Source organism: Limnohabitans sp. 2KL-1 (assembly GCF_003063435.1).
Lineage (GTDB): Bacteria > Pseudomonadota > Gammaproteobacteria > Burkholderiales > Burkholderiaceae_C > Limnohabitans_A.
Genome location: NZ_NESL01000008.1, coordinates 1 through 109571, shown reverse-complemented (window position 1 = coordinate 109571; position 109571 = coordinate 1). Strand labels below are relative to the sequence as shown.

Annotated in this window: 120 protein-coding genes, 4 tRNA genes and 2 pseudogenes (1 of these 126 running past the window's edge); 55 read left to right on the top strand and 71 right to left on the bottom strand. The window is 60.2% G+C overall.

The features are described 5' to 3' along the window. The 4 genes in view from B9Z47_RS14880 to B9Z47_RS14865 are tightly spaced (at most 29 nt apart) and all read right to left on the bottom strand, a layout consistent with a single transcriptional unit that may run on beyond the window. Positions 1-1167, bottom strand: partial view of an ABC transporter permease gene (locus B9Z47_RS14880; RefSeq protein ID WP_108332009.1) — the 5' portion only. It extends 705 nt beyond the left edge of the window; only the first 1167 of its 1872 coding nucleotides appear in the window; the start codon lies at positions 1165-1167; its stop codon lies off the left edge, out of view. Between the two features lie 29 nt (positions 1168-1196). Beyond that, the gene (locus B9Z47_RS14875) at positions 1197-1934 is read right to left on the bottom strand and encodes a nitroreductase (protein WP_108332008.1); all 738 of its coding nucleotides are present in this window, start codon (positions 1932-1934) and stop codon (positions 1197-1199) included. Beyond that, a complete protein-coding gene (locus B9Z47_RS14870; protein ID WP_108332007.1) occupies positions 1931-2404 on the bottom strand; it encodes a thioesterase family protein in 474 nt (157 codons plus the stop codon). The genes B9Z47_RS14875 and B9Z47_RS14870 overlap by 4 nt, the downstream gene beginning before the upstream one ends. After that, on the bottom strand, positions 2401-3330 hold the full coding sequence (locus B9Z47_RS14865; RefSeq protein WP_108332006.1) for a histone deacetylase: 930 nt from the start codon (positions 3328-3330) through the stop codon (positions 2401-2403). The genes B9Z47_RS14870 and B9Z47_RS14865 overlap by 4 nt, the downstream gene beginning before the upstream one ends. Positions 3331-3523: 193 nt before the next feature. On the opposite strand from B9Z47_RS14865, the gene phaP reads away from it, so the two are divergent. Then, positions 3524-4057: a TIGR01841 family phasin gene (gene phaP, locus B9Z47_RS14860; protein WP_108332005.1), complete on the top strand. Its 534-nt coding sequence runs from the start codon at positions 3524-3526 to the stop codon at positions 4055-4057. A gap of 250 nt (positions 4058-4307) precedes the next feature. On the opposite strand, the gene B9Z47_RS14855 is transcribed toward phaP, so the two are convergent. After that, positions 4308-5186, bottom strand: a complete 879-nt coding sequence (locus tag B9Z47_RS14855) for a patatin-like phospholipase family protein (RefSeq protein WP_108332057.1) — start codon at positions 5184-5186, stop codon at positions 4308-4310. 165 nt (positions 5187-5351) lie between these two features. Between B9Z47_RS14855 and B9Z47_RS14850 the strand changes: the two genes are divergently transcribed. The 8 genes from B9Z47_RS14850 (at position 5352) to hemP (ending at position 13017) form a co-directional block, all read left to right on the top strand. Beyond that, positions 5352-6395, top strand: coding sequence for an extracellular solute-binding protein (locus B9Z47_RS14850; protein ID WP_108332056.1), 1044 nt, complete (start codon positions 5352-5354; stop codon positions 6393-6395). Between the two features lie 144 nt (positions 6396-6539). Further along, on the top strand, positions 6540-8831 hold the full coding sequence (locus B9Z47_RS14845; protein ID WP_108332055.1) for a TonB-dependent siderophore receptor: 2292 nt from the start codon (positions 6540-6542) through the stop codon (positions 8829-8831). Positions 8832-8853: 22 nt separating this feature from the next. After that, a complete protein-coding gene (locus B9Z47_RS14840) occupies positions 8854-9543 on the top strand; it encodes a Fe2+-dependent dioxygenase (protein WP_108332004.1) in 690 nt (229 codons plus the stop codon). Positions 9544-9601: 58 nt separating this feature from the next. After that, entirely contained in the window at positions 9602-10696 is a 1095-nt protein-coding gene (locus B9Z47_RS14835; protein WP_108332003.1) for an alpha-hydroxy acid oxidase, read from the top strand. A 30-nt stretch (positions 10697-10726) separates the two neighbouring features. Then, positions 10727-11536, top strand: a complete 810-nt coding sequence (locus tag B9Z47_RS14830; RefSeq protein WP_233253830.1) for an energy transducer TonB — start codon at positions 10727-10729, stop codon at positions 11534-11536. Between the two features lie 63 nt (positions 11537-11599). Further along, entirely contained in the window at positions 11600-12328 is a 729-nt protein-coding gene (locus B9Z47_RS14825) for a MotA/TolQ/ExbB proton channel family protein (RefSeq protein ID WP_108332002.1), read from the top strand. A gap of 30 nt (positions 12329-12358) precedes the next feature. Next, positions 12359-12772: a biopolymer transporter ExbD gene (locus tag B9Z47_RS14820; RefSeq protein WP_108332001.1), complete on the top strand. Its 414-nt coding sequence runs from the start codon at positions 12359-12361 to the stop codon at positions 12770-12772. Beyond that, a complete protein-coding gene (gene hemP / locus B9Z47_RS14815) occupies positions 12769-13017 on the top strand; it encodes a hemin uptake protein HemP (protein ID WP_233253829.1) in 249 nt (82 codons plus the stop codon). Before B9Z47_RS14820 ends, hemP begins: the two co-directional genes overlap by 4 nt. A gap of 244 nt (positions 13018-13261) precedes the next feature. Here hemP and ahpF read toward each other — a convergent pair whose 3' ends face one another. The 3 genes from ahpF to B9Z47_RS14800 form a co-directional block, all read right to left on the bottom strand. Next, the gene (ahpF, locus tag B9Z47_RS14810) at positions 13262-14812 is read right to left on the bottom strand and encodes an alkyl hydroperoxide reductase subunit F (RefSeq protein WP_108332052.1); all 1551 of its coding nucleotides are present in this window, start codon (positions 14810-14812) and stop codon (positions 13262-13264) included. Positions 14813-15049: 237 nt separating this feature from the next. Then, the gene (ahpC, locus tag B9Z47_RS14805; protein WP_108311844.1) at positions 15050-15613 is read right to left on the bottom strand and encodes an alkyl hydroperoxide reductase subunit C; all 564 of its coding nucleotides are present in this window, start codon (positions 15611-15613) and stop codon (positions 15050-15052) included. 127 nt (positions 15614-15740) lie between these two features. Next, positions 15741-16163, bottom strand: coding sequence for a DUF423 domain-containing protein (locus B9Z47_RS14800; protein WP_158271700.1), 423 nt, complete (start codon positions 16161-16163; stop codon positions 15741-15743). A 136-nt stretch (positions 16164-16299) separates the two neighbouring features. On the opposite strand from B9Z47_RS14800, the gene B9Z47_RS14795 reads away from it, so the two are divergent. Next, positions 16300-16428 (top strand): DUF3149 domain-containing protein, encoded by a 129-nt coding sequence (locus B9Z47_RS14795; protein WP_199226421.1) that lies wholly within the window; start codon positions 16300-16302, stop codon positions 16426-16428. A gap of 29 nt (positions 16429-16457) precedes the next feature. Here the strand turns inward: B9Z47_RS14795 and cfa are convergent, their stop codons facing one another. Beyond that, entirely contained in the window at positions 16458-17627 is a 1170-nt protein-coding gene (gene cfa / locus B9Z47_RS14790) for a cyclopropane fatty acyl phospholipid synthase (protein WP_108331999.1), read from the bottom strand. A 205-nt stretch (positions 17628-17832) separates the two neighbouring features. Between cfa and B9Z47_RS14785 the strand changes: the two genes are divergently transcribed. The 3 genes from B9Z47_RS14785 to B9Z47_RS14775 all read left to right on the top strand — a co-directional run bounded on the left by B9Z47_RS14785 (position 17833) and on the right by B9Z47_RS14775 (position 19301). After that, a complete protein-coding gene (locus tag B9Z47_RS14785) occupies positions 17833-18591 on the top strand; it encodes a 3-hydroxyacyl-CoA dehydrogenase (RefSeq protein ID WP_108331998.1) in 759 nt (252 codons plus the stop codon). A gap of 120 nt (positions 18592-18711) precedes the next feature. Further along, positions 18712-18978, top strand: coding sequence for a type II toxin-antitoxin system Phd/YefM family antitoxin (locus B9Z47_RS14780; protein WP_108331997.1), 267 nt, complete (start codon positions 18712-18714; stop codon positions 18976-18978). Continuing rightward, positions 18975-19301: a type II toxin-antitoxin system RelE/ParE family toxin gene (locus B9Z47_RS14775; RefSeq protein ID WP_108331996.1), complete on the top strand. Its 327-nt coding sequence runs from the start codon at positions 18975-18977 to the stop codon at positions 19299-19301. Before B9Z47_RS14780 ends, B9Z47_RS14775 begins: the two co-directional genes overlap by 4 nt. A gap of 51 nt (positions 19302-19352) precedes the next feature. Here B9Z47_RS14775 and B9Z47_RS19130 read toward each other — a convergent pair whose 3' ends face one another. Beyond that, entirely contained in the window at positions 19353-19484 is a 132-nt protein-coding gene (locus tag B9Z47_RS19130; protein WP_255418471.1) for a hypothetical protein, read from the bottom strand. An 80-nt stretch (positions 19485-19564) separates the two neighbouring features. Between B9Z47_RS19130 and B9Z47_RS14765 the strand changes: the two genes are divergently transcribed. From B9Z47_RS14765 to B9Z47_RS14755, 3 genes are all read left to right on the top strand, one after another. Further along, complete coding sequence (locus B9Z47_RS14765) at positions 19565-20143, top strand: HD domain-containing protein (RefSeq protein WP_108331995.1); 579 nt, start codon at positions 19565-19567, stop codon at positions 20141-20143. 258 nt (positions 20144-20401) lie between these two features. Beyond that, the gene (locus B9Z47_RS14760) at positions 20402-22255 is read left to right on the top strand and encodes a gamma-glutamyltransferase family protein (RefSeq protein ID WP_233253828.1); all 1854 of its coding nucleotides are present in this window, start codon (positions 20402-20404) and stop codon (positions 22253-22255) included. A gap of 197 nt (positions 22256-22452) precedes the next feature. After that, a complete protein-coding gene (locus B9Z47_RS14755; protein ID WP_108331993.1) occupies positions 22453-23436 on the top strand; it encodes a tripartite tricarboxylate transporter substrate binding protein in 984 nt (327 codons plus the stop codon). An 89-nt stretch (positions 23437-23525) separates the two neighbouring features. On the opposite strand, the gene acs is transcribed toward B9Z47_RS14755, so the two are convergent. Further along, complete coding sequence (acs, locus tag B9Z47_RS14750; RefSeq protein ID WP_108331992.1) at positions 23526-25487, bottom strand: acetate--CoA ligase; 1962 nt, start codon at positions 25485-25487, stop codon at positions 23526-23528. A 173-nt stretch (positions 25488-25660) separates the two neighbouring features. On the opposite strand from acs, the gene B9Z47_RS14745 reads away from it, so the two are divergent. The 3 genes from B9Z47_RS14745 to murI all read left to right on the top strand — a co-directional run bounded on the left by B9Z47_RS14745 (position 25661) and on the right by murI (position 28849). Then, positions 25661-26260: a TIGR00645 family protein gene (locus B9Z47_RS14745; protein ID WP_108331991.1), complete on the top strand. Its 600-nt coding sequence runs from the start codon at positions 25661-25663 to the stop codon at positions 26258-26260. 77 nt (positions 26261-26337) lie between these two features. Then, complete coding sequence (locus B9Z47_RS14740) at positions 26338-27891, top strand: fumarate hydratase (RefSeq protein ID WP_108331990.1); 1554 nt, start codon at positions 26338-26340, stop codon at positions 27889-27891. Between the two features lie 88 nt (positions 27892-27979). Then, positions 27980-28849: a glutamate racemase gene (murI, locus tag B9Z47_RS14735; protein WP_108331989.1), complete on the top strand. Its 870-nt coding sequence runs from the start codon at positions 27980-27982 to the stop codon at positions 28847-28849. A gap of 28 nt (positions 28850-28877) precedes the next feature. On the opposite strand, the gene B9Z47_RS14730 is transcribed toward murI, so the two are convergent. From B9Z47_RS14730 to B9Z47_RS14710, 6 genes are all read right to left on the bottom strand, one after another. Further along, positions 28878-30185, bottom strand: coding sequence for an MFS transporter (locus B9Z47_RS14730; protein ID WP_108331988.1), 1308 nt, complete (start codon positions 30183-30185; stop codon positions 28878-28880). Between the two features lie 11 nt (positions 30186-30196). Then, positions 30197-30829 (bottom strand): DUF6806 family protein, encoded by a 633-nt coding sequence (locus B9Z47_RS14725; protein WP_108331987.1) that lies wholly within the window; start codon positions 30827-30829, stop codon positions 30197-30199. Between the two features lie 20 nt (positions 30830-30849). Beyond that, positions 30850-30941 (bottom strand) — tRNA-Leu (locus B9Z47_RS14720). 39 nt (positions 30942-30980) lie between these two features. Continuing rightward, positions 30981-31373 carry an MAPEG family protein gene (locus B9Z47_RS14715; RefSeq protein WP_108331986.1) on the bottom strand — a complete coding sequence of 131 codons (393 nt, stop codon included), beginning with the start codon at positions 31371-31373 and terminating at the stop codon, positions 30981-30983. 129 nt (positions 31374-31502) lie between these two features. Further along, positions 31503-31673, bottom strand: a complete 171-nt coding sequence (locus B9Z47_RS18755) for a hypothetical protein (protein ID WP_194944765.1) — start codon at positions 31671-31673, stop codon at positions 31503-31505. Positions 31674-31821: 148 nt separating this feature from the next. Next, positions 31822-32454, bottom strand: coding sequence for a glutathione S-transferase family protein (locus B9Z47_RS14710; RefSeq protein WP_108331985.1), 633 nt, complete (start codon positions 32452-32454; stop codon positions 31822-31824). 250 nt (positions 32455-32704) lie between these two features. On the opposite strand from B9Z47_RS14710, the gene B9Z47_RS14705 reads away from it, so the two are divergent. The 4 genes from B9Z47_RS14705 (at position 32705) to B9Z47_RS14690 (ending at position 35236) form a co-directional block, all read left to right on the top strand. After that, a complete protein-coding gene (locus B9Z47_RS14705; protein ID WP_369912412.1) occupies positions 32705-33115 on the top strand; it encodes an FKBP-type peptidyl-prolyl cis-trans isomerase in 411 nt (136 codons plus the stop codon). Positions 33116-33161: 46 nt separating this feature from the next. Further along, complete coding sequence (locus tag B9Z47_RS14700) at positions 33162-34343, top strand: pyridoxal phosphate-dependent aminotransferase (protein ID WP_108332049.1); 1182 nt, start codon at positions 33162-33164, stop codon at positions 34341-34343. Between the two features lie 65 nt (positions 34344-34408). Next, complete coding sequence (locus tag B9Z47_RS14695) at positions 34409-34687, top strand: cupin domain-containing protein (RefSeq protein ID WP_108331984.1); 279 nt, start codon at positions 34409-34411, stop codon at positions 34685-34687. Positions 34688-34849: 162 nt separating this feature from the next. After that, entirely contained in the window at positions 34850-35236 is a 387-nt protein-coding gene (locus B9Z47_RS14690) for a hypothetical protein (RefSeq protein ID WP_108331983.1), read from the top strand. Between the two features lie 64 nt (positions 35237-35300). On the opposite strand, the gene B9Z47_RS14685 is transcribed toward B9Z47_RS14690, so the two are convergent. Both B9Z47_RS14685 and B9Z47_RS14680 read right to left on the bottom strand, forming a co-directional pair. Next, positions 35301-35374, bottom strand: a tRNA-Cys gene (locus tag B9Z47_RS14685). A 71-nt stretch (positions 35375-35445) separates the two neighbouring features. Further along, a tRNA-Gly gene (locus tag B9Z47_RS14680) sits at positions 35446-35521 on the bottom strand. 239 nt (positions 35522-35760) lie between these two features. Between B9Z47_RS14680 and B9Z47_RS14675 the strand changes: the two genes are divergently transcribed. From B9Z47_RS14675 to B9Z47_RS14665, 3 genes are all read left to right on the top strand, one after another. Next, positions 35761-36324: a DNA-3-methyladenine glycosylase I gene (locus B9Z47_RS14675; RefSeq protein WP_108331982.1), complete on the top strand. Its 564-nt coding sequence runs from the start codon at positions 35761-35763 to the stop codon at positions 36322-36324. Positions 36325-36339: 15 nt separating this feature from the next. Further along, positions 36340-36660: a Kazal-type serine protease inhibitor gene (locus B9Z47_RS14670; RefSeq protein WP_108331981.1), complete on the top strand. Its 321-nt coding sequence runs from the start codon at positions 36340-36342 to the stop codon at positions 36658-36660. A 422-nt stretch (positions 36661-37082) separates the two neighbouring features. Then, positions 37083-37634, top strand: a complete 552-nt coding sequence (locus tag B9Z47_RS14665) for a hypothetical protein (protein WP_108331980.1) — start codon at positions 37083-37085, stop codon at positions 37632-37634. A gap of 449 nt (positions 37635-38083) precedes the next feature. Here the strand turns inward: B9Z47_RS14665 and B9Z47_RS19225 are convergent. Next, positions 38084-38495 (bottom strand): annotated as a pseudogene (locus tag B9Z47_RS19225) (PIN domain-containing protein). Between the two features lie 73 nt (positions 38496-38568). Continuing rightward, positions 38569-38727: an AbrB/MazE/SpoVT family DNA-binding domain-containing protein gene (locus B9Z47_RS14655; protein WP_304598458.1), complete on the bottom strand. Its 159-nt coding sequence runs from the start codon at positions 38725-38727 to the stop codon at positions 38569-38571. A 229-nt stretch (positions 38728-38956) separates the two neighbouring features. Between B9Z47_RS14655 and B9Z47_RS14650 the strand changes: the two genes are divergently transcribed. The 3 genes from B9Z47_RS14650 to B9Z47_RS14640 all read left to right on the top strand — a co-directional run bounded on the left by B9Z47_RS14650 (position 38957) and on the right by B9Z47_RS14640 (position 40281). Continuing rightward, the gene (locus tag B9Z47_RS14650; protein ID WP_108331979.1) at positions 38957-39373 is read left to right on the top strand and encodes a hypothetical protein; all 417 of its coding nucleotides are present in this window, start codon (positions 38957-38959) and stop codon (positions 39371-39373) included. Positions 39374-39457: 84 nt separating this feature from the next. Next, positions 39458-40048 (top strand): O-methyltransferase, encoded by a 591-nt coding sequence (locus tag B9Z47_RS14645; RefSeq protein ID WP_199226419.1) that lies wholly within the window; start codon positions 39458-39460, stop codon positions 40046-40048. Next, positions 40045-40281 (top strand): DUF6290 family protein, encoded by a 237-nt coding sequence (locus B9Z47_RS14640; RefSeq protein ID WP_108331978.1) that lies wholly within the window; start codon positions 40045-40047, stop codon positions 40279-40281. Before B9Z47_RS14645 ends, B9Z47_RS14640 begins: the two co-directional genes overlap by 4 nt. A 145-nt stretch (positions 40282-40426) precedes the next feature. Here the strand turns inward: B9Z47_RS14640 and parC are convergent, their stop codons facing one another. The 7 genes from parC to B9Z47_RS14610 all read right to left on the bottom strand — a co-directional run bounded on the left by parC (position 40427) and on the right by B9Z47_RS14610 (position 47540). After that, positions 40427-42796, bottom strand: a complete 2370-nt coding sequence (parC, locus tag B9Z47_RS14635; protein ID WP_108331977.1) for a DNA topoisomerase IV subunit A — start codon at positions 42794-42796, stop codon at positions 40427-40429. Next, the gene (locus B9Z47_RS14630; RefSeq protein ID WP_108331976.1) at positions 42793-43668 is read right to left on the bottom strand and encodes a Bro-N domain-containing protein; all 876 of its coding nucleotides are present in this window, start codon (positions 43666-43668) and stop codon (positions 42793-42795) included. The genes parC and B9Z47_RS14630 overlap by 4 nt, the downstream gene beginning before the upstream one ends. Then, the gene (locus B9Z47_RS14625; RefSeq protein ID WP_108331975.1) at positions 43637-44656 is read right to left on the bottom strand and encodes a type I restriction enzyme HsdR N-terminal domain-containing protein; all 1020 of its coding nucleotides are present in this window, start codon (positions 44654-44656) and stop codon (positions 43637-43639) included. The genes B9Z47_RS14630 and B9Z47_RS14625 overlap by 32 nt, the downstream gene beginning before the upstream one ends. Next, entirely contained in the window at positions 44653-44790 is a 138-nt protein-coding gene (locus tag B9Z47_RS18470; RefSeq protein ID WP_146185812.1) for a plasmid pRiA4b ORF-3 family protein, read from the bottom strand. The genes B9Z47_RS14625 and B9Z47_RS18470 overlap by 4 nt, the downstream gene beginning before the upstream one ends. 20 nt (positions 44791-44810) lie before the next feature. Next, positions 44811-45248 (bottom strand): type II toxin-antitoxin system VapC family toxin, encoded by a 438-nt coding sequence (locus B9Z47_RS14620; protein WP_108331974.1) that lies wholly within the window; start codon positions 45246-45248, stop codon positions 44811-44813. Next, complete coding sequence (locus B9Z47_RS14615; RefSeq protein ID WP_108331973.1) at positions 45245-45481, bottom strand: AbrB/MazE/SpoVT family DNA-binding domain-containing protein; 237 nt, start codon at positions 45479-45481, stop codon at positions 45245-45247. The genes B9Z47_RS14620 and B9Z47_RS14615 overlap by 4 nt, the downstream gene beginning before the upstream one ends. A 76-nt stretch (positions 45482-45557) precedes the next feature. Next, on the bottom strand, positions 45558-47540 hold the full coding sequence (locus B9Z47_RS14610; RefSeq protein WP_108331972.1) for a DNA topoisomerase IV subunit B: 1983 nt from the start codon (positions 47538-47540) through the stop codon (positions 45558-45560). A gap of 189 nt (positions 47541-47729) precedes the next feature. Between B9Z47_RS14610 and B9Z47_RS14605 the strand changes: the two genes are divergently transcribed. The 5 genes from B9Z47_RS14605 (at position 47730) to bamC (ending at position 51758) form a co-directional block, all read left to right on the top strand. Further along, positions 47730-48941, top strand: a complete 1212-nt coding sequence (locus B9Z47_RS14605) for an MFS transporter (protein ID WP_108331971.1) — start codon at positions 47730-47732, stop codon at positions 48939-48941. Further along, positions 48938-49060, top strand: a complete 123-nt coding sequence (locus B9Z47_RS19125; RefSeq protein WP_255418468.1) for a hypothetical protein — start codon at positions 48938-48940, stop codon at positions 49058-49060. The genes B9Z47_RS14605 and B9Z47_RS19125 overlap by 4 nt, the downstream gene beginning before the upstream one ends. 16 nt (positions 49061-49076) lie before the next feature. After that, positions 49077-49622 carry a bifunctional 2-polyprenyl-6-hydroxyphenol methylase/3-demethylubiquinol 3-O-methyltransferase UbiG gene (locus tag B9Z47_RS14600; RefSeq protein WP_108331970.1) on the top strand — a complete coding sequence of 182 codons (546 nt, stop codon included), beginning with the start codon at positions 49077-49079 and terminating at the stop codon, positions 49620-49622. A gap of 109 nt (positions 49623-49731) precedes the next feature. Further along, positions 49732-50628: a 4-hydroxy-tetrahydrodipicolinate synthase gene (gene dapA, locus B9Z47_RS14595; protein ID WP_108331969.1), complete on the top strand. Its 897-nt coding sequence runs from the start codon at positions 49732-49734 to the stop codon at positions 50626-50628. Between the two features lie 20 nt (positions 50629-50648). Beyond that, positions 50649-51758, top strand: a complete 1110-nt coding sequence (gene bamC, locus B9Z47_RS14590) for an outer membrane protein assembly factor BamC (protein WP_233253825.1) — start codon at positions 50649-50651, stop codon at positions 51756-51758. 82 nt (positions 51759-51840) lie between these two features. Here bamC and B9Z47_RS14585 read toward each other — a convergent pair whose 3' ends face one another. Then, positions 51841-52032 carry a hypothetical protein gene (locus tag B9Z47_RS14585; RefSeq protein WP_108331968.1) on the bottom strand — a complete coding sequence of 64 codons (192 nt, stop codon included), beginning with the start codon at positions 52030-52032 and terminating at the stop codon, positions 51841-51843. A gap of 184 nt (positions 52033-52216) precedes the next feature. Next, on the bottom strand, positions 52217-53356 hold the full coding sequence (locus B9Z47_RS14580; protein ID WP_108331967.1) for a cupin domain-containing protein: 1140 nt from the start codon (positions 53354-53356) through the stop codon (positions 52217-52219). Between the two features lie 87 nt (positions 53357-53443). On the opposite strand from B9Z47_RS14580, the gene B9Z47_RS14575 reads away from it, so the two are divergent. Continuing rightward, the gene (locus B9Z47_RS14575) at positions 53444-53977 is read left to right on the top strand and encodes a peptidylprolyl isomerase (protein WP_108331966.1); all 534 of its coding nucleotides are present in this window, start codon (positions 53444-53446) and stop codon (positions 53975-53977) included. 86 nt (positions 53978-54063) lie between these two features. Here B9Z47_RS14575 and dut read toward each other — a convergent pair whose 3' ends face one another. After that, positions 54064-54513, bottom strand: a complete 450-nt coding sequence (gene dut / locus B9Z47_RS14570; protein ID WP_108331965.1) for a dUTP diphosphatase — start codon at positions 54511-54513, stop codon at positions 54064-54066. 54 nt (positions 54514-54567) lie between these two features. Further along, positions 54568-55779 carry a bifunctional phosphopantothenoylcysteine decarboxylase/phosphopantothenate--cysteine ligase CoaBC gene (gene coaBC / locus B9Z47_RS14565; protein WP_108331964.1) on the bottom strand — a complete coding sequence of 404 codons (1212 nt, stop codon included), beginning with the start codon at positions 55777-55779 and terminating at the stop codon, positions 54568-54570. 344 nt (positions 55780-56123) lie between these two features. Here coaBC and B9Z47_RS14560 point away from each other — a divergent pair, with 344 nt between their 5' ends. The 7 genes from B9Z47_RS14560 to B9Z47_RS14530 are packed head-to-tail and all read left to right on the top strand — an operon-like array spanning position 56124 to position 61816. Next, the gene (locus B9Z47_RS14560) at positions 56124-57770 is read left to right on the top strand and encodes a CTP synthase (RefSeq protein ID WP_108331963.1); all 1647 of its coding nucleotides are present in this window, start codon (positions 56124-56126) and stop codon (positions 57768-57770) included. 27 nt (positions 57771-57797) lie between these two features. Next, complete coding sequence (kdsA, locus tag B9Z47_RS14555) at positions 57798-58652, top strand: 3-deoxy-8-phosphooctulonate synthase (RefSeq protein WP_108331962.1); 855 nt, start codon at positions 57798-57800, stop codon at positions 58650-58652. Continuing rightward, complete coding sequence (locus B9Z47_RS14550) at positions 58649-58936, top strand: DUF1330 domain-containing protein (protein ID WP_108331961.1); 288 nt, start codon at positions 58649-58651, stop codon at positions 58934-58936. The genes kdsA and B9Z47_RS14550 overlap by 4 nt, the downstream gene beginning before the upstream one ends. Positions 58937-58983: 47 nt before the next feature. Further along, a complete protein-coding gene (eno, locus tag B9Z47_RS14545) occupies positions 58984-60270 on the top strand; it encodes a phosphopyruvate hydratase (RefSeq protein WP_108331960.1) in 1287 nt (428 codons plus the stop codon). 12 nt (positions 60271-60282) lie between these two features. Continuing rightward, positions 60283-60558: a cell division protein FtsB gene (gene ftsB, locus B9Z47_RS14540; RefSeq protein WP_108331959.1), complete on the top strand. Its 276-nt coding sequence runs from the start codon at positions 60283-60285 to the stop codon at positions 60556-60558. Next, positions 60555-61127 carry a nicotinamide riboside transporter PnuC gene (gene pnuC / locus B9Z47_RS14535; RefSeq protein ID WP_108331958.1) on the top strand — a complete coding sequence of 191 codons (573 nt, stop codon included), beginning with the start codon at positions 60555-60557 and terminating at the stop codon, positions 61125-61127. Before ftsB ends, pnuC begins: the two co-directional genes overlap by 4 nt. Continuing rightward, positions 61124-61816, top strand: a complete 693-nt coding sequence (locus B9Z47_RS14530) for an AAA family ATPase (RefSeq protein ID WP_233253824.1) — start codon at positions 61124-61126, stop codon at positions 61814-61816. Before pnuC ends, B9Z47_RS14530 begins: the two co-directional genes overlap by 4 nt. 26 nt (positions 61817-61842) lie before the next feature. Here B9Z47_RS14530 and B9Z47_RS14525 read toward each other — a convergent pair whose 3' ends face one another. Both B9Z47_RS14525 and B9Z47_RS14520 read right to left on the bottom strand, forming a co-directional pair. After that, positions 61843-62829 carry an Hsp33 family molecular chaperone HslO gene (locus B9Z47_RS14525; protein WP_108331957.1) on the bottom strand — a complete coding sequence of 329 codons (987 nt, stop codon included), beginning with the start codon at positions 62827-62829 and terminating at the stop codon, positions 61843-61845. 64 nt (positions 62830-62893) lie between these two features. Then, positions 62894-63418: a gamma carbonic anhydrase family protein gene (locus tag B9Z47_RS14520; protein ID WP_108331956.1), complete on the bottom strand. Its 525-nt coding sequence runs from the start codon at positions 63416-63418 to the stop codon at positions 62894-62896. A 118-nt stretch (positions 63419-63536) separates the two neighbouring features. Between B9Z47_RS14520 and B9Z47_RS14515 the strand changes: the two genes are divergently transcribed. Next, a complete protein-coding gene (locus B9Z47_RS14515) occupies positions 63537-64319 on the top strand; it encodes a ferritin-like domain-containing protein (RefSeq protein ID WP_369912371.1) in 783 nt (260 codons plus the stop codon). 163 nt (positions 64320-64482) lie between these two features. On the opposite strand, the gene xerD is transcribed toward B9Z47_RS14515, so the two are convergent. Next, positions 64483-65391 (bottom strand): site-specific tyrosine recombinase XerD, encoded by a 909-nt coding sequence (gene xerD, locus B9Z47_RS14510; protein ID WP_108331954.1) that lies wholly within the window; start codon positions 65389-65391, stop codon positions 64483-64485. Between the two features lie 9 nt (positions 65392-65400). Then, entirely contained in the window at positions 65401-66375 is a 975-nt protein-coding gene (locus tag B9Z47_RS14505; RefSeq protein WP_108331953.1) for a tripartite tricarboxylate transporter substrate binding protein BugE, read from the bottom strand. 150 nt (positions 66376-66525) lie between these two features. Here B9Z47_RS14505 and B9Z47_RS14500 point away from each other — a divergent pair, with 150 nt between their 5' ends. Then, positions 66526-67431 carry an AEC family transporter gene (locus tag B9Z47_RS14500; RefSeq protein WP_108331952.1) on the top strand — a complete coding sequence of 302 codons (906 nt, stop codon included), beginning with the start codon at positions 66526-66528 and terminating at the stop codon, positions 67429-67431. A 114-nt stretch (positions 67432-67545) separates the two neighbouring features. Here the strand turns inward: B9Z47_RS14500 and queG are convergent, their stop codons facing one another. After that, the gene (gene queG, locus B9Z47_RS14495; RefSeq protein ID WP_108332043.1) at positions 67546-68610 is read right to left on the bottom strand and encodes a tRNA epoxyqueuosine(34) reductase QueG; all 1065 of its coding nucleotides are present in this window, start codon (positions 68608-68610) and stop codon (positions 67546-67548) included. Between the two features lie 24 nt (positions 68611-68634). Here queG and tsaE point away from each other — a divergent pair, with 24 nt between their 5' ends. The 4 genes from tsaE (at position 68635) to B9Z47_RS14475 (ending at position 71207) form a co-directional block, all read left to right on the top strand. Next, positions 68635-69195 carry a tRNA (adenosine(37)-N6)-threonylcarbamoyltransferase complex ATPase subunit type 1 TsaE gene (tsaE, locus tag B9Z47_RS14490; protein ID WP_369912368.1) on the top strand — a complete coding sequence of 187 codons (561 nt, stop codon included), beginning with the start codon at positions 68635-68637 and terminating at the stop codon, positions 69193-69195. Beyond that, the gene (locus B9Z47_RS14485; RefSeq protein ID WP_108332045.1) at positions 69185-70600 is read left to right on the top strand and encodes an N-acetylmuramoyl-L-alanine amidase; all 1416 of its coding nucleotides are present in this window, start codon (positions 69185-69187) and stop codon (positions 70598-70600) included. Before tsaE ends, B9Z47_RS14485 begins: the two co-directional genes overlap by 11 nt. An 84-nt stretch (positions 70601-70684) precedes the next feature. Then, on the top strand, positions 70685-70930 hold the full coding sequence (locus B9Z47_RS14480) for a type II toxin-antitoxin system Phd/YefM family antitoxin (protein ID WP_108331951.1): 246 nt from the start codon (positions 70685-70687) through the stop codon (positions 70928-70930). Beyond that, entirely contained in the window at positions 70920-71207 is a 288-nt protein-coding gene (locus tag B9Z47_RS14475) for a type II toxin-antitoxin system RelE/ParE family toxin (RefSeq protein ID WP_108331950.1), read from the top strand. The genes B9Z47_RS14480 and B9Z47_RS14475 overlap by 11 nt, the downstream gene beginning before the upstream one ends. A 34-nt stretch (positions 71208-71241) precedes the next feature. Here B9Z47_RS14475 and B9Z47_RS14470 read toward each other — a convergent pair whose 3' ends face one another. From B9Z47_RS14470 to B9Z47_RS14455, 4 genes are read right to left on the bottom strand one after another with little or no spacing between them, the layout of a single operon-like run. Continuing rightward, a complete protein-coding gene (locus B9Z47_RS14470; protein WP_108331949.1) occupies positions 71242-71913 on the bottom strand; it encodes a transaldolase family protein in 672 nt (223 codons plus the stop codon). Continuing rightward, entirely contained in the window at positions 71910-73097 is a 1188-nt protein-coding gene (locus tag B9Z47_RS14465) for an ROK family transcriptional regulator (RefSeq protein ID WP_233253823.1), read from the bottom strand. Before B9Z47_RS14465 ends, B9Z47_RS14470 begins: the two co-directional genes overlap by 4 nt. 57 nt (positions 73098-73154) lie before the next feature. Further along, a complete protein-coding gene (locus tag B9Z47_RS14460) occupies positions 73155-73595 on the bottom strand; it encodes an RbsD/FucU family protein (protein ID WP_108331947.1) in 441 nt (146 codons plus the stop codon). Beyond that, positions 73589-74386, bottom strand: a complete 798-nt coding sequence (locus B9Z47_RS14455; protein ID WP_233253822.1) for an ATP-binding cassette domain-containing protein — start codon at positions 74384-74386, stop codon at positions 73589-73591. The genes B9Z47_RS14460 and B9Z47_RS14455 overlap by 7 nt, the downstream gene beginning before the upstream one ends. A 180-nt stretch (positions 74387-74566) precedes the next feature. On the opposite strand from B9Z47_RS14455, the gene B9Z47_RS14450 reads away from it, so the two are divergent. The 3 genes from B9Z47_RS14450 to B9Z47_RS14440 all read left to right on the top strand — a co-directional run bounded on the left by B9Z47_RS14450 (position 74567) and on the right by B9Z47_RS14440 (position 77571). Continuing rightward, complete coding sequence (locus tag B9Z47_RS14450; protein ID WP_108331946.1) at positions 74567-75532, top strand: sugar ABC transporter substrate-binding protein; 966 nt, start codon at positions 74567-74569, stop codon at positions 75530-75532. Between the two features lie 70 nt (positions 75533-75602). Further along, complete coding sequence (locus B9Z47_RS14445) at positions 75603-76547, top strand: ABC transporter permease (protein WP_108331945.1); 945 nt, start codon at positions 75603-75605, stop codon at positions 76545-76547. 91 nt (positions 76548-76638) lie between these two features. Then, positions 76639-77571, top strand: coding sequence for a PfkB family carbohydrate kinase (locus tag B9Z47_RS14440; protein WP_146185811.1), 933 nt, complete (start codon positions 76639-76641; stop codon positions 77569-77571). Positions 77572-77801: 230 nt separating this feature from the next. On the opposite strand, the gene B9Z47_RS14435 is transcribed toward B9Z47_RS14440, so the two are convergent. After that, positions 77802-78440: a DedA family protein gene (locus B9Z47_RS14435; protein ID WP_108331943.1), complete on the bottom strand. Its 639-nt coding sequence runs from the start codon at positions 78438-78440 to the stop codon at positions 77802-77804. Positions 78441-78525: 85 nt separating this feature from the next. Between B9Z47_RS14435 and mutL the strand changes: the two genes are divergently transcribed. The 3 genes from mutL (at position 78526) to miaA (ending at position 83087) form a co-directional block, all read left to right on the top strand. Further along, a complete protein-coding gene (mutL, locus tag B9Z47_RS14430; RefSeq protein ID WP_108331942.1) occupies positions 78526-80550 on the top strand; it encodes a DNA mismatch repair endonuclease MutL in 2025 nt (674 codons plus the stop codon). Positions 80551-80895: 345 nt separating this feature from the next. Further along, positions 80896-82110 (top strand): multidrug effflux MFS transporter, encoded by a 1215-nt coding sequence (locus B9Z47_RS14425; protein ID WP_108331941.1) that lies wholly within the window; start codon positions 80896-80898, stop codon positions 82108-82110. Further along, on the top strand, positions 82107-83087 hold the full coding sequence (miaA, locus tag B9Z47_RS14420) for a tRNA (adenosine(37)-N6)-dimethylallyltransferase MiaA (protein ID WP_108331940.1): 981 nt from the start codon (positions 82107-82109) through the stop codon (positions 83085-83087). The genes B9Z47_RS14425 and miaA overlap by 4 nt, the downstream gene beginning before the upstream one ends. Here miaA and arfB read toward each other — a convergent pair. The 24 genes from arfB to rpsO all read right to left on the bottom strand — a co-directional run bounded on the left by arfB (position 83084) and on the right by rpsO (position 104574). Then, positions 83084-83491: an alternative ribosome rescue aminoacyl-tRNA hydrolase ArfB gene (gene arfB, locus B9Z47_RS14415; protein WP_108331939.1), complete on the bottom strand. Its 408-nt coding sequence runs from the start codon at positions 83489-83491 to the stop codon at positions 83084-83086. The genes miaA and arfB overlap by 4 nt on opposite strands. Before the next feature lie 39 nt (positions 83492-83530). Next, positions 83531-84046: a DUF1178 family protein gene (locus B9Z47_RS14410; protein ID WP_108331938.1), complete on the bottom strand. Its 516-nt coding sequence runs from the start codon at positions 84044-84046 to the stop codon at positions 83531-83533. After that, positions 84043-84642, bottom strand: a complete 600-nt coding sequence (locus tag B9Z47_RS14405; RefSeq protein ID WP_108331937.1) for an NUDIX domain-containing protein — start codon at positions 84640-84642, stop codon at positions 84043-84045. The genes B9Z47_RS14410 and B9Z47_RS14405 overlap by 4 nt, the downstream gene beginning before the upstream one ends. A 28-nt stretch (positions 84643-84670) precedes the next feature. Continuing rightward, the gene (locus B9Z47_RS14400) at positions 84671-84973 is read right to left on the bottom strand and encodes a DUF2818 family protein (protein WP_108331936.1); all 303 of its coding nucleotides are present in this window, start codon (positions 84971-84973) and stop codon (positions 84671-84673) included. A gap of 22 nt (positions 84974-84995) precedes the next feature. Then, positions 84996-86483 carry an NADH-quinone oxidoreductase subunit NuoN gene (nuoN, locus tag B9Z47_RS14395; RefSeq protein WP_108331935.1) on the bottom strand — a complete coding sequence of 496 codons (1488 nt, stop codon included), beginning with the start codon at positions 86481-86483 and terminating at the stop codon, positions 84996-84998. Positions 86484-86533: 50 nt separating this feature from the next. Next, entirely contained in the window at positions 86534-88009 is a 1476-nt protein-coding gene (locus tag B9Z47_RS14390; RefSeq protein WP_108331934.1) for an NADH-quinone oxidoreductase subunit M, read from the bottom strand. Between the two features lie 22 nt (positions 88010-88031). Beyond that, a complete protein-coding gene (gene nuoL, locus B9Z47_RS14385; protein ID WP_108331933.1) occupies positions 88032-90068 on the bottom strand; it encodes an NADH-quinone oxidoreductase subunit L in 2037 nt (678 codons plus the stop codon). 7 nt (positions 90069-90075) lie between these two features. Continuing rightward, complete coding sequence (nuoK, locus tag B9Z47_RS14380) at positions 90076-90384, bottom strand: NADH-quinone oxidoreductase subunit NuoK (RefSeq protein WP_108287861.1); 309 nt, start codon at positions 90382-90384, stop codon at positions 90076-90078. Then, positions 90384-91019: an NADH-quinone oxidoreductase subunit J gene (locus tag B9Z47_RS14375; RefSeq protein ID WP_108331932.1), complete on the bottom strand. Its 636-nt coding sequence runs from the start codon at positions 91017-91019 to the stop codon at positions 90384-90386. Before B9Z47_RS14375 ends, nuoK begins: the two co-directional genes overlap by 1 nt. Before the next feature lie 38 nt (positions 91020-91057). Further along, positions 91058-91558 carry an NADH-quinone oxidoreductase subunit NuoI gene (gene nuoI / locus B9Z47_RS14370; protein WP_369912362.1) on the bottom strand — a complete coding sequence of 167 codons (501 nt, stop codon included), beginning with the start codon at positions 91556-91558 and terminating at the stop codon, positions 91058-91060. Positions 91559-91580: 22 nt separating this feature from the next. After that, the gene (gene nuoH / locus B9Z47_RS14365) at positions 91581-92663 is read right to left on the bottom strand and encodes an NADH-quinone oxidoreductase subunit NuoH (RefSeq protein ID WP_108313059.1); all 1083 of its coding nucleotides are present in this window, start codon (positions 92661-92663) and stop codon (positions 91581-91583) included. Next, positions 92660-94768 (bottom strand): NADH-quinone oxidoreductase subunit NuoG, encoded by a 2109-nt coding sequence (gene nuoG / locus B9Z47_RS14360; RefSeq protein WP_108331930.1) that lies wholly within the window; start codon positions 94766-94768, stop codon positions 92660-92662. Before nuoG ends, nuoH begins: the two co-directional genes overlap by 4 nt. Further along, positions 94761-96137, bottom strand: coding sequence for an NADH-quinone oxidoreductase subunit NuoF (nuoF, locus tag B9Z47_RS14355; RefSeq protein WP_108331929.1), 1377 nt, complete (start codon positions 96135-96137; stop codon positions 94761-94763). The genes nuoG and nuoF overlap by 8 nt, the downstream gene beginning before the upstream one ends. Then, positions 96137-96625, bottom strand: a complete 489-nt coding sequence (gene nuoE, locus B9Z47_RS14350; RefSeq protein ID WP_108331928.1) for an NADH-quinone oxidoreductase subunit NuoE — start codon at positions 96623-96625, stop codon at positions 96137-96139. The genes nuoF and nuoE overlap by 1 nt, the downstream gene beginning before the upstream one ends. Further along, positions 96622-97875 carry an NADH-quinone oxidoreductase subunit D gene (locus tag B9Z47_RS14345; RefSeq protein ID WP_108331927.1) on the bottom strand — a complete coding sequence of 418 codons (1254 nt, stop codon included), beginning with the start codon at positions 97873-97875 and terminating at the stop codon, positions 96622-96624. The genes nuoE and B9Z47_RS14345 overlap by 4 nt, the downstream gene beginning before the upstream one ends. A gap of 1 nt (position 97876) precedes the next feature. Continuing rightward, entirely contained in the window at positions 97877-98485 is a 609-nt protein-coding gene (locus tag B9Z47_RS14340; protein WP_108331926.1) for an NADH-quinone oxidoreductase subunit C, read from the bottom strand. A gap of 13 nt (positions 98486-98498) precedes the next feature. Beyond that, complete coding sequence (locus tag B9Z47_RS14335; RefSeq protein WP_019428571.1) at positions 98499-98978, bottom strand: NADH-quinone oxidoreductase subunit B family protein; 480 nt, start codon at positions 98976-98978, stop codon at positions 98499-98501. 44 nt (positions 98979-99022) lie between these two features. After that, positions 99023-99382 (bottom strand): NADH-quinone oxidoreductase subunit A, encoded by a 360-nt coding sequence (locus tag B9Z47_RS14330; protein ID WP_108325474.1) that lies wholly within the window; start codon positions 99380-99382, stop codon positions 99023-99025. Positions 99383-99447: 65 nt separating this feature from the next. Further along, a tRNA-Leu gene (locus B9Z47_RS14325) sits at positions 99448-99532 on the bottom strand. A 143-nt stretch (positions 99533-99675) separates the two neighbouring features. Next, a complete protein-coding gene (gene secG, locus B9Z47_RS14320; protein WP_108331925.1) occupies positions 99676-100068 on the bottom strand; it encodes a preprotein translocase subunit SecG in 393 nt (130 codons plus the stop codon). 38 nt (positions 100069-100106) lie between these two features. After that, the gene (tpiA, locus tag B9Z47_RS14315; protein WP_369912361.1) at positions 100107-100853 is read right to left on the bottom strand and encodes a triose-phosphate isomerase; all 747 of its coding nucleotides are present in this window, start codon (positions 100851-100853) and stop codon (positions 100107-100109) included. A 5-nt stretch (positions 100854-100858) separates the two neighbouring features. Then, a complete protein-coding gene (locus B9Z47_RS14310) occupies positions 100859-101869 on the bottom strand; it encodes an NAD(P)H-quinone oxidoreductase (RefSeq protein WP_108331923.1) in 1011 nt (336 codons plus the stop codon). A 113-nt stretch (positions 101870-101982) separates the two neighbouring features. Further along, complete coding sequence (gene pnp, locus B9Z47_RS14305; protein WP_108331922.1) at positions 101983-104088, bottom strand: polyribonucleotide nucleotidyltransferase; 2106 nt, start codon at positions 104086-104088, stop codon at positions 101983-101985. 219 nt (positions 104089-104307) lie between these two features. Beyond that, complete coding sequence (gene rpsO / locus B9Z47_RS14300; RefSeq protein WP_019428565.1) at positions 104308-104574, bottom strand: 30S ribosomal protein S15; 267 nt, start codon at positions 104572-104574, stop codon at positions 104308-104310. Positions 104575-104745: 171 nt separating this feature from the next. Between rpsO and B9Z47_RS14295 the strand changes: the two are divergent. Next, positions 104746-105461: pseudogene (locus B9Z47_RS14295) on the top strand (Bug family tripartite tricarboxylate transporter substrate binding protein); the annotation flags it as partial. A 226-nt stretch (positions 105462-105687) separates the two neighbouring features. Here B9Z47_RS14295 and B9Z47_RS18465 read toward each other — a convergent pair. From B9Z47_RS18465 to B9Z47_RS19220, 5 genes are all read right to left on the bottom strand, one after another. Beyond that, entirely contained in the window at positions 105688-105984 is a 297-nt protein-coding gene (locus B9Z47_RS18465) for a hypothetical protein (protein WP_146185810.1), read from the bottom strand. Between the two features lie 4 nt (positions 105985-105988). After that, on the bottom strand, positions 105989-107395 hold the full coding sequence (locus B9Z47_RS19035) for an RHS repeat domain-containing protein (RefSeq protein WP_108331921.1): 1407 nt from the start codon (positions 107393-107395) through the stop codon (positions 105989-105991). Between the two features lie 390 nt (positions 107396-107785). Then, the gene (locus tag B9Z47_RS18455) at positions 107786-108088 is read right to left on the bottom strand and encodes a hypothetical protein (protein WP_146185809.1); all 303 of its coding nucleotides are present in this window, start codon (positions 108086-108088) and stop codon (positions 107786-107788) included. 546 nt (positions 108089-108634) lie between these two features. After that, on the bottom strand, positions 108635-109381 hold the full coding sequence (locus tag B9Z47_RS18750; RefSeq protein WP_199226415.1) for a hypothetical protein: 747 nt from the start codon (positions 109379-109381) through the stop codon (positions 108635-108637). Between the two features lie 80 nt (positions 109382-109461). Continuing rightward, on the bottom strand, positions 109462-109571 hold a 110-nt coding region (locus B9Z47_RS19220; RefSeq protein WP_369912409.1), incomplete at its 5' end, for an IS3 family transposase.

The following is a 109571-nucleotide window of genomic DNA, read 5'->3' as shown; positions in this document are numbered from 1 at the left end:
CGCCCCCCAATGCAGGTGCGCCAGCGCTGCGCCATAAGCACCCAGCGCAAAAAACGCCGCATGGCCAAAGCTGACCAGGCCGCCCAAAGCCATCATCCACTGCAGGCTCAGGCCAAACAGCATCATCACCATCACGTCTTCGGCCAGGCTGCGGCCGTAGTCGCCCTGCCCCCAGGCCAGCGCGGTCAAGCCGACAAAGGCCGCCACCAACAGCGCCCGGCCCCAGCCCGCCACAGGCCACAGCGCAAACACCGGCACGCTCTCGCGCTGCTCAGCATGGGCCGCAGACCCGGCCAAGCCCTGAGGCCGCCAAACCAGCACCACGGCCATGGTCAAAAACACCAGCACCAAAGTTGCCTGCGGGAAAAAGCTCAAGCCCAGCGCATGGATCACGCCAATCAGCACCGCCGCCACAAAAGCCCCGCCAATGCTGCCCAAGCCCCCAGTGACCACCACCACAAAAGTCTCGACCACCACGTTCACATCCATTTGCAAATGCGCGGGCTCGCGCGGCAGCTGCAGCGCCCCGGCCAGCCCCGCCAGACCGCAGCCCAGCATCACCACGCCCAACATGAGCGGCGCGGGGTTCACGCCCAGCGCGGCGAGCATCTCGCGGTCTTGGGTGGCCGCTTTCACGCGCTGCCCCCACAGCGTGCGCGTGAGCAAAAGGTGCAAGCCCAGCCAGACCAAAGGGCCCAGCGCCAGGGTGAACAGTTGCCAGGTCGGGAAATACGACTCGCCCAGTTCAATCGCGCCCTTGAGGCCCGGAAAGCGCGGCGCGAACACCTCTTCAGGGCCAAAGAACCAGCGCATCGCGTCGTGCAGCGCCAGCGTCAGGCCAAAGGTGGCCACCAGTTGGTAGAGCTGCGGCGCGTGGCGCATGCGTTTGAGCAACAGCACCTCGGTCACAGCCCCGAGCAAGGCGGCCACACACGCGCCCATCAACATGACCGCGCCATAGCCCCAAGCCGTCTCGGCCATCGCGGGCCACCCGTTCGTCACCGCATGCGCCGACCACAAAGCGCCCAGCATGAAGAAGCTGCCGTGCGCAAAGTTGACGATCCGGGTCACGCCAAAAATCAGCGTCAACCCGGAGGCCATCAGGAACAAGGTGGTGGCGTGGCTCAGGCCATTGAGCAGTTGCAGCGCGAGAGCTTCGAATCCCAATTCAGGCCTTTGTCTTTAAAAGAAGCAGGTCATTCGACCCAATGGGTGAAGTCCTGGCCAGCCACACGGGTGGTCTGGAAGGTGTTCACCAACGCAGACTCATCGGCATAACCGAGCGCCATGCCGCAGACCACCATCTCGTTCTCGCCCGCGCCCACATGGGGCAAGATGATTTTGGAAAAGCCGTTCCACGCCGCTTGCGGGCAGGTGTGCAGGCCCCGCGAGCGGGCGGCGACCATGATGCTTTGCAAGAACATGCCGTAGTCCAGCAAACTGCCCCGGCCCATGACTTTGTCGATGGTGAAGATCAGGCCCACGGGCGCGTCGAAAAAGCGGAAGTTCTTTTGGTGCTGGGCGTGCATCAAAGCTTTGTCGCCCTTGCCGATGCCCAGCACGCCGTACAGGCCAAAACCGCACTCGCGGCGGCGGTCGATGTAGGGGCTGACCCATTTTTCGGGGTAGTAGTCGTAAGACTCGGCGTAGTCAGAGGCCAGCGCCGGATTCGCGCTGATGGCGTCGTGCGCGGCGCAGGTCTTGGCCACCAGCTCGTCGCGTTTGGCGCCTTGCAGCACATAGACCTTCCAGGGCTGGGTGTTGGTGCCGCTGGGCGAGCGCGCCGCAACGCTCAGCACCTCTTGCAACACGCTGCGGTCCACCGCTTGGGGCAGGTAGGCGCGGGCCGAAAAACGGCTCAAAATGGCCGCGTCCACGCTGGCCGGGTCGTTCACGCGGGTGCTGACCTGCGGTCCGATGTCCAAAATGCTCATGTCAATGTCTCCAGAAAAGTTTTGAGTGCGGCAGGAAGGGGCACAGGGCGATGGGTCTCGCGGTCCACGTACACATGCACAAAATGGCCCCGGGCGGCGGTGAGGTCTTCGCCTTGCGCGAACAGGCCCACCTCGTAGCGCACGCTGGACGTGCCCAGCTTGGCCACGCGGATGCCCGCGTCGATGGTTTGAGGGAACGCCAGCGGCGCGAAGTAGAAACACTGGGTTTCCACCACCAAGCCAATGGTGGTGCCGGTGTGAATGTTCAGCACGCCCTGCTCGATCAGGGTGGCGTTCACGGCGGTGTCGAACCAGCTGTAATAGACCACGTTGTTCACATGGCCGTAGACGTCGTTGTCCATCCAGCGCGTGCTGATGGCGCGAAATGCTTTGTAGCTGCTGCGGGCGTCCGGTTGGGGTTTGGCGGGGGCAACAGTGGAAGATGTGGCGGGGGTGGCAGGGGTGTTCATCGCCCGAGATTGTGCCAGCGTTGCCAATAGCCCAAAGCCACGTCCCAGGTCTGCATTTGCACCTGCACCGTGGTCTCGATGTCGTGGCCATAGCCGCCGCCCATGCAGAGCACCACCGGCAGCCTGCGCTGCCAGGCCCAGTCCATCACCACCCGGTCCCGGGCCTGCATGCCGTCGGCTGTCAATTTGAGCCGCCCGAGCCGGTCGCCCTCGTGCGGGTCGGCCCCGGCCAGGTAAATCACCAGATGGGGGTCAAAACGGTCCTGCAGGGTTTGCAGCGCCTGGTGCAATGCGGCCAGATACGGCTCGTCGGTGCAGCCATCGGGCAGGCCTACATCCAGGTCACTCGGCTCCTTGCGAAAAGGAAAGTTCTTTTCGCCGTGCAGCGACAGGGTGAACACACTCGGGTCGCCCGCAAAAATATGCGCCGTGCCATTGCCCTGGTGCACATCCAGGTCGATCACCGCCACCTTCAGTTTTTGCCGGTGGTGCCGCCAGGCCTCGGCCTGCATCAGGCGGGCCGTCACCGCAATGTCGTTGAACACACAAAAGCCCCCGCCCTTGTGCGCATAAGCATGGTGCGTGCCGCCTGCCAAATTGCCCGCCACGCCCTGGGCAAAGGCATCGCGGGCGGCAGCCACCGTGGCGCCGACCGAGCGGCGAGCCCGCTCGGCCATGGCCGGGCTCCAGGGGAAACCGATCTCGCGCTGCAAAGCCGCCTCCAGGCTGCCCGTGGCCACGCCCTGGATGTAGGCTGGCGTGTGCACCAGCGCCAGCTCGCCGTCGCTCGCGGCCGGGGCCTCGCGCATGAGCACGTCGGGCAGCTCTTGCGTCAGGCGATCGCGCAAGCGGCTGTACTTGCGCATGGGAAAACGGTGGCCTTCGGGCAAAGGCAAAACAAAGTGGTCGGCGTAGTAGGCGTGCATGCTGGGGTCTGGTAGGGCCCCGATTCTAGAAAACCCTCTCTAAACTGAGCCCGATGCAGGCCCATACCCTTGCAATACCCGGTGGAAACCCTAAAATTCAAATCATGCTGCACTGCAACAAAGTTGTACGGCCCCGGCCAGTTACGGCGCAGTCTTCCTGAAACCTGAACTTAAATCCAATCTGGAGATTCTCATGATGACCGCTGAACAAATCGTCGCCTCGCACAAAGCCAACGTGGAAACCCTGTTTGGCCTGACCGCCAAAGCCTTCGAAGGCGTGGAGAAAATGGTCGAGTTGAACCTGAGCGTGGCCAAGGCCGCCCTGGACGACTCCGCCAACAACACCCAAACTGCCCTGAGCGTGAAAGACGCCCAGGAACTGCTGGCCATGCAAGCCAACTTGTTCCAGCCCCTGGCTGAGAAGACCGCCGCTTACAGCCGCCACCTGTACGACATCGCTTCTGGCACCAGCAGCGAATTCACCAAGGCTTTCGAAGCCCAGGCCGCAGCCGCTCAAAAGCAATTCGCCAATCTGGTGGACAGCGCCGCTCAAAACGCCCCTGCCGGCTCCGAGCAAGCTGTGGCCATGATGAAGGGTGCCATGACTGCGGCCAACACCGCTTTCGAGTCCGTGCAAAAAGCCGTCAAGCAAGCCACTGACTTGGCCGAAACCAACTTGGCCGCTGTGGCACAGACTGCTGCACCCAAGGCTGCCAAGAAGAAGTAATTTTTCAAAGTGGGCAGGTTTTGCAAGGACCTGCCGCTTGTTTTTGCAAGTTGTCTCCTCGGATCTCTTTGAATTTCGTCAGGGAAACAGGGATCCCTTCCAGGGCTGATCGACAGATCAGCCCTTTTTTTATGCGCCGTGAACCCCACAAACGCGCAACAAGCGAGCCACCCCACGAGGGGGCCACATCGTCATCGCTCGAGCGCCGGTGATCAAGCTGAACACCCGCATTCACACCGGAACGGCAGGCTCAGTGACCTGATTCAAATTGTGCCAACCGCGCTTTCAGGCCGGGCAGCGCCTCGCGCATGGCCGCTCGGCCCGCTTCGATCGCACGCAAACGGGCACCAAAGTCGGCACTTTTGACGCCCGATAACGCCGGGCGAATCACCCAATCGGCCTCTTTCAAAGCCAGCGTGTTGATGCTTTTACCCATGATGGCAAAGGTTTGCATCAGTATCTGGAACGTGTCGCCATAAGGGTTGCCCGCGGGGTCACTGGAAATATCGACAGCGATCACAAAATTGGCCCCCATCTCGCGCGTCTGTCGCACCGGCACCGGCGCCACCAGACCGCCATCGACATATTCACGCTCACCCAGGCGCACCGGCTGAAACACCGCAGGCACAGCGCTCGACGCCCGCACCGCCGACCCCGTGTTGCCACGCCGGAACGTGATGGCCTGCCCGCTGCCCAAATCGGTGGCCACAATGCCCAGAGGAATCTTCATCTGCTCCAGGCTTTTGCCCCCCACCTGGGTGTTCACGTACTTGGCCAGCGCCTCACCCCGCAAGGCCCCCCGGTTCAAGATCGGCAGCATCCAGTCGGTGATCTCGGCTTCTTGCATGGACTCGGCCACACGCACCAGTTCAGCCGGGCTTTTGCCGCTGGCGTACATCGCGGCCACCAAACTGCCCGCCGAAGTGCCCACCACATGCGTGGGGCGCAATCCGGCCTCTTCCAGCACCTGGATCACCCCGACATGGGCGAAGCCACGCGCAGCACCACCGCCCAAAGCCAGACCCAGACGCACCTCTCGGCGCTCGGGGCCGGGTGGCGAGGTGACCTCGACCGAGGACGTGGGGGGCAAACTGCTGCAGGCGCTCAGCACGCCCAGCACAAGCACCATGCCCACGCGACGCCAGGCCCGAGTCTGGTTGGCCTTGACAGGCTGTTTGTCGAAACGCCCCCCGCTATGTCCCTGCAATCTCTCCATGATTTCCTCAAATCTTATTGATAATTATTCGCATTTGAATTAAACTCGCACCATCGCCCACACCCCAACGTGAAGACCATGACATTTTCCAAATCCCTTTTGAGCATCGCCTGTCTTTTGACCGCTGCATCAGGCATGGCGCAAGACAAAGTCCTGAACATCTACTCGGCCCGTCACTACCCGACCGATGAGGTGATGTACAGCGACTTCACCAAAGCCACGGGCATCAAGATCAACCGGGTCGACGCCGACGATGCCGGTATTCTCGCTCGCCTCAAGGCCGAGGGCTCGGCTTCTCCTGCCGACGTGATTTTGCTGGTGGACGCCGCGCGGCTGTGGCGTGCCGAAGTCGATGGCCTGTTCATGCCCATCAAATCGGCCAAACTCGAAGACGCCATCCCCACCAACCTGCGCGCCAAGCCGGCTGACAACGGCGGCACTGCCTGGTTTGGCCTGTCCACACGGGCACGCGTGGTGGTGTACGACAAGCTCAAGTTCAGCAAAACCGATGTGGACAGCTACGAAAAACTGGCCGACCCCAAACTCAAAGGCAGCTTGTGCATCCGCTCCGGCTCGCACCCTTACAACCTGAGCCTGTTCGGCGCCATGACCGAGCATCTGGGCCCGCAAAAAACCGAAATCTGGCTCAAAGGCCTGGTGGACAACATGGCGCGCAGCCCCAAAGGCGGCGACACCGACCAGATCAAGGCCGTGGCCGCGGGCGAATGTGGCGTGGCCGTGACCAACACCTATTACCTGGCCCGCATGATGCGATCGAGCAACCCGGCCGACAAAGCCGTGACCGAAAAAATCGGCGTGGTCTTTCCCAACCAAAGCAGCTGGGGCACGCACGTCAACGTGGCCGGGGGGGCTGTGGCCCGCCATGCCAAGAACCAGGACAACGCGGTCAAATTCCTCGAATACCTGGCCAGCCCCGCCGCGCAAAACCACTTTGCCAATGGCAACAACGAATGGCCCGCCGCCAAAGGCGTGAGCTTTGACAACCCGGCCCTCAAAGCCATGACCGGCGGCAGCTTCAAAAGCGAGCTGATCCCGATCAGCGCCGTGGGCATGAACCAGATCAAGGTCCAGCAAATGCTGGACCGGGTCGGCTTCAAGTAAACACGCCAACTGGCAGTCGCCGCTGGCGCCTGCCATTTCTCCGTCAGCCAGCCATTCACACCGGGCACCCGCCCGGGTGGTGATAGCCAGCCATTGACTTCGCCCTCCTCCGGTTTTGGTCCGGAATCAATGACTCGCATCACCATGACTCAAAGAAACAAGCACGTCCAAAACACGCAGCCCCCGGCCAAATTGTTGCCCCTGGCCGCCATGATGCTGGCCGGCTCCCTCTCGGCCACGCCTTACGCCATGGCGCAAACCCAGCCCGAAGAAAAGACCCTCAAGACAGTGACGGTCAAGGGCAAGGCTGAAGCCGACATCGCCGAAGGCAAGAACAGCGTTCGCGCCACCGAAACCCGCATCGGCAAAGGCCAACAAGCCCTGCGCGACATTCCGCAATCGGTGACCGTGGTGACCGAAAAGCTGATCGACGACCGCAACCTGGATACCTTCAAAGAAGCATTGAAGAACACGGCTGGCATCAGTTTTTTGGCAGCCGAAGGCGGCGAAGAAGACATCCGTCTGCGCGGTTTTTCTCTCCAGGCAACAGGCGATGTATTTGTGGATGGCGTGCGCGACCCCGCTTTTTATGAGCGCGACACCTTCAACCTGGACCGCCTCGAAGTGTTGCGCGGCTCGGCTTCCATGCTGTTTGGCCGTGGCTCCACAGGCGGCGCAGTCAACCAGGTCAGCAAAACGCCGCGCTTGATGGACGAAAGCCAAGTGGACTTGACCTTGGGCTCGCACAACCATGTGCGCTGGGTGGGCGATTTCAACAAGCAAACGGGCGAAAGCGCCGCGCTGCGCCTGAACGTGATGAAAACCCAAGCCGACAACAACGGCTCGGGCAGCTCTTTGGACAAAGAAGGCATTGCGGGCACTTATCGCTGGGGCATTGGCGAACAAGACGAGTTCCAGGCCGGGCTGTACCACCTGAACAACAACAATGGCATGAACTACGGCTTGCCATGGATTCGTCCGAACACCACTTCCTCTGCACTCGAGTCAACCGTTTTGCCGCTGGACCCCAGTGCCTACTACGGCATGGCGAGCGACTACAACGCGGGCAGTGCCACGCATCTGAGCGCCAGCCACACGCACCGTTTTTCGGCCGACAGCGAACTGAAAACGCAAATCCGCAAGGGGCAATACGAGCGCGATCAGCGGGCCGGCACGGTGCGGTTTGCCAATGCGGCCAGCCAACCCGATGGCAAGGCCGTCAGTTTGGCCAGCTTCGGCGCCGACACGGTCATCAACCGGGGCAACAACCTGAAAATTCAGGACATGGACACGCTCCATGTGCAAAGTGATTTCAGCAAGAAGTTCCAGGCGCTGGGCTTGAAACACGAGTTGTTGACCGGCTTTGACATGGCCACCGAAGACAAAACCGTCTACGCCGCACGTTCTGCGGGCACCCAAGGCGGTGCGACCATCACCAAAGCCCCAACCACCATCGGCACCCCCAATGACGGCGCTTGGGTGGACGAAAGCTCCCGCGTGCTGCGCGTGAACAACCAGTACAGCAGCACGGGCTGGGGCGCATATGTGCAAGATCTGGTGCAAATCGCACCCCAATGGAAACTGCTGGGTGGCCTGCGCTACGACAGCTTGACAGGGGACTACGACACGTTTGGCACACCGCCCAACGCCACCGACAACGGTGCCAAAACCAGCTACCGCATGAAGGTCGGCGAGTGGAGCAAGCGGGCAGGCGTGCTGTTCCAGCCGAACGACTTGCAGTCGTTTCACTTCTCTTATGGCACCTCGTTCAACACCTCGGGCGACACCTATTCTTTGGGTGCATCCAACGTGGACACGCCGCCCGAGCAATCTGAGAATTTCGAACTCGGTGCCAAGCTCGACTCGACCGACAAACGCTTCACCACCCGCCTGGCCTTGTTCCGTGCCGTCAAGACAAACGAGCGCAACACCGACCCCTTGTTGTCCGTGGTCACGCTGACGGGTAGCCGTTACGCCTCTGGCCTGGAAATCGATGTATCCGGTCGCCTGACACCAAAGTGGGAAGTGTTTGGCTCCTTCACCTGGATGCCGGATGCCAAAGTGACCAAGGCAGCCCCCTGCCCCGCCACAGGCTCATGCAGCCAAGCCACAGCGGGTGAACGGGTAGGCGATCGTCCGGCCCTGACCCCCGTGCACAGCGGCAGCGCCTGGACCACGTACCAAGTCAGCAGCCAATGGCGTGTGGGCGGTGGCCTGACCTTCCGGGGTCGCCAGACACCGACTCGCTCTGAATTTGAAGTGCCCTCGTTTGTGGTGGGTGACCTGATGGCCGAATACGCCTACAGCGATGCCCTGACCATCAAGGCCAACATGAGCAACGTCACCAACAAGCTGTATGCCGATGCTTTGTATCCCGCGCACTACATCCCGGGTGCAGGCCGGATGACGCAAGTCACCGCGTCGTACAAGTTCTAAGTCGCCAAGACCAAGGTTTTTCATGATCCGTTTTCTGCCCGAATTGCTCAGCGCGGACACCGTGCGCCAGGCCCGCGACCTGTTGCTGGCCTTGCCCGAATCCGACTGGGCCGACGGGCGGGGCAGTGCGGGCCCCCAAGCCCGCACGGTCAAAGACAACCTGCAACTGCCGCACGACCACCAGGTGGCGGCGCAAATTCGCCACGCGGTGCTCGGAGGGCTGGACGCATCAAACACCTTCTTTTCAGCCGCGTTGCCGCTGAAAATTTTCACACCGCGCATCAACCGCTACACCCCCGAATTCCCCCATTACGGCTGGCACATCGACAACGCCATTCGCCTGCGAGCCGATGGCCAACGGGTGCGCACCGACTTGTCGTGCACCGTCTTTTTGAACGACCCAGGCGACTACGAAGGTGGTGAGCTGAGCGTGCAAGACCAGAGCGCGGTTCACCGCGTGAAGCTGCCCGCAGGCCATGCCGTGCTGTACCCCGGCAACACCTTGCACGAGGTCACGCCCGTCACACGCGGCCAGCGGCTGGCTTGCTTTTTCTGGGTCGAGAGCATGGTGCGCAGCGACGAGCAGCGCCGCATCCTGTTTGACCTGGACATGAACCTGCTCCAGCTGCGCGAACAACACGGCGAAACGCCCGAGACCACGGCTTTGACCGGGGTTTATCACCAGCTGTTGCGCCAGTGGGCCAGCACTTGAACGGCCCTGACTTGCCTTTGCCTTTGCCTTTGCCTTTGCCCTCTCACCCGCACACACCATGACCACGCCCATCGTCACCCTGCAAGACCACGAGCACGCCGCGCAAGCGGCGCTGGGTGAGGCGGCGTGGGCCTATTTCAGCGGCGGCGCGGGCGACGAGATCACGCTGCGCCACAACGTGGCCGCTTGGCAAAACCTGCGCTTGTCGCCCCGCGTGTTGCAAGACCTGCGCGGCGGCCACACCCGATGCAGCCTGCTGGGGCGCGAATGGCCCATGCCGCTGCTGGTAGCCCCCATGGCGTACCAGCGCTGGGCGCACCCAGAGGGCGAATCGGGCATGGCTTTGGCCGCCGCCGCGCAAGGCTGCGGCATGGTGCTGTCGCACCAAACCAGCACGCCATTGCACGACGTGGCCGCTTTGACCGTGGCAGAAAAGGAGCGCGGCCCCTTGTGGTTTCAGCTGTACTGGCTGGCCGACCGGAGTGCCCTGCGCGAGCTGCTGGCGCAAGTCGAAGCCGCTGGTTTTCAAGCCCTGGTGCTGACCGTGGATGCCCCGGTACACGGCGTGCGTGACCGCGAACGCCGCCACGGCATGCCTTTGCCCGAAGGCGTGAAGGCGGTGCATTGGCCGACCTCCGCCCCCCAAATCAAACCCCGCACAGGCCTGTGCGGGGGCTTGGCCGATGCTGCCCCCACTTGGGCCGATGTGCAGTGGCTCATCGGCCAAACCCGCCTGCCCGTGCTGCTCAAGGGCATCACCCACCCCCAAGACGCCGTGCAAGCGGTGACACTGGGCACAGCAGGCGTGATCGTCAGCAACCACGGTGGCCGCGTGCTGGACACCCTGCCCGCCACGGCCAAGTTGCTGCCGCGCATCGTCCAAGCCGTTCGCCAACACCACCCGCAAGCGCTGGTGCTGGTCGATGGCGGTATTCAGCGCGGCACCGACTTGTTCAAGGCGCTGGCGCTGGGGGCCGATGCGGCCCTGATCGGCCGCCCCGCCCTGTATGGCCTGGCCCATGCGGGCGCTCGCGGCGCGGCGCATGTGCTGCGCCTGATGCGCGACGAGTTCGAGGCCACCATGGCCCTGACGGGTTGCGCCCACATCCAAGACATTGGCATCGACCGCTTGTGGCCTCTGGAGTCCGTTTGATGTCTCTTGATTTCCTTTGAGCCCCCCTTGATGCAAGCAGCCCATTTTGAAGACCCGATGCGTCAGCCCGACCGCATTCACCCAAGCCGCACCTGGCGCGTGACCGGTGCGGTGATGCTGGGCCACGTTGGCGTGGCCTGGTTGCTCAGCAGCGGTGTGTTGACCAGCGTGGTCCCAGCGAGCGAGCCCGACAACGTGATCATGGCCAGCGTGGTCATGGATGCCCCCGCACCACCCGCACCACCCGCCCCCAAACCGGTGCCGGCGAGACCCCCAATCCAAATCCAACCCCCAACAAAACCAGAACCCAAGCCGCAGCCTCAGGCCAAGCCCGTCAGCCCTCAGATGCGACCCGCACCTGTCCTGTCACCCACGGCCCCTAGCGATACCGCGCCCACCGTGCCAAGCGCTGCACCTGCACCTGCACCTGCACCTGCACCTGCACCTGCACCTGCACCTGCACCTGCACCTGCACCTGCACCTGCACCTGTACCTGCCACGCAGGCCGCACCGCCGGCAGGCAACCAACGATCTGCCAACAACGCAGCAGCAGTGGCTGTGGTCCTGCCGTCCACCAGCGCCGACTACCTGAACAACCCCGCCCCGCCCTACCCGCGCCAAAGCAAACGCATGGGCGAAGAAGGCACCGTGGTCATTCGCGTGTTGATCACGACCGAGGGCCGCGCAGAAAAAGCCGAAATCCGCACCTCCAGCGGCCATGCCCGCCTGGACGACACAGCCTTAACGACCGTCAAAGCTTGGCGCTTTGTGCCCGGCAAACGCAACGGAGCGCCCGAGGCCATGTGGTTCAACGTGCCCATCCGCTTTGTGCTGGACTGATCAGCCCCCCGTGCGAGCCGTCCCTCACCCATTTTTCCCATCCCATTCACAGGAGTTTTTCTCATGCCCGAATCATTTGGCCTCGCCCACATCTGGACCCAAGGCGACGCGGTCACCCGCCTGATCCTCATCGCCTTGATCGGCATGTCGGTCATCAGCTGGGTCGTCATCGTGCTCAAGGCGCTGGACGTGTGGAAACACAAACAAAGCGCCTTGGGCAGCGAGCAGTTCTGGCACACCACCAGCCTGGCCGAAGGCTTGGCCGTGCTCCGCCACCGCCCGGACAACATGTTCCACACGCTGGCCCAAGTGGGCCAAGAAGCCACCGAGCACCACTTGGCCGCGCAAAAGCAATTGCACGACCGCTTGGACATCAGCGACTGGGTCACGCGCAGCCTGCGCAACTGCATCGACGACCACACCAGCCGCCTGCAAAACGGCTTGGCCATCTTGGCGTCCATTGGCTCGACCGCCCCGTTCGTGGGTTTGTTTGGCACCGTCTGGGGCATTTACCACGCGCTGGTCAGCATCGGCACCAGCGGCAACGCCAGCATTGACGCCGTGGCAGGGCCGATTGGCGAGACGCTGATCATGACGGCGCTGGGTCTGGCTGTGGCCATTCCGGCGGTGCTGGGTTACAACGCGCTGCTGCGCGGCAACAAATTCATCATTGCCCGCATGAACCGCTTTGCACACGATCTGCATGCTTATTACGTGACCGGTGCCCGCGTGACCCCGTCGTCACAAGCCATGGGGCAAACCCATGTCGGCCAGCCCCACACTGGCCAATGAACGCCCGAACCGCCTGCAAGGAAGCCAAAAATGTCCTTTGAAATCAACGACAAAGACGACGACGTGATGAACGAGATCAACATGACGCCCCTGGTGGACGTGATGCTGGTCTTGCTCATCATCTTCATCATCACCATCCCGGTGGTGCAGCACGCGGTGAGGGTGGAGCTGCCCCGCACCGGCAGCAGCCGCGACCAGACGCCGCCCGACAACCTGCAATTGGCCATCGACAGCCAAGGTGCGTTCTTTTTAGGCAAACAACCTGTGGCCGCCGACGCGCTGGAAGCTGCGTTGCGCGAACACGCAGCCAAAGACCCGCAACCCCAGCTCTACATTCGAGGCGACAAAAAGGTGGCCTATGAATACGTGGCCGAAGCCATGACCGCTGCGCAACGTGCGGGCCTGGCCAAAATCGGCTTTGTCACCGAAGGCAACAGGCCATGAGCATGAAGCCGCCTGTTGCAGCCGCCAACGGCCCCAACGCCACGACCACAAGCCACACAACCGCCAATTTGAGCGCGCCTGAGCTGCAGACGGCTTCAGCGCCCAGAGCAACCAGGCCCTGCGGACCGCGCACCCTCGAAAGCCGCGATCTGTTTGGCGACCAGGCCATGGTGCTGATCCAGCACTTGGGTGAGGTTTATCGTCTGCAGACCACCCGGCAAGGCAAGCTGATTTTGACGAAGTGAGCAGCCACAAAAAACCGGACTCAAGGTCCGGTTTTTTGTTGCCGCATCAGCCGATCGAGAGCGAAAAAGTTGGAAGAGGACACCACACTCGGCGGTCGGGCTGGTGGTTTTTGTGTGGGAGGCTGCCCTTGCAGCCGAATGCCTTAATGGGCAAAAACCAAGCATTCGCGAGCAGAGGCTCGCTCCCACAAGGGCTCCAGCCAAGCGTCCGGTGTCAGCCTCGCGACTGACAGCCGGCAACCGATCACGAACGGATCAGGTGATCAAACGCGCTCAATGCGGCCTTGGCCCCCTCGCCTGCGGCGATCACGATCTGCTTGTAGGGCACCGTGGTGCAGTCACCGGCCGCGAACACGCCGGGCACATTGGTGTGGCCCTTAGCGTCCACCATGATCTCGCCAAACTTGGAGAGTTCTACCGTGCCCTTCAAGAACTCGGTGTTGGGCACCAAGCCGATTTGCACGAACACGCCCGCCAATTCGACATGGTGCTCGGTGCCCGTCGCACGGTCCTTGTAGCGGATGCCGTTGACCTTGCTGCCGTCGCCTGTGATCTCGGTCGTTTGGGCGTTGGTGTGCACTGTCACGTTGGGCAGGCTGTGGAGCTTTTTCACCAGCACCGCGTCGGCCTTGAGTTGCTCGGCAAACTCGATCACGGTGACGTGTTCCACGATACCGGCCAAATCAATCGCCGCCTCGATGCCGGAGTTGCCGCCGCCGATCACGGCCGTGCGCTTGCCCTTGAACAGCGGGCCGTCGCAATGCGGGCAATAGGCCACGCCCTTGTTTTTGTACTCGGCTTCGCCGGGCACATTCACATTGCGCCAGCGGGCACCGGTCGACAAGATCACGGTCTTGGCCTTGAGCGTCGCACCGTTTTCCATCTGGATGTGCACCAAGCCGTCTGCCCCGGCGGGGGTCAGCTTGTCCGCCCGCTGCAGGTTCATGATGTCCACGCCGTAGTGGCGCACCTGGGCTTCGAGCGCGGCGGCAAACTTGGGACCATCGGTCTCCAGCACCGAGATGTAGTTCTCGATCGCCATGGTGTCGTTGGTCTGGCCGCCAAAACGCTCGGCGGCCACGCCCACGCGGATGCCTTTGCGGGCTGCATACACGGCAGCCGCTGCACCTGCGGGGCCACCGCCCACGATCAGCACTTCATACGGGTCTTTGGCGTCCAACTTGGCTGCTTCGCGCTTCGCTGCGCCCGTGTCGAGCTTGGCCACGATTTCTTCCACGCTCATGCGGCCCGAGCCGAACACCTGGCCATTCAAAAAGACCATGGGCACCGCCATGATCTGGCGTTCTTCGACTTCTTTCTGGAAGGCACCGCCTTCGATCACCACGGTCTTGACCTTGGGGTTGAAGATGGCCATGAGCGACAGGGCCTGCACCACGTCAGGGCAGTTGTGGCAGCTCAAAGACATGTAGACCTCAAAGCTGAAGTCGCCGTCCAGGGCTTTGATGGCGTCGATCACTTCAGGCTCCACTTTGGGCGGATGGCCACCCGTCCAGAGCAATGCCAAGACCAAGGAAGTGAACTCGTGGCCCAGCGGCAAACCGGCAAAGCGCACGCCTTCGGTTTCACCCTCGCGCACCACCACAAAAGACGGCTTGCGAGCGTCGTTGCCCGTGGTGTCGAGGGTGACCTTGTCGGACAGGCCCACGATGGTGTCCAGCAGACTCTTCATGTCGGTGCCGGTTTCGCTGTCGTCCAGCGACGCGATCAGGCGGATCGGCTGGCGCAGCAAGGCCAGATATTGCTGTAATTGGGCTTTGAGGGTGTCGTCGAGCATGGTTTTCTCCTGTTTCAGGCTGCACACATCCCAGACCCGCGCTTGTGGCGAGGCCTTGGAAAAAGGGTTTGGTGGGAATCGCTGAGGGCAACGCACGCACGGCTTGTGGCCTGTGTGCGCTGCGCTCAACGCCCTGCATTGCAGGGGTCTTGTAGGAGCTTGCCCTGCAAGCGATCAGGGGTCGATCGCGAGCAAGGGCCAGCAGGGCTGGCTCCTACAGGAAGGCTGCTGGCAGGATCAGATCTTGCCGACCAGGTCGATGGAAGGAGCCAAAGTCTTGGCGCCTTCTTTCCACTTGGCGGGGCACACTTGGCCGGGGTTGGCGGCGGTGTACTGGGCAGCGGTCAGCTTGCGCAGGGTTTCCGACACGTCACGGGCGATTTCGTTGGAATGGATTTCCAAGGTCTTGATGGTCAACTCGGGGTTGATGATGAAGGTGCCGCGCAGTGCCAGGCCTTCTTCTTCGATGTGCACGCCAAAAGCGCGTGTCAGGGCGTGTGTAGGGTCACCGACCAATGGGAACTTGGCCTTGCCCACCGCAGGCGATGTCTCGTGCCAGACTTTGTGCGAGAAGTGCGTGTCGGTGGTGATGATGTAGACCTCGGCACCGGCTTTCTGGAAAGCAGCGTAGTTGTCAGCCGCGTCTTCGATTTCTGTAGGGCAGTTGAAGGTGAAAGCCGCTGGCATGAAGATGAACACGTTCCACTTGCCTTTGAGGCTTTGCTCGGTCACTTCGATGAATTTGCCGTTGTGGAAGGCTTGGGTTTTGAAAGGCTGAACTTGCGTGTTAATCAGGGACATGGTCATTTCCTTGGGTTGGTTTAAAAAAACTATCGAATGAGAAAACTCATTGGTAGCAATCATAATTCAGCCTAGGGTTTTCACTCATGAGTAGTTTTTATGGAGCCGATAGGCAAAACCTTCGGCTTCAAGCCGCGCCGGTTTTGCTGCCGCGTCGGCTGATGAAACCTGCGCCCAGACTCAGCCAGGCCAGTATCCAGGCCGCGCCCCCCCAGGGCACCGCCACGCGCAAAGCGTCAAAACCCAGCACATGCCGCGCATACAGGTTGAAGCTGAACAGCAGCAAACCGGCCAGCATGAGCCAACCGGCCGCCAGCCACCAGCGCGAACAGCCACACACCCAAACGACCAGTCCGGTGATCAACAAACCCAAAGAATGAAATTGCTGCTGGCTCAAGGCGGTCTGCACCGCTGTGGGCACGCCCCCGGCAAAGACAGGCAAGTGCGCAAACGCGGCGCTGAACACCACGCTGGTGCAGGCACTGAGCGCCCCCAGACTCAAAAAAATCCGGGCGGACACAGACAAAGAAAGCGTCGAAAAGGCGGTCATGTCGGGCGAAGCTCCAGGCTGAAAAAAGACAAAGCGCATTGAAGCACGGCTTCGCGCCCGGTTCTTGACTTGCATCAGCGCTTTTTCAGGCCATTGGGGGCACAGTGAACTGTCAAAACCAACAAAAGGAAGCCCCATGAAAATGTTGATCGACCTGTTTTCCACCGACTACGGCCTGATGAGCCTGGCCGTGATCGTCATCGTGTTGCTGATGGCCGCCTTTTTTGTGCGCATGTTCGTGCACAAGATGAACCACAACGAGTAAAAAAACCACCGGGCTGGCCCGGCGGTCGGTCACATCAGTGGCCTGCGGTAGCCTCCGGCGTGGCCCCGTGGCGACAACACCACCTGCCACAACTGGTTGTCACGGGCGCGGAAAGTGCCTGCGCAACACAGCAGGTAATAACGCCACATGCGGTAAAAGCGTTCGCCGTAATGGGCTTTCAACTCGGGCCAGGCCGCTTCAAAACGCGCGTGCCAGGCCATCAGCGTTTTGTCGTAGTCTTCGCCAAAGTTGTGCCAATCCTCCAGGACAAACGTGTCTTCGCTGTAGAAAGCAATCTCCGATGCCGAGGGCAGCACCCCATTGGGGAAAATGTATTTCTCGATCCACGGATCGATCCCGGCCCCGGCGCGGTTTTTGCCAATGGTGTGCAGCAAAAACAGGCCATCGTCGCGCAGGCTGCGCCTGACCATGTCGAAGTAGGTCCGGTAGTTTTTGTGGCCCACATGCTCGAACATGCCGACTGAAGCCACCCGGTCAAAACGCTGCTCACCCTGCGGGTTGAACTGCCGGTAATCGGACAGCTCAAAGCGCACGGGCAAGTCCCGCGCCTTTTCCATGCCCAACCGGGCTTGTTCCCTGGAAACGGTCAGCCCCACGCACTCGACGCGGTAATGGCGGGCCGCAAACAGCATCAAGCTGCCCCAGCCACAGCCAATGTCCAGCAGCGTCATGCCCGGCTGAAGCTGCAGCTTCTGGCAAATCAGGTCCAGCTTGGCCTCTTGTGCCTGCCCCAGCGTTTGGGCCACCGGCCAATAAGCACAGCTGTAGGCCATGGACGGGTCCAGCATGGCTTCGTACAAATCGTTGCCCAGGTCGTAATGCAATTGCCCCACCTGCCAGGCGCGCTGCTGCGACTGCAGATTGGTCAAGCGTGCTTTCAAGGAGGCCCACAGCCAGCCCGCACGCCCCACCTGCTCGTCCAGCCGTGCCCGCAAGATGCGGGTGATGAACTCGTCCAGCTGATCGCAATCCCACCAGCCATCGACATAGCTCTCGCCCAGCCCCAGACTGCCGCGCGACAGGATGCGGTCGAAGGTGTCCGGATGGTGCACCCGCATGTCCCAAGGCCTGTACCCCCCCAGGTGGATGCCCGCCGAATCAAGCAACTCGGACGCGCGACGCCAGTTGTCGTCCACGGGTAATGAACCCTGTTTGTCCCACGCAATGTCTGATGCCATGCCGATCTCCTCCGTTGAATCGCCCCGGTCAAGTGACCCCCAGTGCAGTCCATGCTAGGCGGGAGCAAAGGGCAAAACTATCCAAGCTTCAAAGTAGTCCACTACCTTGAAACCCGTAATGCCGGACGCCGCTGTCAGGTCAGCCGCTGGGGCCCATGTGCATAATTGACGTTGACGTAACGTCAATCACATTCAGGAGATCAACATGGACATTCAAGGCAAGGTTTTCATCGTCACCGGCGGCGCTTCGGGCCTGGGCGAAGGCACGGCGCGCATGCTGGCGGCCAACGGCGGCAAAGTCGTGATCGCCGACATGCAGGCCGAAAAAGGCGAAGCTGTGGCCAAAGAACTGGGCGGCGCTTTCGTCAAGTGCGACGTGAGCAACGAAGCCGACGGCCAGGCCGTGGTGACCCAAGCGGTGTCGATGGGCAAACTCATGGGCCTGGTCAACTGCGCAGGCATTGCCCCGGCCGAAAAAACCGTGGGCAAAAACGGCGCACACAGCCTGGCCGTTTACACCAAGACCATCATGGTCAACCTGGTGGGCACCTTCAACATGATCCGCCTGGCCTCTGAAGCCATGTGCAAAAACGAGCCAGAAGCCACAGGCGAGCGCGGCGTGCTGATCAGCACCGCCAGCGTGGCCGCCTACGACGGCCAGATCGGCCAGGCCGCTTATGCCGCGTCCAAGGGCGGCGTGGTCGGCATGACACTGCCCATTGCCCGCGACCTGGCCCGCAACGGCATCCGCAACATGACCATTGCCCCCGGCATCTTCGGCACCCCCATGCTGTTTGGCATGCCGCAAGAAGTGCAAGACGCTCTGGCTGCAGGCGTGCCCTTCCCCAGCCGCCTGGGCAACCCGCAAGACTACGCCAAATTGGCCAAACACATCATTGAAAACGACATGCTCAACGGCGAAGTGATCCGCCTGGACGGCGCGATTCGTCTGGCTCCGAAGTGAACTGAAAGGCCACCAAGCCGACCGCAGCACGGGCGGTCGGCTGGTCATTCGAGGACAATCCGCCCATCCGGCAAGAATTTGATCTATATTTGGTCCGATCAAACTTCAAAGAGTTCCACCATGAGCCTGTCCACGCAAATCAAGCCCATCTCTTACCTCAAGAGCCATGCTGCAGAGATTGTGAAAGACTTCGCCACCAACCCGGAGCCTCTCATCATCACCCAGAACGGAGAGGCCAAGATGGTGGTCATGGACATTGCCGAATATGAAAGGCAGCAAGAAACTTTTGCGCTGCTCAAGTTGGTGTCCATGGGCCAAAAAGAACTGGCGCAAGGCCGCGTGAGCGACATGGACGCCTTTTTTGCAGAGATGGATCAACAACCATGACACGGCGCATCCAGATTCTGGATGCCGCCAAGCCTGACTTTCGGGACATTCAGCGCTACGTCATCACACGTTTTGGCCAAACCGTCTGGCAAGAGGTCAATCAAGAATTCAAAAACACACTGCGCGACATCGGGGAGCACCCCGAAAGTGGCACGCCACTGGAAGAGCTTCGGGCCCTGGGTTTGCCCCATTTCAGACAACGCCTGGTTCGCCAAACCCGTGTGATTTATGAATTCGACGACCAAACCGTGGTGGTTCACCTGTTCATCCACACACGGCGTCACTTCAGAACCCATTTGCAGCAGCGTGTTTTAAGGGACTGACACGCCTCAAGGAGACCGCTGGTCTGAGGAACTGTGGCTATCCACTGCACATCAATCGGCTGCCAGGCCCTGCGGCAAAGGCACACGCCCAATGGGTGGGCGCTCTTTGGCCCGCTCTGTGGCTTTCCACAAATCGCTTTGGGCCTGCAAAGCCAGCCAATAACCCGGGTGCGTGCCCAACATGCAAACGGTGCTCGACAAACTGGCCAGTACGCTGCCTTTGATGCAGTAACCCCCTCAATTCAACCAACGAGTGTTCTGAAATGACCCCACGCTACACCCAAGCCATCGCCCTCGCAGCACGCGCACACGAGGGCCAAAATCGCAAAGGCACCCCGATTCCCTACATCACCCACCCAGTGGCCGTGGCCGGTTTGGTGGCGCAGTTTGGCGGCGACGAAGATCAGCAAATCGCTGGTTTGTTACACGACGTGCTGGAAGATGGCGGCCCGCAGTTTGCGCCCGAAATTGCACAAATTTTCGGCCCTCGCGTGTTGGCTATGGTGGAAGGCTGCACCGATGGCGTGCCCGATGCGGCAGGCGAAAAAGCGCCGTGGGCCGAACGTAAACAAGCCTATCTGTCGCACCTGGCACAGGCCAGCGCGGATGTGCTCATGGTCAGTGGCTGCGACAAACTCAGCAATGCGCGCGCCATATTGGACGATTTGCTCAATCCGGCCATCGGCCCCCAAGTCTTTGACCGATTCACCGCCAAAAAAGAGGGAACCCTCTGGTATTACAGCGCGTTGTCACGCATCTTCACTGAGCGCCAAGCTCCGGTGGCAACCGCATTGGCTGTAACGGTGCAAGACATGCAGCGGCTGTCGGTATCAGCCCCCTGATGGCCTCCAAGCGACAGGCCCTTCGGGGCCTGTTGTCGTTTGGGCGCACTTGAACCGGCTCGATGGTGTTGGCATGAACGTTTTTTGTGGGAGCGGCGCCCTCGCCGCGATGGCGTCTCGCCAACCACCAGACATCGCCCCGAGGGCGGGGCTCCCACACGGATCGCATCGCTGATCGCCAGACCCAGGACAAGGCTTTCACTTCAAACTTCACAGGGCCGGATCCATAGAATGGCGCTGCTCACCCAAGGAGAACGCATGACAGCCACCCGGTCCCTGATCACCCTCGCCGCGCTGGCGCTTTTGGCCGCCTGCGCCAGCCCGCCCCCCGCCACCGCCCCCTCCACCGCCTGGCAGTACAGCGTGCCCGATCAACCCGAAGCGGCCAGTGGCAACACCGACAAGCCCGGGTGGGCCACGAAGAAATTTGCCGTCGCAGCGGCCAACCCGCTGGCCACCGATGCGGGCTACCAAATTCTGCGGGCCGGGGGCTCGGCGGTCGATGCTGCGATTGCGGTGCAGATGGTGCTGGGGCTGGTGGAGCCGCAGTCCAGCGGCATTGGCGGCGGTTCTTTTTTGATGCACTTTGACGGCCAGAAAGTCACCGCGCACGACGGGCGCGAAACAGCCCCAGCCGCCGCCCGCCCCGACATGCTGCTGGGCGAAGGGGGCAAACCCCTGCCGTTTGACGAGGCGGTGCTCAGCGGCCATTCGGTGGGTGTACCCGGCGCGGTGCGCATGCTCGAAGCCGTGCACCGCCAGCACGGCGTGCTGCCCTGGGCGCAGTTGTTCGCGCCCGCCATCGCCTTGGCCGAGCAAGGTTTCAAGGTCAGCCCCCGCCTGCACACGCTGCTGAAAAGTGAGCCGCACCTCAAAAAAGACCCGGTGGCCGCCGCCTACTTTTACGGCCCCCAAGGCCAAGCTTGGCCCGTCGGGCATGTCCTGAAAAACCCCGAACTGGCCCAAGTGCTGAGCCGCCTGGCCCGCGAAGGCAGCGTGGCCCTGCACGAAGGGCCGGTGGCTCAGGCCATCGTGCAGCGCACGCAGTCCGCGCCGCGCCCCGGCAGCCTGAGCTTGGCCGATTTAAAAACCTACCAAGCCAAAGAGCGCCCGGCCTTGTGCTTTGACCACACACCGCCCGCAGCGCAAGCCGATGCTAAAGCCATCACCGTGCGCAGTTACCGCATTTGCGGCTTTCCGCCACCGTCTTCGGGGGCCGTGGCCATCGGGCAAATTCTGGGGCTGCTGGGCCACACCCGGGCACAAGACCCCGAGCTACAAAACGGCCTGCCCTCGCCCGACTGGCTGCACCGCTACACCGAAGCCTCACGCCTGGCCTTTGCCGACCGGGCGCAATACCTGGGTGACCCAGACTTTGTGCACGCCCCCGCTGGCGACTGGCGCAGCCTGCTGGCCCCCGACTACCTGCGCCAACGCAGCCAGCTGATCGGCGCGCAGTCCATGAAAACCGCGCAGCCGGGCCAACCCACAGGCACCCGCACCAGTTGGGCACCCATGCCCGCGCAAACCGAATACGGCACCAGCCACATCAGCGTGGTCGATGGCCAAGGGCGCGCCGTGGCCATGACCACCACCATCGAAGCGGGTTTTGGCTCGCGCCGCATGGTCACCACCGACCCCGCCCGACCCGGCGGCTTTTTGCTCAACAACCAGCTGACCGACTTCAGCTTTGCACCGGCCGATGCCCAAGGCCGCCCCATCGCGAACCGGGTCGAGCCCGGCAAGCGCCCGCGCTCGTCGATGTCGCCCACGCTGGTGTTTGACCAGTCCACCGGCCAGCTCGTCATGAGCGGCGGCAGCCCGGGCGGGGCGCTGATCATCCACTACACCGCCAAGCTGCTGGCGGGCACGCTGCACTGGGGGCTGAACGCACAACAAGCCGTCAACCTGCCCAACTTTGGCTCTCTGAACGGCCCCACCCTGCTCGAAGAAAAACGCTTTCCGGCCAGCACAGTCGACGCCCTCAAAGCCCGGGGCCACGAGGTGCGCGAGATGGACATGACCAGCGGTCTGCAAGCCATCGAACGCACACCCACCGGCTGGTTTGGCGGTGCCGACCCGCGCCGCGAGGGTGTGGTGATGGGCGACTGAACACAAGCGCCAGCCTTTGTGCTGGCAAGCCTTGGGCTTGCCGCTGTGGGAGCGAGCCCCTGCTCGCCAATGGAAGTCCCACAAGTGACGGCAAATGCATCCGCTCAAGGTTTGCCCTCTTGTCGGCTTGGGCCAGTTCTTTTTGAATCAGAGGGTCTACAGCAGGCACCAACCACTGCCCCCTTAAGGAGAACGCATTGAAAGCACCCCACACGAGCCGCCGAAGTTTTGTACAGGCCACGGCAGCAGCAGCCGCTGTGGCGGTCTGGCCGCAACTGGCGCAAGCCCAGGCCTTTCCGGCCAAACCCATCAAGCTGATCTGCCCCTGGCCTGCCGGCGGCTCCAGCGACGCGGTCATGCGCGCCCTGGCCGAAAGCGCCGGGAAAGCGCTGGGCAGCCAGGTCATCATTGAAAACAAGCCCGGCGCCAGCGGCATGCTCGGCCCCAACGAGTTGGTACGCGCCGCACCCGACGGCTACACGCTGTCGCAGTTCACCATCGGTGTGGCCCGCCTGCCGCACATGCAAAAAATGCAGTTCGACCCGCTCAAGGACTTCACCTACATTGCCTGCCTGACCGGCTACACCTTCGGCATCGTGGTCAAGGCCGACTCGCCGTTCAAAACCATCAAAGATTTGGTGGACTACGCCAAAGCCAATCCCGACAAGTTCACCTATGGCTCGACCGGCAACGGCACCACGCCGCACCTGGCCGTCGAAGAGTTTGCGGGCAAGGCCGGCATCAAACTCTCACATGTGCCATTCAAAGGCAGCTCGGACGGCCTGCAGGCCCTGCTGGGCGGTCACATCAACGCCCACAGCGACGCCACCGGCTGGGCACCGCATGTCGAAGCGGGCACCCTGCGCCTGCTGGCCACCTACGGCAGCAAGCGCACCAAGCGCTGGCCCAACGTGCCCACGCTCAATGAGCTGGGTTACGACACCGTGTCGGATTCACCATTTGGCATCGGCGGCCCCAAAGGCATGGACCCGGCCGTGGTCAAAAAACTGCACGACGCCTTCAAAAAGACGCTGGAAGACCCGGCCGTGCTGGCCAGCTTCGACAAATACGACCAGTCGGTGATCTACATGGGCACCGAGGAATACACCAAGTTCATCCGCGAGACCTTCCAAAAGGAGAAAGTCACGATCGAGCGGCTGGGGCTGGCGATGAAGGGCTGAGCATCTTTGATGTCCACAAAAGAAGAAAGGCAGCCTAGGCTGCCTTTCTTCTTTTTTACCGAGTACAACGGGCGCGCAGCCCGCAGGCATCAATAAGCCTGACCTAGCTGACCCAGGATGGCGGGGTTCTCCAGTGTCGAGATGTCCTGCGTGATCTCTTCGCCTTTGGCCAGCGAGCGCAGCAGGCGGCGCATGATCTTGCCCGAACGGGTCTTGGGCAGGTTCTCGCCAAAGCGGATGTCCTTGGGCTTGGCGATGGGGCCGATTTCCTTGGCGATGTGGTCGCGCAGTTGCTTGGCAATCGCTTTGCCTTCGTCGCCATTGGGCAGTGCACGCTTGAGCACCACGAAGGCGCAAATCGCCTCACCCGTCGTGTCGTCAGGGCGGCCCACCACAGCGGCTTCGGCCACCAGCTCGGTGCAGCTGACCAGGGCCGATTCGATTTCCATCGTGCCCATGCGGTGACCCGACACGTTCAGCACATCGTCGATGCGGCCGGTGATGGTGAAGTAACCGGTTTTCTCGTCGCGGATCGCGCCGTCGCCAGCCAAGTAGTACTTGCCCTTGAAGTCTTCAGGGTAGTAGCTCTTCTTGAAGCGCTCAGGGTCGCCCCAGATGTTGCGGATCATGGAAGGCCATGGGCGCTTGACGACCAAAATGCCGCCTTGGCCATTGGGCATGTCGTCACCGGTTTCGCTCACGATAGCGGCCTGGATACCGGGGAACGGCAGTGTGCAAGAACCGGGCACCATGGGCGTGACGCCAGGCAGCGGGGTGATCATGTGGCCACCGGTTTCGGTTTGCCAGAAGGTGTCGACGATGGGGCAATTGCCGCCACCGACGTGCTGGTGGTACCACTCCCATGCGGCAGGGTTGATCGGCTCGCCGACCGAACCCAGCAAACGCAGGCTGGAGAGGTCGTAACTCTTGGGGTGCACCGCATCGTTGGCTTCAGCGGCTTTGATCAGCGAGCGGATGGCGGTGGGCGCGGTGTAGAAGATGGTAGCTTTGTGGTCCTGAATCATCTTCCAGAAGCGGCCAGCGTCGGGGTATGTGGGCACGCCTTCGAACACGATTTCGGTGCCGCCCAAAGCCAGGGGGCCGTAGGTGATGTAGGTGTGGCCTGTGACCCAACCGATGTCGGCGGTGCACCAGAACACGTCGTCTGCCTTCAGGTCGAAGGTCCATTTTGTGGTCAAAGCGGCATGCAGCAAATAGCCGCCGGTGCTGTGTTGCACGCCTTTGGGCTTGCCGGTGGAGCCCGATGTGTAGAGCAAGAACAAAGGGTGCTCTGCGCTCACCCACTCTGGCTCGCAGGTGGTGGCCTGTTGGTCGGCCACGTCGGCCATCCACAGGTCACGGCCTGCGGTCATGGCGATCTCGGAACCCGAGCGCTTGACGACCAGCACGTTCTTGATGGCCTCGCAGCCACCCAAAGACAGGGCTTCATCAACGATGGACTTCAAAGGCAGTTGCTTGCCACCGCGCACTTGGTGGTCAGCGGTGATGACGGCGACAGCGCCGGTGTCTTCGATGCGGTCACGCAGCGACTGGGCAGAGAAGCCACCGAACACCACCGAGTGGGTGGCGCCGATGCGGGCGCAAGCTTGCATGGCGGCCACGCCGTCAATCGACATGGAGATGTAGATGACCACGCGGTCACCCTTTTGGATGCCCAGGGATTTGAGCGCGTTGGCGTATTGGCAGGTCTTGGCCAGCAACTGGCTGTAGGTGACTTTGGTCACTTCGCCGCCATCGGCTTCAAAAATGATGGCGGTCTTGTCGCCTAGGCCTTTTTCAACGTTGCGGTCCAGGCAGTTGTAAGAAGCGTTCAAAGTGCCGTCTTCGAACCACTTGAAGAAAGGCGCGTTGGATTCGTCGAGCACCTTGGTGAAAGGCGTCTTCCAGGTGATCAGCTCTTTGGCAAGACGGCCCCAAAAACCTTGGTAGTCGGTTTCGGCTTCTTTGCACAGTGCCTGGTAGGCGGCCATGCCGGAAATATTCGCGTTTTTGACGAAGTCTGCGCTGGGTTGGTAAATGGTGGCACTCATCTGATTTGTCTCCTCAATGACAGGGCGTTTTTTGAAACTGCTGCAAATGTCGGCGTTCGCTCTTACAAAGCACTGACTGACATCAGACTTGCACGGCCTTCACACGGAAGCAATGATCTAAGCCCTAAAATCCGGGTTTGCCCGAAGTCGCGGACTTCCCACTCAGGAAAATCATGTCCAAACCCAATCCCTCACAAAAAAATTCCTTGAGCCCTCTGAGCAGTTTCATCTTCGCCAGCCGATGGTTGCAATTGCCTTTGTACCTGGGCCTGATTGCTGCGCAAGCGGTGTATGTGTTCCATTTCTGGGTGGAGCTGGTGCATTTGCTGGAAGCCGCCTTTGGCAGTCAGACCGCACTGCAAGCTTTGGTCAGCAGCATTGGTTACAAAGCCGATGTGCAGCTGACCGCCCTGAACGAAACCGTGATCATGTTGGTCGTGCTTGCGCTGATTGACGTGGTCATGATCTCCAACTTGCTGATCATGGTCATCGTGGGCGGTTACGAAACCTTTGTCTCGCGCCTGAACCTGGAGGGCCACCCAGACCAACCTGAATGGCTGAGCCATGTCAACGCCTCGGTGCTCAAGGTCAAGCTGGGCACAGCCATCATCGGCATCAGCTCGATCCACCTGCTCAAGACCTTCATCAACGCCGCCAACTACGACGAAAAAGTGCTGATGTGGCAGACCCTCATCCACATGGCTTTCCTGCTCAGCGCCATCGCCATTGCCTACGCTGACCGCCTGATGTCGCACCACGACAAGGCCCACTGAGCACCTCACAGCGCCCTACAGCGCCCAACAGCGCCTGACAACACCTGGTTTTTGATTTTCACGGGACCCACACCACCATGACCACACTGATCAAACAAGACGACCTGATCGAATCCGTCGCCGCCGCGCTGCAGTACATCAGCTACTACCACCCGGCTGACTTCATCTCGCACCTGGCCAGCGCTTATGAGCGCGAGCAAAGCCCGGCCGCCAAGGACGCGATTGCGCAGATCCTGACCAACAGCAAGATGAGCGCCTTCGGCCACCGCCCGATTTGCCAGGACACGGGCATCGTGAACGTGTTCCTTGAAGTGGGCATGGATGTGAAGTTCGACGGCTTCACCGGCAGCCTGGAAGACGCAGTCAACGAAGGCGTGCGCCGTGGCTACAACTATGCCGACAACATGCTGCGTGCATCGGTCGTGTCGGACCCGCACTTCAACCGCAAAAACACCAAGGACAACACCCCTGCTGTGATCTTCACCAAGATCGTGCCCGGCCACCATGTGCACGTGACCGTAGCCGCCAAAGGCGGCGGCAGCGAAAACAAGTCCAAGTTGATCATGCTCAACCCCGGCGACAGCATCGTGGACTGGGTGCTCAAAACCGTGCCCACCATGGGTGCTGGCTGGTGCCCGCCCGGCATGCTGGGCATCGGCATTGGCGGCACGGCCGAAAAAGCGGTGCTGCTGGCCAAAGAAAGCTTGATGGACGACCTGGACATGTACCAGCTGCTCGAAAAATCCAGCAAGGGCGAAAAGCTCGACCAAGTCGAAGAAATGCGCCTGGAGCTGTACCACAAGGTCAACGCCTTGGGCATTGGCGCGCAGGGCTTGGGCGGTCTCACCACCGTGCTCGACATCAAGATCAAGATGTACCCCACCCACGCGGCCAGCAAGCCTGTGGCCATGATCCCCAACTGCGCCGCCACGCGCCACGCGCACTTTGTGCTCGACGGCTCAGGCCCCACTTATTTGGAAGCGCCTTCGCTGGACCTGTGGCCCAACGTGGGCTGGACGGCCGACACCGAGAAAAGCCAGCGCGTGGACCTGAACACCCTGACACCCGAGCAAGTCGCTGCCTGGAAACCTGGCCAGACCCTGTTGCTCAACGGCAAGATGCTCACCGGCCGTGACGCTGCGCACAAACGCATCCAGGACATGCTGGCCAAGGGCGAAAAACTGCCCGTGGACTTCACCAACCGCGTGATCTATTACGTGGGCCCGGTGGACCCCGTGGGCGACGAGGCCGTGGGCCCCGCAGGCCCCACTACAGCCACCCGCATGGACGGCTTCACCGAGATGATGCTGGCCAACACCGGCCTGATCGCCATGATCGGCAAGGCCGAGCGCGGCCCGGTCGCCATCGAAGCCATCAAGAAGCACAAGAGCGCTTACCTGATGGCCGTGGGCGGTGCGGCCTACCTCGTGTCCAAAGCCATCAAGCACGCCCAGGTCGTGGGCTTTGCCGACATGGGCATGGAAGCCATCTACGAATTTGACGTGGTGGACATGCCCGTGACGGTGGCAGTGGACGCGGGCGGCACCAGCGCCCACATCACGGGACCTGCCGAATGGCAAAAGCGCATCGCCACCGGCGAGTTCAAGGGCATTGGCGTGACGGCTGGCTGATGGGCCACTTTGATGGGCCACTTGCCAGAAAGGCCGCTGACGCGGCCTTTTTTTCAAATGCACACCGCTTTGCACGAACTGCCCTGACATGAGCGCAGCGTCTTCGCACCCCATCGGGGTCTTCGACAGCGGCATTGGCGGCCTGAGCGTGTTGCAGGCGCTGCAAAGCGCGCTGCCCCACGAGCATTTCGTGTACCTGGCCGACAACGCCCACGCGCCTTACGGTGAAAAAACCGATCTGTTTGTGCGGCAACGCACGCACGCCATTGCCGATCATTTGATGGCGCAACACCAGATCAAGGCGCTGGTGGTGGCCTGCAATACTGCTACCGCAGCGGCCATCCATGAGCTGCGCACCCGGCACCCACTGCTGCCGCTGGTGGGGGTCGAGCCCGCCCTCAAACCCGCCGTGGCCTTGAGCCAGACGGGCCACATTGGGGTGATCGCCACCCGGGGCACCGTGGCCAGTGACAAATTTGCGCGTTTGCTCGACTCGGTACAGGGCCAAGCCAAATTCACGGTGCAAGCCTGCAACGGCCTGGCCCTGGCCATTGAGCAAAGCACCCTGCCCGGCTCAGCCGAAGAAGCCAAAGAAGCCGAAGGACGGATCGCCGCACTGCTGGCGCAATACACCTCGGCCATGGGCGCTTTTGGCCCAGGCCCAGGCCAGATGGACACGCTGGTGCTGGGCTGCACCCATTACGTTTTTGTGGAAAAGCCACTGAGGGCGCTGCTGGGGCCCGATGTGCAACTGGTATCTACCGGTGAGGCCGTGGCCCGGCAAACACGGCGCTTGCTGGAGGCCGCCGGCCTGCTGCGTCATGGCCCGGCACCCGCATCGGCCGCGCAACGCATGAGCTTGTTCACCACAGGTGACTTGCACGGCCTTCAGGCAGCATCCCAACGCTGGCTGGGTCTGCCACATGCGGCATGCCACAAAGCGCCAACCCAAGTTTGAAGGCGCGGCCCAACGGGCGCGGTCTGGATCAGTCTGCGCCCTGCCCCAGCGCCATGCGACGCCCTCGCGCCACATTGACCGGCATCAGCAACACCAGGCCCAGCACAAACAACAGGGAGGTGGAGCCGATGGCCAGACGCTGGTTGCCACCGCTCAGCCAAGTGATCAGGCCATAGCTCAAAGGCCCAAGGATGCTGGCCAGTCGAATGGCAAAAGTCCACAAACCAAAAAACTCACCCAAGCGATGCGGCGGCACCATCAGGCCGGCCATGGCACGCCCAGAAGACTGGCTGGAGCCCATGCACACCCCGGCAATGGCCGCAGCCCACCAGAAGACCTCTTTGGTGCTGGAAAAGGCCGCGATCAAACAGGTCAGGATCCAGCCCAGCAAGGTCAGCGCCAAAGCCAGCTTGTGGCCAATACGGTCCTGGGCGTAGCCAAACACAAAGGCACCGACAAAGGCGGCGATGTTGAGCACAAAAATCAACACCATGGTCTCTTGCGGCTGAAACCCAATCACCTGCTCGGCGTAAATGGCCGCCAGTGAGATCGCCACCGCCACCCCACCTTGATAAGCCACCGCACAGGCCATCAGGCTGACGAAGTCCTTGTAAGGACGTGCATTGCGCAAGGTCTGCCGCAGTTGCCGCAGACTTTGCAACATGCCCACCACCGGTGCATCGGGCAAAGGCGGTGAATGCTCACGCAGCAAGGCAAACGTCACGCAGGCCGCGCCGCCATAAACCAGCGCTGTGATCAGCATGGTCACCGGCACAAACTGGCTGCCACTTTCGCCCCGCGACTGGGCGGCCAGCACGTACGCCAGGCAAACACCCAGCGTCAGCATGCCGCCGATGTAACCCAGCGACCAGCCCCAACCGCTGACGCGGCCCATGGCCTCAGGTTTGGCCAATTCGGGCAAGAAAGAAGCGGTCAGCGACTCGCCATAAGAAAAGAAAGTGTTGGAAAGGATCAACAAGCCCAGCCCCAAAGCCACCTGCCCTGGCCCAACCAGCGCCAGCGCAGCGGTGCTCAGCACGCAAGCGGCCGTCACGACCATCAACAAACGCTTCTTGCCCGCCGTGCGGTCTGCCCATGCCCCCAGGCCTGGCATGGTCAGCATCACGATGGCATAGGACACGCTCAGGCCAGCGGTCCAGGCCAGCGTGGCCCAATCAGCGCCTTGCGCCACACCGCCCACAAAATAAGCGGCAAACACCGCCGTGATGACCACCGTGGTGTAACCCGAATTGGCGAAGTCGTACATCGCCCAGCCAAACACCTCACGCAGCCGAACACCGGGGTTCAGGGCGTCGCGCGTCAACAAGGACTTCATGACGCTGAGCTTCAGTGCAAATGACGCGGGCGGCGACCGCTGCCGCCGTGGCCACCACTGCCGTTGCCACCCGAGCCCTTGGGCGGCTTGCCCAGCTCCAGCGAGCTGACCAGGTTTTCAAAGCGCTGACTGAACAGTTTGTCAATTTCGGCCACCACACCCGACAACTCGGCACCGTCAAAGTGGCGCTCCATCATGTTGACCACATCGTGGATCAACAGGTCGCGCTGGGCCTGCATGATGGCCCCCGGATCGGGTCCGACAAACAGCATCACGAAATCGTCGCGCGATTCGGCTCCGCTGGCTTCGTCCTCATCGTCGAATTCGGTGTCGTAAAAAGTGACCTCGATTTGCGTACCCGAGGCCGACAACTCGTTGAGGTTCATGCAAAGGTCATCCATGACCATGCGGAAATCTTCATCCCCACGCACCGTCCAGCACATTTGCAGACGCTGACTGCCGGCATCGAAGCGGATGCCAGGCTCTTCTTCGTAAAGACTGAGAGACCCCTCACTCAGGGTCCTCGCTCCTGCGTAATGCCAAAGCGGTTTGAGTGCTTCCTGAATGGATTTGATGTCGGTGCCGGGTTTGATCGGCACATCACCATGCACGTGGATTTCAAGCGGTGCGTTGTCGTGGTTCATGATGATGCTTTTGTGTACTTTGGTGCCCCGAGCCGGAATCGAACCGGCACGCCCCTTTTAAGGAAGCAACGGATTTTAAGTCCGGTGTGTCTACCAGTTTCACCACCGGGGCAGAGGCTCTATTGTGCCTTGAGAACGGTCTTTTCCAGACTCAACTCATTTGCAAATTCAGCATGGCCATCGCATACAAAGCCACGACCGTCAAATAGGCCGCCGACCAGACCATGGTGCGCCATTTGGCTTTGTCGCTCACATAACAAACCACATAGGCCACACGGGCCACGATGAAAAAGATCGACATCGCGTCCACCCGGTGGGGGTCTACGCCGGTCAGCAACGCCAACACAACGCCCACTGCAAAAAAGGGAAACGCCTCAAAACAGTTGGCTTGCGCCGCATTGGCACGCGCCCGAAAGCCAGTTTGCTGCGCCAACCAGGCACGGGGGTTGCTGTTGTCATAGCCCTTGAAGCCGGACTTGGCAATACCCGCGCACACCACCGGCATCAGCCCTGCTACCAAAACCGCACCATAAGAAATCAACATTCCGGGCCTCCCATGTATCCGTTGCAGGTCAGCGTGGTCAGCCTGATGGCCTCGCGCCCACGATGAAAAAAGCCACTGAGGTCGTCAGTGGCTTGGCTTTCGCGCGGCAACCAAGGCCGTGCGCGTGGATCAACCGCCTTTTTTGGAGCGCTTGCCTGGGTTCTTCTTGCTGCGTGTTGCAACGCCGCGCTCGAGGCTGACGCGCTGGCCACGGCCGCCCGTGCGCAGTGTCACGCCTGGCAATGCAGGCAGTGGCGGGGTGAATTTACGGTCTGCTTCGGTGACGATTTTGTTGCCCATCTATGGCTCCAGATAAATAATGCAAAGCGATATTAAGCCACAAGAAGTGGCCCTCTCTGTCCGAACAGCGTTCTGCGTGGCCTTATTTAAAACCAAATGGGCACTCTGGCGGCTTGCTTGAAACGTGTTCAAGCCCATTGCCGCCGCCTCAAGACCTGCGCAATGGCACCGCAAACCCCCGCTGAACGGCTGGCCGAGCCATCAGGGCCTCGTACCAGCGTTGGACATGGGGGAATTGCGCCAGATCCACTTGGTGCCGTGCATGACGCCAAACCCATCCCAAAACGGCGAAATCCGCGATGGACAGCGCGTCGGCAAAAAATTCATGATGGGCCAAATGACGATCCATGACTCCGTACAAGCGCTGTGTTTCGGCCATAAAACGCTGCAAACCATAGCGTTTGTCGTCTTCGTTGGCCAAAGCAACGAAATGGTGCACCTGTCCAGGAGCCGGACCAAAACCGCCCACCTGGAACATCAGCCAAGCCAAGGTGGCCACACGCCCTGCGCCCTTGGCAGGCAAAAACTGTCCGGTTTTTTCGGCCAGGTAAATCAGGATGGCACCCGATTCGAACACCGTCTGTGTCTGGCCATCTGGCCCCTCGGTATCGATCAAGGCCGGAATTTTGTTGTTCGGGCTGATGCTCAGGAAATCAGGATCGAACTGCTCGTTTTGGGTGATGTCAACGATCTTGACCGCATAGGGCAAACTCATTTCTTCCAAAGCCACCGTGATTTTTCGGGCGTTGGGGGTGTCAAAAGCCAACAATGTCAATGCCATGGAAACCGTCTCCTGTAATCAAAGGCAGTTTAAGCAATCTTGACCCCACAAGCACAAAGGCCCTCAAAGTACTTCAACCGGCTGGTTGGAACAGTTGCCTGCATGCCCCCCGGCAGACCAGGCCCATGGTTGGACTTTGCACTGACCAAAGTGATGGACTGGCAACTTTGTCCCCAAGGTGAACCACACCACACGTCAATTGCGCAAGAATCCAGCCATGAAACCTTCTTACATTCTGGCCGCACTGGTCATGGCCTGGCTACCCACGGTGCCTGCCTGGGCCCAAAACACTATCACGGCAGCCTCCGCCCAAGAGCCTGGGGCGAAAAAAATGCCATCGGGCATGGTGTACCGCTCACTCAAAGAGGGCACTGGCGCGAGCCCGACGAGCAGTGACAAGGTCAAAGTGCATTACCGGGGCACCTTGCCGGACGGCAAAGAATTCGACAGCTCATACAAACGCAACGAGGCCATCGACTTCCCGCTCAACCGGGTCATTGCCTGCTGGACCGAAGGCGTTCAACAAATGAAAGTCGGCGGGCGAGCCAAGCTGACTTGCCCGCCCGCCACCGCTTACGGCGACCGTGGTGCGGGTGGCGTGATCCCGCCCAACGCGACCCTTTTGTTCGAGGTGGAGCTGCTGGCCATCCATGGCAAATGAGCTCGGCCCTGATGGCACAGTCCCTGACACCCACATGCACGTCCCCATGAAACGCTCATCTCAACGCATGCAAGGGGTTGATACCCCCATCATTCCCACCATTGCTGCATTGGTGCGCGACAACCCCGGCACCATTTCGCTCGGCCAAGGCGTTGTCCATTACGGCCCGCCGGCACAGGCCGTCGCGTCCCTGCCAGACCTCATGAGCGACCCGCAGTTGCACAAATACCAAGCCGTCAGTGGCATACCGCCCTTGGTGGAAGCATTCCGCCAAAAGCTGGCCGAAGAAAACCGGGTGCAGTGCGGCACAGAATCGCTGGTGATGGTCACAGCAGGCAGCAACATGGCTTTTTTGAACTGCGTCATGGCCGTGGCCGACCCCGGTGACGAGTTCATCTTGCCCATGCCCTTTTATTTCAACCAGGAAATGGCCATCCGCATGTGCGGTTGCACCCCCGTGCCTGTGCCGACCCACAGCGACTGGAGTCTGGACGTGGACGCGCTGGCCGCAGCCATCACACCCCGTACACGTGCCATCGTCACCGTCTCGCCCAACAACCCAACAGGTGCCGTGTACAGCGAAGAGGCACTGCGCGCCGTGAACGCCCTGTGCGCAAAAGCCGGCATCTACCACTTCAGCGACGAGGCCTATGAGTACTTCACCTACGATGGCGTCCAGCATTTTTCGCCAGCCTCCATCCCTGGCGCACAAGGTCACACCCTGTCGTTTTACTCCATGTCCAAAAATTACGGCATGGCCAGTTGGCGTGTGGGTTACGTTGTCTTCCCTGCTGATTTGTTCGGCGCCATGAACAAGGTTCAGGACACCAACCTCATCTGCGCTCCTGTGCCCTCGCAGTTGCTGGCACTGGAGGCCCTGAGGCTGGGCCGTGACTGGGTCCAACCCAAAATTCAGGCATTGGCCGCTGTACGCCAGCAGGTCTATCAAGCCCTGGACGGACTGGGTGACCTGGTTCAGTATCCCCGGACACAAGGCGCGTTCTACGTCTTGATGAAATTACCCGGAATCTCGGACCCCATGGCCTTCAACCGCGCCATGACCGAAAAACACAAAGTGGCCACCCTGCCCGGTTTTGCATTCGGCCTGTTGGAGACCGCGCATGCCAATTACCAACGGCTGTCTTATGGCGCGCTGGAAGCGGCCTCCGTTGCACAGGGCGTTCAGCGCTATGTGGCGGCAGTCAAAGACTGGTACACCACCCACTGAACACCAGCGCAATCAAAACTGGCCCAACGCACGCCCACACTCAAGCCGACTCACCCAGGACTGCCATGAACGCACCCACACTCGAATCTTTCACGGCCCAATCGCTCGAAGAGGGCTTCGACGAAATCATCGTCCGCCAATGGGAAGCCAACCTGAAGCTGGACACCCACACCCACCCCTTTGACGTCAGTGCCCGCGTGACACGGGGCGAATATTGGTTGACCGTCGGCGAAGAGGTCAAACACCTGAAGGCAGGCGATGCCTTCCGCCTGGCTCGCGATGTCCCGCATGCCGAACTTTACGGCCCTCAGGGAGCGACCGTGTGGGTGGCTCGGGCGCATTGAGCACGCCGGCGAGATCAATGACGGCACGAAGGTCATCTTGGGTATGAGAAGACCGACAAAAATTTAATAAATTTATTTTCGACAATTTGAATAACAAACGTTACCGAAATACACGATAATTAATCACAAATATGTTTATGACAATTTTTCAAGCAGGCCTCCGTGAACACCCCAGCGAATACCCACCCAGGCGAGCCTGACGTCGCCATATGGCTTTACCTGCAATTTTTACGCGAAGCACACGCCAACAACGTGCCCATCACATTGAGCCCGGACGAGTCTTGGCTTTTGCAGGAAATCGCCATCCGCTGGTTAGACAACAACCCGATGTCCGTTCATGAGGCCATCAACCTGGGACATTTGGGGTCTCCTGCAACACTGCATAAACGCCTCAGCCGCTTGCGATCAATGAAACTCTTGGCCATCGGCCAACGAGAAACAGATCGGCGAACCAAATACCTCGTGGCGACACCACAATCGCTGAACCATTTCAAGGCTTTGGGAATCGCGATGCAAAAAGCCGTTCAAGGACAAACACTCACCGCTTGAAACAGCGGATTGAACGCAATGATTGTGGCTCAAACCACATCATCGCAAACAAGCTGGGGGGGAGTGGAGGCGCGACCCAGAGTCGAACTGGGCTAGACGGATTTGCAATCCGTTGCATAACCGATTTGCTATCGCGCCGTGGTCAGTGCAATCCTGACAACAAGAAGTGTGACCCTTGATCTGAAAATCAGGAAAGAACTTTCAGTCAATGGAGCGGGAAACGAGGCTCGAACTCGCGACCTCAACCTTGGCAAGGTTGCGCTCTACCAACTGAGCTATTCCCGCGCACCAAGACTTCTATTATACATCGAATAAATGCATTTTTCGCTTTGCGTGGAATCAGTTGCTCTGTGTGGTCAACATCGGCAAAACGCCTCCCATCCCTGCCACCCCAACCCAACGCGAGAACCTTCACTTGGCATGATCGACAATTCAGCCATGCTGGCGCAGATGCGCTGGCCAACGGTACGCTGGCTTCGCCACCGGCGGCACCGAGCAAATAGATACCGGCTTCAAGGATAGATATGCAACGCTGCCCCTGGTGTGAAGGCTTTGACCTGTACCGCCAATACCATGACACCGAATGGGGTGTGCCCCTGCGAGACGACCGCGCACTGTTCGAATTGATCAACCTGGAGGGCGCACAAGCCGGACTGTCGTGGTCTACCGTACTCAAAAAACGAGAAACGTACCGCAGTGCATTTGATCAATTCGACCCTGAAAAAATCGCTGCTTACGGTGAACGAAAAGTGGCTGAACTGCTGTCCAACCCGGGTATCGTGCGCAATCGGCTCAAGGTGGCCGCCACGATTTCCAACGCCCAAGCCTTCTTGGCGCTGCAAGCCAGCGGACAAGGTTTCAGCGATTTCGTCTGGCAATGTGTGAACGGGCAACCCCTGCAACACCAGCGCCGCAGCACGGCCGAAGTCCCTGCACAAACGCCCGAATCCGACGCCTTGAGCCGTGCCCTGAAAAAAGCCGGATTCAAATTTGTAGGCTCCACCATCTGCTACGCCTTCATGCAAGCCGCAGGAATGGTCAACGACCACCTGACAAGCTGCCATCGACATGCCGTGCTCGCCAAGTGAACGCATTCAAAAATCATGACACACACCGTCTCCTTCCACGGCACGCTGTTGGCCCTGTGTTTGGCCCTGTGTTTGGCCCTGACCGGCACTGCCGCCATGGGCCAACTGTGCACCCGCGAATATGTGCCAGTGTGTGGCCTGCTGCCCCAGGCGACAGACCCCCGCACGTTCCCCAACCGCTGCGTCCTTGACGCGGCCGGCGCTCGGCTGATCGAACATGGCGTGTGTGCCGCGAAGCCTGCGCCCATCATCGGCCACGACTCCAATGGGCATGGCTGCAAGGCCTCAGCGGGCTACCAGTGGAACAAGGAACTGAGCGGTTGCGTGCGCCCTTGACTCAGCAGTGCCGTCACTTTGCCAGTGGCCCCGCAGCGACAGCGCCGCAGCGGCATGTTCGAGACACAATGCCTGCAGGTGCGCGAACAGGTCTCAGGCCAACCGCTCCCCCAATGGACGCCTTTATTTGGCGAAAATAGTCGCCATGAATTCACAAGTTTTGATGCAAGAACTGACTCTGCTGCTCTATCGCCTGGCCAGTTACACAACAACCAACGGGATGGACGATCCGGCCATGCTGGCCCTGCTGTTTTGCTGAAAGCAGTCCCCTGCCGACCGACCGCAACCCCAAACTGCGCCCCCACCAAAGTCCAACCCACCAGCGGCAAATGGGCAACGGCGCTGAGTACGATGCCGCACGGAAGTCAACGTGACATGCGCGTGTAAATGGGTTCCCGTCATCACCTCAAGGGGGAACTTTCATGAAAAAACTCAAGACCATCACGGCAGCAATCCTGTGCGCGAGCCTGTTGCCACTGTCTGCGGCATTTGCCGAGACGATCAGCAAAGCTGACTACAAGGCCGGCAAATCGCGGATCAATGCAAGCTACAAAACCGACAAGGCGGCTTGCAAATCGCTCTCAGGCAATGCCAAGGACATCTGCGCGCAAGAAGCCAAAGCCAAGGAAAAGATCGCTCGCGCTGAACTGGAATACAGCTACAGCGGCAAGTCAACGGATCGCAACAAAGTGCTGGTGGTGAAAGCGAAATCAGCCTATGAAGTAGCCAAAGAACGCTGCGACGACCTCGCAGGCAACGCCAAAGATGTGTGCGTTCAGGAAGCCAAGGCCACCGAGAAAAAGGCGCTGGCAGATGCTCAAATGGGCAAAGAAATCGGTGAAGCCAAAAAAGACGCTGCAGTCGAAAAGCGCGATGCCGACTACAAAGTTGCCATCGAGAAGTGTGATGCACTGTCCGGCGATGCCAAGGCCAGCTGCGTCGCAGCCGCCAAGAGCAAGTTTGGGAAAAACTGAGCTGACCAGACCCTGGTGCCCCCAGGGCTGATGAATCGCCAAAACGCACAGATCCCCTCGGACCAGGCGTCGTGTGGTCCTGAACGATTCATGCGTGGACCACAAGAGGCTCACACAAGTTGGTCGTACGCGCGTGTACATTACCCACACAGCCCGTGTCCAAAGCTGTGGACAACCACAGGGACAAGCCGTCAAAGCCACAGCCCGTAAGGGCTGGCGGGGTGTGCTTAAAAAAGCATCAATCCACCCGCTTTACTCCAGCCGCCTTACTCCACCCGCGTCACCCGATCAGGCTTGAACCCCAAATCCGCCACGCGGCCTTTTTTGGCCCGCGCCGCTTTGGCGTGGTTCAGGCCGCAGGTGCAGGCCGCTGGTGGCGGATAACCGTTCGAAAAGAAAAAGGCGTTGAGGGGTCAGGCTTAAAACAGCGATCAGTAGAGCCGGCCGCGTCAATTGAAAGACGCGCCCCAGTTCTCCACCATCAGGCCCGGCCCGCAGGCAAACTCAGACAGGTTGTTGGTGATGACCACCAGCCCTTCGCTGCGGGCATGGGCGGCGATGTGCAAATCGTTCACGCCGATGGGCTGGCCTGCTTTTTCAAGATCGCTGCGGATCGCGCCGTCATGCTGGGATGCTTTGGCGGTGCAGGGCAACACGGTCAACAAGCTGGCGAACTCCTCGATCACCTCCAGGTTTTGCGACACCGTGGTACTTTTTTTCAGCCCCGTGGTACAGCTCAGACAAAGTAATGGTCGAAGTCGCCATGCGCCCGGCGTTTTCATTGAACCAGGACAATACCTCCAGTGGTCGGCGCTTGACCACATAGATCACGATGTTGGTGTCAAGCAGGTATTTCAGCATCAAAGCGCCTCGCGCTCGGGCTGCGTTTGCGATGCCCGCTCAGGCAAGAAGTCATCGCTGACCTTGGGGCCACTCAAAAAGAACTGGTCCCAAGAATGCCCCACCGGCGAAATGATCCGCTCCACACCCCGAGCGCGAACCTCCACCTTTTCACACCTTCAGGCAATCGCAAATCAGCAGGCAAACGGATCGCTTGCGTGCGGTTGTTGGTAAATACGGTGGTGATGGTCATGACAGCCTGCTTTTGGGATATGGCGCGAATACATGGCAGACGCAAAACTGTCCCCAACAACCGTGCCCAAAGGTGTGGACAAGTGCAGGGACAAGCCGCGAAAGCCACGCCCAGCATGGTCTGGCGGGGAGTGCTCAAAAAGTAGGCAACCGGAGCGTCGTGTGCAGCCTCACCCACGATGACACGAATGGCGGCGATACATTTGAATACTTAAAAAGTACAAATTACCATGAACGCCGTCACCAACCCTCGCACCATCCTGAGTACCGCCTGGGCGGGCATGCTGGCCGTTTTGCTGGCCATGCTGCTGATCGATCCGCTCCAGCACGCCATGGCCGGGCAATACGAAGCACTCACCCACACCCTGCAACACGACCCCGGCACTCTGGGCCTGCGCGTGCTGATCGGCATGCTGTGTGCCAACACGCTCATGCAAGTGGGCATCCAGATGTTTGGCGGCCCTGCCTGGCGCAGCTTTGTGCTGGTCATCACCGCGCTTTACGGCTTATTTTTTCTGATCCACCAAGTGGTGCATGTGGCGGGCGGTGAAACGCTGGGCCTGCACACCGTGCTGGATGTGACGCACCACCTGCTGGCGACCTCTGCCGTGGTGGCTGCCCACAAATGGCGCAAGGCGTCAGCCTGACGACACATTCATAAATCTTGGCCATTCCCGTTGAGTAGGCCTCTCAACGATTCAAGGCGATACCCGCTTCATCGAGGATAAACATTGACCACCCAACACACCTCCCCAGCCGTGATTTCGTCCCTTTGGGCAGACACACAAGCTGCAGGCTTCACGATGCCGTCTGACCCATTGACCTGCACGCTGCTGCGCACATTGGCTGCCAGCAAGCCAGGCGGGCAGTTTCTGGAGCTGGGCTCGGGCACGGGTTTGTCCACCGCTTGGCTGCTGGACGGCATGGACGCCCGCGCCACACTGACCACCGTGGACAACGACGCCAGCCTGTTGGACATCCTGAACCGGCACTTGGGACACGATGCGCGCCTGAAGGTGGTTTGTGCCGATGGCGATGAATTCCTGCAGCATGCACAAGGCCAGCAATATGACTATGTATTTGCCGATACTTGGTCGGGCAAATACCGCCTGCTGGGCGAAGCCCTGGCTCTGGTGAAACCCGGTGGTTTGTACGTCATCGATGACATGCTGCCGCAGCCCAACTGGCCAGAGGGTCATGCCGACAAGGTCGAAGCCCTGCTGCGCACCCTGCATGCATTGCCAGGTTGGCATGTGACCCAGATGGATTGGGCCAGTGGGGTGGCGGTGGCTGTGCGCGCTCAAATGGAGAACCTGACATGAGCACCATCAGCATTCGCCTGCCCGACTCACTGCACAACATGGCCAAAAGCATGGCCAGCCAGGACCACATCTCGATGAACCAGTTCATCGCCAGTGCTGTCGCCGAAAAGGTTTCCGCTTTGGCCACAGAGACGTATCTCAAAGAACGCGCCGAGCGCGCCAGTCTGACCCAATTCATTGCCGCGTTGGACGCTGTGCCTGCCCAAGCCCCCGATGCACAAGACTTGCGCTGATCAAACCAACGTAGCGCTAACTGTCCCCAAACCCCGTGCCTAAAGTTGTGGACAAGTGCAGGGACAAGCCCCAAAAACAACGCCCCGCTTGGGCTGGCGGGGCGTGCTTAAAAAATATGCAGCAAGGGGGTTCTACTTCAAACCCTCACTCCACCCGCGTCACCCGGTTCGGCTTGAACCCCAAATCCGCCACACGGCCCTTCTTGGCCCGCGCCGCTTTGGCGTTGTTCAGGCTGCGAATTTCGAGCGTTTCTTCGCGATCCTTGCCGCCTCGGCCAATGCCTTCAATCTTCACGCTGCGGGTGTAGGCCGCAGCGCCGGCCAAAGTGTCTTTGGCTTCCAGGTCGATCAGCATCAGGCCCCGGCCGCCTTTTTCCATGGTTTTGAGTTCGCTGATCTCAAAAGTGAGCACACGGCCACCCGCGCTGGCGCAGCACACGCTGGTCGCCGCTGGCATGGGCTGTTTGTCGGCGGGCACAGTGGCGCTGGAGCCGCTCACATGGCTGGGCACGCACACGGTTTCGCCGTCGCCCAGGCTGATAAAGGCTTTGCCCGCTTTGTTGCGCGAAATCATGTTTTCAACCGAGGCCATGAAGCCGTAGCCGCCTGAGCCGCTCAGCAGGAGCGTGGCATTGGCTGGTCCTGCGAAATAGTGGGCGATTTGCGTGGTGGGTTCCAGCTCGATCAGTGTGGTCACGGGCTGGCCGTCGCCGCGTGCGCCGGGCAGCGTGGCCACAGGCACGCTGTAGATGCGGCCGTTGCTGCCAAAGATGATGAGCTGATCCACCGTGCGGCATTCGAAGGTGCCATACAGACCGTCGCCCGCCTTGAACGCGAAGCTGGTGGCGTCGTGGCCGTGACCCGTGCGAGCCCGCACCCAGCCTTTTTCCGACACAACCACCGTCACCGGTTCGTCCACCACCTTGACTTCGGCCACGGCTTTTTTCTCTTCCTGGATCAGCGTGCGGCGTGGGTCGGCAAAGGTTTTGGCATCCGCTTCGATCTCTTTGATCATCAGGCGGCGCAGCGCGGCGGGGCTGCCCAAAATTTCTTCGAGCTTGCCCTGCTCTCCACGCAACTCGCTCAGCTCTTGCTCGATCTTGATGGCTTCCAGTCGGGCCAGTTGGCGCAGGCGAATCTCAAGAATGTCCTCGGCCTGACGGTCGCTGAGTTTGAAGGCTTCCATCAGCGCGGGCTTGGGCTCGTCGCTGTGGCGGATGATGCGGATCACCTCGTCGATGTTCAGCAACACCAGCTGGCGGCCTTCCAAGATATGGATGCGGTCCAGCACTTTGTTCAGGCGATGCTGGCTGCGGCGGGTGATGGTGGTCTGGCGGAAGCTGATCCACTCCACCAACATCTGGCGCAGCGACTTCTGAATCGGTTTACCGTCGATGCCCACCGATGTCATATTGATCGGCGCAGACGTTTCCAGGCTCGTGTGGGCCAGCAAGGCCGTGATGAGTTCCTGCTGTTCGATGCGGCTGGTCTTGGGCTCGAACACCAGGCGCACGGCGGCGTCTTTGCTCGATTCGTCGCGCACCACGTCGAGCACGGCCAGCATGCTGGCTTTGAGCAACACTTGGTCAGCGCTGAGCGCTTTTTTGCCGGCTTTGACTTTGGGGTTGGTGAGTTCTTCGATCTCTTCCAGCACGCGCTGCGAGCTGACGCCTTGCGGCAGCTCGGTCACCACCAGTTGCCATTGGCCACGGGCCAACTCTTCGATCTTCCAGCGGGCGCGCACTTTGAGGCTGCCGCGGCCGGTGCGGTAGGCGTCGGCAATGTCGCTGGCCGGGCTGATGATCTGGCCGCCACCGGGGTAGTCGGGGCCGGGGATGATGGCCATCAACTCGCTGTCGCTGAGCTTGTCATTCTTGATCAGCGCCGCGCAGGCGTCGGCCACTTCGCGCAAGTTGTGGCTGGGGATCTCGGTGGCCAGGCCCACGGCAATGCCGCTGGCGCCGTTGAGCAAACTGAAGGGCAAGCGCGCGGGCAGCTGGCGCGGCTCTTCGGTGGAGCCGTCGTAGTTGGGGATGAAATCCACCGTGCCCATGTCGATCTCATCCAGCAACAAGCTGGTGATGCGCGACAAGCGCGCTTCGGTGTAACGCATGGCGGCGGCACCGTCGCCATCGCGGCTGCCAAAGTTGCCCTGTCCGTCGATGAGTGGGTAGCGCTGCGAAAAGTCTTGCGCCATGCGCACCAGCGCGTCATACGCCGCCGTGTCGCCGTGCGGGTGGTAACGGCCCAGCACATCGCCCACCACGCGGGCGCTTTTGACGGGTTTGGCAGCAGTGTTGTTGTTCGGGCCGCTGTACGACAAACCCATGCGGTCCATCGAATACAAAATGCGCCGCTGCACCGGCTTTTGGCCGTCGCACACATCGGGCAAGGCGCGGCCTTTGACGACGGACAGCGCGTACTCGAGGTAGGCCCGCTGGGCGTAAGCGCCCAGGTGGTCGCCTTCGGGGGCTGCAGGTTGCAAAGGAGCTTCAGGGGTCAGCAAATCGGTCATTTTTTCTGAGAATTGTTGGTTTTGCGTTCGGGTGTGGCGGATATCTGAACGGGCATGGATTTGCCGGGCGGCAAAAAGTTACTGCCCGTCACCACTTTTTGCCCCGTGCGTTTTTCCAGATCGTCTTTGGCGCGCTTGGCCACTCGGCCGCCTTCTTTGCCAGCTTGGGCGTTTTGTTGCAGGCCTTTGGCTTCCTCAGTCTCCGCAATCTGGCGGGTGGACAGTTCGGCCAATGCGGTGAAGATGAGCTCCGCCTCGCTCATGTGGTCACGCAGGTTCTGCGTTTTCAAAGACTTAAGCGACTTGTGTGCCAGCACGCTCAAGCCCGTCCATTCTTGGTGAATGATGTTGGTCAGCAGCGCGAATTCGTCCGCCTTTTCAACACCGCTTTCTTTCCAATAATCGGTCAATTTGTTGCGGGTTTCTTGGCCCGTCATGCGCTGCTGAATCCACTTGTCGCTGCGCCCCAGCTTTTGCCAGTTCTCACGGGCACGGTCCAGGCTTTGCGCGGGGTCTGCCATTTCTTGCATGCGCTCATGGCCCACCTTGGCCAGCCAACGCTTGAATGGCTCCGCCTTGGGTGAGGGGATGGACTGGATCAGGCGCAAAAGTGTGGGTACATCCGCTGCCAGGGTTTTGCGCATGACCCCGGACGCACTGGGCATACCCACCTGGGGACAATTTGTCCCCAGGTAGCTGCCTAACTCGACATCGCGTTTTCGCAATTTTTTCAGATAGTCGGTAGGGTTGATGCTGTCTGTCAGCACCTGCACCACATCCACCACAGAGAAAAACCACTTCTCCTGCGCGGCGTCCCAATGCGAGCGCACACGGGTGGACTCAAACAGTTGGACGGTTTGGGATGTGGTCATGGCTTGACAATGGCGTGTGGATGCCAGTTTTGTAAAGGGCTTGCAGACGGTCGACCAAGTCGTAATAGTTGTCGTAGGCAATGCCCTTCCAGTAAAATCGCAGGTCGTCGGGATGCTCCATTTCGTCCACGATTTTGCAGACGAAGAGATTGACCAGAACCTCAAAAGCGTTTTCACGGCGCGACACATTGTGTTTGCGCAAAATGACTCGAAAGTCGTGGTATTTGCCTTTGATGTCGGTGGCAGCCAGCGGCCGCGTATCGTCAGCAAAGGTGTATTTGCTTTTGCCGATTTGGTAGGGCTGGATGTTGCCCTCAAAAATGCCAACTTCGGTGAACTCTTGGCGGTAGGTATCTTTCCAGGCTTTGAAACGTTCCTTGGCGTTGGTGGCCTCTTTGAACGATTGCGCCTTGGGCTGGTCAAGCAAAATTTGCGGGTTGTCTTTGACGCTGATGATGCGTTGACTGGTTTTGACTTGGCCTGCTTTGGCATCAAATTCACTGGCGTAAAGGCAAATGAATTGCGTGGCCTTTTCTTGCTCGACATAGCTGATGAGTTGAGCACCGTCTTCGAGTGTGTCTTTCCAGGCTTTGTCAAATTCACGGCCAGCGGTTTTGCATTCAATGATCAGCAGAGCTGCGCCCTGTTGGTCACGCACCAAGATATCAGCCCGTCCGCTTTTGCCGCCGTGCCCCAGTTTCCACTCGGGCTCCAACTCAATGTGCTGGGGTTTATAACCCTTTTCAAGCAGCCGATGGACGCATTCCAAAACCACTGCGTTTTCAGATGACGAGAAGTTGCAGGTGTCTGCACGGTTGACCTTGAAACCATGCAGTTTCGGGTAATCAATGCTTTGCTTGCTGAAATCAATACGGATGACCTCTCCGTTCTCGCCATAGCTTTTGTGCAAAACGTCGCTGACTTCTTGGCCGTCTGCCGAAAACCCCAAATGCAAGGCAAAGGCGCGAAAATGGTGTGCGTCGATCATATGGTTTTCAGTATTGATGGTGCGATTGTTTGAAATTGAACGCCAAAAAATACAAGCAGAACGACCAGCACATCGCGGTAAATAGCGGGTTTGAAATCGCGCAATTCAATGCGCAATTGGTAAGCTAAAGTCATGGGAAATTGAAGCTCAGGGTTTAGGGAACGAGCACCTTGGGCACCCAACCTTTTGCAGTGGCCCGCTTGGCAAAGCCTTTGGCATCAAAGGTGACCAGCACATCGCACTGGCGGCTGCTGGCATGGTGCAAGGCATCGGCAAAGTCGAAACCTTGGCTCAAGGCATCGCAGGCACTTTGCAAGGCTTGGCGGTCTTGCATTTGCACCTGGGGCATGCTGAGCAAGTGGTTGAACACCTTGGCCACAGTGCGTGCCTCCAGTTTGTAGAACCCACGCAAAACCCACTCCAACTCCAAGGCCACGGTGGTGGCCACGAAGAGGGGTTTGCCACTCTCCAGCAAGGCACGGGCATGCTCACATTGGAGCGCCGTGGCGGCATCGGTTTGCTCGGCCTGCACGTAATAACGCGCCAACACATTGGTGTCCAACGCCGTCAGCTGCGAGGTGCGTTGCTTCATGGCTTGAGCGCTTGAGCCGCATCCCAATCGGCAGCCACGTGCGGCCCCTTGACTTTGACCATGCCAAAACCGGGTTGGGGCGACTTTTTGGCAGGGACTGCGGGGCGCAAGGTGATACAACTGGCGTCGGCACTGAGGTCAAACGTCACCGCTTGCCCCGGCATCAAGCCCAGTTGCTGGCGCAGGGCTTGCGGAATGGTGACTTGGCCTTTGCTGGTCAGCGTGGAAAGCATGGTTGACCTCCGGGTTGATCTGGGTGCTGGTGAAAGCACCATTGCATTGTATTACCAAGTAAGAATTGACACCGATTTACACATCGATTTCAATCGAGTCGCCATGCAGCTCCATCAGCTCGCGCCGCGCCGCAGCTTCGCCTTTGCCCATCAGCTGCATCATCAGGTTTTCGGTCCCCGCGTTGTCCAGCGGGCCCAGCTCGATGGGCAGCAGGCGGCGCGTGTCGGGGTTGAGCGTGGTGTCCCACAGCTGCTCGGCACTCATCTCGCCCAGACCCTTGAAGCGGCTGATGCTCCAGCCGCCTTCTTTGACGCCGTCCTTGCGCAGCTTGTCGATGATGGCGGTCAGCTCGCCTTCGTCCAGCGCATAGGCTTTGGAGGCCGGTTTTTTGCCGCGTGCGGGTGCATCGACCCGGAACAGCGGCGGCCGCGCCACATACAAGTGTCCTGCTTCGATCAGCTTGGGGAAATGGCGGAAAAACAAGGTGAGCAGCAGCACCTGGATGTGCGAGCCGTCCACGTCCGCATCGCTCAAGATGCAGACCTTGCCGTAGCGCAGGTTGCTCATGTCGGGGTTGTCGTTGGGCCCGTGCGGGTCCACGCCGATGGCCACCGAAATGTCATGGATTTCGTTGTTGGCAAACAAGCGGTCGCGGTCCACTTCCCAGGTGTTGAGCACCTTGCCGCGCAGGGGCAAGATGGCCTGGCACTCTTTGTTGCGGCCCATCTTGGCGCTGCCGCCGGCCGAATCGCCCTCGACCAGAAACACTTCGTTGTGCAGGATGTCTTTGCTTTCGCAGTCGGTCAGCTTGCCAGGCAGCACCGCCACGCCGGAGCTTTTGCGTTTTTCGACCTTCTGGCCCGCTTTCTGGCGCGACTGGGCGGCTTTGATGGCCAGCTCGGCCAGCTTTTTCCCGTAGTCCACATGCTCGTTGAGCCACAGCTCCAGGGCCGGGCGCACAAAACTGGAGATCAGACGCACCGCGTCACGCGAGTTCAGGCGCTCCTTGACCTGCCCCTGAAACTGAGGATCGAGCACCTTGGCGCTCAGCACATAGCTGGCGCGAGCGAACACGTCTTCGGGCATGAGCTTGACGCCTTTGGGCAGCAAACCATGCAATTCAATGAAGCTCTTGACGGCGGTGAACAGGCCATCGCGCAAGCCACTGTCGTGCGTGCCGCCTGCGCTGGTGGGGATCAAATTCACGTAGCTCTCGCGCACCGGGGCGCCGTCTTCGGTGAACGCCACCGCCCAGCTGGCCCCTTCGCCTTCGGCAAAGCTGTCGTTGTTGCCGTCGGCAAAGCCTTCGCCCGCAAACAGCGGAATCACCGGGTCGGCCGTCAGGGTCTGGGTCAGGTAGTCGCCCAAGCCCCCTTTGTATTGCCAGGTCTGGGTTTCCTTGGTTTTTTCATTCACCAGGCTGACGCTCACGCCGGGCATGAGCACGGCTTTGCTGCGCAGCAGATGCGTCAGCTCGCCCATGGGCAGCGCGGGCGAGTCGAAATATTTGACATCGGGCCACACGCGCACCGAGGTGCCTTGTTTGCGGTCCCCCGCTTCCTGCGCACGCGACACCAGCGGCTCGACCACATCGCCACCGGAAAACACCAGCGTGGCCACCTGCCCTTCGCGGTGGCTGGTGGCTTCCAGGCGCTTGGACAGCGCATTGGTCACGCTCACGCCCACGCCGTGCAAGCCACCCGAGAAGCTGTAAGCCCCGCCCTTGCCCTTGTCGAACTTGCCGCCCGCGTGCAAGCGGGTGAACACCAGCTCGATCACCGGGGCTTTTTCTTCGGGGTGCAGGCCAAACGGAATGCCCCGGCCATCGTCTTCGATGCCCACCGAGCCGTCGGCGTGCAGGGTGACTTTGATTTTTTTACCGTAGCCCGCCAGCGCTTCGTCGGCGGCGTTGTCCAGCACTTCCTGGATGATGTGCAAGGGGTTGTCGGTGCGGGTGTACATGCCCGGCCGCTGCTTGACAGGCTCCAGGCCTTTCAGGACACGGATCGAGCCTTCGGAATACTCGTTGGAGGTTTTGACAGTTGATTGGGTAGCCATGGTGGCGGATTGTAGTGGGATTTATGGCGACCTACTGGATAAAAAAACAGCCCTCATTTGAAGCCAGTGACCCGCCCCCTGCCCGTCACGCCACCAGCCATCGCGGACAGGGTCCGGGCTGGCTCTTTTGCAGCGCGCACTGTCCCAGCGCTGACCCGATTTCGGGCTGGGATTGGTTACAGTCAGTGCATGCAACACAAACCCTTGTCTTTATTCCAGGTGCTGGCCTGCGGCGCCGCCATCGTGACCCTCTCCATGGGCATCCGCCACGGCTTTGGCCTGTGGCTGCAACCGGTCACCCAGACCCAGGGCTGGGGCCGCCAGGAATTTGCCTTCGCCATGGCCATCCAGAACCTGTCATGGGGCTTGATGGGCATTTTTGCAGGCATGCTGGCCGACAAATTCGGGGCTTTTCGGGTGATCACTGCCGGTGCCCTGCTCTACGCATTGGGGCTGGTGGGCATGTCGCAGGCCCAGACGCCCTGGATGTTTGCGCTCTTCACCGGGGTCATCATCGGCACCGCTCAAGCCGGAACGACCTATGCGGTGATTTACGGGGTAATCGGGCGCAACGTGCCAGCCGAGCGGCGCTCATGGGCCATGGGCATTGCTGCGGCGGCGGGCAGTTTTGGCCAGTTTCTGATGGTTCCCGTTGAAGGCATGCTGATCGGTCAGGCGGGCTGGCAAGGGGCTTTGCTCATTTTGGCCGCAGCCACCGCCTTGATCATTCCGCTGGCATGGGGCTTGCGCGAACCGGCCTTGCACAGCCAGGGCCCGGCCAAGCGCGAGCAAACCATTGCGCAATCACTGAAAGAGGCTTTTCAGTACCCCAGCTTTCAGCTCTTGATGGCAGGCTATTTTGTGTGCGGTTTTCAGGTGGTGTTCATTGGCGTGCACATGCCCAGCTACCTGAAAGACCACGGTCTGGCGCCCCAGGTGGCCAGTTATGCGCTGGCTCTGATCGGGCTGTTCAATGTGTTTGGCACGTACATCGCCGGCACGATGGGCCAGAAAATGGCCAAAAAGAACATCCTGGCCATCATTTACATCTCCCGCTCGGTGGCGATCACGCTGTTTTTGCTGGCCCCGCTCACGCCCACCAGCGTTTACATCTTTTCGGCCGTGATGGGTTTGCTGTGGTTGTCCACCGTGCCGCCGACCAATGCGGCTGTCGCCCAGATTTTCGGGGTGGCGCATTTGTCCATGCTCAGCGGCTTCATCTTTTTCAGCCACCAAATCGGCTCGTTCATGGGCGTGTGGCTGGGCGGCTATCTGTATGACCAAACCGGCAGCTACGACATTGTCTGGTACTTGTCGATCGCGCTGGGCGTGTTTGCCGCGCTGGTGAACCTGCCCGTGCGCGAAAGCGCCATCGCACGCCACGCGCCGCAAACCGCATGAACATCCACAAAACCACCTGGTTGCTGGCCGCCGTTATGGCACTGGGCCTGACGTTCTGGCTGTACGCCAGGCCCGGCGTGATCGTCTTGCTGGCTGAACAGCTGTGGTCCTGTTTCTGATGGGGAATTTTTGACTATGCACGGCACCGAAGAAGCTTCTGCCTGGGTCCGACGCTGGACGCATCTGATTTCGCCAGCCGGTCGCGCCCTGGACGTGGCCTGCGGGGCGGGCCGCCACATGCGATGGTTGGCGTCGCAAGGCCACGCGGTCACGGGAGTGGACAGCAACCCGGATGCGCTGGCACTGGCCAGCACGGCGGGCACCACACTTTTGGCCGACATCGAAAACGGCCCCTGGCCTCTGGCCGGACAGACATTTGACGCGGTGATCGTGACCCATTACCTCTGGCGGCCTTTGCTGCCGGTCATTGTGCAAAGCGTGGCCGAAGGTGGCGTGTTGATTTACGAGACCTTTGCCGCCGGCAACGAAACCGTGGGCAAACCATCGCGCCCCGACTTTTTGCTGCAACCCGGGGAGCTGCTGCAGGCCACCGCAGGCCTGCGCACCGTGGCTTACGAAGACGGGTTTGAGAGCAACACCAACCGTTTTGTGCAACGCATTGTGGCCATCCGCACGACTTCGCTGCCAGGTGTTTTGCGCTGCCCGCTGGACGGGGGTTGAACCCAGGCCATCACAAAGGCACCACCGGGACCCAAGGTCTCAGGCCCGAAGCCAAAGAAAAGACGGCTTCCCTCGTTAGAATGTATTTTTTGGCCAAAAACGACTCCAGATGACCACCGAATTTCGCCCCATCAAAGGCAGTATTCCTGCCCTGATCACCCCCATGCTCGAAGACGGCCAAGTGGATTACCCCACTTTGCGAAAACTGATCGACTGGCATGTGGCCGAAGGCACCGACTGCATCGGCGTGGTCGGCACCACGGGCGAGTCCCCCACTGTCACGGTCGAAGAACACTGCGAAATCATCCGCGTGTCGGTCGAACAAGCCGCTGGCCGCGTGCCAATCATGGCCGGTTGTGGTGCCAACTCGACAGCCGAAGCGATTGAGCTGGCCCAATTTGCCAAAAAAGTCGGTGCCGACTGCCAGTTGCAAGTCGTGCCCTACTACAACAAACCCACGCAAGAAGGCCAGTACCGCCACTTCCGTGCGATTGCCGAAGCCACGCCCGACCTGCCCGTGATTTTGTACAACGTGCCCGGCCGCTCAGTGGCCGATATGCAGCACGATACCGTGTTGCGACTGGCCCAAGTGCCCGGCATCGTCGGCATCAAGGAAGCCACGGGCAACATCGAACGTGCCCAGTGGCTGATCCGCGATCTGCCCAAGGAGTTTGCCGTTTACTCTGGTGATGACCCGACCGCCGTGGCCCTGATGCTGTGCGGCGGTGCAGGCAATATCAGCGTGACCGCCAACGTGGCGCCTCGCCTGATGCACGAACTGTGCATGGCGGCCATCCGTGGCGACATTGCCGAGGCCATGCGCATCCAGTTCCAGCTCATGCCCGTCCACAAAAACCTGTTTGTCGAAGCCAACCCGATCCCCGTGAAATGGGCCATGAACCGCATGGGCCTGTCAGGCCCCACTTTGCGTTTGCCCATGACCGAGTTGTCTGAAGGCCTGCATCCGGTGGTCGAGTCCGCACTCAAAGCCAGCGGCCTGATCTGATTCCCATCAAAGGATTGTTTGTGAACCCATCCCGTTTTCCATTCCAGCGCACGGCCACCGTGGCCGCACTGGCAGTCCTGCTCAGCGCCTGTTCGGTGCTGGAAGAAGACAAGGTCAATTACAAAAGTGCCGCCAAAGCGCCGACCCTCGAAGTTCCACCTGACCTGACCCAGCTGCGCAAAGATTCGCGCTATGCCATCGAAAGCACATCGGCAACGGCTTCAGGTTTCCAAAACGCTGCCAGCAAAGTGACCGATGCCGGCACCGCAGCCAATGTGCTGGGCAACGTCAAACTGGAACGCCAAGGTCAGCAGCGCTGGCTGGTTGCCGCCATGCCTGCGGACAAAGCTTGGGAATCCCTGCGGGAGTTCTGGGCCAGCAATGGTTTTGTGTTGGTGACCGACACACCAGAGGTGGGCATCATGGAAACCGAATGGGCGGAAAACCGGGCCAAGCTGCCACAAGACTTCGTGCGCAAAACTCTGGGCAAAGTGCTGGACTCGCTGTACTCCACCGGCGAGCGTGACAAATTCAGAACCCGGGTGGAACGCAATGCCCAAGGCGGCGTTGAAATTTACATCACCCACCGCGGCATGGTCGAAAACTATGCAGATGCACAAAAGGAAAGAACCATCTGGCAGCCGCGCCCCAGCGATCCGGAACTGGAAATCGAGTTCCTGCGCCGACTGATGATCACCCTCGGCTCATCACCCGAAGCGGCCAAAACAGCAGCCGGTTCAGCCACCGCTGCCGTGCTGCCGAGCGCGCAAGTGACACGCCTTGACGGACAACCCACGATCGTGCTGAACGACTCATTGGATCGCGCGTGGCGTCGCACAGGCGTTGCACTGGATCGAAGCGGCTTCACTGTAGAAGACCGTGACCGCACTTCCGGCATCTACTTTGTCCGTTACGTTGCACCGGGAACAACGGTACAGGAGCCGGGCTTTTTCAGCCGCCTTTTCAGCAGCAAGAAAGACACGCCGTCTGCACTGGTCAAGTACAGGATCAGCCTGACGGCTGTCACAGAAGCACAAGTCAAACTTCGGGTGTTGAACGCCAATGGGCAAGCAGAACAATCTGCCGATGCCGAACGCATACTCAAGCTCATTGCAGCCGAGCTTCGCTGAAAAACCACAACACCGGACGAAAAAAAACCCCGCAATGCGGGGTTTTTTGCGCTCCCGGTTGAAACCGGAAAGCTGCCGTGAATTACTTGGCAGCAGAAGCGTCAGCAGCAGGAGCCGAAGCGTCAGCGGCAGGAGCAGCTGGCGCAGCAGAAGCGTCAGCAGCAGGAGCTGCAGCAGCTGGTGCAGCAGCAGGAGCTGCAGCTTCTTCTTTTTTACCGCAAGCGGCCAAAGCAGCAGCAGCGATGATGGCGGCCAGAACGAGGGACTTGTTCATTTTGATTTTCCTAGTGTGTGTAAGTGAGAAAACAATTTCCGGAAATTGTCACAACGACCCGTCAGGTCATTGGGACCGAGTCAAAAGCACTCGAGCTCTTTTGTACTCAGCCTCGAATTATAGCGTTTTCCCTTAAAGAATTGACCAATCCTTTCAGCCAACTTGCATTTGCTCTGTACAAAATTCAAGATTCGCGAAGGTTTTCACACCCGTGCAACCATCCGGCAGCCGCCCAATCCAGCAACGCCTCTTGCGCATTCGCACTCAAAGTGCTGATTTTTTTACCCGAAATGAAGCGATCATCGGCTAATTTTCGCAAATTCACGGCATCCCGCCCACCCACCCGAAAGCTCTCACCATTTACAAAGATGTGTCGCTCGTCGTACATCATCCGGGTCCGTCGATCGAGTTGGGCCCCATGACTCAAATCGGGCTCATTCTCGGGGCTGTCAAACCAGACATTTGACTTGGGCTCGGTCAGGTACTCGCCCAGCAAACTCTCCAGCAAATGGGGATTTTTCAATGCTTTTGCGATCCCTTGTCGAGCGAAGTCCGCCAAAGACTGCGGAATGGCCGCCGGAGAGCCGACGGCGGCTTGGCTTGGATCGCGGTACAACGCATCCCCCACACCGTCAAAAGCCTCGTCGGCCAAGCCGAGCAACAACTCACGGGCCAACTCACCGGCCTGAGGCGAGCGAAAACCAATCGACCAGGTCATGCACTCGCCTTCGGCAATGCCGTCGTGCGCATATTTGGGCGGCAGGTACAGCATGTCACCGGGGTTGAGCACGAACTCCTCCTCCGCCTCAAAATTTTGCAAAATCTTCAGCGGCATGCCCGGCTGCAAGCTCAGGTCTTTTTGGCGGCCAATGCGCCAGCGGCGCTGGCCGTGGGCTTGCAGCAAAAACACGTCGTAGCTGTCAAAGTGCGGCCCCACGCCGCCGCCATCACTGGCGTAGCTGATCATTAAATCATCAAGCCGCGCATCGGGCACAAAGCGAAATTGCTGCAACAAGGCATGCACGCCATCGTGGTGCAAGTCCACGCCCTGTACCAGAAAAGTCCATTTCTTCTGACTGAACGGCGGCAAGCTACGTTTGGGCAAGGGGCCGTGCTTCATCTTCCAGCCCTTGTCCGAATCGATGATCAGGCGCGACTCCACACCGTCTTGCCCGGCCAGCGCCACCAGTTCCGAGCGCCCCACACAGGGCACAAAACCCGGGATCGCCTGGCGCACCAGCAACGGCTTTTTCTGCCAGTGGCGCTTCATGAATTGGCTGGGGCTCAGGCCACCGAGCAGGGCCAGGGGTTGATCTGTGTTCATGTTCCGAATCCGGTTGCGGGGCTCAAAAGGCCCCCTCTGAAAGACAAGGCGGCCAAAAACCGGCCGCCAAACTGCGACAATTGTCCTATGGAAATCAAGACACCTTCCGTGGTCGCACTGACCTGGACACTCAAAGACACGCTGGGCGAAATTCTGGACACACTGGATGAGCCCGTTGAATTTTTCATTGGCGGCAAAGACCTGCTGCCCAAAATCGAAGAGGCCCTGCAAGGCCACGAAAAAGGGGCCAAGGTCGACTTGCACCTGGAGCCCGAGGACGCTTTTGGCGACTTTGACGAGCACCTGCTGTTTCTGGAGCCGCTCGCCCTGTTCCCGCCCGGTCTTGAAGAAGGCCTGACCATCGAAGGCACCGCCTTGCCCGAAGGCTGCCACCCCGACGCGCCGCGCAATGTGCTCTACACCGTGACCGAGATTTACCCCGAACATGTGGTGCTGGACGGCAACCACCCGCTGTCAGGCATCGCGCTGCGCCTGAGCCTGAAGGTCGAATCGGTGCGCGAGCCGACCGAAGCCGAAGTGGGCAGCGGCAGCTGCGGCACAGGCTTTTTCAAGATCGAAGTGGGCGACGAAGGCACGCCCACGGGGCCCACAATCCACTGAAATGGCGGTAGGTCGGAGGCTTTAGCCCCGACACGCCTCACGGGTTCGCAACATCGGAGCTGAAGCTCCAACCTGCGGGCTCAGGCTTATTTCTTGCCGGTCGAACCGTAACCGCCCTCACCGCGCTCGCTGGGCGCATCAAATTCCTTGACCACGTTGAACGTGGCCTGCACCACCGGCACGATCACCATCTGCGCGATGCGCTCCATCGGCTCGATGGTGAACGCCACATCGCTGCGGTTCCAGGCACTGACCATCAGCTGGCCCTGGTAATCGCTGTCGATCAGCCCCACCAGATTGCCCAACACGATGCCATGCTTGTGGCCCAGGCCCGAGCGCGGCAGCAGCATGGCGGCGTAGCCCGGGTCTTTCAGGTGCACCGCGATGCCGGTGGGCACCAGCTGCCAGGCATTGGGCTGCAAGGTCAAGGGTGCGTCCAGACAGGCGCGCAAATCCAGCCCCGCGCTGCCGGGTGTGGCGTAAGCGGGCAACTGGTCGGCCATACGGGCGTCGATGATTTTGAGGTCGATGTTCATGGGCAATTTTTGAATGGGTGCAGGCGGTACTGCGCCGCCTGAATGACAAGAAACTTATGAAAGGCGCCGGGCGATGTCGTCGATCAGCTGCACCGCCAGATCTTGCTTGCTGCCGTGTGGCAGTTCACGGGCACCGGCATCGTCGACCAGCAGCAAAGCGTTGTCGTCTTGCCCGAACGTGGCTGGGCCGATGTTTCCCACCAGGAGCGGCACCCCTTTGCGGATGCGCTTGGCGGTGGCATGGGCCAGCAAATCATGGCTTTCGGCCGCAAAGCCCACGCAAAACAAGTCTCCGGACCGGGCGCGGGATGAAGCAGCCACCGTGGCCAGAATGTCCGGGTTCTCGACAAAACGCAAAGCCGGGGTCTGGCCGGAGCCGTCTTTCTTGATCTTCTGATCAGCCTGTGTGTCCGGGCGCCAGTCGGCCACCGCAGCCGTGGCCACAAACACCGAGGCATCGTCCACCCCAGCCAGCACCGCATCCAGCATCTGGCGCGCCGAGCGCACATCGATGCGCTGCACACCCCGGGGTGTGGCCAGGTGCACAGGCCCAGCCACCAGCGTCACCTCGGCCCCTGCCATGCGGGCGGCACGCGCAATCGCAAAACCCATCTTGCCGCTCGACAAATTGGTGATGCCGCGCACCGGGTCAATGGCTTCATAAGTGGGCCCGGCAGTCACCAGCACGCGCTGACCGGCCATGCGCTTAGGCGCAAAAAACGCCATCAGATCTTCCAGAATTTCTTCGGCTTCGAGCATGCGGCCGTCGCCGGTCTCGCCGCAGGCCTGATCACCCTGCCCCACATCGAGCACATGCACACCATCGGCTTTGAGTTGCGCCACATTGCGCTGGGTGGCTGGGTTAGACCACATTTCGCGGTTCATGGCGGGGGCCACGATCAGCGGGACTTTGTCGATGGGCCGTGCCAGACACATGAGGCTCAGCAGTTCGTCGGCACCGCCGTGCAGCAATTTGGACATGAAATCCGCACTGGCTGGGGCCACCACAATGGCATCAGCTTCGCGGCTCAGGTTGATGTGGGCCATGTTGTTGGCCTCACGCGGGTCCCACTGCGAGGTGTAAACCGGCCGGCCCGACAAAGCCTGCATGGTGACCGCCGTCATGAAGTGTTCGGCCGCCTCGGTCATCACGACCTGAACCGTGACGCCCGCCTTGACCAGGGCGCGGCAGAGTTCCGCAGACTTGAACGCGGCAACGCCACCTGACAATCCCAGAACGATGTGTTTTCCAGCCAATGTGCTCATGGCGGGGAATGTAGCAGAGAGAAAAGCGCCCAAGGATGTGATGTGGGAGGCTGCCCCTGCGGCCGAACAGATAGGGTGGCTCATCAGGCATTCGCGAGCAGGGGCTCGCTCCCACCAAAATACAAGCGCAACGCAGCGCCGGGGTGAGGTCTGGACGGATCGGGCGATTTGGCGAGCGAAGCGAGTATGAGCCCGACCGGCCAACCCTCACCCCGGTGCGGAAAACGACCGAGGACCCGGCACGGAAACCCGCAAGAATCGCCAGACGACCGGGAAAACCCGAAACCCGACTGTCTATAATCACGATTTCCACCTTCCGGGAGCGCCAAGCTCCCGTCTTGGACATGACCAAATTCGTCTTCGTCACCGGCGGTGTGGTGTCTTCCCTGGGCAAGGGAATCGCCTCCGCCTCTCTGGCTGCCATCCTTGAATCGCGCGGCCTCTCTGTCACCCTCATCAAGCTCGACCCTTACCTCAACGTCGACCCCGGCACCATGAGCCCGATCCAGCACGGCGAGGTGTTTGTGACCGACGACGGCGCAGAAACCGACCTGGACCTGGGCCACTACGAGCGCTTCATCAACACCCGGATGAAGAAGGCCAACAACTTCACGACCGGCCAGATCTACAAAAGCGTGCTCGAAAAAGAGCGCCGTGGCGACTACCTGGGCAAGACCGTGCAGGTCATCCCCCACGTCACCAACGAAATCCAGGACTTCGTCAAGCGCGGCGCCGGTTTTGGCACCCCCGACGCCGTGGATGTGGCGATTGTGGAGATCGGCGGCACCGTGGGCGACATCGAATCGCTGCCATTTTTGGAAGCCGTGCGCCAGCTCAGCCTGCGTCTGGGCCCCAACAACACCGCTTTTGTGCACCTGACTTACCTGCCCTGGATCGCCACGGCGGGTGAACTGAAAACCAAACCCACCCAGCACACGGTGCAAAAACTGCGCGAAATCGGCATCCAGCCTGATGCGCTGCTGTGCCGCGCTGACCGCTACATCCCCGACGACGAGCGCGAAAAAATCTCGCTGTTCACCAACGTGCAAGGCTGGGGCGTGATCTCCATGCCCGACGTGGACACCATCTACAAAGTGCCCCGCGTGTTGCACGAACAGGGCCTCGACGGCCTGATCTGCGACAAACTGCGCCTGAACACACCGCCAGCCAACCTCAAGCGCTGGGACGATCTGGTGCACGACACCGAGCACCCGCAAGGCGAAGTGACGATTGCGATGGTGGGCAAATACGTGGAACTGACCGACAGCTACAAATCGGTCAACGAAGCGCTCAAGCACGCCGGCATGCGCAACCATGTGCGCGTGAAGATCGAGCACATCGATTCCGAAACCATCACCCCCGAAACCGTGGCCAGCTTGGCCAATTTTGACGGCGTGCTGGTGCCCGGCGGCTTTGGCAAACGCGGTGTCGAGGGCAAGATCGAAACCGCCCAATACGCACGCACCCACAAAGTGCCATATCTCGGCATCTGCTTGGGCATGCAAGTGGCCACCATCGAATATGCCCGCCATGTGGCCGGGATGAAAGACGCCAACAGCACCGAATTCGAGCCCGAGACGCCCTTCCCCGTGATTGCTTTGATCAACGAATGGAAAGACGCGGACGGCTCTATCCAGGTGCGTGACGCCAACTCCGACCTGGGCGGCACCATGCGACTGGGCGCGCAAAGCTCCGACGTGACCCCCGGCACGCTGGCTCACCAGATTTATGGCGATGTGGTCACCGAGCGCCACCGCCACCGGTATGAAGCCAACGTCAATTACTTGGACGAGCTGCGCAAAGCGGGCTTGGTGATTTCGGCGTTGACCCAGCGCGAGCAACTGACAGAGATCGTTGAGCTGCCCCAAACCGTGCACCCTTGGTATGTGGGTGTGCAGTTCCACCCTGAATTCAAGTCCACCCCTTGGGACGGCCACCCGCTCTTCAACGCCTTCATCAAGGCCGCGATCTCGCACAAAGCCACTGTTTAAGCCCTGAAACCCACCACCGGACACCCCATGAAACTCTGCGGATTTGACGTCGGTCTGAACCAGCCCTTCTTTTTGATCGCTGGCACCTGCTCCATCGAAAGCCTGGAAATGTCTCTGGAAGTGGCCGGTCAGCTCAAGGAAGCCTGCACCGCCTTGGGCATTCCGTTGATCTACAAAGGTTCATTTGACAAAGCCAACCGCTCGTCGGGCAGCACCCAGCGCGGCGTAGGCATCGATGCGGGCCTGAAAATTTTGGATGAAGTGCGCCGCCAGATCGGCGTGCCCATCCTCACCGACGTGCACGACGAATCGCAAGTCAAAACCGTGGCCAGTGTGGTCGATGTGCTGCAAACCCCCGCCTTCTTGTGCCGCCAGACCGATTTCATCCGCGCCGTGGCCCAGTCGGGCAAGCCGGTGAACATCAAGAAGGGCCAGTTTTTGGCCCCTTGGGACATGAAAAACGTCATCGACAAAGCCCGCAGCGCCGCTCGCGAAGTTGGCCTGCCCGAAGACAACTTCTTGGCCTGCGAACGCGGTGTGAGCTTTGGCTACAACAACCTGGTGGCCGACATGACGAGCTTGGCCGAAATGCGCAAAACCGGCGCGCCGGTGGTGTTTGACGTGACCCACTCGGTGCAAAAGCCGGGCGGCCAAGGCACCAGCAGCGGCGGCGCCCGCGAGATGGTGCCGGTGCTGGCCCGCGCTGGTGTGGCCGCAGGTGTGGCCGGTTTGTTCATGGAGACCCACCCCAAACCCGCCGAGGCCTGGTCCGACGGCCCCAACGCCGTGCCACTAGGCAAGATGAAGGCCCTGCTGGAGACCTTAGTGCAACTCGATTCCGTCACCAAAAAGAACCCGTTTTTAGAGGACGATTTTTCATGAGCGGCTATATCATCGCCCACGTTCAGGTGACCAACCCCACCCAGTACGAAGAGTACAAAAAGTGGTCCTCTGCGGCCATGCAAGCGCACAACGCTGAAGTCTGCGTGCGTGGCGGCCAGGTACAGGTGCTGGAGGGCGACTGGGCCCCGGAACGGATCGTGATTCTGAAGTTCCCGACCTTCGATGCCGCCAAGGCGTTTTACGAAACACCCGAATACCTCAAGGCCCGCGAAGCCCGAGCAGGTGCCGCCATCATGAGCATGGTTGTGGTCGAAGGTCTTTGACCTGAGCTTGAAACCCCGTTTTATTTTTCAATTGAGAGAGTTCAAAAATGAGTGCAATCGTTGATATCGTCGGCCGTGAAATCCTCGACAGCCGTGGCAACCCCACCGTCGAATGCGACGTGCTGCTGGAGTCCGGCGTGATGGGCCGCGCCGCTGTGCCGTCCGGCGCATCGACCGGCAGCCGCGAAGCCATTGAGCTGCGCGACGGCGACAAGAGCCGCTACTTGGGCAAAGGCGTGCTCAAGGCTGTTGAGCACATCAACACCGAAATCTCCGAAGCCGTGCTGGGCCTCGATGCCTCCGAGCAAGCGTTCCTGGACCGCACCCTGATTGACCTGGATGGCACCGAAAACAAGAGCCGCCTGGGTGCCAACGCCATGCTGGCCGTGTCCATGGCCGTGGCCCGCGCTGCGGCCGAAGAGTCTGGCCTGCCGCTGTACCGCTACTTTGGCGGCATGAATGGCAACCAGCTGCCCGTGCCCATGATGAACGTCATCAACGGCGGCGCACACGCCAACAACAACCTGGACTTGCAAGAGTTCATGATCATCCCCGTGGGCGCTCCAAGCTTCCGCGAAGCCGTGCGTTGGGGCGCTGAAGTGTTCCACGCGCTCAAGAAAATCATCCACGACAAAGGCATGAGCATTGCCGTGGGCGACGAAGGCGGCTTTGCCCCCAACGTGGACAGCCACGAAGCGGCCATCCAGATGGTGCTCGACGCGATTGCCGCAGCCGGTTACACGGCTGGCGAGCAAATCGCCATTGGCCTGGATTGCGCGGCCAGCGAGTTTTACAAAGACGGCAAGTACGTGCTCGCCGGTGAAGGCGGCATCAGCCTGACGTCTGAGCAGTGGACCGACATGCTGGCCACTTGGTGCGACAAGTACCCCATCATCAGCATCGAAGACGGCATGGCCGAAGGCGACTGGGACGGATGGAAAGTGTTGACAGACCGCCTGGCCAAGAACGTGCAGATCGTCGGTGACGACCTGTTCGTGACCAATACCAAGATCTTCAAAGAAGGCATCGACAAAGGCATCGCCAACTCGATCCTGATCAAGATCAACCAGATCGGCACCCTGACCGAGACCTTTGAAGCCATCGAGATGGCCAAACGTGCCGGTTACACCGCCGTCATCAGCCACCGCTCGGGCGAAACCGAAGACAGCACCATCGCCGACATCGCCGTGGGCCTGAACGCAGGTCAAATCAAAACTGGCTCCATGAGCCGCTCGGATCGCATGGCCAAGTACAACCAGCTGCTGCGCATCGAAGAAGACCTGGGCGAAGTGGCCGTGTACCCGGGCCGCAGCGCTTTTTACAACCTGCGCTAAGCCGAGCCTGTGATGGGCAACCGCCTGATCCCTTTGGTGCTGTTCGCCTTGCTGGTGATCGTACAAGCGCAATTGTGGTTCGGGCGGGGCAGCCTCACGCATGTGAATGAACTGCAAAAAGAGCTGGATCACCAAAAGCAGGCCAACGAATCGGCCCGGCGTCAAATGGAACAATTGAAAGCCGAAGTGAGCGACCTGAAAGAAGGTTTGAACATGGTCGAAGAGCGGGCTCGTCAGGAGTTGGGCATGGTCAAGCCCAACGAAATCTTCGTCCAGATCGCCAAATGATGTCGCCGATAGAGATCGCAGGTTTTGTCCTGTCCCTGGCCATGGTGGTCTGCAGCATCAAAGAGCTGCATTGGAGCTGGCCGCTGGCCATCGCCAGTTCCATCCTGTACTTTTTTGTGTTCAAGGACAGCCTGCTGTACGGAGAGGCGGGTCTGCAACTCGTTTTTGCCACGCTGGCCTTTTGGGGCTGGTGGCAATGGCTGCGCAAGGGCGACAACGCGCAGCCCACCCTCGTGATCCAGCGCCTGTCTGCGCGTGGTTGGTGGTGGGTGCTGATCGCCAGTGCCGTGTTGTGGCCCGCGCTGGCTTTGCTGCTGCAACACTTCACCGACAGCGATGTGGCCTGGTGGGACGCCTTGCCCACGGCCCTGAGCCTGGTCGGCCAGGCCCTGTTGGGCCGCAAATACATCGAGAACTGGCTGGTCTGGCTGGTGGTCAACGTGATCAGCGTGGCGCTGTTTGCCCACAAAGAGCTGTGGTTGACTTGCGTGCTCTACGCTTTGTTCACCGCCATGAGCATGTGGGGCTGGCGCGCCTGGCAGCGCAAGCTGCGCACACACATGGCATGAACCACGGCATGTACCACGGCATCAACCGCACACAGCGCATCGCCATCCTGGGGGCGGAAAGCACCGGTAAATCCTGGCTGGCACAAGCCTTGTCCAGCGTGATCCAGATGCGTGGACACGCCGTTTGCACTGTGGACGAGGTACTGCGCAACTGGTGCGAGCGCGAAGGCCGAACGCCCCAGCCACACGAGCAAATGGGCATTGCCATCGCGCAAGCCCGTGCCGTGTCACAGGCACCTGCAGGCTGGGTGATTGCAGACACCACGCCGATCATGACCGCGGTCTACAGCCACATGCTGTTTGAAGACGACAGCCTCTACCCCATGGCTTTGGAACACCAGGCCTTGTACGACAACACCTTGGTCACAGGACTCGATCTGCCCTGGGTGGCCGATGGCCTGCAACGCGACGGCCCGCATGTGCGCGGCCCGGTCGACACGCTGGTGCGACAAACGCTGGAGCGTGCAGGCATCAGCTACCGGGTGGTGTACGGGCAAGGCCACCAGCGCCTGAACAATGCCTTGCTGGCTTTGGGCCTGCCCGGCGAAGACCCTGCTGCGAGAGCCCTGCGCGAACAGTCTCAATTCGCCATCAACCAGGGCCGCACCGTGTGGCAATGCAACGAGTGCAGCGACCCGGACTGCGAGCACAAGTTGTTCAGTGGGCTGCTGGCCAAGCGGCCGGGCTGAGTCAGTTCAACGCCCTGCGCATCCGGTCAATGTACCGAGCCGCCCGACAGATCGGCGGGCAAACCGGTGAACAAACCCGCCGCGTCAACCGGGTCAAAGCGGTACTGCGCACCGCAAAAGTCACAACCCACCTCCACCTGACCCTGCTCGGCGATGATGCCCTCGACCTCTTCGGTGCCCAGGCTGCGGATCATGTTGCCCACGCGTTCGCGGTTGCAACGGCAGGCAAAGCGGGGGCCTGTCTCGCCAATGAACGGCTCGAAGCGGGCCAACGGCTCTTCCCAATACAAACGGTGCAAGATGGTTTCGGCATCCAAGCCCAGCAACTCTTCGCGCTTGAGGCTCTTGGTCAAGATCGAGATGCGGCTGAAGTCTTCGCTCTGACCCACCACCGACTCGCGCATGAGCGAATCGGTTTTTCCGGCCAGATTGCCCTCACCTTCGATGGGCAAACGCTGGATCAACAAGCCCGCTGCCACCTTGTCGTCGGCCGCCAGCACCAGCACGGTGTCGAGTTGTTCGGACTGCAGCATGTAGTGCTCCAGCACCTCGCTGATGTTCTCCAGCTTTTCACCCCGGTCACCAAACAAGGGCACCACGCCCTGGTAAGGCTGCTGACCGGGCAAGCGGTCTTGGGGGTCCAGCGTGATCGCGCAACGGCCTTCGTTGTTCACATTGACCATCTGGCTCAGGGTGGCATCGCTGGCCACCTCGCCCACCTGGGTGCAAGTGGCGCGCAAGCTCAAGTCGGGCTGCACCTCGACGACACCGAGTTTGACTGGGCCATCGCCAAAAATCTGCAGCACCAAAGCGCCGTTGAATTTGATGTTGCCTTGCATGAGCACGCCCGCCGCGGCCATCTCGCCGAGCAACTGGCGCACGGGTGCGGGATAAGCGCCCGTCTCGGAATTGGCGGCGCGACGGGCCAGGATGTCTTGCCAGGCATCGGTCAGGCGCACCAGCATGCCGCGCACCGGCAGGCCTTCGAAAATAAATTTATGGAGTTCGGACACAGTTCAATCAACAGCCGCGCGGGCTGATCCTTACAAGTTAGATGGTTTTGCTGGGCTGCCGGAGTCAGCCGATTTTCTTCAAGCCCGTCTTGAATCGTCGTGCGTTTTGCATGTAGCTGCGAGCGCTCTGACGCAGACCTTCGATCTGCTCGGGCGTCAGTTCACGCACCACCTTGGCGGGCGAGCCGACGATCATGGAGCCGTCCGGGAATTCCTTGCCTTCGGTGACCAATGCACCGGCCCCCACCAGGCAGTTTTTGCCGATTTTGGCACCATTGAGCACCACCGCGCCCATGCCAATCAGCGATTCATCGCCAATCGTGCAGCCGTGCAAAATGACCATGTGCCCCACCGTGACGTGCTTGCCGATCAACAGTGGCTTGCCATGGTCGCTGTGCAGCACGCTGCCGTCCTGGATGTTGCTGCCCTCGCCGATCTGAATCGGCTCGTTGTCACCGCGCAGCGTGGCTCCAAACCAGACGCTGGCATCGGCGGCGATATGGACCGCACCGATCACCTGCGCCGTGTCGGCAACCCAAGCGGAGTCGGCCACAGCGGGGATGTGGTTATCGAGTTGGTAAATGGCCATGGAAGTCTCCTGGATGTTGCCGAGTTGTTGCCGAATCAGGGAAACCTACAATTGTAGGGAGGCTGGCGGCCTGTCGTAGGCCCTTGCTGCCATTTCCTGAATCAAAGCCATTTTTGTTGTGACCACCCTGTCTTTACGCGCTGCTGCCCTGGCCCCTTGGGGCCAAACCGATCCCGTGCTGAAAGCCCAGGCCACTTTGGCGCTGGACCTGAGCCTGCCCGTGGGCTCGGGCGACACCCTGCAAGCGCCCAGTGCAAGCCCCGGGCGCTCAGCCAAGCCCGAGCTGGTGCCCCACACCCAGCTCAAAGCCAAATCCATGGCCACCCTCGAAGGCCGTGCCATGCTGGTGCACTCGATCGCCCACATTGAATTGAACGCCATCGATCTGGCGCTCGACGTGGTCTGGCGCTTTGCCGGCATGCCCGAGGCTTTCTACACCGACTGGGTGCGCATTGCGCAGGAAGAAGCCAAACACTTCACCCTGCTGCGCAACCACCTGGTGGGCATGGGCTTTGACTACGGTGACTTTCCGGCCCACAACACCTTGTGGGACATGGCCGAACGCACCCAGGGCGACTTGCTGGCGCGCATCGGCATCGTGCCGCGCACCATGGAAGCGAGGGGTCTGGACGCTTCGCCCGGCGTGAAAAACAAACTGGTCAGCGTGGGCGACCACCGGGCAGGCGATATCCTGGACATCATCCTGGAAGAAGAAATTGGCCACGTGGCTGCGGGCAACCGCTGGTACCGCCACCTGTGCGCAGAGCGTGGCCTTGATCCGGTGAGCACCTATGCCGAATTGATCGCGCAATACGACGCCCCGAAATTGCGGCCGCCTTTCAACATGGCAGCACGGCGTCTGGCGGGGTTTGAAGAGGCGGAGTTGGCCGCCTTGAGTTGAGCGCATCCGCCCTTGCAGAGGCGAGCATTCGGCCGCAGGGGCGGCCTCCCACACAACCCCAAGGCCCGTTCCGATGTGGGAGCGAGCCCCTGCTCGCGAACAAGGGCACGGGCTGAGCCGGCATCCGCCGCAAGGGCGGCCTCCCACAAAAGAAACAAATCAGTCACCCTCTGGGGTGGTGCTGGGCGTGCAGGGTCTTGAGGCGCTCCCGTGCCACATGGGTGTAGATGGTGGTGGTCGAAATATCGGCATGGCCCAGCAGCATTTGCACGGCCCGCAAATCGGCCCCGTGGTTGAGCAAATGCGTAGCGAAGGCGTGGCGCAAAGTGTGCGGGGACAAGGGTGCGGTGATGCCTGCCTCGATGGCGTAACGCTTGACGAGGTTCCAGAACATCACGCGTGACATGCCGGTGCCGGGCTTGGGGCCGCTGCTGGTGACAAACAGGTCTTCGGTCTGGCGCTGGCCTAGCAAGGCAGGCCGAGCACGGCTCAAGTAGCGTTGTAGCCATTCCCGGGCTTCTTCGCCAAAGGGCACCAAGCGCTCCTTGCTGCCCTTGCCCATGATGCGCAGCACGCCTTCGTTGAGTGACACATGCAAGGTTTTGAGTGTGACCAACTCGCTCACCCGCAAGCCACTGGCGTACATCAGCTCCAACATGGCGCGGTCACGCAGCCCCAGATCAGTGGCCACATCGGGCGCACGCAACAAAGCATCCACCTGTGCCTCCCCCAGGGTTTTGGGCACACGCAGCGCCTGTTTGGCGGCCAGCATGCGCAATGTGGGGTCGGTCTGGATGAGGCGTTCGCGCAGCGCCCATCGGAAAAAACGCTTGAAGACGGTGAGCCTGCGGTTGGCCGACGTGGCCTTGGTCTGACCGTGGCGCTCGGCGAAATAGGCCTGCAGATGGTGCTCTTGGGTCGCATCCAGCGCCAGCCTGTGGGTCAAAAACAGCCAGGTGGCGTAGAGCGACAAATCCAGACGGTAGGCCGCCAGCGTGTTGGCAGCCAGTCCGTCCTCCAGCCAGAGCGCCTCGGCAAAGCGGTCGATGGCGTTCTGGCTGGCCTCATGCATGGACTGGAATCAGTCCAGCTTGAGTTTTTGCTGGTCCACCACTTTCTTGTAGACCTCGAACTCGGCCTTGATCTGGGCCCCAAACTCCTCGGGCGTATTGGCCACCACCAAAGAACCGGTGTCCTGAATGCGCTTGGTCACAGCGGGGTCTTGCAGGGCCTTTTTCACGCCCGCGCTGATCTTGTCCACCACGTCCTTGGGCAGGTTTTTGGGACCCAGAATGCCGTAATACGCCATGCGGTTGACAGGCTCCAGTCCAATCTCCTTGAAGGTCGGCACGTTGGGCAGCTGGGGCAAACGCTGGGGTGCAGCCACCACAATCGGCACCAGCTTGCCCGACTGAATGAACGGCAAGGCCGAGGGGAGGTTGTCAAAAATGATCGGCACTTGGCCCGCCACCGTGTCGTTCAGGGCCGGGCCTGCCCCGCGATAAGGAATGTGGGTGATGAACACCCCCGCCAAACTCTTCCAGAGTTCGGTTTGCAAATGACCGATACCGCCCGTGCCGGACGATGCATAAGAGTATTTGCCCGGATTTTTCTTCAGTTCAGCCAAAAAGCCTTTGTAGTCCTTGGCCGGGAAACTGGGGTGCACCGCGATCACATTGGGCGTGGCCGCAATGTTGATGATGGGGGTGAAATCGGTGGTGGGGTTGTATGGGATCTTGGTGTTGATGGCCGGATTGGCGGCGGTGGTCGAGACCGTGGCCATGCCCAGGTTGTAGCCATCGGGCAGTGCACGCACGGTTTCGGTGGCTCCCACCACGCCACCGCCACCAGCCTTGTTCTCCACAATCACGCTTTGACCCAATGCCTTGCCCAAGGGCTCGGAGATGACACGCGCCACGATGTCGGTCGTGCCGCCGGGGGCAAAAGGCACTTGCAGCTTGACCGGCTTACTGGGGTAAGCCTGCGCCAACACAGCACCACTGGCCGCAGCGCCGGCAGCCCAAACAGCCCATGAAATCCAACCACGTCGCTTCATTTGTCATCTCCGTTAAATAAATGTGATCATATGCAATCGGCCAGGCAGCTCATGCGAAATCATCGATAAAAGTGCGAAAAACACCGCTTGATTGCCCCAAGGCGACACCGCCAGGGTCGCGGCCTTGCAGGGCACGGTTATCCTAACCCCGTGAATTTCGCTCAACTCCTCTTCCCCGACTTTTCCCTGATTTTGTGCGGCTACTTGCTGTGTCGCTTCACGGCGCTGGGGCGCTCGGTCTGGCAGCCTGTCGAGAATCTGGTTTATTTTTTTCTCTTTCCTGTGCTGCTGTTTCACTCGATCGTGAAAAGCCCCATTGATCTGGTGGCGGCTTCCAGCCTGATCGGTGCCGGTCTGAGCCTGGGCGTGTGTGCCATTGCCCTGTCCTACAGCCTGCCCTACTGGCCCATTCTGGGCCAACGGCTTGACCGGCGTGACCATGCAGCCAGCGCACAAGTGGGGTTTCGCTTCAACTCCTTCATCGCCCTGGCGCTGGCCGAACGCCTGGCAGGCCCCGAGGGCCTGCTGATGATTTCGATGCTGATCGGTGTCTGCGTGCCCCTGTTCAACATCGGGGCGGTCTGGCCCATGGCCCGGCACGCCAACACGGGCTTTTTGCGTGAACTGCTTCGCAACCCGCTGATCATGGCCACCGGTTCGGGACTGATCGCCAACTTTCTGGGCTTTCGCGTCCCCGCATGGCTGGACCCCAGCATCAGCCGCATCGGTGCCTCCTCCCTGGCTTTGGGGTTGATGGCCGCCGGCGCAGGCATGCAGCTGGGCACTTTGCGCCAAGGAAAACTGCTGGGCCTGAGTGTTCTGGGCGTCAAGCACCTGGCCCTGCCGCTGATCGCGCTGGGCATGTCGCACATGTTTCAACTCAATCCAGTCCAGTCCACCGTTTTGCTGGCGTTTTCGGCTTTGCCCACCGCGTCCACCTGCTACGTGCTGGCCGCCCGCATGGGCTACAACGGCCCCTACGTGGCTGGACTGGTCACGCTGTCCACCCTGTCGGGCATGCTGAGTTTGCCGTTTGCGCTGGGTGTGTTGCGCTGATCCTTAAACGACCATGCACGTGATCGTGTAGGGTCGGTGGCATTTGCCACGACGGGTGCTGACGACCTTTGTCAACATGTCGGGGCTATAGCCACCCACAGCTTGACCTGCTGATCAGAACTTGGCCAGTGACCAGACCACCTGTTCCTGCACCACTGGGTCGGGGTGCGCCACATGCGCGCTCAGGGCCTGCTGCAAGCTGAGCCGCTGGTCCTCTGACACGCGCCCGGATGCCAGTGCATTGCCCGCCGCCAGTGCCAGATTGCGCACCCAGCGGGCGTGGCCGATGCGGCGGATGGCGCTGCCTTCGGTCCGGCGCAAAAATTCAGCCTCGCTCCAGCCCAGCAAATGCGCGATGTCCGAGCCGACTAAGCCCTCACGTGGCTGCCAGTCGGGCAAGGGGCTGACTTGTGCGAACTTGTTCCAAGGGCAGGCCAGCTGACAGTCGTCACAGCCGTAGATGCGGTTGCCGATCAGCGGGCGCAAGGTCTCGTCGATCGGCCCGGCGTGCTCGATCGTCAAATACGAAATGCAGCGCCGCGCATCCAACCGGTATGGCCCCACGATGGCCTGCGTGGGGCACAAGTCCATGCAGGCCGAGCACTGGCCACAGTGCGCCGACACGGCAGGGGTTTCGGGCAAGGCAAAGTCCACAAACAACTCACCCAAGAAAAACATCGACCCGGCCTCGCGGCTCAGCACCAGGGTGTGTTTGCCGCGCCAGCCCAGCCCGCTCCGGGTGGCCAGCTCGGCCTCCAGCACCGGGGCCGAATCGGTGAACACGCGGTGACCAAACGGGCCAATCGCCTCGGCAATGCGGTCCTGCAGTTTTTGCAGGCGACTGCGCAAAACCTTGTGGTAATCGCGCCCCCGGGCATAGAGCGACACCACCGCTTCGCCGGGCTGTATGCTGCGCGCCGTCTCGCGGGCCAACCAGTCGGGCGAGGTATCCCGCGGTAAATAATCCATGCGGGCGGTGATCACACTCACAGTGCCTGGCTGCAGCTCTGCGGGGCGGGCGCGCTTCATGCCGTGGCTTTGCATGTACGCCATGCTGCCGTGAAACCCGGCGGCCAGCCAGGCCTGCAATCCGGGCTCGGCCGAGGTCAAATCAATGCCTGTCACGCCAATTTGGGACAATCCCAACTCACGCGCCCAGATCTGGATCTGGGGCCACAGTTCAAGAAGGTCGATTTGAGTACGTTGAGCAGTCACCCATCGATTGTAGGAAGCCCCACCGCCGCCCCACTTTGGGAGGACTTGTGGCCGGATGAGGCCGCCACGCAAGCGTTTGCCGAGCAACTGGCTCAATGCCTACAGCAATGGCCGGGCGGGCGCGATGCCCGCATCGAGTTGCGCGGCAACCTGGGTGCGGGCAAAACCACCTTGGTGCGCCACCTGTTGCGCGCCGCCGGGGTGCAAGGCCGCATCAAAAGCCCGACCTATGCCGTGGTCGAGCCGCACCAAGCGGGCGCGGGTGATGACGCCTGGCCCATCTGGCATTTCGACTTTTACCGCTTCAATGACCCGCAAGAATGGGAAGACGCGGGCTTTCGCGACATCTTTGCCGGGCCAGGGCTCAAGCTCATGGAATGGCCCGACAAAGTGGCCGGGCAACTGCCGCCGCCCGACTGGGTGATCGCGCTGGACGCCATCGATGAAAACCAGCGGCGCGTGCACATCCATGCCGGCACAGAGCGGGGCCAAACGTGGCTTGAATCGTGGCAGCCATCGCCTGGCCAAGGTGCGGACCATGCAGGCTGACCGCCGCCGCCTGATCCAGGCGGGTTTTCTGGCACTGAGCCTGGGTGCGGCCCAACTGGCACGCGGGGCCAACATGCTGGCCGTGCGCATCTGGCCTGCGCCCGACTACAGCCGCGTCACGCTCGAATCGGACGCGCCGCTGAAAACCACGCAAACCTTCATCACCTCGCCACCTCGTCTGGCCGTGGACATCGAGGGCTTGCAACTGAATGCGGCGTTGCGTGATCTGGTGGGCAAGGTGCAGGCGTCCGACCCGAACATTGCAGGCATCCGCGTCGGCCAATTCAGTGCCAACACCGTGCGCCTGGTGATTGACCTGAAACGCCCGATTGCCCCCCAGGTGTTCACCCTGCAACCCGTGGCCGCCTACGCCCACCGGCTGGTGCTGGACCTCTACCCCACCGAGGCCATGGACCCGCTGGAACAACTCATCCAGGAGCGCGCCCCGACCGCGGCAGCGCCCACTGCACCCGGCCTGCCTGCCCCCAGCGCCCCCGTGAATGACCCACTGGGCGAACTGATTGCACGGCGAACTTTGCCCGGCACACCTGGCGTTACGTCTGGCCTGCCGGGCAACTCGCCCGTGCCCTCCACCCGCAGGCAAGACATGCAGCCGCCGCCTGCAGTGTCCATGGACCGCCCCGACCATCCCCCAAGGGGCGACAAAGCCAGCGCTGCGACGGACCGCCTGATCGTGATCGCACTCGACCCCGGCCATGGTGGCGAAGACCCCGGCGCGGTCGGCCCCGGCGGCACGCGTGAAAAAGACGTGGTGCTCAAAATTGCCAAAATCCTGCGCGACCGCATCAATGCCAGCAGCGTGAACGGCAACCCCATGCGGGCCTACCTGACCCGCGATGCCGACTTTTTTGTGCCGCTGCAAGTGCGGGTTCAAAAAGCCCGGCGCGTGCAAGCCGACCTGTTTGTCAGCATCCACGCCGATGCGTTTTTTACGCCCCAAGCCAGCGGGGCCAGCGTGTTCGCGCTCAGCCAGGGCGCGGCATCGAGCAGTGCCGCCCGCTGGATGGCCCAACAGGAAAACAAGGCCGACCTGATCGGCGGCATCAACCTCGGCAGCCAGGATGCACAGGTGCAACGCGCCCTGCTCGACATGAGCACCGCCGCGCAAATCAAGGACAGCCTGATGCTGGGCGGCAGCCTGCTGCGCGAAATCGGTGGCGTGGGCAAGTTGCACAAACCCCGGGTGGAGCAAGCAGGTTTTGCGGTCCTCAAAGCGCCGGACATCCCCAGCGTGCTGGTGGAGACCGCCTTCATCAGCAACCCGGAAGAAGAAGAAAAACTGCGCAGCGACGCCTACCAAAAGCAACTGACTGACGCGCTGATGCGCGGCATCTTGCAGTATTTCTCGCGCAACCCGCCGCTGGCGCGCAACCGTTCGGTCTGAACCTGACCGACCTGGAAAATAGCATTCAAATGAATGTCATTTAAAACATCATATAAAATGCTTTTTAACCAAGGAGCGTCAGACATGGACACCATCCTCAGCAAAAACAGCATCAGTGTCACCGAACTCAAGCGAAACTACGCCACCATCCTGGCGCAAGCCGACGACGAACCTGTTGCCGTCCTCAACCACAACCGGCCCGAAGCCTATCTGGTGCCTGCGGCCTACTTCGAGCGCCTGCTCAACCAGCTCGAAGACCTCGAAGACGCCAAACTCGTTCAAGAACGCGCCCATGGGCCATTCATCGAGATCAACCCCGATGCCCTTTAAGCTGCGCTTTCACGAGCTGGCGTGGGCCGAATGGCAAAAGCTGGACGGCAGCATCAAGGTGCCGCTGAAGAAGAAACTGTTGGAGAGGCTTCAAGAGCCTCGAGTACCCTCCGCCGCACTCACGCACATGCCCGACTGCTACAAGATCAAACTGCGGCAAGCGGGCTACCGGCTGGTGTACCGGGTCGACGACAACGTGGTTTTTGTGACGGTGATTGCCGTTGGCAAGCGCGACAAAAGTGCGGTGTATGCCGCCGCCGTCACACGTCTGCCCTGAACCACGACACCTTGTCGGACCTGAAGGTGCCGACCTACTGGGCAGCCGTCTGGCTCGTCTCCACATCCAGGTCAAACTGCGCCATCGCCGCAAGCGTGAGCGGGTCGGTGGCCAGACCGACCGCGAACTCCGGCCGCACCGTGACCGCATGCGCGCCGCAAGCAATCAGGCGCGACAACACATCGGCCGACTTGATGCTGGCGGCCAGCAACTGCAGGCCGTCGGCCTGCACCGCCACGCAGGCCTCGATCAGTGACCAGACATCGCGGCCATCGGCTTGCAGGCGGCCCACATAGGGCGCGACGAAATTGGCCCCTTGTGCCCGCGCCCAAAGCAATTGCACCGGGTTGGACAAGCCCGTGAGCAGCGTGGGCACGCCCCAGGCCTGCACCTCGCGCAGCACGGGCTGCCAATCGGGGTGGCAGGGCAATTTGATGGTCAGGCGCACGCGGGCCTGCACAGCGGCGGGCAGCAGCACTTCGAGCCATTGCGCGGCTTCGCCCACATCGGCGCGGGGCAGTTGCAGCATCAGCTCGGGGATGCGGGCCTCACCGGCCTGCGCCACCAGTTGCAAATAACCGGCCAAGCTGACCGGCAAACCGGCCTGCATGACCAGCGTGGGGTTGGTCGTCACGCCCTGCACGGGCGGGCAACCCGCAGGCAAGGCCCATTGGCGGGCGTCGGCGGAATCAAGGTAAAACTTCATGCGTTGTCCTGTTTCAGGAAGATGTCTTTGTCGGGGAAAAACTGGCTGTGCAGCGGCAGCAAGGCCCCGCCCAAGGCGCGGGCATGCGCGCCCACTTGGCCCGCCAGCAGTTGCGGCTGGTGCATGCCGTCAAAGCGGTACTGGGCCAGCGCGTCTTGCGTGGCGGCCATCAGGGCGGTCATGAGCGGCGCGCCCAGCGAGCCGTCCATCACCACCGCGTCCAGATCGAGCAAGGCGGCCGAGCTGGCCACCGTCATGGCCAGCGCCTGGCTGGCCTGCGCGATCCACGGGGCGGTGAATTCGGTGTAAGCCGCGTCCATGATGGCAGGCTGGTGGATCAGCAAGGGGTCTTGCCCTGCGGCCAGCAAAGCTTGTTCGAGCTGCCAGCCCGAGGCTTTTTGCAGCAACTGTGGCGGCATGCCGGAACCACGCGACGCCAGGCCAACCGGCAAGGAGCCAATCGCCCCGGCATTGCCACGCTCGCCATTCATGATGTGGCCCGACAGCACCAAACCGCCACCGATGAAAGTGCCGACAAACACGTACAAAAAGCTGCGCACGCTGCGGCCATGGCCTTGCAGCAACTCGGCCACACAGGCGGCGGTGGTGTCTTTGGCAAACACCACGGGCAAATCGGTCAGGCGCTGCACCTCGGCCGTCAGGTCGATGTGTTCCCAGCGGGCCAGGGCTTGCGCCGCTTGCCCGCCCAGCAGGTCGGCCCATTTGTGCAGCGACAAGGGGGCCGTCAGGCCCACGCCCACGGTGCGGGGCCACAAATCGCCCATGCGTGATTTCAGGGTGTGCAGCCCTTGCGCCATCGAGGCAAAAAGGTGATCGGGGTCGGGATAGTCGTAAAGCACCTCAACGCGCTCAACGGGTTTGCCCGTGAAATCGGCCACCAGCAACTCCAGATTGCGTCGCCCCACCTGAATGCCCACACTGAACGCGCCTTGCGGGTTGAGCGACAGCGGCACCGAGGGCTGACCGATCTTGCCGCGCACGCGGTCTTGCTTGACCAGCAAACCGTCATCCAGCAAGCGCCCCACGATGATGGCCACCGTCTGGGTGGACAGCTGGGTCAGGCGCGCCAGATCGGCCTTGGGGATGGCGCCGTGGTGTCGGATGGCCTGCAACACAATGCGCTCGTTGAACTGGCGCATCCCGACGTGGTTGGAACCACGCATGGCGGAAGTCGAGTTGGCGCTGTTCATTGAAACCTAAGAGGCATTGGTGACAAAAAGTTAAAGCAGGATCACGCCCTTGCAAAACAGGGCGTTGCCGTAGGCCGTGCCCTCGCCGCTTTGCACGATCAGGCTGGCCCCTTTGATTTTCTCGTAAAACGCATAGCGCTCCACCGACTCGACCTGCTCGGCCTTGAAACCCTCGGCCACCACCAGATCGACCACCGCTTGCTGGGCCGCCGTGCGGTGACCGTCTGCACTGTGGCACACGCGCATGAAGGCGGCAGGCTGCGCCACATCGACGGCCAGCGGAAACACCGACAGCACGGCACGGCTGACCCGCTCCAAGCTGTGGCCAGGCAGGCGCACCACCGGCTTGCCCTGGCTCAGAAAGTCGGCCGTGAAGTTCGCGTCCACCACGGCCACCCATTCGCCGTGGCCCATGGCGCACAGGTGCATCAGCAGCTCAGGCGTCAGCAGCGGGTCGATCCCTTTCAGCATGTGGCGGCCTCTTGAACTTCAGAGGAAGGCAGGCTGGCCGGGTCAATGGCCCCGGTGATCAGGCCCACGATTTGCTCAGGGCTGGTTTCGCGGGTCAGGCGGCTGCAAATGATGCGGCCTTGGCGGAACACCCAGATGCGGTCCACCAGATCAAACACCTGGCGCAGGTTGTGACTGATGATGATCAGCGGAATCCCCTGCTGCTTCAAACCCTTGATGATTTCTTCGACGCGGGCTGTTTCTTGCACGCCCAAAGCGGCCGTGGGCTCGTCCAGGATGATGAGTTTTTTGGCAAACCCGGCAGCGCGGGCAATGGCCACGCACTGGCGCTGACCGCCCGACATGCCGCGCAGGCTCTCGGACATGTCCTGGATCTTCACGCCCGTGGTCGACAGCATGCTGGCCGATTTGTCGCGCATGGCCTTGTGGTTGAGGATGGACAGCGGGCCCAAATTCAGGCGCGTGATCTCGCGGCCCAAGAAGATGTTGGCAGGCACATCCAGGTCTTCGGCCAGCGCCAGCGTCTGGTACACGGTCTCGATGCCCTGCTCGCGGGCGTTCAGCGGCGACTCGAAATGGACCTTTTGGCCATCCAGCAGGATGTCGCCCGAATTGGGCTGCTCGGCCCCGGTGATCAGGCGCACAAAGGTGCTTTTGCCCGCGCCGTTGTCGCCCACGATGGCGGCATGCTCGCCGGGCAACAGGCGAAATTGCGCATCGGTCAGGGCTTTGACGCCGCCGTAATGCTTGGTCAATTGTTGGATTTCAAGGACAGGTTTGGAAGACGACATGGCAACTCTTTCACATGGAATGGGCTCAAGCATCGCGTATTTGTCAATTTCTTGCATTAGTAAAACTACTAGGTTTACTTAGTAGTGTTTTCCGTTTCTAATCCGTTCGCGGTCAGAGAAAGGGCGCTTGAAAGCCATGCCCTGACCGAGCGACCACCCTCAACAACGGAGATAAGACCCATGATCACGAAACGCACATTCGGCCGCCTGGCCATCGCTGCAGCAGCGGCCACCCTGTTCACCTCGGCCATGGCCGCAGACTTGACCGTGGCTTACATCACCAACGGCAACACCAACGAAGGCTGGACCCTGATCAACGGCGGTGCCAAGAAAGCCGGTCAGGCCAAGGGCGTGAAGTTCATCGAATTGGCCGCCGACAAAGGCGAGCTGTCTCGCCAGCTGGCCATCGTGGAAGACATGATCACCCGCAAAGTCAATGCGATTGCCATCGCCCCCGTGGACTCGGCCGGCATCGCCCCCGCCATCAACAAGGCCCTGGCCGCTGGCATCGCTGTGGTCGCTGTGGACACCGGCATCACCGGCTCCAAGATCACTTCGTACGTCGCCACCGACAACATCAAAGCCGCCAACGTGCAAGGCAAATGGGCTGCAGGTGAGATCAAAGACGGTGACACCGTGATTTATGTGACGGGCGACCAAGGTCAGTCGACTGGCCAAGAGCGCAAGAAAGGCTTTGTGGACGCCCTGAACGCTGGCCGCAAGAACGTGAAGATCGTCGAAGTCGCCACCACTTGGGACCAGACCATGGCCCAAAACGGTGTGGAAGCTGCTTTGCGCGCCAACCCCAATGCCAAGGTGATCGCCTGCGCATGGGATGGCGGTGCTTTGGGTGCCAAAGCCGCATTGATGGCCGCTGGCAAAAAGCCCGGCGACGTGAAAATCGCTGGCTTTGACGGCTCCCCTGGTGGCCTGGACATGATGAAGCAAGGCTGGCAACAAGCCAACGCCGCACAAATGCTGGCCAAAATCGGTCAAGTGGGCGTGGAAACCGCCATTGCCGCTGCGCAAGGCAAAAAGGTCGAAGCTCGCATCGACACCGGCTCCTTCCTGGTGCTGCCTGCCAACGTGGACAAGTTCGCCGCCGACTCCGGCGTGGGCCAGTTCATGAAGGTCAAGGCCAAGTAAGTCAAGGCCTCGATAGGGCCCGCCCGGACCTGCAGGTCCGGGCTTATCTTTTTGCAATACTGAGAAATTTATGAAATCCATCACCCGACAAGAGTGGTATGGCGCCCTGGTGGCGGTCATCGTGCTGGGCGTTTTGCTCACCTTTGCCTCGCCCTACTTCCTGACCACCGGCAACCTGTCCAACATCCTGGTGCAGGCCTCGGTGATCGCCTTGCTCGCGGGTGGACAAACCTTTGTGATCCTGACCGGTGGCGTCGATCTGGCCGTGGGTGCACTGACCGCGCTGGCCGGTGCCGTGGCCGGTCACATGATGATCAAAATGGGCATAGACCCCTACCTGGCCATGCTCGTGGCGCTGGCCATTGGCGCAGCGGTGGGCGTGTTCAACGGCTACTTGGTGGCATTTGTCGGCATTCCGGCTTTCATCGTTACGCTGGGGGGTCTCACGCTGTGGCGTGGTCTGGCGTTTGACCTGACAGGTGGTTTTGACAACGCGGGCTTGCCCGACCCCCTGCCCTTCATTGGTTACGGCGATGTGTTGGGCGTGCCCATGCCCACGCTGATCACCGGTGTCTTTTTTGTCGTGATGGCGTTCATTTTGTCGAGCACCAAAATCGGCCGTTATGTGTACGCCATGGGCTCCAACGAAATGGGGGCCCGCCAAGTGGGCATCAACATCCGCTGGTACAAATTGGGGGTGTACGTCATCTCGGGCCTGTGCTGCGCGCTGGCGGCCATCGTGCTGATGGCCCGCATGGACTCGTCGAGCGGCAAGATGGCGCAGATGTTCGAGCTGGACGCGATTGCGGCGGTCATTCTGGGCGGCACCTCGCTCTTTGGCGGGCGCGGCAGCATCTGGGGCAGTTTGCTGGGCGCGGTGCTGATCACCATGATCCGCAACGGCATGAACCTGATGGAAGTCTCGCAGTTCAAGCAAATGATGGCGATTGGCGCGGTGGTGATTGTGGCCGTGTGGATCGACGTGGTGCGCCGCAAGCACCTGCTCAAGAAATAAGCCCAAGCTCCACCCGAATCACCCACCCTCAACCTTGGGGCCTGACTCGCGCAGGCCCTACCACAAGCCTTTGCACAAGCCTTTGATTGCCATGACCACTCCGATTTTTGTGTTGGGCGAAGCCCTGATGGACTGCATCGCCCAGCCCGATGGTCAATTGCGTCCCTTCATGGGCGGCAGCCCTTTCAACATGGCCCGTGCCGCCGCGCTGCGAGGGGCCAGCGTGGCTTACCTCAACCCCTTGTCCAACGACTTGTTCGGCCAGGGCATGGCGCAGCTGCTGCAGCGTGACGGCGTACAGCTGCCAGGCGGCACCAGCCGCCTGCCCACCTCACTGGCGGTGGTGCAGGTCACGAACGGTCAACCGAGCTACGGGTTTTACCGTGAAGGCATTGCCGACCGCGACTACACCGTGGACGGCATCGTGGCTTTGCTGCGCCAGCAAAAAACGCCGGGCATCCTGCACACCGGCTCCTTGTTGCTGATCCCGCCGGAACACCACAAAGTCGTGGCCATTTTGAAGGCGGCACGCGAGATGGGCTGGACCCTCAGCGTGGACATCAACCTGCGGCCCAAAGTGGCGCATGACCTGACCGCGTATGTGCAGGCCCTGCACGAAGTGATCGCCCTGACCGACTGGCTCAAAGCCAGCGACGAAGACCTGGAAACCATGGGTTTTGCGAATGTCGGTATCGGTGAATCTGCACGTCTGGTGCACGAATTGCGTGCGGGTGTGGCACCGGATGCATTGCACCGCGTGGCCCTGACCTTTGGTGGCGAAGGCGCTCATCTGGACATTGAAGGCCAGACCCACAGCCTGCCCGTGCCCCGCATCACCGTGGCCGACACCGTGGGCGCAGGCGACACCTTCTGGGGCAACACCCTGGCCGACTGGGCTCTGCAGCCTGAGGGTGCCGCTGGGCGCGTGGCCAGCACACTCGATTTGTCCATGAAAGCCGCTGCCATCAACTGCTCCCGCCATGGGTGCCAGCCGCCGACGCGAACAGAAGTGCTGGCGTTTTGAATTTAGTGGACAAATGGCGCTCTGGCCAAGGGCCTGCAAAGTCAGATCGTCTTATCAGCGCGAACAGGGCTCAGGGTCGCGGGGGTCTGTAGGCGCTTGCCTGCAAGCGATGGCTGAACTTTATGGGGCATCTATCGCCAGCAGGGCTGGCTCCTACAACAGACTGAATACCCAACGGCAAACTGAATAATCCTCGGCACAGACTGGATCGCCCATGAACCAGAGGCCAATCAGCTGGCCCGACGTGCCTTCCAGGCCCCCAACAAAGCGATCAGCCCCGGCACAAAAATCAAGGCCCAGATGATTTTGGACAGGTGCGTTTGCACAAAGGGCAAATTGCCAAACAAATAACCCGCCAGCGTCAGCCCGACCACCCAAATGGCCCCGCCCACCACATTGAACAAGGTGAATTTGCTGCGCGTCATCTCGGCGACGCCCGCCACAAACGGCACAAAGGTGCGGATGAACGGCATGAAGCGGGCCAGGATGATGGTGATGCCGCCGTACTTTTCATAAAACGCGTGGGCCTGGTCGAAGCCTTTGCGGCTGAAAAAGCGGGAGTCTTCCCACTGGAACACCCGAGGGCCAAAGTAACGCCCGATCGTGTAATTGGTCTGGTCGCCCAAAATGGCCGCCGCCAACAGCAAGCCCATGACCAGCGGCAGGCTCATCAAACCCGCACCGCACATGGCCCCCACGATGAACAGCAGCGAGTCGCCCGGCAAAAACGGCATGACCACGACGCCGGTTTCCACAAAGATGATGAGGAACAACAAGGCATAAACCCAAGCCCCATATTGACCCACAAAGGCCTCCAGGTAACGGTCCACATGGAGGATGAAATCGACGAGTTGCAGCAAGATGTCCATGCACCGATTATCCCCGCAGGCATTCGGCCGCAAGGACGGCCTTCCACAAACAAATAGACCTGCCGCAAGCCCCTAAAATCAGGCGGTGACTTCCCAACAGACCCCGGCCCCCGCGCGCCGACCCATTCGCGAACTCCCCGATGAACTGATCAGCCAGATCGCTGCAGGCGAGGTGGTCGAACGCCCTGCCTCGGTCGTGCGCGAGCTGGTGGACAACGCCATGGACGCCGGTGCACAAACCATCACGCTGCGTCTGATGGGTGGAGGCACCCGGCTGATTTCGGTGGAAGACGACGGCGGCGGCATCGCCCCGGACGAGCTGGCCACAGCCCTCAAACGCCACGCCACCAGCAAAATCGGCAACCTCGACGAGCTGGAATCTGTGATGACCATGGGCTTTCGGGGTGAGGCGCTGGCAGCCATCAACTCGGTGTCCGAACTCACCCTGCTCTCGCGCATGGACGGCCAGCCCACCGCCTTTGCCCTGGACGGCCGCACGGGCGAGATCCGCCCCGCTGCCCGCGCCGTGGGCACCACGGTGGAAGTCAAAGAGCTGTTTTTCTCAACCCCCGCCCGCCGCAAGTTTTTGAAAAGCGACAGCACCGAGTTGGCGCACTGCATCGAGGCCGTGCGCCGCCACGCCCTGGCCCGCCCCGATGTGGGCTTTGCCATCTGGCACGAAGGCAAGCTGGTCGAGCAGTGGCGGGTGCACCCTGGTGCAGCGGGCCTGGAGCAACGCTTGGCCGATGTGCTGGGCGAAGAGTTCGTGGCGCAGTCCATTGCGGTGGAGTACAACGCCGGGCCGCTCAAGGTCATCGGCCGCGCAGGGCTCCCCGACGCCGCCCGCTCGCGCCCCGACCACCAGTTTGCCTATGTGAATGGCCGTTTTGTGCGCGACAAAGTGGTCATGCACGGTGCGCGCAGCGCCTACGAAGACGTGCTGCACGGTCACAAGCAACCGGCTTACGCCCTGTTCATGCAGATCGACCCCACGCTGGTCGATGTGAACGTGCACCCAACCAAAATTGAGGTGCGATTTCGGGACAGCCGCGCCGTGCACCAGGCCGTGCGCCATGCGCTGGAAAACGCACTGGCTGCCCCACGCTCGCAAAACCTGAGCGAAGAAGCGGGCAGCAGCGCCAGCGACTTTGACCTGAAAGCACCAGTCGCAAAGGCCCTGCCCGAATCGGCCAGCTGGCAACAAGGCGGCATGGCCTTTGAACGCCCTGCCCCGTCCAGCTTCAACGCCCCGGCCTACAAACCGGCGGATTTTTTGCGTTCTCGGGTCGATGGCGAGCAAGCCATGGCCGACCTGAAGGCGCTGTGGCAGCCAGCAGCAGATTACAGGTCAGACGGAAACCCCTATGAAAAAGGTGGGGAGCAAGCCGCTGCGCACGCCGCAGAGGCTGCAGGAATGTGGGAGGCTGCCCCTGCGGCCGAAGGGGATTCGCGAGCAGGGGCTCGCTCCCACACAAATGCAAGCCCCCCTGTTGCCCCTCTTCCCGAAGGTGACTGGCCATTAGGCCGCGCCGTGGCCCAACTGCACGGCGTCTACATCCTGGCCGAAAACAAGCAAGGCCTGGTGGTGGTGGACATGCACGCCGCGCACGAGCGCATCGTCTACGAGCGCCTGAAAAACCAGCTCAACACCCCTGACGGCGACGGCCCGCGCATCGCCAGCCAGCCGCTGCTGATACCGGCCACCTTTGCCGCCACGCCCACCGAAGTGGCCACGGCCGAGGCCTGCGCCGAGGCGCTGGAGCAACTCGGTCTGGAAATCTCGCCCCTGTCGGCCAAAACCCTGGCAGTGCGCGCCGTGCCCACGAGCCTCGCGCAAGGCGATGCGGTCGAGCTGGCCCGCAGCGTGCTGGCCGAGCTGGCCCAGCACGACGCCAGCACCGTGGTGCAACGCGCCCAAAACGAGATCCTGGCGACCATGGCCTGCCACGGCGCCGTACGCGCCAACCGCCGCCTGACGCTCGATGAAATGAACGGATTGCTGCGCCAGATGGAAGAAACCGAACGCTCCGACCAGTGCAACCACGGCCGCCCCACCTGGCGTCAGATGACGATGCGGGATCTGGATGCGCTGTTTTTGCGGGGTCGGTGATGGGTCTTTCATCACCTCAGTCTGAATCCGAGTCCTGGGGGCCCGCCACGCGGCCTCGCTCATACTCGCTTCGCTCGCCAAATCGCGAGCTCCGCGCGGCACGCCCCCATGACTCTGCGTCAGTGGGCTCAAAGACACAGCAGACTTTGAACCACCACACAGCGATGGTTGAGGCCGGTGCGCGGACTGCCCGATTTGGCGAGCGAAGCGAGTATGAGGGCAGCCGCGCACCGGCCCCGACGCTCGTGTTCCAAGAAGGAAGAAGCATCGGCACACAAGCCTCAACCATCGCGCTCCAAGAAGAACCCACCGCCAACGCTGCGCAAAGCACCTGACAAAAACAGCATGCCGCAAAAACTGATCGTCCTCATTCTCGCCCTGCTGCTCGGCCTGCAACCCGTCACCACCGACCTGTATCTCCCCGCCCTGCCCGCCATCACCCAAGGCTTTGGCGCGGGCATGGGCCAGGCCCAACTCACCTTGACGGCCCTGCTGCTGGCTTTTGGTCTGTCGCAACTCGTGTGGGGCCCCCTGTCGGACCGCTTTGGCCGTCGCCCGATTTTGCTGTGGGGCATGGGCGCCTACACCCTGGCCTCGGTGGCCTGCGCGTTTGCGCCCGACATGGCCTGGCTCATCGCGGGGCGCACCGTGCAAGGCATCGCCATGGGTGCAGGCGTCATGGCCGCACGGGCCGTGGTGCGTGATTTGTTCCAGCCCGCCAAAGGGGCCACCGTCATGTCGCAAGGCCTCACCGGCCTGGGCATCATCGCCTGCGCCTGCGCGCCACTGGGCGGCATGCTGACCGACTGGTTGGGTTGGCGCATCGCTTTGCTCATGCTCGCCGTGTTTGGTGCCGCCACACTCGCCTTGTTGTTTTGGCGCTTTGAAGAAACCCTGGCTCAGCCCGATGCGCATGCCTTGCGCGCCAAGCCACTGATCCGTGCCAACCTCGACATCCTGCGCCATCCCGTGTTCCTCACCTGGTGTGCGCTGTCGGCGGCCTCTTACCTGGGGTTGTTCACTTTTCTGGCCAGCTCCTCGTTTGTCTTCGTCACCTTCATGGGCTACAGCAAAACGGCCTATGGGTTTCTCATGCTCAGCATGTCGCTGTCCTACATCGTGGGCACCTTCTGGTGCCGCTGGATGCTGCGGCGCACCAGCGTGCACCGCACTGTGGGCATCGCGGCAGTGCTGACCATCACGGCAGGCGTGAGCATGGCCGCGCTGGCTTATGCAGGCCAGGGTCAGAACTGGTACGGCGCTTGGGCCGTGATGGGGCCGATGTACATCTTCATGCTGGGCCACGGTGTGCACCAACCTTGCGGGCAAAGCGGTGCGGTCGCGCCCTTCCCGCACCGGGCTGGCACAGCCTCGGCCCTGAACGGTTTTTTGATGATGCTGGGCGCTTTCTTCATGGGCAGTTGGCTGGGCGCACACATGGACCAACCTGTTTTTGCACTGGCACATGGCATTTTGCTGTGGGCTTGCATCATCACCACCGTGGCCTGGACCGCGGTGCAACGACACGGCCGCCCGGTGCTTTCGGCCAACCCAGCATGAGCACACCTCACGCCATGCGCCCTCCCACCCAAGCTCAAACCATAGACGCCATCGCCATCGTCGGTCCCACTGCGAGCGGCAAAACGGCCGCGGCCCTGGCCTTAGCGCAGACGCTGCAAGCCCAAGGCGGGGCTGAAATCATCAGCGTGGACTCGGCGCTGGTTTACCGGGGCATGGACATCGGCACCGCCAAACCCACCCGCGAAGAATTGGCCGCTGTACCCCATCACCTGATCGACACGCTCGATCCGCTGCAAAGCTACAGCGCGGCCGAATTCGCCAAAGATGCCACGCGCTTGATACGGGACATCCGCGCTCGCGGCAAAACACCACTGCTGGTGGGCGGCACCATGCTTTACCTCAAAGCCTTGCTGGAAGGCCTGAACGACATTCCTGCGGCTGACCCCGAGGTGCGCACCCAAATCCAGCAACAGGCCGAAAGCCTGGGCTGGCCAGCCATGCATGCCCTGCTGACCCAGGTGGACCCGATCACCGCCGCTCGTCTGGCCCCGGGTGACAGCCAGCGCATTGGACGCGCCCTGGAAGTGTGGACTTCGACCGGCCAAACCCTGTCATCCTTCCACCAAAGCGCCAAGGCACATGCGCCCGACTGGCACATCCCCGTCATCAGCCTGGAGCCTGCCGACCGCGCCTGGCTTCACCAGCGCATTGCACAACGCTTTGACCAAATGATGGCGCAAGGCTTTCTGGACGAGGTCAAGCGGCTCAAGGCACGCGGCGACCTGAATCCTGATTTGCCATCCATGCGTTGCGTGGGCTACCGCCAAGCTTGGGAAGGGCTGGATGCGGGCTGGCCCGAAGCCGAAATCCGCGAGCGCGGCATCTTTGCCACCCGCCAGTTGGCCAAGCGCCAAATCACTTGGTTGCGCAGCATGCCGGGGCGGCTGGTGGTTGCGGCCGACGCGCCGGATGCGCTGACGCAGGTGCTCCAGAAGGTCAATGAATTGCCGCTCTAATCCATCGGGGTCTTGCGACGACCGCTTTTGGTTAGTGACTGGATGGCCTTGCCTTGCAACCGCCGTTGCACCGAGCCATAGGTGGGCTTGGTGGCCTTGCGGGGTTTGGGTGGGTTGGCGTATTGGTCCAGGGTTTCATACAAACGCGCCCACGCATCCACGCGATTGGCTTCCTGAGTGCGGTGGCGCTGGGCCTTGAGGATGAACACGCCCTCTTGCGTCAAGCGGCTGTCACCCGATTGCAGCCAGCGGGCTTTCACATCTTCAGGCAAGGACGAATGGGCCACATCAAAGCGCAGCTGGATGGCGCTGGAGACTTTGTTGACGTTCTGACCGCCCGGGCCTTGGGCTCGGATGGCACTGAGTTCGACCTCGGCATCGTCAATGTGCAAGCTGTGTTTCATGGCACTCGGCACCCGCGCTTCATGGAGGGGACTCCGCGCCTACTGCAGCGGACCCTTGAGGTTTTCAGGCAAGGGCAGCGGCATGACCTCGATGCCTTCATCCAGCAAGGCCTCGGTTTCTTCGCGCGTGGCCTGGCCGCGGATGTTGCGCTCTTCACGCTCGCCGTAATGGATGCGTCTTGCCTCTTCCGCAAACCGGCTGCCCACGTCTTCGGTATGGGCCATGACGTGGCGCACCATGTTCAGCATGGCCGCCTGCATGTGCTGCAAACTGCTGGCGTCCACCGGCACATCCACCGCGTTCGCGCCGGCTGCGCTGCGCTCAGACCCCGCCAGCGCTGGCCCTGAAGTGGCCGCTTGACTCTGGGGTAAGACAGGTTCTGCGGCATGACCCAGATTCAGGCGTGGCGCAGAAAGCATCTTGACGATCTCGCTGTCATTGCAAACCGGACACGTGACCAGACCCCGCGCGCGTTGCGCGTCGTAGTCGTCCTGCGAGCCAAACCAGCCTTCGAAGCTGTGGCCCTGACGGCACTGAAGATCAAGGACTTTCATGGCGATGGGGTCTCAAGGCAAGGCTGCCAGGTCAGCGGCCAAAAACCGGAGGTCACATTTTGCAACCAAAGCAGTCCAGTGAGTGTTTTGGCATCGGTCAACAACCCTTGTTGACATGCCGCCATCAAGTCCTGCGGGCTGGCGGTGAAGACATCGAGGAACTCTTCGGCGTCCAGCTGGCGTTCGCCCAAACTGAGGTCTTTGGCAAACCAGATCTCGATCACCTCTGTCGAGTACGCAATGACCGGGTGAAGCACCCCTGCCCTGGCCCACTGGCGAGCGCTGTAACCGGTTTCTTCGAGCAGTTCACGCTGGGCACACAACCAAGGGTCTTCGCCCGGATCAAGCTTGCCCGCTGGAAATTCGATCATGACCTGCGCCACCGGGTATCGGTATTGCCGTTCCATGACCAGTTGCAGGCCTTCGGGCGTCTCCAGCATGGGAATGATCATGACCGCCCCGGGATGCACCACATATTCACGGGTGGCCAGGCCTTGGTTGGGCAGGCGGACCGTGTCCCGAAAGGCATGTAAAAAATGCCCGCGCAACAGCTCCTCGCTGTGCACCTGGTGCTCGATCAGGTGTTCGTCAGACATGGCGGTCAGGATGCAAGCGAAGCCGCGCTCAATGCTTGCGGTGCATCAAATAACGGAAAACAAAGCCAGGAAAAGCCAGCGTCACAAACATGGTGCCCGTGATGGCGTAAAACTCCCAGCCCTGGGGGGCCATCTGGCCCCCATGGTTTTCAAGTGCCAACCCCACGCCGCCCACCAGGAAATACAGGAGTACCAGCTCGGCCAAACGCCAAGCCAGGGACTTGGTGGCGCGCAAGGGCCCCAGCAAGAGGATGCGTTGGTTGGCAAAGGGCAAGTTGGCGGCAAACACCGCCAGGGCGATCAACAAGCCAATTTGCAGGGACAAGCTCATGGGGTGGCGGTCCGGGTCTGGATCAGATGGCCAGCATGCGGACGACAGCGTCGGCGCACAAGGTCATCAAGGCACCCGGCACAATGCCCAAAACCAACACGAGCAAGCCGTTCAGCGACAGAACCACACGCACATCGGCATCGGCCGACACGGTGGTCGCAGTGACCGGCTCGTCAAAGTACATCACCTTGACCACGCGCAGGTAATAGAACGCGCCGATCAGCGACATGATGACCGCAAAGATCGCCAGGCCCAGGTAAAAGCCCTGCCCCGAAGCCACCAGCGATTGCAGCACCGACAGCTTGGCATAAAAGCCCACCATCGGCGGGATGCCCGCCATGGAGAACAGACAAATCGCCATCACACCCGCATACAGGGGGCTGCGCTGGTTCAAACCGGCCAGGTCGGTGATCTCTTCGCTCTCAAAGCCTTGCCGGGCCAGCAACATGATGATGCCGAAAGCGGCCAGCGTGGTCAGCACGTAGGCCACCATGTAGAACATGGCCGAGCTGTAAGCATTGGCCGCCAAGGTGGTTTCACCGTTGATAACGCCCGCCACAAAACCCAGCAGCACGAAGCCCATTTGCGCAATGGTCGAATAAGCCAGCATGCGTTTGAGGTTGGTCTGGGCAATCGCGGCCAGGTTACCGATCAGCAAAGAGCCAATCGCCAGGAAGGACAACATTTGCTGCCAGTCAAAGGCCAGGGGCAACAAGCCCTCCACCAGCAAACGGATCATGATCGCGAACGCGGCCAGCTTGGGCGCACCACCGATCATCAAGGTGGCGGCAGTGGGTGCGCCCTGATAAACGTCGGGAATCCACATGTGAAAAGGCACGGCACCGATCTTGAACGCCAGGCCCGCCACGATGAAGACCAGGCCAAACACCAGCACTTGGTGGTTCACCTGACCCGAAGCAATCGCTTTGAGCACCGCGGACAGTTCCAGGCTGCCGGTGGCACCGTACATCATGGACATGCCATACAGCAAGAAACCCGATGCCATGGCACCCAACACAAAATACTTCATGGCCGCTTCGGTGGCTTGCGTGTGGTCACGGCGCAAAGCAACCAGCGCATAGCTCGACAAAGTCAACAGCTCCAGCCCGAGGTAGATCACGATGAAGTTCTGACCCGAAATCATCATGCTCATGCCCAGCAAGGCGAAAAGGCTCAGGCTGAACAGCTCGCCACCGCGCAACATGTCACGGTCAGCGGCATAGGGGCGTGCATACACCAGGGTCACCATGACGGCGATTGTGGCAAAGCACTTGAGCCAGTGGCCCATCGGGTCACTGACGACCAGACGGCCAAAACCGTAGACGGTTTGCCCCGCATCGGCGTAAAGGGCGTGCAGCAAGGCCACCCCCCCCAGTGAGGCCAGCGTCAGGGCGTAGGTGCCGGTGCGCTTGGGGCTTTTCACGAAGAGGTCGGCCAGCGCAATCACGCAGGCCATGACCAGCAACACGATCTCCGGATACATCGTCATCCAACTGGAGTTGTCCATCATCTGTGTTCTCTCAATTCATCTATTCAGGCGAAACGTTCACGGCCTGCTGCTCAAGGCAACTTGGACGCGGCCACGTGCTTGAGCAAGTCCAGCACCGAGGTGTCCATCACATCGGTGAAAGGTTTGGGATAAACGCCCATGTAAAGCGTGGCCACAGCCAGCAAAGCCAGCATCAAGAACTCGCGTCCATTGATGTCGAGCAAGTTCTTCACGTCATCGTTGGCCACAGGACCGAGGTAAACGCGCTTGAACATCCACAAGGTGTAAGCCGCACCAAAGATCAAGGCCGAGGCTGAGAGCAAGCCGATCCAGAAGTTGAACTTCACGGCACCCAGGATCACCATCCACTCGCCCACGAAACCGGCTGTGCCTGGCAAGCCGCAGTTGGCCATGGCAAAAAACAAGGCAAAGGCGGCAAACTTAGGCATGGTGTTGACCACGCCGCCGTAGCTGGCGATTTCACGCGAGTGCACGCGGTCGTACAGCACACCAATCGACAGGAACATGGCCGCCGACACAAAGCCGTGCGCAATCATCTGCACAATGCCACCGGACACGCCCAGCGGGTTGAAGATGAAAAAGCCCAAGGTGACAAAGCCCATGTGCGCCACCGACGAATAAGCCACCAGCTTTTTCATGTCCTGCTGCACCATGGCCACCAGCCCCACATAGACCACCGCCACCAACGACAGCACGATGATCAGCATGCCCCACTCGCGGGCCGCATCGGGTGCGATGGGCATCGAAAAGCGCAGGAAACCATAAGCGCCCAGTTTGAGCATGATGGCCGCCAGCACGGCCGAGCCGCCTGTCGGAGCTTCCACGTGCACGTCGGGCAACCAGGTGTGAACCGGCCACATGGGCACCTTCACGGCAAAAGCCGCAAAGAAAGCGAAGAACAACAAGGTTTGCACCGAGCCCGACAACGGCAGCTTGTGCCAGGCTTGGATGTCAAAACTGCCGCCGGACGCCACATACAGGTAAATCAGCGCAATCAGCATCAGCAGCGAGCCGAGCAAGGTGTACAGGAAGAACTTGAACGCGGCGTAGATCTTGTTCGGGCCGCCCCAGATGCCGATGATCAGGTACATCGGGATCAGCGTGGCTTCAAAGAACACATAGAACAAAATGCCGTCCAGCGCACTGAACACGCCAATCATCAGACCCGACAGGATCAGGAAGGCGGCCATGTACTGGTTGACTTTGCGGGTGATGACTTCCCAGCCCGCAATGACCACGATCACGTTGATGAAGGCGGTCAGCAACACAAACCACAACGAAATGCCGTCCACACCCAGGTGGTAGTGCACATTGAAGCGCTCGAACCAGCTGAACTTTTCGACAAACTGCATCGCCGATGTACCCAGCTGAAAGCCCGAGTACAGCGGCAGGGTGACCAGGAAACTGACGATCGAACCGACAAGGGCCAACCAACGCACAGCGCGGGCTTGGCTGTCATGACCGAAGGCCAGCAAGATGACGCCGAAAGCAATCGGCATCCAGATGGCAAGGCTTAACAATCCCATTTTTATATCGTCCTCAAAACCGTTAAGCGAGCCAGACGAAATACGTCATCAGCACAAACACACCCAGGATCATGACCAGGGCATAGTGGTACAGGAAGCCCGACTGGAACCAGCGCACCACGCCAGACACCATGCCCACGACTTTCCAGGAACCGTTGACGAAGAAGCCGTCGATGATGGCGCGGTCGCCCACCTTCCACAGACCGGTGCCCAAACCACGCGCACCCTTGGCCAGAATGTTCTCGTTGATCCAGTCCATGAAGTACTTGTTCTCCATGACCACGATCAGCGGACGCAAGGCACGGGCAAAGAATGCAGGCACCTTGGGGTTGACCAAGTACATGTACCAGGCTGTCACCACACCCGCCAAGGCCAGCCAGAACGGTGCCGTGCTCAGGCCGTGCAGCGCCATGGCCACAGGGCCGTGGAACAGCTCGCCCAATTGCGTCATCGCAGGGTGCTTGGCTGCGTCCACAAAGATCACGTCTTTGAAGAAGTCGCCATACAGCATGGGCTGGATGGTCATGAAACCGATCACCACCGAAGGAATGGCCAGCAAGACCAGCGGCACCGTCACCACCCAAGGCGACTCGTGGGGTTTGTCATGGCCGTGGTCATCATGACCGTGACCATGATCGTCATGACCGTGGTGAGCATCCGGGTTCTGGTCGTAACGCTCTTTGCCATGGAAGACCAGGAAATACATGCGGAACGAATAGAAGGCAGTGACAAACACACCCGCCATCACTGCGAAGTTGGCAAAGCCAGCGGCGGGCAAGTGGCTCAAGTGCACGGCTTCGATGATGCTGTCCTTGGAGTAAAAACCCGAGAACAGGGGCGTGCCGATCAAGGCCAGCGAGCCCAGCAGCGACGTGATCCAGGTGATGGGCATGTACTTGCGCACGCCGCCCATCCAGCGGATGTCCTGGTTGTGGTGCATGCCCATGATGACCGAACCTGCACCCAAGAACAGCAGCGCCTTGAAGAACGCGTGCGTCATCAGGTGGAACACCGCGACCGAGTAAGCCGATGCACCCAGCGCCACAGTCATGTAACCGAGTTGCGACAAGGTGGAGTAAGCCACCACGCGCTTGATGTCGTTCTGGATGATGCCCAAAAAGCCCATGAACAAGGCTGTGATGGAGCCGATCACCATGATGAAGTTCAATGCCGCATCGGACAACTCAAACAGCGGCGACATGCGGGCCACCATGAAGATACCGGCCGTCACCATGGTGGCAGCGTGGATCAGCGCGGAGATGGGTGTCGGGCCTTCCATCGAGTCAGGCAACCACACGTGCAGCGGGAACTGGGCCGACTTGCCCATGGCACCAATGAACAGGCAAATGCAGATCACGGTGATCAACATGCCGTCCAGGCCAAACACATACCAAGGGAAGTTGATGGCGGCCAGCTCATTGGCTTTGGCAAACAACTCGGTGTAGTTGAGCGTGCCGGTGTAGGCCACGATCAGGCCAATGCCCAAGATGAAACCGAAGTCACCCACACGGTTGACCAAAAAGGCCTTCATGTTGGCGAAGATGGCGGTCGGTTTGTTGTACCAAAAGCCGATCAGCAAATACGACACCAGACCCACGGCTTCCCAGCCGAAGAACAGCTGCAGCAAGTTGTTGCTCATGACGAGCATCAACATGGAGAAGGTGAACAGCGAGATGTAGGCGAAGAAACGGTTGTAGCCTTCGTCTTCTTCCATGTAGCCAATGGTGTAGAGGTGCACCATCAGCGACACGAAGGTCACGACGCACATCATCATGGCGGTGATGCCATCGACCAGAAAGCCGACTTCCATCTTCAGACCACCCACCACCATCCAGGTGTAGAGGGTCTCGTTGAATCGGGCACCGTCGATGACGCTCTTGAGCGTCATGGCCGACAGGATGAACGCCACGAGAACACCCAGAATGGTCAGGGTGTGTGACAGGCGGCGGCCAATCCAGTTGCCACCGAATTGGGTACCGAGGACACCGGCCAGCACCGAGCCCACCAAAGGCGCGAGGGGCACAGCCAACAGTGTGCTTGCGTTGAGGGTTTGACTCATATTCTTATTAACCCTTGAGCGAATTGAGTTCGTCCACGTTGATGCTGTTCTTATTGCGGAACAACAGCACGAGGATGGCCAGACCAATGGCCGATTCAGCCGCCGCCACCGTCAGGATGAAGAACACGAACACTTGACCGTGCATGTCACCCAGGTAATGCGAGAAAGCCACAAAGTTCATGTTCACGGCCAGCAGCATCAGCTCGATGGCCATGAGCAAAACGATCAGGTTCTTGCGGTTCAGGAAGATGCCGATCACGGCCAATGCAAACAGCATGGCACCGAGCGACAAGAAGTGTCCCAGGGTCAGTGTCATCATTTGCTTTCCTCCACTGGAGCCAAAGGTGCCGGCGCCGGTTGTGTGACACCCATCTTGACCAATTGCATGCGGTCTGCTGCGCGCACCTTGACCTGAATGGACGGGTCAATCGCCTTGCTGTCTTTGCGCTCACGCAGGGTCAGGGCGATGGCCGCGATCATGGCCACCAACAAAATAGAAGCAGCGATCTGGATCGGCATCAGGTATTCGGTGTACAGCAAGATGCCCAGGGCCTTGCCATTGTCGACCGGCATGGCACCGGCAGCCAAGGCGGGCGCCTCGGACAAGCGGAAACCGGACAACAACACCGCAGCCATTTCAAGGGCCACGATGGCACCCAAAGTCGCCGCCAGCGGGAAGTTTTTCCAAAAACCCTTGCGCATGGTGTCGATGTTGATGTCCAGCATCATCACCACGAACAGGAAGAGCACCATCACAGCCCCCAGATACACCAGCACCAGCACGATGGCCAGAAACTCGGCGTTGAGCAGGAACCAAACCGCAGAGGCTTGCGAAAAAGCCAGCATGAGGTACAGCACAGCGTGCACGGGGTTGCGCGCAGTCACCACCCGGAAGGCTGCAAACAGCAGCACCACCGAGAAGAGGTAGAAGAAACCGGTCTTGACGTCCATAGGTCTGTCTTTTTTAAATGTTCAGGACTGGGTGGCGTTCAACGGTAAGGAGCATCGGCGGCTTTGGCGGCTGCGATCTCTTTTTCGTAACGGTCGCCCACGGCCAGCAACATGTCCTTGGTGAAGTACAGGTCACCGCGTTTTTCGCCGTGGTATTCAAAAATGTGCGTTTCAACGATCGAGTCCACCGGGCAGCTTTCTTCGCAGAAACCACAGAAGATGCACTTGGTCAGATCGATGTCGTAGCGTGTGGTACGGCGCGAGCCGTCTTCGCGTTGGCCAGCTTCAATGGTGATGGCCATCGCAGGACAAACGGCTTCGCACAGTTTGCAGGCGATGCAGCGCTCTTCACCGTTGTCGTAACGGCGCAGTGCATGCAGGCCACGAAAACGCGGCGACAGCGGTGTTTTTTCTTCCGGGAACTGCACCGTCACCTTGCGGGCGAAAGCGTAGCGTCCGGTCAGGGCCATGCCCTTGAGCAACTCCACGAGCATGAAGCTCTTGAAGAAGTCCTTGATCGAGAAGGAGGAAGCAGTCATTGTTGTCATGGTCGTGAACCGCTTATTTCCAGATGTTCCAGGGTGAGAACAACCAAGCGCCCACCACCAGCAGCCACACCAGGGTGACCGGAATGAAAATCTTCCAGCCCAGACGCATGATCTGGTCATAACGGAAGCGCGGGAAAGTGGCACGGATCCAGATGAACATGGACACCACCAGGAAAGTTTTCAGGCCCAACCAGATCCAGCCCGGAATCATGTTGAACAAGGCACTGTCGATGGGCGACAACCAACCACCCAGAAACATGATCACGGCCAGGATGGACACGAGCCACATGCTGGCGTACTCGGCCAAGAAGAAGATCGCAAAGCCCATGCCCGAGTACTCGACCATGTGACCGGCCACGATTTCGGCTTCGCCTTCGACCACGTCAAACGGGTGACGGTTGGTCTCGGCCACGCCGGAGATCAGGTAGACGACGAAGATGGGCAGCAGCGGCAGCCAATTCCACGACAGGAAACCCAGACCCATGTGGGCCATCTGACCCTTGCCTTGCGACAGAACGATCTCGGTCAGGTTCATGCTGCCCGACACCATCAAGACCACCAGGAAACAAAAGCCCATGGCGATTTCGTAACTCACCATCTGGGCCGATGCGCGCAGCGCACCCAGGAAGGCGTATTTGGAGTTGGAGGCCCAACCCGCAATGATCACACCGTACACCTCGATCGAGGTGATGGCCATCACCAGCATCAAGCCGGCATTGATGTTTGTGAGAGCCACTTCAGGTCCGAAAGGAATCGCCACCCACGCCGCCAAGGCGGGCATGATGGCCATGATCGGCCCCAAGCGGAACAAACCCAGACTGGCGGCGGACGGGTTGATCAATTCCTTGGTCAGGAGCTTGAGCGCATCGGCAATAGGTTGCAGCAAACCGAAGGGCCCCACGCGGTTGGGTCCGTGGCGCACTTGCATGAAGCCCAGGAGCTTGCGCTCCCAGAGCGTCAGGTAAGCCACCGCACCCATCAAAGGCGCGAGGATGGCGACGATCTTGAGCAAAATCCACAAAACCGGCCAAACCAAAGTGGCCCACCAAGTGGCGGCAACCAAGTTCAGGCCGCCGTTGTACAGAGCGTCAATCATGGGGCCACCTCCTGGCGTGCGTCTGCGGTCAACTGCAAAGACGGTGCTCGGCGCACGATGCTGTCCAGCTGGTAAATCGCAGCGACAGCAGGCGCAGGCGAAGTGCCCGACAAATGGATGACTGCCGTTGTCGCGTTCGATGCCTTCATCGCTTGGGCGGTGGCACGGGCCAAAACTTCTTGCGATGTTTCAAAGGCTACGCCCGGTATGTCGAGCAAATTGGCCAGCACGCGCAACACTTTCCAGGCAGGACGGGTTTCAGCCAAAGGCTTGACCACGGCGTGGAAGCTTTGCAGACGCCCCTCTGCGTTGACAAAGCTGCCCGATGTTTCGGTGAACGGCGCGATCGGCAGCAGCACATCGCTGAAAGCCATATTGGCCTTGAACGGGCTGAGCGTGACCACCATCTCGGCCTTGTCCAGCGCAGCCGCTGAAGCTGCACCCGCAGCGGTGTCGAATTCGGGTTCGGTGTTCAACAAGATGGCGGCTTTGAGGCTACCGTCCAGCATCTGACCTGCGTGTTTGCCACCGGTCTGAGGCTGTGCACCGACCCACTGCGCACCCACGGTGTTGGCCGCTTCGGTCAGGTAACCAACGCTGGCACCGGTTTGCTCGGCGATCCAGTTGGCCAGGGCCAACAGGGTCGAGGCATTGGCGTGGTGCGCTGCGGCATTGCCTAACAACACCGCCTTCCGCTCACCGCTCAGCAAGGATTTGGCAATGGCCTGAGCTTGTGCAGAGGCCGTGCCTGCGCAAGGGGCTGCAACGCCCTTCTCTGCCGCAATGGCGGTGGCCACGTCGGCCAAGGTTTGCGCCCAAGCGAAAGCGTCTGCCAGCACGGCGTTGGCCACAGGCATGGCCCAGGCGTCGGCATGGCTGAAAGCCGCTTTGTCAGTGATGAGGTTCACGGCAGCGCCATGGCGCACGGCGTGGCGCACACGCAGGGCAAACAGCGGATGGTCTTTGCGCAGGTTGGAGCCCACGACCAGCACGCGCTGCAATGTGGAGAGCGATGCAACCGATGTGCCCAAGGTACGCACACCCTCTGCAGCGCCAAACTCGGCGTTGCGCAGGCGGTGGTCGATGTTGTCCGAACCCAAGCCACGCACCAAGGCGCCTGCCAGGTACAGCTCTTCCACAGTGCTGTGCGGGCTGACCAGTGCGCCGATGCTGTTGGCACCGTGGTCGCGCTGGATGTTGCGCAGGCCATTGGCCACGTATTCGAGGGCGGTTTGCCAGTCGACGGTTTTCCACTCGCCGCCCTGCTTGAGCATGGGCTGGGTCAAGCGCTCAGGGCCATTCAAGGCTTCGTAAGAGAAGCGGTCGCGGTCGGCAATCCAGCATTCGTTGACGTCTTCATTCTCCAAAGGAACGACACGCATGACCTGGTTGTTTTTGACCTGCACGATCAGGTTGGCACCCGACGAATCGTGGGCGGCCACCGACTTGCGGCGCGACAGCTCCCAAGTCCGGGCGTGGTAGCGAAACGGCTTGCTGGTCAATGCACCCACGGGGCAGATGTCGATCATGTTGCCCGACAACTCGGAATCGATGGTCTGGCCCAGGAAAGTTTCGATCTCGGCATGCTCGCCGCGGTGGGACATGCCCAACTCCATGGCTCCGGCGACTTCTTGACCAAAGCGCACGCAACGTGTGCAGTGGATGCAGCGGCTCATCTCTTCCATGGAGATCAGCGGACCGACTTCCTTGTGGAACACGACGCGCTTTTCTTCTTCGTAGCGAGATTTAGTGCCGCCGTAACCCACTGCCAAGTCTTGCAACTGGCACTCGCCACCTTGATCGCAAATCGGGCAATCGAGTGGGTGGTTGATCAGCAAAAACTCCATGACCGACTTCTGGGCGGCGATGGCCCGGTCGCTCTTGGTGCGCACGATCATGCCTTGCGTCACGGGCGTGGCGCAGGCGGGCATGGGCTTGGGGGCCTTTTCGACCTCCACCAGGCACATGCGGCAGTTGGCCGCGATGGAGAGTTTCTTGTGGTAGCAGAAATGCGGGATGTAGGTGCCGGCTTTTTCAGCGGCATGCATCACCATGCTGCCTTCGACAACTTCCACTTTCTGACCGTCGAGTTCTATTTCAACCATGGGTCTTCACCGTTGTTGCATCGGCACCGACCATGGAGGTCTTGTGCTCAATGAGGTGTACAAATTCGTGACGGAAATGCTTGAGCATGCCGCGCACTGGCATGGCCGCTGCGTCGCCCAAGGCGCAAATCGTGCGGCCCATGATGCTGCCAGCCACGCTGTCGAGCATGTCGATGTCGCTGGCACGGCCCTGGCCGTGTTCAATGCGGTCGACCATGCGCCACAGCCAGCCCGTGCCCTCACGGCAAGGCGTGCACTGGCCGCAGGACTCGTGCGAGTAGAAGTAAGACAAACGCGCCAAGGCCTTGACCATGCAACGGGTTTCGTCCATGACGATCACGGCACCCGAACCCAACATCGAGCCGCCTTCTTTGGCGATGCTGTCGTAGTCCATGGTGAGCGTCATCATCAAATCGGCAGGAACAACCGGAGAAGACGAACCGCCGGGGATCACCGCTTTGAGTTTGCGGCCACCGCGCACGCCACCGGCGAGTTCGAGCAACTTGGCAAACGGTGTGCCCATGGGCACTTCGTAGTTGCCGGGGCGCTCCACGTCGCCGCTGACCGAAAAGATCTTGGTGCCGCCGTTGTTGGGCTTGCCGCATTCCAGATACGCCTGGCCACCGTTGCGGATGATCCAGGGCACCGCCGCGAAGGTCTCGGTGTTGTTGATGGTGGTGGGCTTGCCGTACAGACCAAAGCTGGCTGGAAACGGTGGCTTGAAGCGTGGCTGGCCTTTTTTGCCTTCCAGCGATTCGAGCAAGGCGGTTTCTTCGCCGCAAATGTAAGCGCCAAATCCGTGCGAGGCGTGCAGCTGGAAGCTGAACGTCGAACCCATGATGTTGTTGCCCAGGTAGCCAGCGGCACGGGCTTCTTCCAGAGCCGCTTCAAAGCGCTCGTAGGTGTGGAAGATTTCGCCGTGGATGTAGTTGTAACCCACGCTGATGCCCATGGCATAAGCGGCAATGATCATGCCTTCGATCACTGTGTGGGGGTTGTACTCCATGATGTCGCGGTCTTTGCATGTACCCGGCTCGCCTTCGTCCGAGTTGCAGACCAAATACTTTTGACCGGGGAACTGGCGGGGCATGAAGCTCCACTTGAGGCCGGTGGGGAAGCCCGCACCGCCACGTCCGCGCAGACCGGACTCTTTGACGGTGGCGATCACCTGGTCTTGGGTCAGACCTTCGCTGCCGTCTTTGCCCAGAATTTTGCGCAATGCGGCATAGCCACCGCGTGCTTCGTAGTCTTTGATGCCCCAATTTTGGCCATTCAGACCCGCATAGATTTGCGGATTGATGTGGCGGTCATGGAAGCAGGTTTCCACGCCAGTGGCCTGGAATTGGCTCAGGATTTGTTCGACTTTCATCAGGCGGCCTCGGCTTTCTTCAGGCTGTCGACGAGCTGGTCGAGCTTTTCATGGCTCATGAAGCTGCACATGTGGCGATCGTTCACCAGCAGCACCGGCGCATCGGCGCAAGCACCTTGGCATTCGCTGGGCTGCAAAGTGAACATGCCGTCGGCTGTGGTCTCGCCCGCATGCACACCCAATTTGTGCTCCAGATGCGCCAAGGCTTGGGCACCGCCACGCAACTGGCAAGGCAGGTTGGTGCAGACGTTCAGCTTGAACTTGCCCACCGGCTTTTGGTTGTACATGTTGTAGAAGGTGGTGACTTCGTGCACGGCCATCACAGGCATGCCCAACACCTCGGCCACGACTTGCTCACTGTCGGGGCTGACCCAGCCGAGTTCCTGCTGCACGATCGACAGGCAAGCCATGACGGCCGACTGCTTTTGGTCTGCAGGAAACTTGGCAACTTCACGCGCAAAGCGTGCTTTGGTTGACTCAGAGATCATCGGTCAATCTCTCCAAAAACAATGTCCATGGTCCCGATGATCGCGACCGCATCGGCCAGCATGTGGCCACGGGCCATTTCATCGAGGGTGGCCAGATGGGCGAAGCCCGGGGCGCGAATTTTGAGGCGGTAAGGCTTGTTGGCACCGTCACTGACCATGTAGATGCCGAACTCACCCTTGGGATGTTCGACAGCGGCGTAGGCTTCGCCTTCGGGCACATGAAAACCTTCGGTGAAGAGCTTGAAATGGTGGATCAAGTCTTCCATGTTGGATTTCATGCCTTCGCGCGAGGGCGGTGCCACCTTGTGGTTGTCGGTGATGACCGGACCTGGGTTGGCACGCAACCACGCAACGCACTGCTGGATGATGCGGTTCGACTCGCGCATCTCGGCCATGCGGACCAAATAGCGGTCGTAGCTGTCACCGGTCTTGCCCACGGGCACGTCAAACTCGACTTGGTCGTACGCGTCGTAAGGCTGCTTCTTGCGCAAATCCCAAGCGATGCCGGAGCCGCGCAGCATGGGGCCGGTCATGCCCAAATTGAGAGCGCGCTCAGGTGGCACGACGCCAATGCCGACGGTGCGCTGCTTCCAGATGCGGTTATCGGTCAGCAGGGTTTCGTACTCGTCCACACACTTGGGAAAGCGCTGCGTGAAGTCGTCGATGAAGTCAAGCAAGGAGCCATTGCGGTTCTTGTTGAGCTGCTCGATGGCCTTGGCATTCTTGATCTTGCTGACCTTGTACTGCGGCATGCTGTCAGGCAGGTCGCGGTAAACACCACCGGGACGAAAATACGCGGCGTGCATGCGCGCGCCGGACACGGCCTCGTACATGTCAAACAGGTCTTCACGTTCGCGGAAGGTGTAGATCAGGATGGTAGAACTGCCGCAATCGTTGCCGTGCGAGCCGAGCCACATGAGGTGGTTGAGCACGCGGGTGATTTCCGAGAACATCACGCGGATGTACTGGGCGCGCATCGGCACTTCCAAGCCCAGCATCTTCTCGATCGCGAGGCAGTAGGCGTGCTCGTTGCACATCATCGAGACGTAATCCAAGCGGTCCATGTAGGGCAGCGACTGGATGTAGGTTTTGTGCTCGGCCAGCTTTTCAGTGGCGCGGTGCAGCAAGCCGATGTGCGGGTCGGCGCGTTGCACGACCTCGCCGTCCAATTCCAACACGAGACGCAACACACCATGCGCAGCAGGGTGCTGAGGACCAAAGTTCAGGGTGTAATTCTTGATTTCGGCCATATCAGTTCAGGCCTCCGTAGTTTTCTTCACGGATGATGCGCGGCGTGATTTCACGCGGCTCAATGCTCACGGGCTCATACACCACACGGCGACGTTCTGCGTCGTAACGCATTTCGACATGGCCCGACAACGGGAAGTCTTTGCGGAAAGGGTGGCCAATGAAACCGTAGTCGGTCAAGATGCGGCGCAGGTCGTTGTGGCCTTCGAACACGATGCCATACAAATCAAACGCTTCGCGCTCGTACCAGTTGGCTGAGTTCCAAAGGTCGTTGACCGAGTCCACCAAGGGCAGATCATCGTCAGGGCACAGCACTTTGACGCGCACGCGCTGATTCAGGCTCACCGACAGCAAATGCACGGTGACACCAAAACGGGGGCCGTCTGTGCCCACTTCGCGGTATGCGGAATAATCCACGCCAGCCAGGTCGATCAGTTGTTCAAATTGGCAGCCTGCGGCATCGCGCAGTGTTTGCATGACGCTTTGATATTGTGTTGCAGCGACATGCACGGTCACCTCACCCAAGGCGATGGTGATGGAACTCACACGATCCCCCAAGGCAGCCGTCAAGGCGTCTTGCAGGTCTTCGGGTCGAATGGCGAAATTTGTCATCGTCTTCGTCCCCTCAAGCGCGCGCAATGGTGTGGGTGCGGCGGATTTTTTGCTGCAGCTGGATGATGCCGTAAATCAGCGCTTCGGCTGTCGGCGGGCAACCCGGCACATACACATCCACAGGCACGATGCGATCACAACCGCGCACCACCGAATAGCTGTAGTGGTAATAACCACCGCCATTGGCGCACGAACCCATGGAAATCACCCAGCGCGGCTCGGACATCTGGTCATACACCTTGCGCAAAGCCGGCGCCATCTTGTTGCACAGGGTGCCTGCCACGATCATCAGGTCGGCCTGACGGGGACTGGCACGGAACACCTCGGCACCAAAGCGGGCCAGGTCATAACGTGCTGTCGCCGAATGCATCATCTCGACCGCGCAGCAAGCCAGACCAAAGGTCATGGGCCAGAGCGAGCCGGTTTTGGCCCAATTCACCACCGAGTCGTAACTCGTGGTGATGAAGCCTTCCTTCATCACGCCTTCAATCATTTTTTATCCTCAAGCAGGCTGAATGCTGTTGTCAGTGCAAACGATCATTCCCAATCCAGGGCGCCTTTTTTCCACTCGTAGACAAAGCCTACGACCAGAATGGCCAGGAAAATCACCACGGCCACAAAGCCCGCCACACCGACTTCCTTGAGCGCCACAGCCCAGGGAAACAGGAACGCGATTTCCAGATCGAACAAGATGAACAAGATGGCCACCAAGTAGTAGCGCACATCGAACTTCATACGCGCGTCTTCGAAGGCTTCAAAACCGCACTCATAGGGGGAATTTTTTTCCGCATCAGGTCTGTTGGGGCCAAGGATGTAGCCCAAAACCTGGGGAATGATGCCGACAGCAATGCCGACCAAAATGAACAAGAGAATGGGGAGGTATTGGTCGAGGTTCATCTTGAGACTGCCGGTTGTTACCGAGTGAGTGACCCAAGCTTTGCGCTTGAGCCACTCTGTTTGTCTGGTGCCGTCGGCGAGACTCGAACTCGCACAGCTTTCGCCACTACCCCCTCAAGATAGCGTGTCTACCAATTTCACCACGACGGCTGGATGCATTTGTCCAGTTTGCATGAGGCGCATCATGTGATGCATTTAGCTCTCCGGACAATCCCGTATTTTACGCTGAAAACCCGTCCATTTCCTTTCGAAAAGATGGAAATTTGTGCAGAGCAGCAAAGCTTGTATGAAGCTTACTTGCCGGGCACCGGTGGCACGGTGTTGTCGGTCTTTGCAGCAGGTGCATTGCCCGGAATTTGGGCAGCAGTGCTGGTGTCCGCAGGTGCGACAGGTGCCACAGGCATCGTCACGACTGCTCCTTCAAGCACACTGCCTGAGGACGCGGGACGTGCGTTGCTGAAATAAGCCAGCAACAAAGTGCACACAAAGAATACCGCAGCCAAAACGGCCGTGGTGCGCGACAAGAAGTTGGCACCACCAGTAGCGCCAAACAGGCTGCCCGAACCGCCACTGCCAAAGGCTGCGCCCATGTCAGCCCCTTTGCCGTGCTGAATGAGGATCAAACCGATCATGGCCAGGGCCGACAACATCTGCACCACCAAAATCAAAGTCAACACCATGCTCATCTGTATCTCCAAAAATCAATAAAAAGTGGGCCAAAGACTCAGCGCGAAGCGGTCTTCAACATGGACAAAAAGTCAGGCGCTTTCAGCGCAGCACCACCGATCAGCCCACCGTCCACATCGGGCTGGGCCAGCAATTCGGCAGCGTTGGCGGCATTCATGCTGCCGCCATACAAGATAGACACCCGATCTGCGTGCGCAGTTGCCGCCTGCAACTGTGCACGCAAAACAGCGTGCACATGTTGGGCTTGTTCAGGGGTGGCGGTCAATCCGGAGCCAATGGCCCATACCGGTTCGTACGCCACCACGATTTCACTGATGCAATGGCCGTTGGCATGGATCACCGCAGCCAACTGACGCTTGACCACCGCTTCAGTTTGACCCGCATCACGCTCGGCCAGACTCTCGCCCACGCACACGATGGGTGTGATGCCCGCCGCCAATGCGCGCTGGGCTTTGCTGGCCACGGTCACATCCGATTCGCCGTGGTATTGACGACGCTCCGAGTGACCCACGATGCAGTAGCGCACCGCAAAATCACGCAACATGTCGGCTGACACCTCACCTGTATAGGCACCCGAGGCGTAGACCGACACATCTTGTGCGCCCAAATCAATGGACGAGCCCGCCAGCAAGCTGTGCATCTGCGCCAGATAAACCGAAGGCACACACACCGCAGCGCGGCACTTCACATCTGCCATACCCGCCAAAAGGTCGGTGACCAAAGACGCATTGGCAGCCAGGCTGCCATTCATCTTCCAGTTGCCGACCATCAACTTGCCGCGCATCGCCATCACCAGGTCACCACCAATTTGCCCACATGCTGGTTGGTCTCCATCAAGGCATGGGCTTGCGCCGCACCCGATGGCAAGCCACCGCCCGCCTCCACCGCGCCAAACACGCTGTGGATGACCGGCTTGATGCGGCCCGACTCGATCCAGGGCCACACCGTTTTGCGCAAAGACTGGGCAATGGCCGCCTTGAAAGCCACCGGGCGCGGACGCAACGTGGAGCCGGTGATCGTCAAGCGACGACGCAACACCATGCCAGCATTGAACTCGCTCTTGACTCCGCCCTGCACCGCGATGATGACCAGGCGGCCGTCTTCGGCCAAGGCCTCGACTTCGCGCGCCACATAGTCGCCAGCGACCATGTCCAAAATCACGTTGACCCCCAAGCCGCCCGTCAGGCGCTTGGCCTCGGCCACGAAATCGGTGGTTTTGTAATTGATGGCGTGGTCTGCACCCAAGGCCAGGCAAGCCTGGCACTTGTCGTCCGACCCGGCCGTGGCGATCACGGTGGCACCTGCCGCCTTGGCCATCTGGATGGCCGTGACGCCGATGCCACTGGTACCGCCCTGAATCAACAAGGTCTCACCCGCTTGCAAACGACCACGATCAAACACATTGCTCCACACGGTGAAGAACGTCTCTGGCAGCGAAGCGGCTTCAATGTCCGTCAGACCCTTGGGCACCGGCAAACATTGGGCCACGGGTGCGACGCACAGCTGTGCGTAACCACCTCCAGACACCAAAGCGCACACGCGCTCACCCACCGCCAGGCCTGCAGCAGCCATGGCCTCTGCATCACCCGACACGATCACACCCGCCACTTCGAGGCCCGGAATGTCCGAAGCACCCGGTGGCACGGGGTAATTGCCCGTGCGTTGCAGCACGTCGGGGCGGTTGATGCCGCTGGCCGAGACGCGAATCAGCAACTCCCCTGCCCCGGCCACAGGGTCGGAACGGGTTGCGGGCACCAGCACCTCGGGGGCACCGTAGCTTTGGATTTCAATGACGTTCATTAGAGGTTTGGCGTTTAGCGTTGGGCGTTCAGCGTTTGGCGTGGAGGCTTGGTTGAGCGTTGGGGGTTAAAAGCATCTCGCTCAGCGCTCAACCCTCAACGCAAAACCCCTCATCAGCCTTGCGCAGGACGGTCCAGCAATGCCTTCATCGACAACTTGATGCGGCCTTTTTCGTCGGTTTCCATGACCTTGACTTTGACAATCTGGCCTTCGCTCAGGTAGTCGGTCACTTTTTCGACGCGCTCGTGGGCGATCTGGCTGATGTGCAGCAGACCGTCTTTGCCGGGCAACAGGTTGATCAGAGCACCGAAGTCCAGGATCTTGGTGACCGGGCCTTCGTAGACCTTGCCGATTTCGACTTCGGCGGTGATCTGCTCGATGCGTTTCTTGGCGATCTCGGCCTTGTCGCCGTCGGTGGCCGCGATGGTGATCGTGCCGTCTTCGGAGATGTTGATCTGGCAACCGGTTTCTTCGGTCAGCGCACGGATGGTCGAGCCACCTTTGCCGATCACATCACGGATCTTCTCGGGGTTGATCTTCATGGTGAAGAGCTTGGGTGCGAAGTCAGACACTTCGGTGTTGGCCGTGCTCATCGCCTCTTGCATCTTGCCCAGAATGTGCATGCGGGCTTCTTTGGCCTGGGCCAAAGCAACTTGCATGATTTCCTTGGTGATGCCCTGGATCTTGATGTCCATCTGCAGCGCAGTGATGCCGTTGGTGGTACCGGCCACTTTGAAGTCCATGTCACCCAGGTGGTCTTCGTCACCCAAGATGTCGGTCAACACCGCAAAGCGGTTGTCTTCCTTGATCAGGCCCATGGCGATACCGGCCACGTGGGCTTTCATCGGGACGCCCGCGTCCATCATCGACAGGCAGCCGCCGCAGACCGAAGCCATGGACGAAGAACCGTTCGATTCGGTGATTTCGGACACCACACGCAGGGTGTAGGGGAACTCTTCTTTGCTTGGCAGCACAGCGGCCAAAGCACGCTTGGCCAGACGGCCGTGGCCGATTTCGCGGCGCTTGGTCGAACCCATGCGGCCCACTTCGCCAGTGGCAAAGGGAGGCATGTTGTAGTGGAACATGAAGCGGTCTTCAAACTCGCCAGCCAGCGCATCGATGCGCTGTGCGTCGCGCTCGGTGCCCAAGGTGGTGATCACCAAAGCCTGGGTTTCACCACGTGTGAACAAGGCCGAGCCGTGTGTGCGGGGCAGCACGCTGTTGCGGATTTCGATGGGGCGCACGGTGCGTGTGTCGCGGCCGTCGATGCGGGGCTCACCAGCCAGGATCTGGCTGCGCACGATGCGGGCTTCGATCTCGAACATCAGGCCGTCGAGCTTGACGCTGTCGAAGGCCACGCCTTCTTCGGCCAAAGCGACTTTGACCGAAGCGTAGGCTTCGCGGCAAGCGTGTGTACGGGCTTGCTTGTTGCGGATCTGGTAAGCAGCGCGCAGTTTCTCTTCAGCCAGTGTGGCCAGCTTGGCTTCGAAAGCCAAATCGCGGGCAGGCGCTTGCCAATCCCACACCGGCTTGCCGGCTTCGCGCACCAGCTCGTGGATCGCGTTGATGGCAATCGCCGACTGCTCGTGGCCATACACCACGCCGCCCAACATGATTTCTTCGGACAGTTGCTGGGCTTCGGATTCGACCATCAGCACAGCGGCTTCGGTACCGGCAACCACCAGGTCCATCACGCTGTCTTTGCGCTGGGTCTGGCCGGGGTTCAGGACGTATTCGCCGTTGATGTAGCCCACGCGTGCGGCGCCGATGGGGCCATTGAAGGGGATGCCCGAGATGGACAAAGCAGCAGACACAGCGATCATCGCGGCGATGTCGGCGTCGACTTCAGGGTTCAAAGACACGGTGTGGATGACCACGTGCACGTCGTTGTAGAAACCTTCTGGGAACAGGGGACGGATCGGGCGGTCGATCAGGCGGCTGGTCAGGGTTTCGTGCTCGCTGGGCTTGGCTTCACGCTTGAAAAAGCTGCCGGGGATCTTGCCTGCGGCGTAAGTCTTCTCGATGTAATCGACTGTGAGGGGGAAGAAGTCTTGACCGGCTTTGGCGATCTTGGAACCCACAACCGTGGCCAACACCACAGTGCCTTCCATGTCGAGCAGCACAGCGCCGCCAGCTTGACGAGCGACTTCGCCCGTTTCCATCTTGACCGTGTGCTGGCCCCACTGGAAGGTTTTGGTAACTTTATTGAAAATGGACATGTTCAGAACTCCTGAAAACAAAAGCGCATGAGGCTGCACTGTGGGCCCGGAAGTTGACGCTCTGAACTCGATGCCATTCCACAAAACCTTGCAAAACTTTGCTGTAAAGCCTTGTGGAATGACACAGCGCGGGTTCTTTGTGACAAATTCCGACAGAAAAAAAGAATAAAGCGCCTGAGCTAGTGAACTAACTCAGGCGCTTTTCATCTGGAGAGACGATTACTTACGCAGGCCAAGCTTGGCGATCAGCGCAACGTAACGGTCAGCATCACGGGACTTGAGGTAGTCCAACAGTTTGCGGCGACGGCTCACCATGCGCAGCAGACCGCGGCGACCGTGATGGTCTTTGGCGTGTGTTTTGAAGTGAGGTGTCAGCTCGTTGATACGGGCTGTGAGCAAAGCCACTTGGACTTCTGGGGACCCAGTATCGTTGGCGGCACGTGCGTTGGCCTTGACGACCTCGGCCTTGATCGAAGATGCGATCATGGTATTTCCTTGTTGTTTCGCTGGCGTTCAGTGACGAATTTCAGCGGGTGAATGACTTGCGCCACCTGCCGGAAAAGCGGATGGCGTGCGCTTTGCAAATCGCAAAACAGCCGGATTATAGCCCGAAACACACACCCAACCCCTTAGGTCGACGGCTTCAGCCCCGACGCAGACGGCTACACCTTGGTCATGGGCACGGTGGGCACCCACTCCATCAACGGGGCGCTCTACGACAAGATGCCCTACGACATGGTGAAGAACTTCTCCCCATCTCGCTGGTCGCCTCGGCCCCCAACCTGCTGGTGGTCAACAACGACCTGCCGGTCAAAAGCGTGCCCGAGCTGATCGCCTACATGAAGGCCAACCCCAACAAACTGTCTTTTGGCTCGCATGGCACCGGCACCTCGGTGCACGTTTCGGGCGAATTGTTCAAGTCCATGACCGGCACCAGCATGACGCACGTGCCCTACAAAGGCCGGCAGTTCGCCATCCCCGATCTGGTCGGCGGCAGCATCCAGCTGATGTTTGACAACATGCCCTCGGCCCTGCCCATGGCTCGCGACGGCAAAATCCGCGCGCTGGCGCAAACCACCGCCAAACGCTCCCCCGCCGCGCCCGATGTGCCCACCATGGCCGAATTTGTGCCCGGCTTCGAAGCCACCACTTGGTTTGCCATGTTTGCACCAGCCAATGTGCCCAAGCCCATCATCGACAAACTCAACGCCGAAGTCGTGCGCGTGTTCCACCTGCCAGAAGTTCAAGACCGCCTGAAAACGCTGGGCCTGGACCCGGTGTTGTCCACACCCGAAGAGCTGGCCCGATATCAGGCGGTTGAAATCACCAAATGGGCCAAGGTGGTCAAGGACTCGGGGGCCAAGGCGGAGTGAGTTGCATCGATTCGGTGGGGATCAGAGGGGGCAGGTCAGGGTGACGGTTTGTTTGACGCGTTGGTGTTCGGAGCCATAGGCAAAGCTCAGTGTGCGGTCCGACGTAGTGCGCTTGCGGCAACAGTCACGGCCAATCATGCGGTGACGCCCCCCCTGAGAAGCGGCATCGTTTATGAATGCATGAACTCAGATCGTGAAGCATTCGGCGTTTGTCAGCGAGCATCCATCATGGATTCCAAATGCATTGATTACCTTCAAATGAGGCTTTCAAGATCTTTCTTGCAATTGGATCGTATTCATATATTTCTATACATTGTCGATTTTTATAAGGCTGCACATACCAATACTTAGCTACCCGATTGCCATTTTGGAGCTGACTATCATCAACTAGGGCTCGACGAGCAGCTAAGTCATCAATGGAACCACCAATTTTTCTCGCTTGATACTCTAAAAAATTTTGATGCGGATCTCCATATGCACATGCCGCAAGTACACCAACAAGAATCAAAGAACCGAGCTTCATAAACTCATCTCCTGCATTGAGGACACCGGTTGGCATCAACGGTTACCAAATCAAACAAGGCGCTGTAACTCACAGCTGCTGCAGGTAGCATGCTGCCCACATTATTAAAGGGAGTAAAACTAAGTCCGCTCCCATTGGGAGGAAAAAATGTGTCATGCAATCGAGCCACGTTATTCATTCCAGGAACTTGGTTCAAGGTTCTGGAAATCCAACCACCTTGCTTGCCCGTAAAGAAACCGTCATCGCCGGTCACGGGTTTGTTGATCCCGATCACGTTTTTACCCTCCCAATCAGCCGGAATCTTGTCAGCACGAGGACCTTGCGTTTCGAAGTCGAAACAACTTGACCCTGCAGTACTGCAATCAGCAGCATTCCCCTTGACCGCCTCCCCCGGCTCAGCAGTCGCCTCAAACCCGACATAGCTGCGATACGCCTCAGCCGCAGTTGCAAATACGAAAGCTGTGGCAAAACCATTCTTGAAGCTTCCACCCTGTAAGTGTGCCATCGCGCCGGATGTCGCTGATTTGGACAAAATTTGCGCAGATGTGGACCATGATGCCGCCCCAAAACTTGCAGCGCCCAAAGCAGCCCCGGTCACACCACCTGCAACACCGGCTTTCACAGAATCTTTGAGGTTTGCACCATTGAGTCCCGCGGAGGTAACGCCTGCAGCGAACCCCATTGATGCGCCAACGGCTACAGCAGAAGTCAGCGTAGCCGTCGCTCCCGTGGTGGCTGCTGCAATTGCACTTCCTGCTGTTGCGCCAGTGAAGCCCAAAGAGCCTGCGACAGCCCCACCTGTGTAATACGCCACAGCGATTGTTACTGCGACCTTAAATACTTTGCGAACAGAACGCCAGCTGATATATCCACTAGGGTCCGTGAACGCCAACGGGTTGTTCATCACATACGCATACCGGTTGTAGCTTTGCAGGTTCCCCGGACTTTGGATGAACGGGTCCGCGCTCATGAAGCGTCCTACCAAGGGGTCGTACACCCGCCCGTTCATGTGGATCAGCCCCACTTCGTCCAGGTGCTCGTGCTCCGTGTACCCACGGTCCGTGGTCTGGCCCACCAGGCTGTCGTTCTTGTCGACCAGGCCGTTGGCGTTTCTGCGCTTGCCCCAGGGGTCATACGCCAGCCGCTCCACCACTTGCCCCGCCTCGTCGGTGATCACCGCCATCGAGTTCAGGTGGTCTTGGTGGAAGTAGCGCACTTGCGCGCTGCGCTTGCTCAGGTCACTGGCCGTGCTGCTGACGCCCGCACCACTGCGCGTGGTCACCAGCGCAAAGGTCATGCCTGCGGCTTGCAGGAAGTGGAGGTTTTCTGTGACGCCGTTGGCTTTGAGTTCTTTTTCAAAAACGAGCGCGTTGTTATCGCCGTGCAGATACCAAGTGGTGCCGCCCGTCATGTTGGTTGGGGCGTTGTTGGTCAGGGTGACGGTTTGTTTGACGCTGCTGGTCCCACACCGCGAATGACGTCACCCAGTCAGAGAAGCGAGGCGTTTACGCATGCGTGAAGTGCTTGATCGACCTCAAGTCGGGCAGCATGCTGGCATCGTCAACCACTGGTTCTCATCCGATCAATTAAATGGGATCTGACCCCGTTTATTCGCTGTCATGGCAATTGAAATCTATATCGCAACAAGGTCAAGGTTTTCAGACTCTTTGGGTGGGGAAGATTTAGCGCACCAAGAAATCTTGCCCTGTTAATAATCTGACAACTTCAATTCGATTGGTACGGCCAGAGGGGGCAGGTCAGCGGAACGCCTAACCAAACGAGTCGTGCAAGCAATTTCATATCAATCCTTCCGAAGATTTTGACGCGTCTTCCAACCGCTTAATTCCCTCGAGTCCTTGATACCCTCAGAAATTGATTGCGTTATGAGAGCGGGAATCTGCAGGACCGCTCCAATTTTTTCTAGCGACTTGTCAACTCCAAAATCAGCGAAAAAAGAGGCTGGATTTTGGTCAAACACAAAATCTTTCGCAATACCAGCGCCTAAGCCAACTCCGGCAGAGACCAGTACCGCAGCTGCACAAACGACACTCAAAGTACAAGCAGCGGCGGAATATGTGGATCCCTTCGAAACGGCGTCCGCCATTTCTACCGCATCCGCTCTATTTCGCTTTGAACTATCGTATTTTTTGGATTTTGCGCCAGAGCATCGACACAAAAACTACTGAAAAACCAATGGCTGAGACAAACGCTGTGATCGTTTCGCCCGAGGAGAGAGGTCGATCAGTCAGAAGCCTTATCAAAACTGACAGTGCGAGCAGCCATGAACCGACCGCTGTACAAAAGGCTCCAACCCAGAACATTGGTCTCATAGCCTTGTCTTTTATCGAACTCATTTAAGTTGATCCTTGTAGTAGGGGTCACCGAGCAGCTTCCCTGCGGTTGAGCCCGTTGTAACACCAAGTTGCAATGCCCCCATTTGTTCGATGCGAGTCGACATATCGGGACGAAATAAGCTAAAACCCTTAAGCGCAACTGGAGCCCCCGCATTCTGCAAAGCCGTGCCAACCTCAAGACCTGTATTGATATGCGCTCCAGTGGCTTCCCCAAAAACACTCTGAAGTACTACTTTTGAAGGTTTAAAACCCTCTTCAGCTCCAGGATTTGCAAAGTAAGTAGCACCTTCAATGACTTAGTTAGCAGATTCAACAGCGGCAGCACAGCCAATCCCCAGAGTCACTCCACATGATGCCATTCCAACAGCAAAACCGGTTGAACCACCTGCAATTTTCAAAGCATTCATTCCCTTTTGGATCCAGCAACCTGCCGTTCTGGTTTGACAGTAATTAAAGAGATACCCATAAGCCGCAGTCTCCGCACCATTGGCGAACTTGCCTCCAGCGATCACCGATCCTACGCCACCAGCCACCGTAGTAGCAACGCCTCGGGCAATCACAGCACCTGTCCCATCGCCACCCCAGCCACTGATAGCGTTGGTCGTGTACTTTCCAAACACCGCACTGGCTGCACCTTGGCTACAGCTACCGCCACCAGCCACGCTGCTCACACAACCGGCTCCAGCATGGGCCGCATAGCGCGTGAAGCTGTTTGCACCTTCTGCACCCACACCGCCGGTCATGGCTGCAGCGCTGAACAAGCCGCCTGACAGCCCGCCCAAAACAGCACCTTTGCTGCTGTCGCTTGAGATGCCCCCTGCCAATGCACCTGCTGCCGCGTTCGAGCCAATCCACATCCCTGTCACTTGAGCTGTTGTTAAGGTCGTGCCCGCAGCTGCTGCACCTGCAGCTGCCGACCCAGCCCAAGAACTAAAGATCATCTCCGGCGCATACACCGCAACAACAATGGCAACCGCTGTGCGCAAGAAGCTCTTCAAGCTGAAGTACCCACTCGGATCAGTCAAAGCCAGCGGGTTGTTCATCACATACGCATACCGGTTATAGCTTTGCAGGTTCCCCGGACTGAACCTGCCCCTGTTGAACGTACCTCTTAGCCATTCGATTATGCGGCCTTCTTTTGCTGTGCCGCGTGCCAGCTTTTCTCAAACTGCATCGGACTGACGTAGCCCAGGGTCGAATGAAGTCTGCGGTGGTTGTAGAACGTCATCCAGT

Excerpts from the sequence above, each read along its gene's own strand:
- B9Z47_RS14875 (WP_108332008.1), bottom strand. The coding sequence starts at position 1,934 with ATGAGCATTTTGGACATCGGACCGCAGGTCAGCACCCGCGTGAACGAC.
- B9Z47_RS14870 (WP_108332007.1), bottom strand. The coding sequence starts at position 2,404 with ATGAACACCCCTGCCACCCCCGCCACATCTTCCACTGTTGCCCCCGCC.
- B9Z47_RS14865 (WP_108332006.1), bottom strand. The coding sequence starts at position 3,330 with ATGCACGCCTACTACGCCGACCACTTTGTTTTGCCTTTGCCCGAAGGC.
- phaP (WP_108332005.1), top strand. The coding sequence starts at position 3,524 with ATGATGACCGCTGAACAAATCGTCGCCTCGCACAAAGCCAACGTGGAA.
- B9Z47_RS14855 (WP_108332057.1), bottom strand. The coding sequence starts at position 5,186 with ATGGTGCTTGTGCTGGGCGTGCTGAGCGCCTGCAGCAGTTTGCCCCCC.
- B9Z47_RS14850 (WP_108332056.1), top strand. The coding sequence starts at position 5,352 with ATGACATTTTCCAAATCCCTTTTGAGCATCGCCTGTCTTTTGACCGCT.
- B9Z47_RS14845 (WP_108332055.1), top strand. The coding sequence starts at position 6,540 with ATGACTCAAAGAAACAAGCACGTCCAAAACACGCAGCCCCCGGCCAAA.
- B9Z47_RS14840 (WP_108332004.1), top strand. The coding sequence starts at position 8,854 with ATGATCCGTTTTCTGCCCGAATTGCTCAGCGCGGACACCGTGCGCCAG.
- B9Z47_RS14835 (WP_108332003.1), top strand. The coding sequence starts at position 9,602 with ATGACCACGCCCATCGTCACCCTGCAAGACCACGAGCACGCCGCGCAA.
- B9Z47_RS14830 (WP_233253830.1), top strand. The coding sequence starts at position 10,727 with ATGCAAGCAGCCCATTTTGAAGACCCGATGCGTCAGCCCGACCGCATT.
- B9Z47_RS14825 (WP_108332002.1), top strand. The coding sequence starts at position 11,600 with ATGCCCGAATCATTTGGCCTCGCCCACATCTGGACCCAAGGCGACGCG.
- B9Z47_RS14820 (WP_108332001.1), top strand. The coding sequence starts at position 12,359 with ATGTCCTTTGAAATCAACGACAAAGACGACGACGTGATGAACGAGATC.
- hemP (WP_233253829.1), top strand. The coding sequence starts at position 12,769 with ATGAGCATGAAGCCGCCTGTTGCAGCCGCCAACGGCCCCAACGCCACG.
- ahpF (WP_108332052.1), bottom strand. The coding sequence starts at position 14,812 with ATGCTCGACGACACCCTCAAAGCCCAATTACAGCAATATCTGGCCTTG.
- ahpC (WP_108311844.1), bottom strand. The coding sequence starts at position 15,613 with ATGTCCCTGATTAACACGCAAGTTCAGCCTTTCAAAACCCAAGCCTTC.
- B9Z47_RS14800 (WP_158271700.1), bottom strand. The coding sequence starts at position 16,163 with ATGACCGCCTTTTCGACGCTTTCTTTGTCTGTGTCCGCCCGGATTTTT.
- B9Z47_RS14795 (WP_199226421.1), top strand. The coding sequence starts at position 16,300 with ATGAAAATGTTGATCGACCTGTTTTCCACCGACTACGGCCTGATGAGC.
- cfa (WP_108331999.1), bottom strand. The coding sequence starts at position 17,627 with ATGGCATCAGACATTGCGTGGGACAAACAGGGTTCATTACCCGTGGAC.
- B9Z47_RS14785 (WP_108331998.1), top strand. The coding sequence starts at position 17,833 with ATGGACATTCAAGGCAAGGTTTTCATCGTCACCGGCGGCGCTTCGGGC.
- B9Z47_RS14780 (WP_108331997.1), top strand. The coding sequence starts at position 18,712 with ATGAGCCTGTCCACGCAAATCAAGCCCATCTCTTACCTCAAGAGCCAT.
- B9Z47_RS14775 (WP_108331996.1), top strand. The coding sequence starts at position 18,975 with ATGACACGGCGCATCCAGATTCTGGATGCCGCCAAGCCTGACTTTCGG.
- B9Z47_RS19130 (WP_255418471.1), bottom strand. The coding sequence starts at position 19,484 with ATGTTGGGCACGCACCCGGGTTATTGGCTGGCTTTGCAGGCCCAAAGC.
- B9Z47_RS14765 (WP_108331995.1), top strand. The coding sequence starts at position 19,565 with ATGACCCCACGCTACACCCAAGCCATCGCCCTCGCAGCACGCGCACAC.
- B9Z47_RS14760 (WP_233253828.1), top strand. The coding sequence starts at position 20,402 with ATGACAGCCACCCGGTCCCTGATCACCCTCGCCGCGCTGGCGCTTTTG.
- acs (WP_108331992.1), bottom strand. The coding sequence starts at position 25,487 with ATGAGTGCCACCATTTACCAACCCAGCGCAGACTTCGTCAAAAACGCG.
- B9Z47_RS14745 (WP_108331991.1), top strand. The coding sequence starts at position 25,661 with ATGTCCAAACCCAATCCCTCACAAAAAAATTCCTTGAGCCCTCTGAGC.
- B9Z47_RS14740 (WP_108331990.1), top strand. The coding sequence starts at position 26,338 with ATGACCACACTGATCAAACAAGACGACCTGATCGAATCCGTCGCCGCC.
- murI (WP_108331989.1), top strand. The coding sequence starts at position 27,980 with ATGAGCGCAGCGTCTTCGCACCCCATCGGGGTCTTCGACAGCGGCATT.
- B9Z47_RS14730 (WP_108331988.1), bottom strand. The coding sequence starts at position 30,185 with ATGAAGTCCTTGTTGACGCGCGACGCCCTGAACCCCGGTGTTCGGCTG.
- B9Z47_RS14725 (WP_108331987.1), bottom strand. The coding sequence starts at position 30,829 with ATGAACCACGACAACGCACCGCTTGAAATCCACGTGCATGGTGATGTG.
- B9Z47_RS14715 (WP_108331986.1), bottom strand. The coding sequence starts at position 31,373 with ATGTTGATTTCTTATGGTGCGGTTTTGGTAGCAGGGCTGATGCCGGTG.
- B9Z47_RS18755 (WP_194944765.1), bottom strand. The coding sequence starts at position 31,673 with ATGGGCAACAAAATCGTCACCGAAGCAGACCGTAAATTCACCCCGCCA.
- B9Z47_RS14710 (WP_108331985.1), bottom strand. The coding sequence starts at position 32,454 with ATGGCATTGACATTGTTGGCTTTTGACACCCCCAACGCCCGAAAAATC.
- B9Z47_RS14705 (WP_369912412.1), top strand. The coding sequence starts at position 32,705 with ATGGCCTGGCTACCCACGGTGCCTGCCTGGGCCCAAAACACTATCACG.
- B9Z47_RS14700 (WP_108332049.1), top strand. The coding sequence starts at position 33,162 with ATGAAACGCTCATCTCAACGCATGCAAGGGGTTGATACCCCCATCATT.
- B9Z47_RS14695 (WP_108331984.1), top strand. The coding sequence starts at position 34,409 with ATGAACGCACCCACACTCGAATCTTTCACGGCCCAATCGCTCGAAGAG.
- B9Z47_RS14675 (WP_108331982.1), top strand. The coding sequence starts at position 35,761 with ATGCAACGCTGCCCCTGGTGTGAAGGCTTTGACCTGTACCGCCAATAC.
- B9Z47_RS14670 (WP_108331981.1), top strand. The coding sequence starts at position 36,340 with ATGACACACACCGTCTCCTTCCACGGCACGCTGTTGGCCCTGTGTTTG.
- B9Z47_RS14665 (WP_108331980.1), top strand. The coding sequence starts at position 37,083 with ATGAAAAAACTCAAGACCATCACGGCAGCAATCCTGTGCGCGAGCCTG.
- B9Z47_RS14655 (WP_304598458.1), bottom strand. The coding sequence starts at position 38,727 with ATGACCATCACCACCGTATTTACCAACAACCGCACGCAAGCGATCCGT.
- B9Z47_RS14650 (WP_108331979.1), top strand. The coding sequence starts at position 38,957 with ATGAACGCCGTCACCAACCCTCGCACCATCCTGAGTACCGCCTGGGCG.
- B9Z47_RS14640 (WP_108331978.1), top strand. The coding sequence starts at position 40,045 with ATGAGCACCATCAGCATTCGCCTGCCCGACTCACTGCACAACATGGCC.
- parC (WP_108331977.1), bottom strand. The coding sequence starts at position 42,796 with ATGACCGATTTGCTGACCCCTGAAGCTCCTTTGCAACCTGCAGCCCCC.
- B9Z47_RS14630 (WP_108331976.1), bottom strand. The coding sequence starts at position 43,668 with ATGACCACATCCCAAACCGTCCAACTGTTTGAGTCCACCCGTGTGCGC.
- B9Z47_RS14625 (WP_108331975.1), bottom strand. The coding sequence starts at position 44,656 with ATGATCGACGCACACCATTTTCGCGCCTTTGCCTTGCATTTGGGGTTT.
- B9Z47_RS18470 (WP_146185812.1), bottom strand. The coding sequence starts at position 44,790 with ATGACTTTAGCTTACCAATTGCGCATTGAATTGCGCGATTTCAAACCC.
- B9Z47_RS14620 (WP_108331974.1), bottom strand. The coding sequence starts at position 45,248 with ATGAAGCAACGCACCTCGCAGCTGACGGCGTTGGACACCAATGTGTTG.
- B9Z47_RS14615 (WP_108331973.1), bottom strand. The coding sequence starts at position 45,481 with ATGCTTTCCACGCTGACCAGCAAAGGCCAAGTCACCATTCCGCAAGCC.
- B9Z47_RS14610 (WP_108331972.1), bottom strand. The coding sequence starts at position 47,540 with ATGGCTACCCAATCAACTGTCAAAACCTCCAACGAGTATTCCGAAGGC.
- B9Z47_RS14605 (WP_108331971.1), top strand. The coding sequence starts at position 47,730 with ATGCAACACAAACCCTTGTCTTTATTCCAGGTGCTGGCCTGCGGCGCC.
- B9Z47_RS19125 (WP_255418468.1), top strand. The coding sequence starts at position 48,938 with ATGAACATCCACAAAACCACCTGGTTGCTGGCCGCCGTTATGGCACTG.
- B9Z47_RS14600 (WP_108331970.1), top strand. The coding sequence starts at position 49,077 with ATGCACGGCACCGAAGAAGCTTCTGCCTGGGTCCGACGCTGGACGCAT.
- dapA (WP_108331969.1), top strand. The coding sequence starts at position 49,732 with ATGACCACCGAATTTCGCCCCATCAAAGGCAGTATTCCTGCCCTGATC.
- B9Z47_RS14585 (WP_108331968.1), bottom strand. The coding sequence starts at position 52,032 with ATGAACAAGTCCCTCGTTCTGGCCGCCATCATCGCTGCTGCTGCTTTG.
- B9Z47_RS14580 (WP_108331967.1), bottom strand. The coding sequence starts at position 53,356 with ATGAACACAGATCAACCCCTGGCCCTGCTCGGTGGCCTGAGCCCCAGC.
- B9Z47_RS14575 (WP_108331966.1), top strand. The coding sequence starts at position 53,444 with ATGGAAATCAAGACACCTTCCGTGGTCGCACTGACCTGGACACTCAAA.
- dut (WP_108331965.1), bottom strand. The coding sequence starts at position 54,513 with ATGAACATCGACCTCAAAATCATCGACGCCCGTATGGCCGACCAGTTG.
- coaBC (WP_108331964.1), bottom strand. The coding sequence starts at position 55,779 with ATGAGCACATTGGCTGGAAAACACATCGTTCTGGGATTGTCAGGTGGC.
- B9Z47_RS14560 (WP_108331963.1), top strand. The coding sequence starts at position 56,124 with ATGACCAAATTCGTCTTCGTCACCGGCGGTGTGGTGTCTTCCCTGGGC.
- kdsA (WP_108331962.1), top strand. The coding sequence starts at position 57,798 with ATGAAACTCTGCGGATTTGACGTCGGTCTGAACCAGCCCTTCTTTTTG.
- B9Z47_RS14550 (WP_108331961.1), top strand. The coding sequence starts at position 58,649 with ATGAGCGGCTATATCATCGCCCACGTTCAGGTGACCAACCCCACCCAG.
- eno (WP_108331960.1), top strand. The coding sequence starts at position 58,984 with ATGAGTGCAATCGTTGATATCGTCGGCCGTGAAATCCTCGACAGCCGT.
- ftsB (WP_108331959.1), top strand. The coding sequence starts at position 60,283 with ATGGGCAACCGCCTGATCCCTTTGGTGCTGTTCGCCTTGCTGGTGATC.
- pnuC (WP_108331958.1), top strand. The coding sequence starts at position 60,555 with ATGATGTCGCCGATAGAGATCGCAGGTTTTGTCCTGTCCCTGGCCATG.
- B9Z47_RS14530 (WP_233253824.1), top strand. The coding sequence starts at position 61,124 with ATGAACCACGGCATGTACCACGGCATCAACCGCACACAGCGCATCGCC.
- B9Z47_RS14520 (WP_108331956.1), bottom strand. The coding sequence starts at position 63,418 with ATGGCCATTTACCAACTCGATAACCACATCCCCGCTGTGGCCGACTCC.
- xerD (WP_108331954.1), bottom strand. The coding sequence starts at position 65,391 with ATGCATGAGGCCAGCCAGAACGCCATCGACCGCTTTGCCGAGGCGCTC.
- B9Z47_RS14505 (WP_108331953.1), bottom strand. The coding sequence starts at position 66,375 with ATGAAGCGACGTGGTTGGATTTCATGGGCTGTTTGGGCTGCCGGCGCT.
- B9Z47_RS14485 (WP_108332045.1), top strand. The coding sequence starts at position 69,185 with ATGCAGGCTGACCGCCGCCGCCTGATCCAGGCGGGTTTTCTGGCACTG.
- B9Z47_RS14480 (WP_108331951.1), top strand. The coding sequence starts at position 70,685 with ATGGACACCATCCTCAGCAAAAACAGCATCAGTGTCACCGAACTCAAG.
- B9Z47_RS14475 (WP_108331950.1), top strand. The coding sequence starts at position 70,920 with ATGCCCTTTAAGCTGCGCTTTCACGAGCTGGCGTGGGCCGAATGGCAA.
- B9Z47_RS14470 (WP_108331949.1), bottom strand. The coding sequence starts at position 71,913 with ATGAAGTTTTACCTTGATTCCGCCGACGCCCGCCAATGGGCCTTGCCT.
- B9Z47_RS14465 (WP_233253823.1), bottom strand. The coding sequence starts at position 73,097 with ATGCGTGGTTCCAACCACGTCGGGATGCGCCAGTTCAACGAGCGCATT.
- B9Z47_RS14460 (WP_108331947.1), bottom strand. The coding sequence starts at position 73,595 with ATGCTGAAAGGGATCGACCCGCTGCTGACGCCTGAGCTGCTGATGCAC.
- B9Z47_RS14455 (WP_233253822.1), bottom strand. The coding sequence starts at position 74,386 with ATGTCGTCTTCCAAACCTGTCCTTGAAATCCAACAATTGACCAAGCAT.
- B9Z47_RS14450 (WP_108331946.1), top strand. The coding sequence starts at position 74,567 with ATGATCACGAAACGCACATTCGGCCGCCTGGCCATCGCTGCAGCAGCG.
- B9Z47_RS14445 (WP_108331945.1), top strand. The coding sequence starts at position 75,603 with ATGAAATCCATCACCCGACAAGAGTGGTATGGCGCCCTGGTGGCGGTC.
- B9Z47_RS14440 (WP_146185811.1), top strand. The coding sequence starts at position 76,639 with ATGACCACTCCGATTTTTGTGTTGGGCGAAGCCCTGATGGACTGCATC.
- B9Z47_RS14435 (WP_108331943.1), bottom strand. The coding sequence starts at position 78,440 with ATGGACATCTTGCTGCAACTCGTCGATTTCATCCTCCATGTGGACCGT.
- B9Z47_RS14425 (WP_108331941.1), top strand. The coding sequence starts at position 80,896 with ATGCCGCAAAAACTGATCGTCCTCATTCTCGCCCTGCTGCTCGGCCTG.
- miaA (WP_108331940.1), top strand. The coding sequence starts at position 82,107 with ATGAGCACACCTCACGCCATGCGCCCTCCCACCCAAGCTCAAACCATA.
- arfB (WP_108331939.1), bottom strand. The coding sequence starts at position 83,491 with ATGAAACACAGCTTGCACATTGACGATGCCGAGGTCGAACTCAGTGCC.
- B9Z47_RS14410 (WP_108331938.1), bottom strand. The coding sequence starts at position 84,046 with ATGAAAGTCCTTGATCTTCAGTGCCGTCAGGGCCACAGCTTCGAAGGC.
- B9Z47_RS14405 (WP_108331937.1), bottom strand. The coding sequence starts at position 84,642 with ATGTCTGACGAACACCTGATCGAGCACCAGGTGCACAGCGAGGAGCTG.
- B9Z47_RS14400 (WP_108331936.1), bottom strand. The coding sequence starts at position 84,973 with ATGAGCTTGTCCCTGCAAATTGGCTTGTTGATCGCCCTGGCGGTGTTT.
- nuoN (WP_108331935.1), bottom strand. The coding sequence starts at position 86,483 with ATGATGGACAACTCCAGTTGGATGACGATGTATCCGGAGATCGTGTTG.
- B9Z47_RS14390 (WP_108331934.1), bottom strand. The coding sequence starts at position 88,009 with ATGGGATTGTTAAGCCTTGCCATCTGGATGCCGATTGCTTTCGGCGTC.
- nuoL (WP_108331933.1), bottom strand. The coding sequence starts at position 90,068 with ATGAGTCAAACCCTCAACGCAAGCACACTGTTGGCTGTGCCCCTCGCG.
- nuoK (WP_108287861.1), bottom strand. The coding sequence starts at position 90,384 with ATGACACTGACCCTGGGACACTTCTTGTCGCTCGGTGCCATGCTGTTT.
- B9Z47_RS14375 (WP_108331932.1), bottom strand. The coding sequence starts at position 91,019 with ATGGACGTCAAGACCGGTTTCTTCTACCTCTTCTCGGTGGTGCTGCTG.
- nuoI (WP_369912362.1), bottom strand. The coding sequence starts at position 91,558 with ATGACTGCTTCCTCCTTCTCGATCAAGGACTTCTTCAAGAGCTTCATG.
- nuoH (WP_108313059.1), bottom strand. The coding sequence starts at position 92,663 with ATGATTGACGCTCTGTACAACGGCGGCCTGAACTTGGTTGCCGCCACT.
- nuoG (WP_108331930.1), bottom strand. The coding sequence starts at position 94,768 with ATGGTTGAAATAGAACTCGACGGTCAGAAAGTGGAAGTTGTCGAAGGC.
- nuoF (WP_108331929.1), bottom strand. The coding sequence starts at position 96,137 with ATGAAAGTCGAACAAATCCTGAGCCAATTCCAGGCCACTGGCGTGGAA.
- nuoE (WP_108331928.1), bottom strand. The coding sequence starts at position 96,625 with ATGATCTCTGAGTCAACCAAAGCACGCTTTGCGCGTGAAGTTGCCAAG.
- B9Z47_RS14345 (WP_108331927.1), bottom strand. The coding sequence starts at position 97,875 with ATGGCCGAAATCAAGAATTACACCCTGAACTTTGGTCCTCAGCACCCT.
- B9Z47_RS14340 (WP_108331926.1), bottom strand. The coding sequence starts at position 98,485 with ATGACAAATTTCGCCATTCGACCCGAAGACCTGCAAGACGCCTTGACG.
- B9Z47_RS14335 (WP_019428571.1), bottom strand. The coding sequence starts at position 98,978 with ATGATTGAAGGCGTGATGAAGGAAGGCTTCATCACCACGAGTTACGAC.
- B9Z47_RS14330 (WP_108325474.1), bottom strand. The coding sequence starts at position 99,382 with ATGAACCTCGACCAATACCTCCCCATTCTCTTGTTCATTTTGGTCGGC.
- secG (WP_108331925.1), bottom strand. The coding sequence starts at position 100,068 with ATGAGCATGGTGTTGACTTTGATTTTGGTGGTGCAGATGTTGTCGGCC.
- tpiA (WP_369912361.1), bottom strand. The coding sequence starts at position 100,853 with ATGCGCGGCAAGTTGATGGTCGGCAACTGGAAGATGAATGGCAGCCTG.
- B9Z47_RS14310 (WP_108331923.1), bottom strand. The coding sequence starts at position 101,869 with ATGAACGTCATTGAAATCCAAAGCTACGGTGCCCCCGAGGTGCTGGTG.
- pnp (WP_108331922.1), bottom strand. The coding sequence starts at position 104,088 with ATGTCCATTTTCAATAAAGTTACCAAAACCTTCCAGTGGGGCCAGCAC.
- rpsO (WP_019428565.1), bottom strand. The coding sequence starts at position 104,574 with ATGATCGCATCTTCGATCAAGGCCGAGGTCGTCAAGGCCAACGCACGT.
- B9Z47_RS18465 (WP_146185810.1), bottom strand. The coding sequence starts at position 105,984 with ATGAAGCTCGGTTCTTTGATTCTTGTTGGTGTACTTGCGGCATGTGCA.
- B9Z47_RS19035 (WP_108331921.1), bottom strand. The coding sequence starts at position 107,395 with ATGACGGGCGGCACCACTTGGTATCTGCACGGCGATAACAACGCGCTC.
- B9Z47_RS18455 (WP_146185809.1), bottom strand. The coding sequence starts at position 108,088 with ATGGCGGACGCCGTTTCGAAGGGATCCACATATTCCGCCGCTGCTTGT.
- B9Z47_RS18750 (WP_199226415.1), bottom strand. The coding sequence starts at position 109,381 with ATGAACAACCCGCTGGCTTTGACTGATCCGAGTGGGTACTTCAGCTTG.